Origin of the sequence: Neisseria sp. HMSC078C12, assembly GCF_001838065.1 — a bacterium.
In the GTDB taxonomy this organism is placed as follows: domain Bacteria; phylum Pseudomonadota; class Gammaproteobacteria; order Burkholderiales; family Neisseriaceae; genus Neisseria.
In genome coordinates this window covers 125,499-240,841 of sequence record NZ_KV835582.1, presented here as the reverse complement: position 1 = coordinate 240,841, position 115,343 = coordinate 125,499, and the positions used below count along the sequence as shown (strand labels likewise).

Genomic DNA, 115,343 nt, shown 5'->3' with positions numbered 1-115,343 from the left:
TTTGGACAAAAACTCTACCAAGTTCAGCAGGAAGTTGGCTGGAGCAAGCCACGGACCAAAAGGTGCGCAGAACAACTCGTGAATCCAACCGCCAAGGCCTTTGATTTTGACATTGTAGTAAATACAGATCAGCAATACGCCAATCGCCAGAGCCAAAGTCGTATTCAAGTCAGCTGTCGGCACGACACGCAACAGGGCATGATGATTACCGGTAATGCCTTGCCATGCCATCGGCAGCAAATCAACCGGCAGCATATCCATGGCATTCATCAAGAGAATCCAGACAAACAAGGTCAGACCCAACGGGGCAACGGCTTTACGCGATTGTTCGTTATGGATAATGCTTTTACACATGTCATCCACGAATTCAAACAGAATTTCAACAGCCGCTTGGAAACGACCGGGAACGCCGGCCGTCGCTTTTTTGGCACCGCGCCACAAAAGGAAGCTACCGATTACGCCCAACAGAACGGCAAAAAAGATTGCATCAAGGTTAATGAACGAAAAATCAGCAATGTTTTTCAGTCCTTGACCCTGAGTAACATCCGACATACTGGTCAAGCTTTGCAAGTGGTGCTTGATGTAGTCGGCAGCGGTCATAGTTTCACCTGCCATAGTGTTTTACTCTCAACAATACTAAAAAAACCAAATGACTGACGCCAAGAAACGCCAATAAAAATGGGTAAAATACCAGTGATCGATGCCATATCGCAAAAACGACCAACATAGATACCAGCGACAGCACTACTTTTAAAACCTCTCCGCCGACAAACATCGAGCTTTGCAACTCGGGATTTCGTCGGGAAAACTTTAAAAGTAAAACTGCAACCAGGGTAGGCAAAATATACGAAAATCCTCCCGCCAAAGCAGAGAGGAATCCGGGCAATCCGGAGAATAATGCACAAACAACTGAAATTATTAATAATACAATCACTTGCAATGGGACTATCTGATTCATTGTACTTTGTACCCCAAAAAGCAAGGCAGGCTAATATAATCAAGAAGTTTGTTAACGTCAAGCAATATGTTAATCTTTGTGAACCTTTCACAAGTAAATGATTAACACATATAAAACAAATCTTTGCTGGAATGGAGTTTAACACAAATTACATGTTGTTACATAGATTTTACAGAAGATTTTGATTTGTATTGTAAACATTTATACGCTCTACGCTTTTTCAAAAATTGAGGCCGTCTGAAAAGCTTTTTTCAGACGGCCTGTTCTGTTTATAAAGCCGTTAGAACGCTTGATTGATACCTAACTGCTTCAGCAAATATTCGAATGTTTCCGGCGTATCAAAATGCAGCACGATTTTGCCTTTTTTCTGATTGCTGGTTTTGACTTCGGCATTAACGCCCAAATGCTCGGTCAATGCATCATTGATGCGGCGGATATCCGGGCTGATGGTTTTGGCTGCTTCAGGCTTGGCTTTTTGATGCGCCAATTGGCTGCGGCGTTCTACTTCGCGCACCGACCAGCCGTTTTTGACGGCTTTTTGCGCCAATTCCAATTGGTCAACTACATGCAAGGTCAGCAACGCACGGGCATGACCCATTTCCAGACGGCGTTGGTAAAGCATTTCCTGAACCGGCTCAGGCAGGCTCAACAGGCGCAGGCTGTTGGAAATGGCGCTGCGGCTTTTACCGACGGCTTTTGCGATGGTTTCGTGGGTCAGGCCGAATTCGTCGGCGAGGCGTTTCAAACCTTGCGCCTCTTCAATCGGATTGAGGTTTTCGCGTTGCAGGTTTTCAATCAAACCCATGGCCAACGCGGTTTCGTCGCTGATGGTTTTGATGACGACGGGAATTTCGGTCAAACCGGCCAACTGGGAAGCACGCCAACGGCGTTCGCCGGCAATCAATTCATATTGAGACAGACCACGTTCGCGTACGATAACCGGCTGGATAATGCCTTGTGCCTTAATAGAATCGGCCAATTCCTGCAAGGCTTCGTCATCCATTTGTACGCGCGCCTGATAGCGGCCGGGCTGAATATCGGCGATGGCAACCGTTGTCAGGCGGTCGCTACTGCTGCTGTCCACCGCATTGGATATTAGCGAATCCAAACCGCGTCCCAATCCTTTTGCTTTTGCCATATTGTTTTCCCTTTCAGACGGCCTCAATGTTGAAATGACGTATTCTATCGGATATTGCCGCTTTACGACAATTTGAATCACGATGATTTGACCCTTGCCATTTATTTACGGAGCGAAACTGCAAACACGCCCCTTAAAGCATTGCTTAAGCGGATTTCTTCCGCATTTTCCAACATAGAACGCGTGATGCGGGTTTCTTTGATTGTATCCGCACCTAAAAGCTGAGGCTGCTTCAATACCGCTTGGCGCATCACTCCGTTCAAAATATCCAAATTCAAAGACGGCGTAAGCCATTGTCCCTGATATTTGATAAACACATTGCTTCTTCCACCCTCCAACAACAGGCCGTCTGAATTGAAAAACAAGCTGTCAAATGCGCCCTGCCCTTCTGCCGTTTTCCACGCTTGGTCAAAAATTTCACGGCGCGTGGTTTTGAAACGGCGCAAATAATCGCGTTGGCTTAATGTGTACTCACTCAGGATGACGTATTGTTGTTCACTCAATTCAGAAACAGCCGCATGGCTCAATGCAAGGCCGTCTGAAAACAAAGCGGCTTTGACTCTAAACAACCCATTTGGCAACGCATCTATATAATGTTGGATTTGCTCTATTGCATTTTGAGGCCAAGGCAGGTTAAACGCTTGCGCCGAAATTTTCAGACGGCCCAAATGCAAATCAAGCAAACGGCATTGTTTGTCTTCCACTCGCATGGTTTCAAAAATACCGAAATCAGGCCGCAAGTCATTGAGAAAACGCGCCTTCCAACCGCACTCGCGATATTCAGCCTCCGGATCGCTATCAATCACAATCCCCGAACCCACACCATAAACACCTTGATAAAGGCCGTCTGAAACCGGCTTCAGAGATAAAGTGCGGATCACGACATTAAACACACCTTCAAACCCCAAACCCTTATCGCAAGGATGCAAAAAGCCGATGCTGCCTGTGTACAAACCGCGCGGTTCGGATTCAAGGGACTCAATAATCTGCATACTCATGCGTTTGGGGGCGCCGGTGATACTGCCGCACGGGAAGGCTGCGCGGAGAATATCGGCAACCGAAACATCAGCCAGCGCCTGCGCTTCGATGGCACTGGTCATCTGCCAAACACTGCCGAAACGGGAAACTTTAAACGGTTCAGGTACACGTACTTTGCCCGTTTGCGCGATTTTGCCGAGGTCATTGCGCAACAAATCGACAATCATCACATTTTCGGCGCGGTTTTTCGGGTCGTTTTGCAACTCAACCGCACGGCGTTCATCTTGTCCATCGTAAAGAATCGGCGCAGTGCCCTTCATCGGCTCAGTTGTAATCAGGCCGTCTGAATCAATTTTGAGGAAAAGTTCGGGAGAGAAACACAAAGTCCACGCTTCCTGCCCTGCCCCGTCGGGCAGACAAGACAAAACGGCATACGGCACAGGCTGGCGCAAGCGGCTGTAAAGTTGAATCGGATTGCCGTAAGTTTGCAGGTGCAGACGTGCGGTGTAATTGATTTGATAGGTGTCGCCGCGGCGGATGGCTTCGTGGATTTGACGGATATGCTCGAGATAATCGGCTTCGGATACGGAGAATCGGGGAGTGGAAATACCTGCCTCAAGGCCGTCTGAATGATTGGCCAGCCAGTTTTCGGCATCGATTTCGGAATAATCGGCAAACCAATGCAAACGCAGACTGCCACTGCGGCCAGACGGAATATCCATCAGCGGCAACCCGAATTCGTAGTCTGCAAACAACACTGCATGCAAACCCTTTTTCCAGCCGGCTTGCAAAATACTTGTTAACGAATCCAGTTCGTTATGATAAAACCGATGGCTTTCTACATGATTTTGATAGAGTTTTGCTCGGCCGCTCACGGCATCGTCAAACAGGGCGAAATAAGGCATGATTGCTGTACAAATAGGCTGATTATACGCTGCTTTTACATAAGTTAGCAGACAAATTCAAAAAAAGCACTCAAATGTAATTTTATGTAGTCGAACGAGGCATAAAAGGGTAGAATCAAACCATACCACACTATATCATTTAAAACTTAATCGATAAGGAGACTTTATGGCAGACCACCAATTAGAACCATTCGAGAATGTTGAACTGGGCGAGAAACAAGACCAGCTGCAAGTATTCGAAAAGGCTGTTTTGGAACACGAAGGACGCGGCACTGACGAGGATTCCAGCAGCGCACCGCTTCCTGCCAACTACCCGTACAAACAACGTATGCGCCGTTCTGTTTACGAAAAAGAAAAACAGAAGCTGCAAATCGAATTATTGAAAGTACAAAGCTGGGTTAAAGATTCTGGCCAACGCATCGTCAGCCTGTTTGAAGGCCGCGATGCAGCCGGTAAAGGCGGTACCATCAAACGCTTTATGGAACATTTGAACCCGCGCGGCGCACGCGTTGTCGCACTGGAAAAACCGACCACGACCGAACGCGGCCAATGGTATTTCCAACGCTACATCCAAAACCTGCCGACCGCAGGCGAAATGGTATTCTTCGACCGCTCATGGTACAACCGTGCCGGCGTAGAACGCGTTATGGGCTTCTGCGAACCTAACGAATACCTGCTCTTCATGCGTCAAACCCCTGAATTGGAACGTATGCTTGTTGCCAGCGGCATCCACCTGTTCAAATTCTGGTTCTCCGTATCCCGTGAAGAACAACTCCGCCGCTTCATCTCCCGCCGTGACGACCCCCTGAAACACTGGAAACTGTCCCCTGTGGACATCCAGTCGCTCGACCGCTGGGACGACTACACCGAAGCCAAAAACGCCATGTTCTTCCACACCCACACCGGCGACGCGCCTTGGGTCATCATCCGCTCCGACGACAAAAAACGCGCACGTTTGAACTGTATCCGCTACTTCCTGCACCAGCTGGACTATCCGGGCAAAGACGTGAAAGCCATCGGCAAAGTGGACGATAAAATTGTTTTGATTCCCGACACACGTTACAAAGAAAAAACCGTAGACATCGGACACGATTAATTCTTAAAGCATCAAAGGCCGTCTGAAATTTCATCTTTCAGACGGCCTTTTCTTAATCCTCACGATTCCAGTACGTTTTTTGTGCGAATACCAATTTATTGTCAGTGAATTTCACATTATCCAAATTCAACGCCCAGACATTACTTTTCATCACTCGAGCAGCAGGATGCGTTTTGTAAAATAAAGACTGCGCCGCTTTCAAATCCGCTTCATCTTCAATCAAAGCGGCAGTCGCCGCAAACTGAACACCGCTGATTTTCGTGATACTGTCGGGCTGACCAGCGATGGTGCCGGCTACTTTGGCAGAACGGCTCATCAGTCCGCCATGCTTTGTTTTCAAAGAAGTCAGCACAATCAGGCGGGCATTGGCTTCATCAAACACATAAAAACAACAAGCCGCCCAAACTTCGCCGTCTGCCGCAGCGGCAATACTGACGACATGATGATTGCTCAAGAATTTAACGATATTGGTAGGAATCGCTTGCATGATTTTTATCCTCTTTCTCAGTGTATTAAATTTATTTTCAGGCCGTCTGAAACATCAGCCCTGCCAGCGCGGCGCATCGGTTTGAACAATACCGAACAAGTCCAAAGCATGAGACACGCTGTGCGTAATCATATCATCAATAGATTCAGGCTTCTGATACAGAGCCGGAACGGGAGGAAACACAATGCCGCCCATCTCTGTTACACGGCGCATATTGTCGATGTGTGCCAAGTTTAACGGCGCTTCACGCACCATCAACACCAGCCTGCGCCGCTCTTTCAACGTTACATCCGCCGCACGGCTGAGCAAATTATCGGCAAACCCATGAGCAACCGAAGCCAAAGTTTTCATTGAACACGGCGCAATCAACATTCCGTCCGTCAAAAACGAACCGCTGGCAATACTTGCCCCGACATTACGGACAGAATGCACGACATCCGCCAAAGCATAAACGTCTTCTTTAGTGTAATCCGTTTCCAAAGCGCGGGTCATCTCCGCCCCTTGTGAAACCACCAAATGCGTTTCTACCTGATGCTCACGCAAAAGCTGCAAAGCCTTCACGCCATACTGAAAACCGCTGGCACCGCTGATGCCGACAACCAAACGCTTCATTGTATTTCCCTGTCTCGGTCTAAAAATAAAGGAAAGGCAGATTCTCAAGACGAAAAAATAACCGCTAAAAAGCGGTTAGATTTTCTAATGTGGTGCCGACAGCGAGATTTGAACTCGCACAGCCTACGGCCACTACCCCCTCAAGATAGCGTGTCTACCAATTCCACCATGTCGGCATAAATCAAATTGTCTTACTGCTGCTGAGGATTCGGAGCAACAGGAGTTGTATTGTTTTGTGCAGGCGTTGCAGGCTTAGGAGCCTGTTGGGTCTGCTTCACATCGCTGAAATCTAAACCGTGCTTATTGGAGTGGGTGTGAATATACACCATTGCCATGCAAGTCGCAAAGAAAAATGTTGCAGCAACGGCAGTCGAGCGGCTGAGGAAGTTGGCATTACCGGCAGAACCGAATACGCCTTGCGCGCTACCGCTGCCGGAACCGAATGTTGCGCCGGCATCCGCACCTTTACCGTGTTGCAGCAATACTAACACGATTACGAATAGAGCGGAAATAATATTAATAATCCAGATAAGGGTTTTAAAGGCTTCCATATGTTTTCTACGAGGCTTGTGCTGCGTTGATGATGGCGGTAAAGGAGTCATATGATAATGACGCGCCACCAACCAATGCGCCGTCTACATGAGGTACTGCGAAGATGTCGGCTGCGTTATCCGCTTTCACACTTCCGCCGTAAAGAACGCGGATTTTAACATCGCTTCCGCACAAAGACAAGATTTCTTTGTAGATAAATGCGTGCATGTCGGCGATTTGTTCGACGGTGGCGACTTTGCCTGTACCGATCGCCCAAACCGGCTCGTAGGCAACGGCGATGTTTTTGGTGTTCAAACCTTGCAGGATGGAAAGCTGATGGGCAATGACTTCGTGTTCTTTGCCGGCTTCGCGCTCTTCCAGGCTTTCGCCGACGCATAACAATGGAATCAGGCCGACGTTGAGGACGTTTTCCATTTTGCGGCGTTGGATTTCGTTTTTCTCGCCGAAATAAAGGCTGCGCTCGGAGTGGCCGATGAGGACGATGTCTGTACCGATGTCGGCAAGCATTTCGGCGGACACTTCGCCGGTGTACGCGCCGTTATTCGGAAAACGGCTCACGTCTTGCGCGCAAGTCAAGATGCGGTTGTTCAAAACGATTTGCATGGCGTTGTGCAGTTGCAACAGATACACGGTCGGGGCGGCCAGGCCGATTAATACGCGCTCGGCGGTTGGCATGACGCGGAAGCGGTGCATAAGTGCATTGTTGTTTTGGAGTCGGCCGTTCATTTTCCAGTTGCCGATAACCCATTTTTGATCCCACATTCCGATTTGGTGATACATCTTTATTGCTCCGTGTGTTGGTTGTTGCTTGTTGTAGCGTGGTGTAATGTGAAAGTTTAGTGGATATATGTGCGCTTGGCAATTATTAACAAGCCTCGAGGCCGTCTGAAAGATGGCACACTCTCCGACAAGGATTTATAATGTATGTTTCGATAAAATTAAGAATTGAACGGAGCACAAATATGGACTTTGAAAAAGCGCGTTTCAATATGGTTGAACAGCAGATTCGTCCGTGGGATGTCTTGGATTTCGACATTTTGGATGCTTTGGAGGAGATCGGGCGCGAGCATTTCGTCGGCGAGGCTTTTCAAGGCTTGGCCTATGCGGATATGGAGCTGCCGCTGGCCAACGGCCATAAGATGTTGGAACCCAAAGTCGTTGCCCGCCTGGCTCAAGGTTTGAAACTGAAAAAAGACGAAACCGTCTTAGAAATCGGTACAGGCTCAGGCTATGCAACCGCCCTGCTGTCCAAACTGGCCGGCAAAGTCGTCACCGACGACATCGATGCCGAGCAGCAGCAACGCGCCAAAAAAGTCTTGGACGAATTGGGCTTTGCCAACGTCGATTATGTGCAAAACAACGGCCTGACCGAAGCATCGCAAGGCGCGCCTTTTGATGCGATTTATGTGGGCGGCGCAGTAGACAGCGTGCCTAAAATCTTAAAAGAGCAATTGAAAGACGGCGGCCGCATGGTCATCATTGTCGGCCGCAAACCGGTACAACACGCGCTTTTGCTGACACGCAACGGCAATGAGTTTTCCGAAAAGGTATTGTTCGACACCGTCGTGGCCCACTTGGAAGATAAATCGGCCAATCTGTTCGGCGATTTCGATTTTTAAACAACAGGCCGTCTGAAAATTCAGACGGCCTCATGCTTTTATCCCCACCTTTATGACCGACATCATCCAACTCCCGCCCACCGAATTGAAACAATGGCAGGACGAAGGCCGCGCATTTCATCTGCTCGACGTCCGCACCGATGAAGAACGCGCCATCTGCACCCTGCCCACTGCCATTCATATCCCAATGAACCTCATCCCCCTGCGCCAAAACGAGCTTCCCGACGATGACTTACCCATTGTTGTCTATTGCCACCACGGCATCCGCAGCCTGCACACGGCAATGTATTTAGAAGACGCCGGATTTGAAAATCTCTACAACCTGCAAGGCGGTATTGATGCTTGGGCGGAGCAAATTGATACCAAAATGATGCGGTATTAAATTGCTTTTATGGATAAAAGGCCGTCTGAAACTGGATTTCAGACGGCCTTTGCGATTATTTCACAAACCGTGCATCTGCCATAAACGGCCGTGTAGCGGCCGGTTTGGCCGAATAGAAGCGGGAGAAAGTGCTGTCGATTTTGGTTTGTATCGGTTTACCGTCCAATGTTGCCGATGCTTCCAATTTCACGCCACCGCCACTGGTTTCGCCCAATTTCATATTTGGGAACGTCAGTTTGGCAATATTGAGTTTCACATTTTCCACTTTAGTATCGGGAGACATCAGCTGCTTGCCGACCGGACGGATTTTTTCACCCTCATCATGAGGCGCGGCACCACCGTTATCGTCAACCACGCCGATATTAATCAATCGGGCAGCTGCCAAATCCATCTTGCCGTTTTTAACCGGAATACCGACAAACAGTTTTACACCGCGATGAATGAACGTATTGTCCCGCCACTGAGTTTGGCCCTCTCTCGGCGGTTTGGTTTCCGCCGCCACCGAATAAGTACGGCCCATAATCATCAATTTATAGCCCGGAATTTTTTTCGAACCCAACCCATCGGCAATATCTTCAACCAACTGCGGAGCAGTCAAATCTTCATTTGCCAAAATACGGGCCGATGTTTCTGCCAGATAAGCAGGTTTGCCGTTTATGGTCAATGCTTGTTCATGGCCGAAATCAGCTGCAAATGCAGGTATGGCAGCTAAGGCGGCCAATGTCAAAATACCGATGCGTTTCATCGCTTACTCCTGATGTAGAATATGGTTAGGCTATTTATCCGAAAAACTCGGACAAATCTTAGACGAAACCATATTATTCTATAAATGATATAGATTATCAACAATATTTATAATACGGACAACATAAAGGCCGTCTGAAAACCAAGTTTCAGACGGCCTTTTAATCTACTTACAACCTTCTATCAGTCTTTGAAGCGTTTGAATACTAATGTGCCATTGGTACCGCCAAAACCGAAGGAATTAGAGATGGCAACGTCGATTTTCGCGTCGCGTGCTTCATTGGCGCAGTAATCCAGATCGCAACCGGCTTCAACGTCTTGTTCAAAAATGTTGATGGTCGGTGGAGATTTTTGCTCGTGTACCGCCAACACGCTGTACAACGCTTCCACACCACCTGCCGCGCCGAGCAAGTGTCCGGTCATGGATTTGGTGGAGTTAACGATAACTTTGCGGGCGTGGTCGCCCAGTGCGCGCTTGAGCGCTTTGGTTTCGTTGGCATCGCCCAGCGGAGTGGACGTACCGTGTGCGTTGACGTAATCAACGTCTTCAGGGTTCAGGCCGGCATCTTTCAACGCACGGGTAACCGCCAATGCCGGGCCTTCTTCGTTAGGCGCGGTAATGTGGTAGGCATCGGAACTCATACCGAAGCCGACGATTTCGGCGTAGATTTTCGCACCGCGTTTTTTTGCGTGTTCCAATTCTTCCAACACCAGCACGCCAGCGCCTTCGCCGATAACGAAACCGTCACGGCCTTTGTCCCACGGACGGGATGCGGTGGCAGGATCGTCGTTGCGGGTGGAAAGTGCCTTCATGGCAGCAAAACCGCCCACGCCCAAAGTGCTGATCGCGCCTTCCGCACCGCCGGCAATCATCACATCCGCATCGCCGTATTTAATCAGTCGTGCAGAGTCGCCGATAGAGTGCGCGCCGGTCGTACAGGCAGACACCATGCCGTAGCTCGGGCCGCGGTAGCCTTTAAGGATGGTAACATGGCCGGAAATCAGGTTGATCAACGAGCCCGGAATAAAGAAAGGATTGATTTTGCGCGCGCCGCCTTCGAGTACGGCTTTGCCGGTCGCTTCAATGCTCGGCAGGCCGCCGATACCGGATCCGATGTTGACACCGACGCGGTCTTTGTCGAGGGTTTCCAAATCGTCCAAGCCTGAATCATTGATGGCTTGCAGGGCGGCGGCGATACCGTAATGGATGAACACGTCCATGCGGCGCGCTTCTTTAGCGCTGATGTATTGGCCGATATCGAAATCGCGCACTTCGCCGGCGATTTGGCTGTTGATGTCGGATGCGTCAAAGCGGGTAATCCGTCCGATGCCGCTTTTGCCTGCGAGCAGATTGCTCCATGCGGTGGCGACGTCGTTGCCGACCGGTGATACTTGGCCAAGACCTGTGATGACTACTCTTCTCTGACTCATGATAATCTCGCTGTTGGTTGTCGGGATTTTCGCGGCAGCCTTGCTCTTTTTCTTCGTGAAAACGGGCAAAACTCATGCCGTCTGAAATTTCAGGGGTTTGATAATAAGGTAAAAGCCTCTATTGCGATGGCGCAGCAGAGGCTGGGTGTTTGAGGCGACCGATTAGCCTTGGTGGGCGTTGATGTAGTCGATAGCCAATTGTACGGTAGTGATTTTTTCAGCGTCTTCGTCAGGGATTTCGCAGCCGAAAGCTTCTTCCAAAGCCATCACCAGTTCTACGGTGTCCAGAGAGTCAGCACCCAAATCGTCTTGGAAAGAAGATTCGTTTTTCACTTCGGCTTCGTTTACGCCCAGTTGTTCAGCAACAATTTTTTTAACTTGTTGTTCGATGTTTGACATAATTAGTCGTTCCTTTTCGCCTTGCGGCAGGTTGTTTAAGAGAAATAATTCGTCGGTATTGTACCGAATTCGGATAGAGTTTTCCATCTAATCCTGCATTTTAGCACAGATTATTCTGGAAAAACCTGTTGTTGCGCATATTAGCATATGCTGATTTTAACCTACAAGCGGGAATTTGTTTTTCCTTGGTATCAATAAGTTAATAAGCGGAAAGGTCGTCTGAAAACTGATTTCCCCGTTTTCAGACGACCTTTTATTCAATCAAGGCAGATTTGGGATAACCCAAGTAGCGTGGGCTTTGCCCACGAAATCCACCATCCAACAACTAAATCCGACAACAGTCACATAGACTTTCATTTTGGCATTCATCTCGTGGGTAAAGCCCACGTTACGGCTTGCTGTAACGGCAACTTTGCCCTTCCTTCATCTAACGGAGGAAAAGTTTGCGGACGTATGCTAATATAGTATATTGCGGGAAGTGTGCCTGTCAGATTTAGCCGTAATGGCAAGGCATTATTTCATTACTCAAAAATTCTTTATGAATTAGATGTTTAAAATAAACTATTAAAACTTTAGGATACGCATATGCAAGATCAGGAAGAAAGTAAAAATCAGGAAATACAAGAAAAGCAGAAACAAGAAGACAATGGTGCCATGACCAAGTTGCAAGATGTGTTCAATCTTGCGCATGACCAAGCTCATCCCGATAAGATCGATGCCACCATCCGCGCCAATACTCGGGTGACCGGAACCAGTATGTGGGTATTGATGTTTGCCATTGCCGTGTCGAGTATCGGTCTGAATGTAAACAGCACGGCAGTAGTGATCGGAGCGATGTTGATTTCGCCGTTGATGGGGCCGATAGTCGGTATGGGTTACGGTTTGGCGGTAGGGGATACTGCGCTGATCCGTCAAGCCGTGCGCAATATTATTATATTCGTCGTCATCAGCTTGATTACCGCTACGTTGTATTTCCTGTTAACCCCGCTTAAAGAGGCGCAAAGCGAGATTTTGGCGCGTACTCAGCCGACCCTTTGGGATGTGTTGATTGCCTTCTTCGGCGGTAGTGCGGGTATTGTGGCGCTGACCCGAAAAGAGGGAGGCAATGCCATACCGGGTGTGGCGATTGCTACCGCATTGATGCCACCCCTGTGTACTGCGGGCTACGGACTGGCACATGGCAACTGGCACTACTTTCTCGGTGCTTCATATCTTTTTGCCATCAACTGCGTGTTCATCGCTTTTGCGACCTTGTTGTTTTCCAAGCTGCTCAAGCTGCCGCGCAGGGGGTTGGTAAAGGAATCCAAACGCCGGTTGCACAGCATCATTATTACTGCCGTCGTACTTGCTGTCATGATTCCGAGCGGCTATATGGCATCAGGACTGGTGCGTCAGGAAATCTTCAACACCAGAGCCAATGCTGCCATTGCCACTGCGAAGCAACAGGAAGGTTTTTTCGTGCTGCGTAAGATGTTGAACCATAGAGAAAATAAAGTCAGTCTGGTTGTCAATGGAACGGGCAATGCCGAGAAAATTTCCGCCTTGCTGGTGAAAAGCCTTGAAGCGTCAGGTGTGAAAGAGCCGAAGGTCAACGTGGTCTATGCGGGAGGGGACAATGCCAAAATCGAAGAATTACTGGCAAGCCAAAACAACCCGGTTCAGCAGCAAAATGAGCTGAAAGAGCAACAGGCCTATATCGATACCGTGCTGGCAGGCAAAGCCTCCGATATCGACGATGCAGCGGTACTTAAGGAATTAAAAGCCCAATATCCGGAAGCGGAAAAAATCGTTGTCGGACGCGGCTTGGCTTGGGATAAAGCGCAAACAACGCCTGTTTCCGAACAGTCTGAAAGCCAAAAAAACGCAGAACCGAAGACAGATACATATGACGATATCGTCGTTGTCTCTCTCGAATTGGAGCAGCCACTACCTGCCAAAGATTACGAGCGGATACAGGCGTGGTTACGCCAGCGTTATGAGGGTAAGGTAGTGAGCATATTGCAAACGCACAAGTCTCAGACAGATAAACCGTCTAACGAATAATCGCCTTCAGGCTTTATCCATTTCCGAGAAATCATTGATTGTTCCTAGTACACCAAATCCGCCTCAAACACGCCTCTCAAGGCGTTGGAGAGGCGGATTTTTTCTGCGCGTTCGAGCATGTCGCGGGTGATGTGTGTTTCGATGATAGTGTCCGCGCCCAAGTAGGTTTGCAGCTGCTGCAACACGGCTTGGCGCATGATGCCGTTGAGGATATCCAAATCCAGAGACGGGGTGAGATGGGTGTTTTTGTGCATGTTCATGTTTCAGTATTCTCCTGGAAATACTGTAAACAACGCTACTAGTTTCTACAGCATCGAGTTGATAACGTTCGCCCACACCGGCAAGGTTTTCTGCGCCAAGGACGAGTTTGAGTTTCTCAAAGTCGATTTGGTCTTCGCAAAAGACTTCGGGAAAGATTTGTTTGAGTTTTAATATATTGTTTTGTTTGAAATTATTTTCTAAATCGTGTATAATTCTTCGGCTCGGTTGCCATAATTGCGTCTTCCATCGATGATCACTTACAAAGTGTCCATTTTATCGGGATATGTTGAAAGTTAAAAGAAAAGAAGGCCGTCTGAAAAACTTTAATATTCGTTTTTCAGACGGCCTTCTTTTCACTTGCCGAAACAAGAGTATTTTGTTTCTCAACTTTACAAAACGGTCAGTCCTGCTGCTTGCTTCTACCCCAAAAATTCTTTCAAAAACAGCAACACGCAGGCGAGTTCGTCGGCGGATTCGCGTTGCGTGCCGTTGCCGGTATGGCCGCCGCCGTCGGGCGAGTAGAGCCAAGATCGTGGGGAGGTTTCGCGCAGTTTGGCGTAGAATTTGAGCGCGTGGGCGGGATGGACGCGGTCGTCGCTGAGGCTGGTGGTAATAAGCGCGGGCGGATAATTGATGCCGTCTGAAAGATTGTGATACGGCGACAATTCGCCCAGCCAGCGTTTGCAGACTTCGTATTTCTGCGGGTTGCCGTATTCGTCCGTCCAGCTTGAACCGGCGGACAGCAGCGGATAGCGGATCATATCGGTCAGCGGCACTTCGCACACCAGCGCACCTATGCTTTGCGGTTCGCGCACGAAGGCGGCGGCGGTAATTAGGCCGCCGTTGCTGCCGCCCTGCAAACCGATGTGTTTGGGCGAACTCATGCCACGTTCGGACAAATCGCGCACGACGGCAAGCAAATCGTCGACGCTTTTGTGTTTGCTTACGCCTTGCGCCGCCTGATGCCAACGCGGACCGAACTCGCCGCCGCCGCGTATGTTCGCCAACACGAAGGCATTGCCCTCTTCCAGCCAATATTTGCCGACGCTGCCCAGATAATGCGGCAATTCGGGAATGCCGAAACCGCCGTAGGCATAAACCAAAGTCGGCGTGTCGGGGGCGGCGTTTTTGCCGACGTGGAAATAAGGAATGCGCTCGCCGTCGGCCGAAGTCGTCCAAAACTGTTGCACTTCGATGCCGTCTGAAACAAACTGCTGCGGCTGACGGCGCATGACGGTCAGTTCCATCACGTTCAAATCCAGCGCAAACAGCGTCAGCGGCGTGGTGAAATCGCTGGCGGCAAGGTAAACCACGTCTCCGCCCCACGGTTGGTCGGTCATTTCCAACGCGCCCGAAGGCAGGCGCGGCAACTCGACTTCCTGCCATTTACCATCGGTAAAGCGCCACGCTTTCAGACGGCCTTGTACATTTTCCAAAAGGCTCGCCACCACAAAACGCTTGGTCGTTTCCACGCTTTCCAATGCCTGCGTTTCATCGGGCGCAAACAAAAGCTGCGCCGCCCCGAGTTCACCCCGATTCAGCTTCACCGCCACCAGCGCGCCGCTCGGATAGCTTTGATTCGCGCGGTTCCAGTCTTTACGCAACGTCAGTAAAAGATGTCCGGCCAGATAGCCAACTACGTCGCAATCGTTGGGCAGGTTTAACGGTTTCGCCTCGCCTTCGGCCGACACCTGCAAATAGGTTTTGGTGTAAAAACCGTCCGACGCTTCAATCAAATCAATCGGCGAACCCTGCGGATCGAGATAACGCCACGCGTTCACCATCATCGCGCCTTTATCGATTTGATACACCGGCAGGCTTTCCTCAAAACTTTTGCCGCGCTCCACCAGCCACACTTCACGCGGATAGCCCGATTCGGTCAACTGGCGTTCGTCCCAAGCCGGACACACCCACACGCTGTTTTCATCGCGCCACGACACATGGTTTTTGCCTGCCGGAAAGTGAAAACCGCCTTCTACCAATTCCCCTGCTTCCAAATCCACTTCCAGCGTATACGCCGTATCGCCGCCCGATTTGCTCAAGGTCAACAGCGCGCGGTTGGGCTTTTCCACCAAGTGCGACACGCCGCCCAAATACACATCGTCGCCGAGCAATTCGTCGAAATCCGCCACCGAAAACAGGATTTTCCACTCGGGATAGCCCGAACGGTAAGTCGCCGCCGTACACACGCGGTACACGCCCTTCGGATATTCCGCGTCCTGATGGAAGTGGTACATCCGTGCGCGGTGTTCCTGACAAAACGGAATCTGCCGCGTGTCCTGCATCTGCGCCAAAATGCCGTCAGACAATTCGCGTGCTTTGTCGTTTTCTAAAAAACGCGCGCGCGTTTCGGCATGCGCTTCAGCAGCGAAGTTTTGCGTTTCGGGAGCGTCGAGGTTTTCGAAATGGAGATAGGAATCGGGGTAAGATTTCATAGAAAAAGGCCGTCTGAAAGATTGGGAAACGGAATTATAACGGCAAAATCAAAAAAGGCCGTCCGAAACCTGCATTTCAGACGGCCTGAGACATTATTCAATTCAACGTCCGTATATTTTCCACAAACCTTCCTGCAAACCAAACGCAGGCTCGCCGTCTTGCGGCTGGGTACGGACGTAACTGCCGTCAGGCTGCATCAGCCAAGCCTGGGTATTGTCTTCCAAGGCCATTTCCAAACCTTCGCGAATCACGCGTTCTTTGAGTTCGGGCGTGGTAATCGGCGTGGCGACTTCAATACGGCGGAAGAAGTTACGACCCATCCAGTCGGCACTGGAGATAAAGGTATCGTCTGCGCCGTTGTTATGGAAGCAATATACGCGCGAATGTTCAAGTTGGCGGCCAATAATGGAACGGACGCGGATGTTTTCGGACAAGCCTTTTACACCCGGGCGCAAAGTACACATACCGCGCACAATCAGGTCGATTTGTACGCCTGCCGCGCTGGCCTGATACAACGCATCAATCACACTCGGTTCGATGAGGGAATTCATCTTGGCGGTAATCCGCGCCGGTTTACCGGCTTTGGCGTGTTCGGTTTCCTGCTTGATGCGGTCGATGACCATTTTGTGCAGGGTAAAAGGACTTTGATAGAGCTTGTTCAGACGGCCCGGCTTGCCCAAGCCTGTGATTTCCATAAACAGGGTGTTCACATCGGCAGTGATTTGTTCGTCGGCGGTAATGATGCCAAAGTCGGTGTAAATGCGCGATGTGCCTTGGTGGTAGTTGCCGGTACCGAGGTGGGCATAACGCTTGAGCACACCGTCTTCGCGGCGGATAACCAAAGCCATTTTGGCATGGACTTTGTAGCCGAATACGCCGTACACGACGTGTGCGCCTGCCTCTTCCAGCTGTTTCGCCCAGTTGACGTTGTTGGCTTCGTCAAAACGCGCCATCAGTTCAACGACGACGGTAACTTGTTTACCCGCCAGCGCGGCCTTCATCAATGCGCGCACAAGCTCGGAATTGCTGCCGGTGCGGTAGATGGTCATTTTGACGGCCAACACATCCGGATCGGCAGCGGCCTCGCGTATCATTTGGACAACCGGATCGAAAGACTGATACGGGTGGTGCAGCAAAATCGGCGACTGTTTGACCAGCTTGAACACGGAGCCGTTTTTACGTAAGGCTTTCAGACGGCCTGCATTGCGCGGTGGAAACTTCAAATCCGGCCTGTCCACCAAATCGGGGACGGCATTGAGGCGCACCAAATTGACCGGCCCTTTGACCTGATACAGCTCGGTAGAGGTCAGCTTGAACTGGGCGAGCAGGAAATCGTGAATGTATGCCGGGCAAGTATCCGCCACTTCCAAGCGCACGCCGTCGCCGTATTCGCGGTCGTGCAATTCGTTTTGAATCGCGGCACGCAGGTTTTTCAAATCTTCTTCATCCACCGTCAAATCGCTGTCGCGCGTGAGGCGGAATTGATGGCAGTCTTTAACCTTCATGCCAGGAAAGAGTTTACCGACATGGGCGTGCAAAATCGAAGACAAGAACACAAAGCCTGCATCGCCGCCGCAAATTTCAGACGGCATGGGGACGACGCGCGGCAAAATGCGCGGCGCCTGCACAATCGCCATTCCGGACGGACGGCCGAACGCATCCGTACCTTCGAGTTCGACGGCAAAATTAAGCGATTTGTTTAACGGGCGCGGGAACGGGTGCGAAGGATCGAGGCCGATGGGGGTGAGAATGGGCAACAGCTCGTTGTCGAAATAGTTTTCGATCCATTTTTTCTGCGCGGCCGTCCAATTGCGGCGGCGGTAAAAATGAATGCCTGCACGGTCAAGTTCGGGCTGAAGCACATTATTAAACAAATCATATTGCTCGCGGATCAGCGCCTGCGCCTCTTTTGCCACCGCCTCAATGGTTTCGGCTGCGGTTTTACCGTTGTCGAGCAGTTGATGCGGACGCAGTTTGTTTTCGCGTTTCAACCACGCCATGCGCACTTCAAAAAATTCGTCCAAATTGGAAGAAACAATGCACAAAAAACGCAAACGCTCCAACAAAGGAACTTTCGTATCCTGCGCCTGAGCCAGTACACGACGGTTAAACGCCAACAGGCTGAGTTCCCGGCAGAGAATGCGGTTTTGCTCGGGCATGGTTTCCTCCTGAAACATCGGTCATTAACACCATCAAGTATAACGTTTTGCCGCCGTTCCGTCAGGTTTCAGACGGCCTTGACAGAAAACCTTATCCCTATTTGAGGCAAGACAAAGGGTTATCCGTTGTTTTCTATGCCGAAACAGCGGTTTTTGCTATAATGCGCAGTTTAATGCAACCGCAATACCACTGCTAAAGGATAAGAAAATGGGCTTTTTGCAAGGCAAAAAAATTCTGATTACCGGCATGATCTCCGAGCGTTCCATCGCTTACGGCATCGCCAAAGCCTGCCGCGAACAAGGCGCGGAATTGGCATTCACCTACGTTGTCGACAAACTGGAAGAGCGTGTCCGTAAAATGGCGGCCGAACTCGGCTCCGAACTCGTGTTCCGCTGCGACGTTGCCAGCGACGACGAAATCAACCAAGTGTTCGTTGACTTGAGCAAACATTGGGACGGCTTGGACGGCCTCGTCCACTCCATCGGCTTCGCCCCCAAAGAAGCCTTGAGCGGCGACTTCCTCGACAGCATCAGCCGCGAAGCGTTCAACACCGCTCACGAAATCTCCGCATACAGCCTGCCTGCGCTGGCCAAAGCCGCCCGTCCGATGATGCAGGGCCGCAACGCCGCAATCGTCGCCCTGAGCTACTTGGGTGCCGTTCGTGCCATTCCTAACTACAACGTTATGGGCATGGCCAAAGCCAGCCTCGAAGCCGGCATCCGCTTCACCGCCGCCTGCCTGGGCAAAGAAGGCATCCGCTGCAACGGCATCTCCGCAGGCCCGATCAAAACCCTGGCCGCTTCCGGCATCGCCGATTTCAGCAAACTCTTGGGGCATGTCGCTTCCCACAACCCGCTGGGCCGCAACGTTACCACCGAAGAAGTCGGCAACACAGCCGCCTTCCTGCTGTCTGACCTCGCTTCCGGCATCACCGGCGAGATTACCTACGTTGACGGCGGTTACAGCATCAACGCGCTGAACGACGAAGAGAACTAAACGGTTTACACACCAAACGCACTTTCATCATGAAAGTGCGTTTTTTATGGCCGTTACATTATGGCTTGAATAACTGCATAACCCAAAAGGCCGTCTGAAAGTCAAATACGGATACGAAACATTAACTTTACAGGCTTTCAACGACTATGTTTTCAACATTATTATATTATCATTCCACCTCAATCTGAATTTTCGATAGAGCATTGATTCTAAAGATAACATTCATATTATCTGATACTTAGCCACGGATAAAAGTGGTGCAAAAAAGTAACAAAAAAAATTCAGACGGCCTGTTTTTCATACAGAAGGCATAGAAGCCGGGCATTTTTAGCATGAAATACAAAATTTAACATTATTGAAATTTTCTTAACCGATAAAGCGTTAATATGCCTGCCGTTTTATTGAACTACATCTGATTTTGACTCAAACACATACAGGAGATTAATTATGTCAATCGCTTCAGAATTTAAAGAATTTATTATGCGTGGCAACGTGATCGACCTCGCAGTCGGTATGGTTGTCGGTACAGCATTCAGCGGCATCGTCAAATCATTGGTTGACGACGTAATCATGCCCCCTATCGGCCTGTTGATCGGCGGCGTTGATTTCTCCAACCTGTTCATTACGTTGAAAGACGGCGCACAAGCCGCTCCTGCAGAAGGTTACGCCAACCTGGCGGCCGCTCAAGCAGCCGGTGCCGTTACCCTGAATATCGGTCTGTTCATCAACACCGTGATCAGCTTCCTGATCATCGCCGCTGCCATCTTCTGCGTGGTTAAAGCCATCAACTCTGTGAAAAAAACCGAAGCTCCTACTGAAGAAGCACCGGCAGAGCCTAGCGAAGAAGTTCTGTTGTTGCGCGAAATCCGTGACTCTCTGAACAAAAAATAATCACAATACCCAAACATACACACAAACTAAGGCCGTCTGAAACCATTTCAGACGGCCTTTTTTCATACCGATCTATTTATCGTCAAGCCCTTCCCATTGAAAGAATCACACCCCTCCCTTTCTCAGCGCTATCCTGCTTTTTAACCATGAAGCAACCACTCATGGCAAACACAAAAAATAAGTGGCTCACTCCTCCCAACCAATAAAAAGCCCGATGCGTTCAACATCGGGCTTTTAACTGGAAAACCAATCTTAGTCTTTGCGTGTTTCCACCAAAATCATTTCGACTGCTACGTCTTCCACTTCTACTTTAGGCACATCCGAACGGCGTGTTTTGGCAACCGGTTCGGGCTGTGGCTGCGCGGCAAAAGCGGCAACGGCTTTCGGATCGGTTTCAACGAAGATCAAATCGCCCAAACCTTCCGGCAAAACAGCGGCAACAAGCGCTTTTTCAGCTACGGCCTCAGTTTGCGTTGCCACAGTTTCAGTTGCCGCTTCAACCGGTTCTGCGACTTCTGCAACGGCAGTTTCATTCGGAGACAATACTGCGGAAATAGCTTCTTTGACGTTGCTGACCGCAGAAGCCAACAGGGCTTGCTCGGCATCGGCGCTTTCGGCTTTCGCGACGGCAGGTTCGTCTTCGCTTTCAATGGCAAATACGAATGGCTCTGCGCTGGCAACTTCAGGCTCGGATACCACAATCACCAGCGGCTCGGCATGATCATCTTCCTGCGGCAAAGGCACATTTTCAGTTTCGGCGGTTTCGTTCAAACCCAAAACATGCGCCACGGCAAAGAGGACTTTGTCGGCGGTGTCGGTAATGTTCAGGTATTGCTCGATTTTTGCCGAAGACGGAATATTGCGTTTTTTGCTGTTTGAACGGCGGTCGTTGCGGTTGTTGCGCTGACGGTTGTTGCGCTCGCGTCCTTGACGGCCGTTGTTTTTCACACCCTCTTCGCTGCGGGCGTTGTCGTCCGCTTCCGCTTGCGCCTGTTCGCCATCGGCTTGAACGTTTGCGTCTTCAACATGACTTTCCGCATATTGGTTACGGTTGCGCTCGTTACGGCCGTTGTTGCGGCGGCGTTTATTGCCGTTTTGTTCCGCTTGGTTTTCAGACGGCATCTCAGCCAGTGCGGCCACTTCTTGAACGTTTACGTCCTCAACCGCTTCCTCAATACGGTTACGCTCGTTGTTGCGCTCATCGCGGCGGTTGTTGCGGTTGCGGCTGCGGCGGCTTTCTTTACGCTCGTCGTTGCGGCTTTCGTTTGATTTGCTTTCTTCAAACTTACTGTCGGCGGCTTCGGCACCTACTTCGCGCACTTCGACTTTGCTGCCGTCGTGTTTGTTGTTGCGGCGCGGATTTTGACGGCGGCTGCTCGAACGGCGGTTGCCGTTTTGGCCGCGGTTGTTTGCCGTGCGTTTCTCGGCAGGCTCTTGCGCAACTGCGGCAGGCGCAGGCTCGCCGCCGAAAATGCGTTTCAACCAGGCTTTGAAGCTGTCCCACCAAGAGGCTTTTTTCTCAGGGGCGACAGTCGGCGCAGGCTGGGTATGGCGCACGCCTTTGACGGCAGGCTCAGGACGAGCCGCTTTGGCTTTTTCGCTGCCGAAAGGTTTGGCGGATTCGTCTTCTTCCGGCTCGGCAACGCGTTTGTAGCTCGGTTCGCCGTCTTCTTCTACGTCATCGATGCGGATGCGGTTGATTTCGTAGTGCGGGTTTTCCAAGTGGATGTTTGGAATCAGGACGACGTTTACATCCAAACGCTCTTCCATCGCAAACAGCTCGGCGCGTTTTTCGTTCAACAGGAAGGTGGCAACATCGACAGGCACTTGTGCGCGTACTTCGCCGGTGTTGTCTTTCATTGCTTCTTCTTGAATGATGCGCAAAACGTGCAGGGCGGTGGATTCGATGCCGCGGATGACGCCGGTACCGGCGCAGCGCGGACACGCAACATGACTGCTTTCGCCCAAAGCCGGTTTCAAACGTTGACGGCTCAATTCCAAAAGGCCGAAACGGGAGAGTTTGCCCATTTGCACGCGGGCGCGGTCTTTTTTGAGCGCGTCGCGCAGGACGTTTTCAACATCGCGCTGGTGCTTGGGGTTTTCCATGTCGATGAAGTCGATGACGACCAAACCGCCCAAGTCGCGCAGGCGCATTTGGCGGGCGACTTCTTCGGCGGCTTCCATATTGGTTTTGAACGCGGTGTCTTCGATGTCCGAACCGCGTGTGGCGCGGGCAGAGTTGACGTCGATGGAAACCAGGGCTTCGGTGTGGTCGATCACAATCGCGCCACCTGACGGCAGGCTGACGCTGCGTGAGAACGCGCTTTCGATTTGGTGTTCGATTTGGAAGCGGGAGAACAACGGCGTGTGATCTTGATAGAGTTTCAGACGGCCTACATTGCTCGGCATGACGTAGCTCATGAACTCGGCAACTTGGTCGTAAACTTCTTGATTGTCCACCAAAATCTCGCCGATGTCGGGACGGAAATAGTCGCGAATCGCACGAATCAGCAGCGAGCTTTCCATAAAGAGCAGGTAAGGGTCATGATGCGCTTTGCCTGCTTCTTCAATGGCTTGCCAGAGTTGCTTGAGGTAGTTCAAATCCCATTCCAACTCTTCCGCGCTGCGGCCGATGCCGGCGGTGCGGGCAATGATGCTCATGCCGTTTGGAATGTCGAGTTCTGCCATGGCGGCTTTCAACTCTTGGCGCTCTTCGCCTTCGATACGGCGGGATACGCCGCCGCCGCGCGGATTGTTCGGCATCAATACCAAATAGCGGCCGGCCAGGCTGATGAAGGTAGTCAGTGCCGCGCCTTTGTTGCCGCGCTCGTCTTTTTCGACTTGGACGATGACTTCCATACCTTCTTTGAGCACGTCCTGAATACGCGCCCTGCCGCCTTCGTAGTCGCGGAAATATGAGCGCGACACTTCCTTAAACGGCAAAAAGCCGTGGCGGTCGGTTCCGTAATCGACGAAACACGCTTCCAGCGACGGCTCGATGCGGGTAATGATACCTTTGTAGATATTGCCTTTACGCTGTTCTTTGCCCAGCGTTTCAATGTCCAAGTCCAAAAGGTTTTGGCCATCGACAATGGCAACGCGCAGCTCTTCGGCCTGCGTTGCGTTGAATAACATTCTTTTCATAGTCACCTCGTGAACAGCGGCCGTTTGATTTGTGAATATCTTTTTCAGACGGCCTGTCTGTCCGGTTGGCACTCTGCAAAGGCAAGATGGGGAAACCCCTGTGTAACCAGTTTTTGATTTGAAATCCGCAAGGTTGCATGCTTGAACTCAAGCCATGTGCGGACGGATTCGGATAAAGAAGGAAATAAAGAACAATGCGGCGGAAAGGTTGATGGTTCCGCTGCCGTCCGAATGCTGATGTTTCGGACAAAATGAAGGCAGCCTACATCTTCTTATTATCGTAGCGCCGGTAATTTCGGACGGTGCTGCGCGGACTGCGTCTTACGCCCGGCCGGACGGCAGGTTCAATTCAAACTTAATTACGGGATTGCGTTTGCCGGCTTTGAACAAACACAAGGAAATGCTTTGCGGAGTGCGTTTTTAATATAAAATCTCGTTTTAACAATAAATCCGTTTCAGACGGCCTGCGACGGCAGGTTCGAGTCCCGAAACGGACGTTTGGGATTATAGAGAAAATGCACGCAATACGCAAAGATTCAGTCAGCCTGATTGCCGTTGCCGAACACGAGGAAGGCCAACGCCTTGATAACTATCTGATAAAAATCCTCAAAGGCGTCCCGAAAAGCCATATCCACCGCATCATCCGCGCCGGCGAAGTGCGGCTGAACAAAAAACGCTGCAAACCCGACAACCGCATTCAGGCAGGCGATACCGTCCGCATTCCGCCGATACGCACCGCCGAAAAACAAAGGCCGTCTGAAAGCCAGGCCGCGCCCGCACGCGAGTTTGACATCGTTTACGAAGACGATGCGCTTTTGGTCATCAACAAACCGTCCGGCGTTGCCGTCCACGGCGGCAGCGGAGTGAGCTTCGGCGTTATCGAACAAATCCGCCGCGCCCGTCCCGAAGCGCGTTATCTCGAACTCGTCCACCGCCTCGACAAAGACACCAGCGGCCTCTTGATGATAGCCAAAAAACGCAGCGCATTAGTGAAGCTGCACGAAGCCATCCGCAACGACCATCCGAAAAAAATCTATCTCGCACTGGGTGTCGGCAGGCTGCCGAACGACCGCTTCCACGTCAAGCTCCCCCTGTTCAAATACACCGGCGCACAAGGCGAAAAAATGGTTCGCGTCAGCGAAGACGGCCAATCCGCCCACACCATCTTCCGCGTGTTAAACCGTTTTTCAGACGGCCTCTTGCACCAAGTCGGCCTATCCGACCTGACCCTTGTCGAAGCCACCCTGAAAACCGGCCGCACCCACCAAATCCGCGTCCACCTGCAATCACAAGACTGCCCCATTGCCGGCGACGAACGCTACGGCGACTATCAAGCCAACAAACGCCTGCAGAAACTCGGTTTGAAAAGAATGTTCCTGCACGCTTCCGAACTGCACCTCGCCCATCCGCTGACCGGCGAAAAACTGATTCTGAAAGCCCCCCTGCCGCAAGAATTGGCGCAATTCGTTTTAATGTTGGAAAATCAGGAAAAGGCCGTCTGAAATCAAATAGATTTACTTAACCCAAAATAAGGAAACGTCATGTCTAAATTTTATCTTCTATTAGCATTAATTTTAGCTGGTTGCACAACTGCATCGGGAATCCAAATCGTTGAAAAGGGCAACTCGGGTTTTGATACAGCAATCATTTACAAAGGCAAAGAAACTATTTTAGATGTTAATGAAAATAATGAACAAGAATATCGCATATTCCACCAAGGAGCATCAGGATTTACTCCTTCAACTGCCGTGAGACACAGTGCTGAAAAAAGAGCACAGGCTTTCTGCAAACAAAAAAATAAAAGTATGAAAGCAATTAGAGAAAGAGCATCTACTCCTCCTCACATCTTAGGGAATTGGCCTAGGATTGAAATTATTTTTATCTGCACAGAGACAAAACAAGATATTGATAATTCAAGCAACAACAAAAAATATGATCAATTAGTAAATTTAAAGAAATTATTAGATCAAGGTATTCTTTCCGAACAAGAATTCAATCAAGAAAAAGTTAAAATATTAAGTAACCCATAGTTCTATTCGTGTATTTTGGTGAATTCAGCCACACCAAAATACACTTTTAAAATAATAAGTTATTCAAGGCCGTCTGAAAGGAAACCCATGAAACCCAAACTCATCATTTTCGACTGGGACGGCACGCTTGCCGACACCACCAACCCCATCATCCACACCTTTCAACAAAGCTTTGCCGATTGCGGCCTGCCCGTTCCCGAAGCCGACCAAATCCGCCCACTCATCGGATACAGCCTCTCCGGTATCATTCGCCGCCTTGCCCACAACGTCAGCGAACACGTTCAGGAAACCCTGATTGAGACCTATGCCGCGCACTACCTCAATCCCAACAACCGCAACATGACCCTGTTCCCCGAAGCCCTGCCCTGCCTGCAACGCTTGAAGCAACAAGGCTATTGGCTTGCCGTAGCGACCGGCAAAGGGCGGAGCGGCTTAGACAAAGCCATCGCACAAACCGACACCCAAGCCTTCTGGCTGGAAACCGCCTGCGCTAGCGAATATCCGTCCAAACCCGCGCCCGATATGGTACTCGCCCTCTGCGACCGACTGGGTGTTGAGCCGGAAGAGGCCGTCGTCGTCGGCGACACCACCCACGACCTAGAAATGGCCGCCAACGCCAAAATCCGCGCCATCGCCATTACCACCGGCGCGCACACCGCCCAACAACTTTCCGCCCTGCCCCATATCGCCATGCTCAACAGCTTGGCCGAATTGCCTGATGTATTGGAAACCTTATAAATGACGGCGTACGTCAACTGATACAGATTTAAATAACTAATAGATTGGATTTGAAATGAAAAAATTGTTTTTTATACTGCTAGGACTAGCAAGCATTAATACTTATGGATATGACGTGACCAGAGGTGCATTGCAAAACAATTCGGCATTGTGTGGGTATGGCTACAATCCCAATTGTGGTTCGTCTGGTCATCACCAACAGAGACGGACTACGGAAATTATCAATATTGATGTACCTTCAAGATACGGTGCCTGGGCAACCAACGCAAAGACCGGTAAAGCAGGTGGTGCAATTGACATGGAATCGCTTGAAGCTGCTAAAGCACAAGCTATTAAGACGTGTGAACGAGGAGGGAGTAATGCGCCATGTAAAGTATACGTTTGGGTTCGAAATAGTTGTATTGCTGTTGCCCAAGGAAAGTCTGGTAAAAAATGGGCTGCCTTTGCAGGTACAGGAGACCCTGGCTTTGCGGAGGCTGATGCCTTAAGGAAATGCCAAGCGTCTGGTAGCTCTCAATGTTCTATTTTTGCAAACGAGGGCTGTTCATTGCCCAGGTTTTGATAGGCAAAGACCGTCTGAAACGTAAATAAACATTAAATAAGCATTTCCTAGGAACACCCATGGCACTCCAATTTGAAATCAACGCCGTTACCCCCTTCCGTCAAAACTGCACGCTGATTTGGGACGATGAAACCAAAGAAGCCGTGTTGACCGATGTCGGCGGCGACGTCCCTTATTTATTGCAACAAGTCCAAAACAAAGGTCTCAAGCTGACCGCCATTTGGCTGACCCACGGCCATCTTGACCACGCAGGCGGCGTGGTTGAGCTTTTGAAAACCTGCGACGTACCCGTCTTCGGCCCGCACAAGGACGATGAATTCCTGCTCCAAGCCCTTCCGCAAACAACGGCGCAATACGGCTTCCCCGTTTCTCCGTCATTCACGCCGACGCGCTGGCTGGAAGAAGGGGAAACGCTCAAGGTCGGCAACCACAGTTTCCAAGTCCTTCACATTCCCGGCCACACTCCCGGCCAAGTCGTTTTTTACAACGCCGAAAACGGTCTTTTAGTCGCAGGCGATGTTTTATTTTATGAGACCGTTGGTCGCACAGATTTTCCGCGCGGCAATCATGATGACCTCATAAACAATATCTGCGCTAAACTATTAACCCTGCCCGAAACCACGCAAGTGATAGCCGGACACGGCCGCATGACCAGCATCGGGCATGAGAAAAAGTACAATCCGTTTCTGGTTCGTTAATATGAATGTTGTATAAAGCCAACATTCTGGCATACACAGATTATGCGTATAAAGGAAAACTGGCATACAATTTGCAGGGATAACACCCGAAAGATTAAGTACCTAATCTCCGGCAAATGCCAAAATGAACTAAAGCACAAAGATAACAAGGTATTACGCAATACAACCTGATTTATCGAAAACCGGACATCTCTAAACCCCAAGCCTTACTCGAAGTGAAATTGTTACAAAGTGACAATAAATGTCAGTCAGGCCGTCTGAACGGTTCTGCCGATTCAGGCGGATACAACGGAGATGAGGCGCAATGCCCTGCCGGAATGTGCCGATGTTCTGTTTGTCAAACCGTCGGGTACATCTTTAAGAAGCACAACATTATTTGGGTAAACCGGCAAACTCGCTGCCGGCACTAACAGGCCGTCTGAAAAGTTCGGCTGGTAAAATCAATAAAAGGATTATCAAATGAAAAAAATCGCAAAAGTGGGCTTCGTCCTGCTGGCTACCGGCCTGCTGGCCGCCTGTGCTACTAAGAGCAAAATCACTCCTGAAGGCACTACAGACGAGCCACGCTTCCCTAAACCTTACTCCCTGACCTTCAACAAAGACCGCGGTACATTCCCGACTTTTGATGAGCTGGATCAAATGCGTCCTGGTCTGACCAAAGACGACATCTACAAAATCCTCGGCCGTCCTCACTACGACGAAGGCATGGTTGGCGTGCGTGAATGGGACTACTTGTTCCACTTCTACACCCCAGGCGTAGGCGTTGACCCTGAAAACACTTCCGGCGTTGAAGGCATCACTACTTGCCAATACAAAGTGATCTTCGACAAAGACAAATTTGCACGCAGCTTCTTCTGGAATCCAGTATTCCCTAAAGATGCTGTATGTCCTCCTCCAGCACCTACACCTAAACAAGAGCCTCAAGTGATCATCCGCGAGATCATTAAAGAAGCTCCTAAACGCATCCGTCAATAAGGACAAATTTGAAACGGATCCTATTGGGTATAGCCTTGGCGGCAGGCCTGAATTCTTTGGCCGCTGCCGATGCTGTCAGCGACTTTATCCAACGCAAAAAAGTCGTGGTCAATACAGCCAAGGCGGAGCTTTGCTTTGCCGATGACGGTCAGTGCCATCCGGTATTGATCGGCAAGACCACGCCGAAAGGCAAATTCAATATGACGCCGATGATGACCAGCAAACCAGGTTACGGTGGCGAGGTTATCGGCTTCAAAGAAGAAAATGACTTTCTGTTTGCGTTACACAGGGTATGGACGCTCAAGCCGCAGGAAAGGCGCATGGAACGCATCGCTTCTCCCAATGTGGCCGATCGCATCATAACCAATGGTTGTATCAACGTACAAAATAATGTGTACGAAAAACTGCGTCAGTATTTCATTCTGGAAATCATCTGATGTAAGTCAGTCAAACAAAGGCCGTCTGAAACTTTTCAGACGGCCTTTCTTCTCAAACGAAAATTCAACGGCAATTTGCTTGCTCCGTCAGAGCCAAACGAAGAATATTTGGCCGCTTCATTCTCTACTCATCCTCAAGCCATATCACTTTTTGCCATATCCAAAGAACCAACGGTTATTTATGCCGTTTTCCGCCCAATGCTAGAATCGCGCGTTTATATATCGGCTCGCCGAGAAATCACATAAATAATATAGCGGCAGAAATAGCTTTTATTCCCTGCCCCTTACACACACAAACATCATGACTGATTCTTCTGCCAAATTACCCAATTTGTGGCTGCTGATTGCCGCTGCCGCCTCCATCCTGCTGATTACCATCGGCATGAGGATGACTTTAGGACTTTTTGTCCTACCCGTCGTCAACTCGACCGAATTGAGCATGACCCAGTTCAGCCTGATTATTGCCGTTTTCCAATTGATGTGGGGCATATCGCAACCCTTGTCCGGCGCGTTGGCCGACCGTTTCGGCGCGTTTAAGGTTTTAGCCGGCGGTACGGTTCTGTTGATTGCCGCCTGTCTGATGGTGCCGCAAATACCGACTTATTGGGGGCTGATGCTGGGTATCGGTTTATTGTTGGCATTCGGTACGGGTTCGGGCGGATTTTCCATCATTATGGGACAGGTCGCCGCCAAAACGCCGCCTCATCGGCGCGGCTTGGCTTCCGGCCTGGTCAATGCAGGCGGGTCCGCAGGGCAATTTTTGTTCGCGCCGCTGGTTCAAGGTTTGATTACCCTGCCCCACGTCGGCTGGACGGGGACATTTTATGTTTGGGCAGTCATTGCCATCTTGATTTTGCCGATTTCTTGGTGGCTGGCCGGCGGCAAACATGCTGCTCATACCGTCCATACCGACGACGGCGGCCAAACCCTGAAGCAGGCCGTCTGTAAGGCTTTCGCCAACCGCAGCTATATCTTGCTGCATTTGGGTTTCTTTACCTGCGGTTTTCACATCGCCTTTTTGGTTACCCACCTGCCGACCGAAATTTCACTTTGCGGCCTCCCCGCTACGGTCGCTTCGACCTCCATTGCCATTATTGGTTTGGCAAACATTGCCGGCTGTATTTTTTCAGGCTGGTGTACCGGCAGATTTTTGGGCAAATACGTCCTCTTCGGTTTATATGCTTCGCGTGTCGCCATGATATTGATTTATCTGGCCGCACCTAAAACCGATTTGAACTTCTATCTTTTCGCCGCCGGACTCGGTTTCACTTGGCTGGCAACCGTCGCCCCCACCGCTGCCATTACCGGCAAACTTTTCGGCACGCGCTACTTGGCCACCCTCTTCGGGTTGACCATGTTGAGCCACCAAATCGGCGGCTTTTTGGGTTCGTACATCGGCGGCATCGTCATCACGCGCTTCAACGATTACGGCTGGATGTGGTACGCCGACGCAGTCTTGGCAGGCGCGGCCGCCCTGTTGAATTTACTGATTCATGAACGGAAAGCGGCTGCCGCCTGACACGGAAACCTTGGCATTTCAAGGCCGTCTGAAACGTTTCAGACGGCCTTTGCCTTATTCCATTTTTTGTGTTTTATCCACAATCGATATTCCTATCCATTATTTAACACTCCCTTACAAACCCGTTAAAATACTGCCTTTATCATGCTGATTGTCTGACTCTGATGAACTGGTCTTATCTGATCGATGCCATCCCCAAATTCGTCGATGCGGCAAAGCTGACGCTGGAATTGTCGGTATATGGCGTCGTTTTGTCGTTGCTGTTCGGCCTGCCCGTTGCCGTGGTTACGGCATACCGCATCCGCCCCTTCTACGCATTGGCACGCGCCTATATCGAGCTGTCGCGCAATACGCCCCTGCTGATCCAATTGTTTTTCCTGTATTACGGCCTGCCGAAAATGGGCATTAAATGGGACGGTTTCACCTGCGGCGTAATCGCACTGGTTTTCTTGGGCGCAAGCTACATGGCGGAAGCCATCCGCGCCGGTATTCTGGCCGTCCCAAAAGGGCAGATCGAAGCGGGCAAGGCCATCGGTTTGAGCCGCTTTCAAGTGTTCCGCTATATCGAATTGCCTCAGGCATGGGCGGTCGCCGTCCCCGCCATCGGCGCAAACGTATTGTTTTTGATGAAAGAAACATCTATCGTCAGCGCGGTCGGCATTGCGGAATTGCTGTTTGTTACCAAAGACATCATCGGCATGGACTACAAAACCAACGAAGCCTTGTTCCTGCTGTTTGCCAGCTACCTGATCATCCTTCTGCCCGTTTCGCTTCTGGCGCGCTGGGCAGAAAACCGCGTACGGAGTGCAAAATATGGTGTTTGACTGGCTGTTTGAAGGACAAAACGCGGCGCGCTTGGGCGAAGGCCTGTTGTTGACGGCGCAGATTTCCCTGGCCTCCGTTACCGCTTCCTGCGTATTGGGTACGCTGTTCGGCTTGGTTTTGCGTTCGCGCAACCGGCTCATCCGCTTTATCGGACGGTTTTATCTCGAAACCATCCGAATCGTGCCGATTTTGGTGTGGCTGTTCGGCCTGTATTTCGGCCTATCCGTCTGGACAGGCATCCACATCGACGGATTTTGGGTCTGCGTCTGGGTATTTACCATGTGGGGCATCGCCGAAATGGGCGATTTAGTCCGCGGCGCATTGGAATCGATTGAAAAACACCAGGTCGAATCAGGCCTGGCACTCGGCCTGAGCCGCGGGCAGGTATTCCACTACATCGAGCTGCCGCAAAGCATCCGCCGCGTATTACCCGGCGCCGTCAATCTGTTTACGCGCATGATCAAAACCAGCTCGCTCGCCTCCCTTATCGGCGTCATCGAAGTCGTCAAAGTCGGCCAGCAAATCATCGAAAACTCGCTGCTGACGCAACCCAATGCTTCATTTTGGGTTTACGGCCTGATTTTTATGCTGTATTTCTTCTGTTGCTGGCCGCTGTCGCTGCTGGCGGCAAAACTTGAACAAAAATGGGAACACTGACATGGCTTTACTGAGCATCCGCAACCTGCACAAACAATACGGCAACGTAACCGCCATTCAATCCTTAGACTTGAACTTGGAAAAAGGCGAAGTCATCGTACTGCTGGGCCCGTCCGGCTGCAGCAAATCCACCCTCCTGCGCTGCGTCAACGGTTTGGAGCCGCACCAAGGCGGCAGCATCGTGATGGACGGTGTCGGCGAATTCGGCAAAGACGTTTCCTGGCAAACCGCCCGGCAAAAAGTCGGCATGGTCTTTCAAAGCTATGAACTGTTTGCCCACATGACCGTCATCGAAAACATCCTCTTAGGCCCGGTGAAAGTACAAAACCGCAACCGTGCCGAAGCAGAGGCACAAGCCGACAAACTGTTGGAGCGCGTCGGCCTACTCGACCGCAAAAACGCCTATCCGCGCGAACTCTCCGGCGGCCAGAAACAACGCATCGCCATTGTCCGCGCCCTGTGCCTGAATCCGGAAGTCATCCTGCTGGACGAAATCACCGCCGCACTCGACCCCGAAATGGTGCGCGAAGTCTTGGAAGTGGTTTTAGAACTCGCCCATGAAGGCATGAGCATGCTCATCGTAACCCATGAAATGGGGTTTGCCCGCAAAGTTGCCGACCGCATCGTCTTCATGGACAAAGGCGGCATCGTCGAATCGACCGACCCCGAAACCTTCTTCTCCGCCCCCAAAAGCGAACGCGCCCGCCAATTCTTGGCAGGCATGGACTACTGATTTTATTTTCAGGCCGTCCGAACCCTTTTTCAGACGGCCTCCACTTTCAACCAAACATTTGAAAAGGAAACACTCATGCAATTGAATGCCAAATTCAAAGCCCTCCTCGCCTCCGCCGCCATCGCCATCGGCCTGACTGCTTGCGGAGGAGGCTCCGGCGATGCCCAATCTTCACAAAGCAGCGGCGCAGCAACCGTTGCCGCCATCAAAGAAAAAGGCGTCATCCGTATCGGCGTATTCGGCGACAAGCCTCCGTTCGGCTATGTTGACGCCAACGGCAAAAACCAAGGCTTTGACGTTGAAATCGCCAAAGACCTAGCCAAAGACCTGCTCGGCAGCCCCGACAAAGTCGAATTCGTCCTGACCGAGGCCGCAAACCGCGTCGAATACGTCCGTTCCGGCAAAGTCGACCTCATCCTCGCCAACTTCACCAAAACACCCGAACGCGCCGAAGCCGTCGATTTTGCCGATCCTTACATGAAAGTGGCCTTGGGCGTGGTTTCCCCCAAAGACAAACCGATTACCGACGTTGCGCAATTGAAAGACCAAACCCTGCTGGTCAACAAAGGCACCACCGCCGACGCCTTCTTCACCAAAAGCCATCCTGAAGTCAAACTGCTGAAATTCGACCAAAATACCGAAACTTTCGACGCACTGAAAGACGGCCGCGGCGTAGCACTCGCCCACGACAACGCCCTGCTGTGGGCATGGACAAAAGAAAACCCGAATTTTGAAGTCGCCATCGGCAACCTCGGCCCTGCCGAATTCATCGCCCCGGCTGTTCAAAAAGGCAACACCGACCTCCTGAACTGGGTCAACGGCGAAATCGCCGCCATGAAAAAAGACGGCCGTCTGAAAGCCGCCTATGAAAAAACCCTCTTGCCCGTGTATGGCGAGAAAGTCAAACCGGAAGAATTGTTGGCAGAATAAACTGACTATTTTCTCGGCAAAAAGTCACTTTGCCGTATTTCAGCCATCCGATTTGTGATTAATTTAAACAAATATCATACCCAACAACAGGCCGTCTGAACGTGCTATCGATACCTTCAGACGGCCTGTTGTTTAAAAACGAATAACATGATAACCTTTTAATAACGGATGAAATAATTCGTCCGATATTTCTACAAAGCAAAAAGGACTCTATCTTATGAACCGTCGTCAATTTATCGGCAGCGCTGCTGCTGTCTCTCTCACCGCCGCCGCTTCTTTTGCTCGCGCTCACGACCATGCTGGCCATGCACATCATGCCGGTCACGCACATTCTGTACCGCGCGCCTACGAAGCCGCGCGCAAAGCAGCCGCACATTGCGTTGAAGCCGGTCAAATCTGCCTGGCACACTGCATCGCCCTGTTGAGCGAAGGCGATACCTCCATGAAAGACTGCGCAACCGGCGTCAATCAAATGCTGGCACTGTGCGGCACCTTGCAAAACCTCGCCGCTCAAAACTCACGCCTGACCCCGTCTTTGGCAAAAGTGTGCATCGAAGCCTGCAAACAATGTTCCGCCGCCTGCAAAGAACACGCCGGCCACCACGCCGAGTGCAAAGCCTGCTACGAATCTTGCTTGGCCTGCATTAAAGAATGCGAAAAAATTGCCGCTTAAGCACTATTGAAAAAAAGGCCGTCTGAAATCTTTCAGACGGCCTTTTATTTTGCTATTTTGTTCACGCTATTCAGCTGCAAGTTCTTGCTCATCCAACAGCTTTTTCTTCACAACCGCAGGATTGCCCGCAGCCACGCAATAAGGCGGTACATCTTTGGTAACCACCGAACCTGCGCCGATTACCGCGCCCTTGCCGATGGTAACGCCGCCCATGATAATCGCACGCCGGCCGATCCAAACATCGTCTTCAATCACAATCGGGCGAATGTCCGTATAGCCTTCAAAGCGGCGGGTTTCAGGGTTGAATTTGTGGTTGGTCGAATAAAACAGGCATTCCGGCCCCATCATCACGTTCTTGCCGAGGGTCAGGCCGTGGCAGATTTCGCAATTGACGCCGATACCCGAATTGTCGCCGATTACCGTATCCGGAAAAACATATCCGCCTTTTTCGATATTGACGTTTTTGCCGATGTTTGGGGAAATGCACGCAGCCAAAGCGGCGCGGAATTTTTGCGCAATCCGGCCGAAGGGTTTGCAATAAGACGGAGGCAACATTCCTCCCCAGACACGCAAAATACGCGTCAATATCCTTTTTTGCATGGATTCCGTCTCCTGTTCGTAAAAGCGTAAATATTAATCAGACTATTATTTTTCTTAAAGTTTCACATCTAGAAAAGGTTTTACATCCTCTTTTCAGTTGGATTACAGCCCGATTACACAGTATTTGGTTTGAAACTCTATTCTAAACTGTTCTCGCCTGTTGCGAAACTGCCCGCTACGCAAAATATCCGCTTGACGAAACAGCCAAAAATAGCGAAAATCCCACGCTTAACTGAAGTACAGGCAAAACCCCTGTGCCCGCTTAATCGAAAGGAAATCAAATGAAACAAGGTATTCACCCGAACTACCACGAAATCAACGTTACCTGCTCTTGCGGCAACAAATTCGTGACCAAATCCGCAATGGAAAAAGACAGCTTCAACGTTGAGGTTTGCTCCCTGTGCCACCCTTTCTACACCGGTACTCAAAAAATCGTCGACACTACCGGTCGTGTGGACAAATTCAACAACAAATTCGGCAACCTGTTCAAACGCTAATTGCCGCTTTGTCAAAAAGACTGCTTCGTGCAGTCTTTTTTGCATTCAGGCCGTCTGAAACCTTTCTTTCAGACGGCCTCGCCATATCGGATAAACATCCTTCAAATACCCGAAAAAACCAGCGGTAAACATGATTTTTACAAAGCTCTCCGGTCCGGCATATCGCGCAAACCTGTCAAACCCTGTACCATTGCCATTCAAACCAACCGTTTTTTGACCTTCCATGCTGACTTACACACCGCCCGACCCGCGCCGCCCCCAAAAAACCCATGAAAAACCGTGGCTCCTACTGCTGATGGCCTTTGCCTGGCTGTGGCCGGGCGTGTTCTCGCATGACTTGTGGAACCCTGCCGAACCCTCCCTCTTTACCGCCTCCGAATCCATGAAAAACGGTGGCAGCCTGCTGGTTGCGCAAATCTTCGGCCAACCCGACTTTACCATCTCCCCGGCTTTTTTGTGGGCGGCAACCGCATTCCAAACCCTGTTTTCGCCTTGGGCGGCCGATGCCTATGATGCCGCACGTTTTGCCGGCGTGGTATTCACCGCCGTCGGACTGACCGCCTGCGGTTTTGCCGGTTTCAACTTTCTCGGCAGACACCACGGCCGCAGCGTTGTCTTAATCCTCATCGGCAGCATCGGTTTGCTGCCCATCGCCCACTTTCTCAACCCCATGTCGGCTGCTTTTGCCGCGTTTGGATTGATTTTGTGCGGCTTTTCACTGGCACGCTGCCGCGTCATTATTGCCATTTTGCTGTTGTGCGGCGGCTGGGTTTTACTCTCCCTTTCCTCAGGCTATCTGCTGACCGCGGCCATGATGTTTTTGGCACTTGCCCTGTCGTTCCATTCCACTTGGCAGAGCAAACGCTATCTGCTGACCCTGATTGGCGCCATCGTCGTTTCCCTGCCCCTGCTGGTTCTGTATCCGCTGGTTTTATCCAGAACCCATCCCGAATGGTTTGATATTTGGTTCAACCATTATTCTTTAGGCGTATTCGGCGGCTTCCATCAAATTCAGACGGCCTTCAACCTGCCCTATTATCTGAAAAACCTGCTGTGGTTTGCCCTGCCTGCTTGGCCGCTGGCGGCATGGACGCTCAGTCGCACGCGTATCCACGATAAAAACTGGGGCATTCTGAGCCTGTCGTGGCTGGTTATCATGACAGCCCTGCTCGCCATCGACCCGCAACGCCTGCAAGACAACCTCGTTTGGCTGTTGCCGCCGCTTGCCCTGCTCGGCGCGGCACAATTGGACGGCCTGCGCCGCGGCGCGGCGGCATTTATCAACTGGTTCGGCATCATGGCATTCGGTTTGATTGCCGTGTTCCTGTGGCTAGGCTTCTTCGCCATGAACTACGGCTGGCCTGCCAAACTGGCCGAACGCGCCGCCTATTTCAGCCCGTATTATATCCCCGACATCGACCCGATTCCGATGGCCGTCGCCCTGCTGTTTACCCCGTTGTGGCTCTGGGCGATTACGCGTAAAAACATCCGCGGCCGCCAAGCCGTGACCAACTGGGCGGCCGGCGTTACCTTGGCCTGGGCTTTGCTGATGACCCTGTTTTTACCGTGGCTCAACGCCGCCAAAAGCCATGCGCCGGTAGTACACCAAATGGAAGCCGCGCTTTCTACCGAATTGAAACAGCAGCTTTCAGACGGCCTCGAATGTATCAATATCGACGGCCAAGACCAGCGCACACGCATCGCGTGGACACAATACAGCCGTATTAAAACCACGACCGACAACCCGTCCTGCCGCTACCGCCTCATCCGCCAAGCCGCCAACATCGGCGCACCTTCGGGCTGGCAAACCTTGTGGCAAGGCGCAAGACCGCGCAACAAAGCCGAAACTTTCCTATTGCTGGAAAAAACTGCAGCGCAGTAAACACCGCACCAGCCTCAAAACCGAATATCCCGGTTCAACAAAGGCCGTCTGAAAGAACTTTTATCCTTTCAGACGGCCTTTGACTCACTTTAACACCGCTTCCCGTACAATGGCCCTTTTCCCTTATCTGCCTAAAAACATGAAACCCAACCGCCTTTTGCCCCTCGTCCTCTTATTGACCGCCCTCTCCGCCCATGCCAAAGATTTCATCATCTACGACCGCATGGACTACGTCGGCAAACCCGACCTGACCGCCGACAAACTCTCCAAAGTGTTTTTGGTTTACGAAAGCGAGCTGGTCAAACCCGATCCGACAGGCAAACGCAAACACGGCGTACTCAACGAAGCGTGTATCCGCGAATTGGCCAAACAATCGCGCCGCGAAGGCTACCGCACCATTTCCACCGACATCGAAAGCTGGTTTGCCGAAAAAGGCGGACAGCTGCTGACACCCGACGAATTGAGAACCGACTTCTCCCGGATGTACCAAATCTTCAGAGAAGAAAACCCGCGCGCCATCATCAGCAACTACGGCATGCCTTCCGAACACCTGCACGGCATCCGCCACTACCGCCCCAACGTTGACAACGAAGCCATCTTGGCCAAATGGCGGCAAGTCAGCAAACGCCGTGCGCCCACCGCCGCCATCAGCGACTATGCCAATCCTGTGTTCTACATCACTTCCCCCGATTTGGTGCAATGGGAAAAAGACGTCAAAACCGCCGTTGACGACATCCATCAACGCTTTCCCAACAAAAAAATCATCGGCTACATCTGGCCGCAATATTATTCGGCCACCAACAGCCCTTATTTCAAACAGTTCATCGACCCCGTCCGCTGGCGCAAAATGCTCGAAATCAGCAAAAAATACACCGACGGCGTGATTATCTGGTCGGACAAGCGCGATGAAAACAACCAAATCGTGCGCTGGAACGATCCGCGCATCCAAGCCACGATGAAAGCTACCCAAGCCTTCATCCATGCCAATGCCAAAGAAATCAAGGTGGAAGGTTTGCAGAAATATTAAAAACAAGGCGGGCATATTTACCCGCCTTTTTATTTACCTACACAACTGTCTGTATGTTTGACACAACATACAACAAATGACCGTAGCACCAACGCTTCTGCATTCTTTCACACGTTTTTACCCGTTATTCCTAAGCGCAGGCCGTCTGAAAATTGCCCGAATATCCAATACCCTTTACAATACCCGTAATTAAAATACATTTTTCGACACTCCCCTCCTGCATGAGTTCCACACCCTTCATCGAAATGAAAGACGTTGCCTTCGCATATGGCGACCGTCCTATTCTGAACAACATCAACTTCAGCATTCCACAAGGCAATTTCGCCGCCGTAATGGGTGGTTCAGGCAGCGGTAAAACCACGCTGATGCGCCTGATTACGGGTCAAATCCGCCCGCAATCGGGCAAAGTGCTGATTGAAGGGCGTGATTTGGCCGCATTTTCGGCGCAGGAGCTGTACGAACACCGCCGCCGCATGGGCGTTTTATTCCAGCACGGCGCATTGTTCACCGACTTATCCGTCTTCGACAACATCGCCTTCCCCATGCGCGAGCTGACGGATTTGCCCGAAGCAGTCATCCGCGATTTGGTGGTGTTGAAACTGAATGCAGTCGGTTTGCGCGGTGTTGAAAACCTGATGCCTTCCGAGCTTTCCGGCGGTATGTCGCGCCGCGTCGCCCTCGCGCGTACGATTGCGCTCGACCCTGAAATCATGTTGTACGACGAGCCTTTCACCGGCCTCGACCCGATTTCGCTGGGCGTTATCGCCCACCTCATCAGCCGCGCCAACAAAGCCCTGCGCTCCACCAGCGTGATGGTAACGCATGATATTGAAAAATCGCTGGAAATCGTCGATCAAGTCATTTTCTTGGCACACGGCGAAATCATGTTCTCCGGCTCGCCCAAAGAAATGCGCGAACTCGACTCGCCTTGGGTGCGTCAGTTTGTCGGCGGCTTGGCAGACGGCCCCGTCGCCTACCGCTATCCGGCGCAAACGACTTTAAAACAAGACTTGCTGGGCTGATGTTCAGACGGCCTGAAACTTAAACAAGGCCGTCCGAAAACCATTTAACCAATCAACTGAAACCTATGAATTTTATCCGTTCCGTCGGGGCAAAAACCCTCGGCTTCATCCAATCGCTGGGCAGCATTACGCTGTTTTTCCTGCAGATCCTGGCCAAATCAGGTACGGCGTTTGCCCGCCCGCGCCTGAGCATCCGCCAGGTTTACTTTGCAGGCGTGTTGTCTGTCCTGATTGTTGCCGTCTCCGGCCTGTTTGTCGGCATGGTATTGGGCTTGCAAGGCTATACGCAACTAGCGAAATTCAAATCCGCCGATATTTTGGGCTATATGGTTGCCGCTTCCCTGTTGCGCGAATTGGGTCCCGTATTGGCGGCCATTCTGTTTGCCAGCAGCGCGGGCGGTGCCATGACCAGCGAAATCGGTTTGATGAAAACCACCGAGCAGCTTGAAGCGATGAACGTGATGGCGGTCGACCCCGTGGCGCGCGTGGTTGCACCGCGCTTTTGGGCGGGCGTGTTTTCCATGCCTTTGCTGGCGTCGATTTTCAACGTTGCCGGCATTTACGGCGCGTATTTGGTCGGCGTCGAATGGCTGGGTCTGGACGGCGGTATTTTCTGGTCGCAAATGCAAAACAACATTACCTTCCATTACGACGTCCTCAACGGCTTAATCAAATCCGCCGCTTTCGGCGTAGCCGTTACGTTAATCGCCGTACATCAGGGCTTCCACTGCGTACCGACTTCCGAAGGTATTTTGCGCGCCAGTACACGCACCGTAGTGTCTTCCGCCCTGACCATCCTCGCTGTCGATTTTATGTTGACTGCATGGATGTTTACCGACTAAAGGCCGTCTGAAACGACACTTAAAAAGAATGAAACAAGGACAATAGCACATGAAAAAAAATGCTTTGGAATTTTGGGTAGGACTGTTTGTCTTATTGGGCGCGGCCGCCATCGGCTTTCTCGCCTTCCGTGCCGCCGGCGGACAATCGTTCGGCAAATCCTCTCAAACCTACACCGTCTATGCCGATTTCAGCGACATCGGCGGCTTAAAAACCAACGCGCCGGTCAAATCCGCAGGCGTGCTGGTGGGCCGCGTTGCCTCCATTCAGCTCGACCCTAAATCCTATCAGGCAAAAGTCGCCCTCAATCTGGACAGCCAATATCAGTTCAGCAGTGACGTTTCCGCACAAATCCTGACTTCAGGCCTGTTGGGCGAACAATACATCGGCCTGCAGCAAGGCGGTGATACCGATTCTTTGGCGGCCGGCGACACCATTACCGTCACCAGCTCCGCCATGGTTTTGGAAAACCTTATCGGCAAATTCATGACCAGCTTTGCCGAGAAAAACGCAGATGGTGAATCTGCCGGTCAAAACAAACAATAAACACATATCCACTCAATATTCAGGACACTATCATGAAAAAAACTTCTTTCATCAGCGCATTGAGCATCGGCGTATTAAGCATCAGCATGGCATTTGCCGCACCTGCAGACGCAGTTAACCAAATCCGTGAAAATTCCGTTCAAGTGCTGAAAATCCTCAACAGCGGCGATGCCAATACCGCACGTAAAAAAGCCGAGGCTTACGCCATCCCTTACTTCGACTTCCAACGCATGACTGCTTTGGCCATCGGCAATCCGTGGCGTACTGCGACTGACGCACAAAAACAAGCGTTGACCAAAGAGTTTCAAACCCTGCTGATCCGCACCTACTCCGGCACCATGCTGAAATTCAAAAACGCCAAAGTCAACATCAAAGACAATCCTGTCGTAAACAAAGGCGGTAAAGAAATCATCGTCCGCGCCGAAATCAACGTTTCCGGCCAAAAACCGGTCAACATGGACTTCACCACCTACCAAAGCGGCAGCAAATACCGCGCATACAATGTTGCAGTAGAAGGCGCGAGCCTGGTTACCGTATACCGCAACCAATTCGGCGAAACCATCAAAGCCAAAGGCATCGACGGCCTGATTGCCGACTTGAAAGCCAAAAACGGCGGTAAATAATCCACCCCCGCACCATGCCGCCTGATGTTCAAACGGCATGGTGCCTTACATCATCAAGACACCATGCAAACAGAAATCCGCAACGGCACGCTCTACATCAGCGGCGACGTTACCGTCAAAACCCTGACCGCCTCCGCCTTTGCGCGCTTTGAGCAACAATGCCGTCTGAAAGACACAGACCGCATAGACTTCAGCCAAGTAGGCAAAGCAGATTCTGCCTGCGTTTCCCTGCTGCTCAACGCTCTGCGCCGGACAGACAAAAAACCGACCATTCAAAATATTCCCGATTCCGTCCGCGCACTGGCAGAACTTTACGAAATTAAAGACTGGTTGCAATCATGAAAAAAACCACCGCTTCCCTCTGCCTCATCATCAGCATAGCCTCCGCGCCCGCACTTGCCGAACGCAATCCGGCCGACCCTTACGAAGGCTACAACCGCACCGTTTCCAAGTTCAACGACAAAGCAGACAAATACGTTCTTTCCCCCGTCGCACGCGGCTATCGCAAAGTAACGCCCAAACCGGTGCGTACCGGCGTGAGCAACTTCTTCAACAACCTGCGCGATGTCGTCAGCTTCGGCAGCAACGTGCTGCGCCTTGATGTCAAACGCGCCAGCGAAGACCTCGTCCGCGTCGGCATCAACACCACCTTTGGCCTTGGCGGTTTAATCGATATAGCCGGTGCAGGCGGCGTGCCCAGCAATAAAAACACCCTCGGCGACACCTTCGCCTCATGGGGCTGGAAAAACAGCAACTACTTCGTCGTCCCCCTGCTCGGCCCGTCCACCGTACGCGATACCGTCGGCAACGCCGTTACCACCGTCTATCCGGTTAAAAACGCCGTCTTCCACACCAGTGCAGGACGCTGGGGCACAACCGGCCTGCAAGCCATCAACACCCGCGAAGAGCTCCTCGACCTGACCGACAGCCTCGAAGGCGCAGCCATCGACAAATACAGCTACACACGCGACCTTTACATGAAAGTCCGCACCCAACAAACCGGCGGCACGCTCCCTCAAAGCGAAGACGATAACATCGACATCGATGACCTGGTGGACAGCAACGCCACTTCCGAACCGGTAGCACCCCAATCCACTCCGGCAGAAATCCCCGATACAGCCAACCCCCAAACCCTGTATCAAACACCATCAGCAAACCCCTGATCGTTCCAAAAAATAAAGGCCGTCTGAAATTCAGACGGCCTTTATCCCCCAAAAGATAGCCAGTCCACCACCTTTGCTATATCATTCAACTATACAGAAACCAAGGAAAACACCATGTACGAAGTCAACCGCAGCGTCTTCCTGCTTATCCCCCTCGATCCTTTTTGGAACTGGCTGAAATCCCTGCCCGGCAATCACTTGGACGGCCTGACGCTTGAAGATATCCAAGCCGATGCCAATTCCTACCTCGTTCGCCCGTGTGAAACCGCCGACGAAGTATGGGACGAAATCGAAGCGCGTTTTGAAGACATTTTTGCTGCCGAATTGGCCGACTGGTGCGAAGACGAAAGCGAATGGCCGGATTTGGACGCCGACATTTTCAACGAATGGTTCGACATCCAACTCTCCACCGTGATTACCGACCTCGAACATGAACCAATCGCACGCGAAGAGTTCCAACCCATCAATCTCAACTGATGAAACTGACCGTCCGCAACTACCACCTCGACGGCTACGGCCACGTCAACAATGCGCGCTATCTCGAATTTCTCGAAGAAGCGCGCTGGACGTTTTTCCAAGAGCATGACCTGCTGTCCGAACTCAAAGGCATCATGCTCGTTGTTGCACGCGTTGACATCCGCTATCGCCGCCCATCGCTCGAAGGCGATGTTTTAACCTTCACAGGCCGTCTGAAAGACATCGGCACACGCCACATCATCCTCAGCCAAACCGCGACCCTGCCCAACGGCAAAGCCGCCATCGAAGCCGAAGTGACCCTTATGCCCGTCAGCAGCGAAAGCGGCCGTAGCATCAGCGTTCCCAAAACCTTAGCACATGCCATTCAAAACCTCGAATCATGAAAAAAATACTCACACTCCTTATCATTGCCACAATTGGCGCGCTTCTTACCTTCGTCCTTATCCCCAGCAACAAAGCCGCCCCTGATTTCGCCCTGCCCGACCTGCAAGGCAAAACCATTACCAATGCCGATTTGAAAGACAAAGTTACCCTCATTAACTTCTGGTTTCCCTCCTGCCCCGGCTGCGTGAGCGAAATGCCTAAAATCATCAAAACCGCCCAAGATTATCAAGGCAAAAACTTCCAAGTCCTCGGCATTGCCCAACCCATCGACCCCATTGAAAGCGTCCATCAATACGTCAAAGAATACGGCCTTCCTTTCACCGTCATGTACGATGCCGACAAAACTGCCGCAAAAGCCTTTGGCACACAGGTTTACCCGACTTCCGTTCTGATCGACAAAAACGGCAACATCCTGAAAACCTACGTTGGCGAACCCAATTTCTCCCAACTCTATCAAGAAATCGACCAGGCCCTCGCCCAATAAATCCAAGGCCGTCTGAAACCATATTTCAGACGGCCTAAAACCGAAATATCCTTTATAATAAGCAACATTTTATCCGTTCAGACACCAAGCTCCTCTATTAACAAAGGCCGTCTGAAACAACCGAATACCCATAAGAGAACATCATGAAATTTATCGACGAAGCAAAAATCGAAGTCGCCGCAGGCAAAGGCGGTAATGGCGCAACCAGTTTCCGCCGCGAAAAATTCGTACCCCGCGGCGGCCCAGACGGCGGCGACGGCGGTAAAGGCGGCAGCGTCTGGGCAGAAGCCGACGAAAACACCAACACCCTCGTCGAATACCGCTTCGTCAAACGCTACCAAGCCAAAAACGGCGAAAAAGGCCACGGTTCCGACCGCTACGGCGCAGGTGCGGACGACATCGTCCTCAAAATGCCCGTCGGCACCCTCATCCGCGACCTCGACACCGACGAAATCGTCGCCGACCTGACTTATCACGGCCAGCGCGTCTGCCTCGCCAAAGGCGGCAAAGGCGGCTTGGGCAATATCCACTTCAAATCCTCCGTCAACCGCGCGCCCAAACAATCCACGCCCGGCGAAGAAGGCGAAACCCGTTCCCTGCAACTCGAACTTAAAGTCCTCGCCGATGTCGGCTTGTTAGGCATGCCCAACGCCGGCAAATCCACCCTGATTACCGCCGTCTCCGCCGCACGCCCCAAAATCGCCAATTACCCCTTCACCACCCTGCATCCAAACTTGGGCGTTGTGCGCATTGACGAAAACCACAGCTTCGTCATGGCAGACATCCCCGGCCTGATTGAAGGCGCAGCAGAAGGCGCAGGCCTCGGCCACCGCTTCCTCAAACATCTATCGCGCACCGGCCTGCTGTTGCACGTCGTCGATTTGGCTCCCTTCGACGAAACCGTCAATCCCGCCGAAGAAGCCCTCGCCATCATCAACGAATTGCGCAAATACGACGAAGAACTCTACGACAAACCGCGCTGGCTGGTGCTGAACAAACTCGATATGCTCGATGAAGAAGAAGCCCAAACGCGTACCGCCGCCTTCCTCGAAGCCATAGGCTGGGATTACCCCAAACCAGACGACCGCTTCCAATTCGACATGGAAACCCCGCGCCTCTTCCAAATCAGCGCCCTGACCCACCAAGGCACGCAGGAATTGGTACACCAAATCAACCAATACCTGACTGAGAAAAAACGCATCGAAGCTGAAAAAGCCGAAGCGGAGCAGGCAGCCGCAAAAACCGAAATTACTGAGCAGCAGCCTAAAACAGATACCGGCGTATTTAAGCCGGAGTAAAAAATTTCAGACGGCCTTTTTAATATAATATAGGGCTGTCCGAATACAGGAATAAAAAGCAAGGAAGAGCATGATTTCTGATAAACAACGTACCGAGTTGGCGAAAAAGCAAGCCATGCTTAAAATTTTGTATCAGGCATGGCTGGCAGAAAAACGGAAATACGCCGTAATCACGGTAGTCGATAATGAAGGCAATCTGATCGAATACCATCCTTCCGGTAATCAAAGAACAGTAGGCCATGTCAAACAACCAGCCTAAAGCGATTTTTTACTGTGGTGCTAACGGTTCGGGCAAATCTACCCTGCGCCAATTCAATCAAGACCGTGTCTCATTAGTGATTGATTCTGACCATATCGCAGCGGAAATTAACCCTGAAATGCCTCGCTTAGCTGATATAGAAGCGGGAAAAACTGCATTGCGCTTATTCCGTCAAGCGTTGGATAATCGAATTTCTTTTTCCATGGAATCGACCTTATCCGGCAAATCCGCCCTTACCCGCATTCAAACGGCCCGCAATGCCGGATTCTACGTCATACTCAACTATATCGGTCTTGCGACGCCCGAATTAAATATCCGCCGTATGCAGGAGCGCGTCGCAAGCGGCGGACACTGGATAGATCCTGAGTTAATCCTCAAACGCTACCATGTGAGCCTGCAAAACCTTCATACCGCATTACCGTTTGCCGATGAAAGTTTTATTTTTGATAACTCATCGGTTTATCCACAGCTGCAAATATGGATAAATCAATATCAATATTTAAAAAACAAACATTTAGCCGATTGGGTAAATCCAATCGAGCAAACCATACTTTCAAATGGATTAATTTTTGATTCTTTTTTAGCTTATGAATAAAGAATTTGCCTGCACAAAAAATCCAAAATAATTTCCCTCTGTTTACACAAAATTTGAAAATTCCATGACCACCATCTACAACACCCTTACCCGTCAAAAAGAACCCTTCTCCCCCATCGACCCTAAAAACGTGCGTATGTATGTTTGCGGCATGACTGTTTACGACTACTGCCACTTAGGTCATGCCCGAGTGATGGTTGTATTCGACATGATTGCCCGCTGGCTGCGCGAGTGCGGTTATCCGCTCACTTATGTGCGTAACATTACCGACATCGACGACAAAATCATCGCCCGTGCGGCTGAAAACGGCGAAACCATCGGCGAACTGACCGCGCGCTTCATTCAGGCTATGCACGAAGATGCCGATGCTTTGGGCGTATTGCGTCCCGACATCGAGCCGAAGGCGACGGAAAACATTCCGCAAATGATTGCCATGATTGAGACCCTGATTCAAAACGGCAAAGCATATCCTGCCGCAAACGGCGACGTTTACTATGCTGTGCGCGAGTTTGCCGCTTACGGCCAATTATCGGGCAAATCGTTGGACGACTTGCGCGCAGGCGAGCGTGTGGAAGTGGACGGTTTCAAACGCGATCCGCTTGATTTTGTGTTGTGGAAAGCCGCCAAAGCAGGCGAACCGGCATGGGAAAGCCCGTGGGGCAATGGTCGTCCGGGTTGGCATATTGAATGCTCTGCCATGAGTGAAAACCTGTTCGGCGATACTTTCGACATCCACGGCGGCGGCGCGGATTTGCAATTCCCGCACCACGAAAACGAAATCGCCCAAAGTGTCGGCGCGACAGGGCATACCTGCGGCCATGACCACGCGCAAACCCACCACGGGCAAAGTATTGCCAGCCACGTCAAATACTGGCTGCACAACGGCTTCATCCGTGTGGACGGCGAAAAAATGTCCAAATCGCTGGGCAACTTCTTCACCATCCGCGAAGTGTTGAAGCAATACGACCCCGAAGTCGTGCGCTTCTTCATCCTGCGCGCCCACTACCGCAGCCCGCTGAATTACTCCGACGCGCATCTGGACGATGCCAAAGGCGCGCTGACACGCCTGTACACCACCTTGAAAAACACACCAGCGGCTGAGTTTGATTTATTTGAAAACGCCAATGATTACACTCGCCGTTTCTACGCCGCCATGAACGACGATTTCGGTACGGTCGAAGCGGTTGCCGTGTTGTTTGAGCTGGCAGGCGAAGTGAACAAAACCAATGATGCACACCTCGCCGGCTGCCTGAAAGCCTTGGGCGGCATCATTGGTCTGCTGCAACGCGATCCGATTGAGTTTCTGCAAGGCGGCGCGGTTTCAGACGGCCTGTCCAACGAAGAAATCGAAGACTTAATCGCCCGACGCAAACATGCTCGCGCGGATAAAAACTGGGCAGAGTCCGACCGCATCCGCGACCTTCTGAACGAACACAAAATTATTCTGGAAGACAATGCCGGCGGTACGACCTGGCGCCGCGGTTGAGTTCATGGCATAGATAAAAGGCCGTCTGAAACTATTTTCAGACGGCCTTTTTAATTTTGGTATTTCAAAAAACACCCTTTATTTAAAACATCATTTCATTTATGCGCCGAATACTTTCAGACGGCCTTCGATTGGTTGGAAGGCTTTTTCGCCGGCAGGAGCCGCGATACCGCCAATCACCATTTGCGCACGCAACAACCAGCTTTCCGGCAGGTTCCATTCTTTGGCAATGGCCGCATCAGGCAGCGGATTGTAGTGTTGCAGATTGGCACCGATACCGGCAGCCGCCAATGTTGTCCAAACAGCATATTGAACCATGGCATTTGCCTGATCCGCCCAGATCGGGAAGTTGGCCGCATAAGATGGAAACTGCTCTTGCAAGCCTTTGACAACATCTTGATCTTCAAAGAACAAAACTGTCGCCGCGCCTGCTTTAAACAAGTTCAGTTTTTGCGCAGTGGCTTCAAACTGCTCGGCAGGGACAACCGCACGCAAAGCTTCTTCGACAAAATGCCACACTTTGGCATGTTCTTCGCCAAACAATACGACCACTCGGGCAGATTGCGAATTGAAAGAAGAAGGCGTATGCAAAACGGCGTGTTCGATGATTTTGCTTACTTCCTCATTGGACAAAGGTAGGGTGTTGTTCAATGCATAAATAGAACGACGGGTTTCAGCAGCTTGTTGCAAAACAGAATAAGTCATGATCTTTTCCTTAAATTAATCTTTATCTTTGCCAAAAACGTTATCCAAAGCCCACGCTCCGCCACCGGCTACTGCCAGATACAAAAACACGAAACAGAACAAAACGGCAGATTCACCCTGGTTGGCCAATGGAAACAATACATTACCAGAAGACGCATGCGCCATAAAGTAGGCGGCTGCCATCTGGCCGGATAAAACAAACGCGGCCGGACGCGTAAACAGGCCCAATATCAATAAGATACCGCCGACAATTTCCAAAATACCGGCCACCAGCATCAAGCCTTCTGGCGCTCCGCCCATGGACATCGGAAAACTGAAAAACTTGGCCGTGCCATGCAGCAAAAACAGATACGCCGTCACAATGCGCAAGACGGACAATACAACAGGTTGGAATGATTTGAGGGCTGACATCTTCATAATCCTTATCTTAAATGGCTACCTGAAAGAGGTAGGGAGCAATTTCAATAAGTGCAGTATAGATAATTCCCAGTAAGAGATATATACTCGAATTATTGATACAACGTTTCCTAATAAGAAATCATGGACACCCTATTCAGCCTAAAAGTTTTCCGCCAAGTTGTTCAAAGCGGCAGTTTTACCCGTGCTGCCGATCAGCTCAATATCTCCACCGCCATGGCCAGCAAACACGTCAGCCATCTGGAAAACACCATACAAGCCAAGCTCTTACACCGCAACAGCCGCAACCTTCATCTGACCGAAGCAGGCGAAGAATACTACCGTCAATGCAGCTACGCGCTGGATACCTTGGACACCGCCGCTCAAAAAGCAGCAGGCGGTACCGACACGCCGCAAGGTATGTTGCGCGTCACCATGCCCCTGTGGTTTGCAGGCGGCAACATGAGCGCATGGCTGGCCGAATACCGCCAGCGTTATCCCAAAGTCACGCTCGACCTCGTCCTCGACAACCGCCATATCGACCTCATCGCCGAAGGTTTCGACCTCGCCTTGCGCGTTTCCAAAACCCCCTCCCCTTCGCTGATCGTCAAACCGCTGGCCAAAATCGAGTTCGTCCTACTTGCCGCCCCCGACTATCTCGCCCGACACGGCACACCCGATACACCCGAAGCCGTCATGCAGCACCAAGCCATCCTGCCTTCCTATACCAGTCAACAAAACTGGGAAATTACCCACCGCCACACCGGAGAAAAAGCCATTCTCCACCTCTCCCCCGTTATCCGCAGCGACAACACGCTGATGATCCGCGAGCTGATTAAAGCAGGTGCAGGCATAGGCTATCAGCCCCTTTGGGCAGTTCAGCAGGAATTGAAGGACGGCACATTGATCCAACTTCTGCCCGATTACACCATCTGGACAGACCAACTGAACGCCACCTATGTCGACAGGGCCTTTCTCAGCGCGAAAGTGCGCAGCTTTATCGACTTTTTCAATGAAAAAATATCGGAAGGATAAACATCAAGGCCGTCTGAAACACTTTTCAGACGGCCTTTAATCAAAGCAACAATCCAATCAATAATTGGTCGAGCAGAACTGTTCGCGTTTGTCCGCATCAGCGGCATAGCATGTCAAACCCATGCCTGACGCATTGCTGTTGTTTGCTTTCGCACCCGGTTTCTTGTTCACCAAAACCTTACCGTTTTTACCGATTTCCACGGTTACGCCTTTGCCGTTTTTCAGCTTCCATTTCAACACTTGCGCATCGGCACTTTGGCACTTACTGACCGTACAGCCGCCTTCTGTCGCAACATTACCGTTTTTATAAATCACGCACTGCTGCTGGCTGTCGGTACAGGCAGCATAGGCCGCAACGGAGAAACAGGAAATCAGCGCGGCAAACAAAACAGGTTTCATGGTTTGAACTCCTAAGGTTGTGATGATGGGTTTGTAATATTTGGAACTATACGCTTGTTTGCATGTACCTACTACAAAATGTATCGGTAAGATTCAATAGATGCATCACTATATCCACTCCATCAATTATCTAATCCACCCCATACGATAAAGGCCGTCTGAACATCATTTCTCAGACGACCTTCAATTGGTTTTCTGCCTTACCGCTTCAACTTCGCAAACGCATCCGCCATTGCCGAATTGGTCGGGGCGCGGTCGTTGCGTTGGGTTTTTCGGTCGCGGCGTTCTTGATGTCGGGTTTCAGACGGCCTGTTACCTTTGGCTGTGCCGCCCGGTCCGTCATCCAAACGCATGGTCAGCGCGATGCGTTTACGCACAGCATCGACTTCCAGTACTTTCACTTTCACCACGTCTCCGGCTTTCACCACTTCGCGCGGGTCTTGGACGAATTTATTGGACAGGGCTGAGATGTGCACCAGGCCGTCCTGATGGACGCCGATGTCCACGAATGCGCCGAAGTTGGCGACGTTGGAGACCACGCCTTCGAGTATCATGTCGACTTGCAAGTCGCTGATTTCGTGGATGCCTTCGGCGAATGAGGCCGTCTGAAACTCGCCGCGCGGGTCGCGGCCGGGTTTTTCCAGTTCGGACAGGATGTCCAGAATGGTCGGCAGGCCGAAGCGTTCGTCGATGAAGTCGGACGCTTTGATTTGCTTCACGCGCTCGCGGTTGCCGATGAGTTCGGCGGCGGTAATGCCTTGTTGCGCCAGCATTTTGGCGACGACGGGATAGGCTTCGGGGTGGACGGCGCTCGCGTCCAGCGGCTCTTTGCCGCCGTTAATCCGCAAAAAGCCCGCCGCCTGCTCGAAGGTTTTTTCGCCCAAACGCGGTACTTTCAGCAATTTCTTGCGGCTGTCGAATGCGCCGTTTTCATCGCGGTAGGCGACGATGTTTTGGGCAAGGGTCTGATTCAAACCGGAAATCCGTGCCAAGAGTGGGGCGGAAGCTGTATTCACGTCCACGCCGACGGCGTTCACGCAGTCTTCGACCACCGCGTCCAGCGATTTGGCGAGCTGGCTTTGGTTCACGTCGTGCTGATACTGCCCCACGCCGATGGATTTGGGGTCGATTTTGACCAGCTCGGCGAGCGGGTCTTGCAGCCTGCGGGCGATGGACACTGCGCCGCGCAGGGAAACGTCCAAGTCGGGGAACTCGCGCGCCGCCAGTTCGGACGCGGAATAAATCGACGCGCCGGCTTCGGAAACAACGATTTTGTGCAGCCCCATTTCCGGCATTCCGCGCACCAGTTCTCCCGCAATTTTGTCGGTTTCGCGGCTGGCGGTACCGTTGCCGATGGCGATGAGCTTCACGCCGTGTTGTTTAATCAGGCGCGACAGTGTTGCCAACATATTGTTTTCTTGGTGCAAATAGACGATGACCGTATCCAGCAGCTTGCCTGTGTCGTCCACCACGGCGCATTTCACGCCGTTGCGGTAGCCGGGGTCGAGACCCAAAGTGGTCAGCCGTCCGGCGGGTGCGGCGAGCAGCAAGTCTTTGAGATTGCGGGCGAACACGGTAATCGCATCGGTGTCGGCGGCTTCTTTCAAACGATTTAGGGCTTCAAGTTCCAACGACAAAAAGATTTTTGCGCGCCAAGTCAGGCGCACGGTGTCGCGCAGCCATTTGTGGCCGTCTGAAACCTTGAAGCGGCGGGCAATGATTTGCTCGTATTCGCTTTGCTGCGTAATCGGAGTGTCGTCGGGCTGGTATTTGAGCGTGATGTTCAACACGCCTTCGTTGCGGCCGCGCAAAACCGCCAGCGCGCGGTGGCTGGGCATGGTGCGAATAGGTTCGCGGTGGTCGAAATAATCGCTGAATTTTTCGCCTTCGGTTTCTTTGCCTTCAACGACTTGCGCATGGATTTCGGCTTCATTCCACAGCTTGTCGCGCAGCGTGCCGATGAGTTCCGCGTCTTCGGCAAACTGCTCCATCAGAATAGCGCGCGCGCCGTCCAATGCGGCTTTGGTGTCGGGGACGTTTTCGTTCAGGTAGCCTTGCGCGGCGGCTTCCACGTCTTGCGGCTGCTCGGCAAGCAACACGTCCGCCAGCAGCTGCAAACCGTGTTCGCGCGCGATTTGCGCCTTGGTGCGGCGTTTGGGTTTGTAAGGCAGATACAGATCTTCCAGCGCGGTTTTGTTGTCGGCGGCCTCGATTTGCGCTTTGAGGTCGTCTGAAAGTTTGCCTTGCTCTTCAATACTTTTTAAAACAACGGCTTTGCGATCTTCCAACTCGCGCAGGTATTGCAGCCGCTCGGCAAGCTGGCGCAGCTGCGTATCATCCAGCCCGCCTGTAGCTTCTTTACGGTAACGCGCGATAAACGGCACGGTCGCGCCGTCGTCTAAAAGCTCAATAGCGGCATTAATTTGCACGGCCGTAGCCGAAAGTTCTTGGGAAAGAATTTGAGTAATGTTCATCAATAGAATTCCAACGGACAGGCCGTCTGAAATTTCAGACGGCCTGATTTAAAAACAATCGCTTTAAGGCAGCGAATTATAATATTCGTAGGCTTTGTCCATGTCTTCAAACTGGTGCATATGCCCTTTTTCCAGCACCATCGCATTATCGCAATACTGCTTCATGGCGCTGTGGCTGTGCGACACCAAAATGATAGAACGGTCTTTGCGCTTTTCAAACAACTCGTACTTACATTTATCGGCAAAGCGCGAGTCGCCAACCGCAATCACTTCGTCAATCAGATAGCAGTCAAATTCTACCGCCAACGACAAAGCAAATGCCAAACGCGCCTTCATACCTGAAGAATAACGCTTAACCGGCTCGTAAAGATATTGACCCAGCTCCGAAAACTCTTCGGTAAAGTTCTTCACATAATCGATGTCGACGTTGTAAATCCGGCAGATGAAACGCAAATTATCCATACCGGTCAGACTGCCTTGAAACGCACCAGAGAATGCCAAAGGCCAAGAAATACTCATCGTCCGCTTGATTTCGCCCGTGGTCGGCGGCTCAACGCCACTAATCAAACGGATGAGCGTCGATTTACCTGCACCGTTACGGCCGAGAATACCGATTTTCTCGCCCTTCTCCATTTTGAAGTTGATATCGTGCAAGACTGTCCGCCAACCTTGGCGGGTCAGATAGCGTTTGGAAACGTGTTCAACTGAAATCATTGCGGCTCAACCCCTTTGCTGAATCTCGCCACCATCGCCAAACCAAGCAGCAGCAAAACCAAGTTACACAACAAAATATACCAAGGATTTTCGTAAGTCGTGACGCTGTTACCAAAATATCCGGCACGGAACATTTCTGTACCATGCACCATCGGAAGCATTAATACATAATGTTGCAACTGCTGAGGCAGGTTGTGTACGAAGAAAAACACGCCGGACAAAGGCATCATCACAAAACTGATGGTACTCCAAACCTTGCCAAACGGCTCAAAGTGAAACGCCACCGAACAGATGACCAGCCCCAATCCAACGGCAAACATAGCCATCAAAAGCCAAGCCAACAACATATAGAAAATATCTGCCGGTACATCAATCCAACCGATGACGACCAATGCAAACATAATCACAACCTGCGCAATCGTAGCACCGGCAATCTCCAACAACATACGCGCAAAAATGGTATCTAAAACGCGTACATTTCGGTGATACAGCAGGCTTGTGTTGGCCGCAATCGAACCAATGGCACGATTGGAGGCATTACGCCACATCATCATCATCGGATAGCCTGTCAGCGTGAATGCCACGATATTCAAAGCTGACACGTTGTGCATGCGGAAAAATTTCCACATCAACACCATAACCAAAGTCAGCAGCAAAGGTTCGACAAACAACCACAAAAAACCAATGTTATTACGACCGTAGCGAGTAATAATTTCACGCATTAAGAGTGCGCCGATTACCCTTTTTTGGATAAGCAGCGACTCCAAAAACGATGTTTTATGTAGCTCTTTCATCAGTTTTTATGCTCACGGATACTTGCAGACAGCAACACGGCAATGCCATAGACAATCAAACCGATGACAAACGTTGCCACGATGTTGTACAAACGGTTTGGCTCATGTGCCAAGTCAGGTTTGTTCGGCTGGGAAATCACTTCCAAATACAATTGCTGGCGATCTGCTTCCGCTTTTGCACTTTCCAAAGAAGTCATCGCCGCAGCCAATTGTTTTTCGGCCAATTCGTTTTCCAAATACACGCGCTGATATTCCGCCGCCTGATTGGACAACGAACCCTCGCCACCGCCGGAAATCGCTTTCATTTGTTGCGAGATTTCTTTACGCAAGCTCTTCTCGCGCGCAATCAAACCTGGAATTTGCGGGTTTTCAGGAGTAACGGCTTTTACCTGGTCCAGCTGGGTCTGAATGACAATCAACTCGTCCTGCAATTTGGATACCAAACCCATTTGCACATCGGATTGCGCCTTTAAGTCAAAAATACCGTTGGAAACACGGAATTTTGTCAATTGAGCCGAAGCTTCTTTAACTTTCTCTTCAGCCGAATTGACCACTTCCTGAGCATAACGAATCGTATCCTGACGCGCACGTTCGTTCAGCTGGTTGATCAATACCTCACCCTGTTTGAGCAAAGCATCATTGATCTTTTGAGATTCACCGGCATTGAAAGATGTAACGCTCAAATTAGAAATGCCTGAGACAGAGTCAAAATGGATGGATACCTTATCGCGGTAGTATTGATAAAACGCTTCATCCTCGCCACGCAGGCCAAAACCATTAAAACGGCTGAAAATGTCGCCTTCTTTTTCATAAAAATCACGAACGGGCATTTTCTTACGCAACGCATCCAAAGCAGAACGCGACTGCATATATTCCTGCACGGTATAAATATCGTCTTGCGCACGAGAGAAACCGGACCCCTGCAAAATAGCGCCCAAGCCGTTCAAAGACGATTGGCTCTTAGGAGAACGCACCACAAAGCTAGACTGGGATGTGAACTGATCAGAAGCAAATAGTCCGTAATACACACCGGAACACAAAGTCGGCACGATAACCGTTACCCAAAGCAACGGATTAATCTTACGCAACCAAGACTTTTTGGCCTTTTTCTTTTCGGGAGCCGGTTGTTCCGGTTTCACATCCACATTTGCAGAAACTTGCTCAGACATTATTTTCCCCATTAGTTCACTAAATTATTAATACTGTTCGCACCGCTAACCACAGGCGAGAACACAAATGACAAGAACTTGCGTACTTCAGCCATCGGCGCATTCGATACGTACACCACGTCCTTATCCTTCACAGGGAAACGCTGCATCCAAAACATAGAATTCGCATCCGCCAAGTTCAAACGGTAGACCACAGGAATCTCCGCACGATCGCCATAACCTTTTTCAGCCCATTTGGATTGCTTCTCAGGAGGCAACTCGGACAAAGGCGCATAACGGAATACAAATACTCCGCGCGCATCTGCACGATAATCCTGCAAACCGCCCATACGTCCCACAGCCTCAGCCAAAGACAAGCCCTTCACAGAGAAACCAATCTGCTGCGTATGACCGACCGCACCCATAGAAGTAAATGTGCTCGGATTAGTAATCATTGTGACCACATCACCGCGACGCAACAGAATGTTTTGACGCGGATGTGCCACCAAATCTTCCAAAGCAATCGTTCTGACAACATTGCCGCGTGTCAGCTGTACGTTCGTATCCTGAACATTCGCAGTCGAACCGCCCACCGCAGCCACCGCATCCAACACACGCTCGCCTGCAGCCGTCAAAGGCATACGTACACTGTTACCCGCGCGGATAACCGATACATTCGCCGCATTATTTTGCACCATGCGCACCATTACCTGCGGCTGGTTCGCCATTTTTTTCAGACGGCCTTTGATAATATTTTGCACCTGAACCGGTGTTTTACCGAGGACAGACACATCGCCGATAAACGGCACAGAAATCGTACCTGAAGAGCTGACCATCTGTTCAGGCAGCTTAGTTTGCTGCGCATTACCCGAACCGGTAGACGACAAAGCCCCGCCGAACAACACAGCCGGAGGAGCTTCCCAAATCGTAATATCCAGCACATCACCTATATTGATAGCCCCTATTGATGATGTACCATCGCCCAACTGAGCAAATGACTGATTAACTTGCGCTTGATATAGTGACTGAGCCACCGCGCCATTCACATCAATCAATTCCACCTCCGGCACTTCGGCTGTAGCCGGCTGTTGCCCCAAAGCAACAACATTTCGTGCACTTGGGCCGGAATTAGGAAGAGAAGAGCATGCGGCCAACAGGCTGACACACAACAATAACATGCCCCTGCGGGTAAGACATTCTGCTTTCAACATTGATTAAATCTCACTATACTTTTAATTAAGCGCAGTCATTATAACACCTGATGAAATATTAGGCCGTCTGAAAACCTGACATAAACATCAAAAACATCACATTACAGCGAATACCGTCATGAGGAAACTTAAAAAACTGATTCGACAACCAGGTGTATTCTTCCGCGACTATCTCAATAAAAGATACCCTGTCCGCAATGCCGAACAGCGTACAACAGAGTCTGACGAACCGGTCATTATCGACAACACCCTGTATTTAGCCGAACTTGAAAATAGTATCAACCTTCCCCCTATTAAAGTTGATGTCGTTTTCACATGGGTAAATAACCAAGATCCCAAATGGCAGCAACGTCGACGCCAACATAGCCCTACTGCCGAACAAAACGCACTCCACAATAATGACGAAGCCCGTTTCAGTAACCACAACGAACTTTACTATTCACTTCACAGCGTGCGTACCTTCCTGCCGTGGGTCAACCATATCTACATCATTACCGACAACCAACGCCCCGACTGGCTCAATCCTGCCGACTATCCCAACGTCAGCATAATAGATCACAGTCAAATCATTGACCCGCAATACCTGCCCACCTTCAATTCGCATGTAATCGAAGCACACCTGCACAACATTCCCAATCTAAATGAACACTTCATCTATTTTAACGATGATGTATTTGTTGCCCGACCATTACCGAAGGAACATTTTTTTCACGCCAACGGCATTGCTTCACTTTTTATTGCAGACAAAAGCCTAAAACAAATGTCCGAAAGAGGAACTGACACACCAACTCTTTCCGCCTCAAAAAACTGTATCGCACTATTACAACAACACTACGACTGCCAAATCGACCGTCCGTTGGTACACACCTATATCCCACTGCATAAAAGCAGCTTTCAATTTGCTTGGCAGCACTACCGTACTGAGATTGAAGCCTTTTTATCCAACCGTTTCCGTTCTAACCACGATCTCAACCTTGCCACCTTCCTCGTACCTTGGCTGATGTTTTTAAACAGGAAATCTACAGTAGGTAATGAAATATGTTATTATTTTAATATCCGCTCCAACAAAGCGCCTGCCCAATATATCAAGCTCTTGGAAAATAAAAAAAATAGGCGGCAGCCACACTCTTTTTGTGCCAACGATTTTCACAGCCAGCAACAGATTGAAAACTACCAGGACAAACTGATTCAAATGCTGGAAAATTACTTCAAAACCAAATAAAAATAAAAGGTTAAAAAAATGAACAATAAAAAATTTCGGAAGCTCTTACGAGACCCTAAACTCTTTTTCCGCGATATGTACGCCAAACGCATAATGAAACTCAAAAAATACCTTCCCTTAAAATACGAAGGTAATAATCAATTTACAATCGTTTCAGCCGTTTATAACGTCGAAAAATACCTTGATGAATACTTTGACAGTATCGTCAAACAAAGCTTGAATTTCAAAAAACACATTCAAATCATTCTAGTAGATGATGGATCAACTGACCATTCGGCAGAAATCATCAAACGATGGCAAACCAAGTTTCCAAAAAATATCCATTATTTTTACAAAGAAAATGGCGGCCAGGCCTCGGCACGTAATTTGGGATTGCAACATACACAAACTGAATGGGTAGTATTTACTGACCCTGACGATTATCTTCACCCTGACTACTTCAAATCAGTAGATACTCAAATTAGCCAACATCCGTCGGCAGTAACTGTAGCTACTAACATGAAGTTTTTCTTTGAAAATCAAAATATCATTAAAGACAGTCATCCTCTAAGATTCCGTTTTAACAAAACCCACGTTATTGATGTTGCTAAGCTCGATAAGTTTATCAATATGTCTGCTGCCTCAACCTTTTTCAGAGTCAGCCATATTAAAAAACAGAATTTGGTGTTTGACCACAATGTTAAGCCAAACTTTGAAGATGGCAAATTTATTGCAGACTATTTATTAGATTTGCAGGACGCAAAAGCTGTGTTTGACAGAGATGCCGTCTATTTCTATCGCAAACGTGAAAGTGGCACATCCACTTTAGATACTTCTTGGCAAAAAGTAGAAAAGTTTTCTAATGTTTTTGAGTATGGCTTCTTGCCTATGCTTCAAAACTATAAAAACCGCTTAGGGCATGTACCCTCCTCAATACAAAAAACCGCATTATATGATATGGCTTGGTATATCCAACAATTACTTAATAGACCTGAACGTCTAGATTTGTTAGATACTAAACAAAAATCACATTTTTATGATCTAATGCAGCAGGTTTTTAATTATATTGATCAAAAAAATATTATGGAATTTGGCTTAGCGGGAGTATGGCTATTCCATAAAGTTGGTATGCTTGGAATGTTCAAACAGAGCGAGCCACCATTCCAAATCGCCTATATTGAAAACATTGATCGTGAACGCAAACAGTTCCTTATCAGCTATTTTACCTATTTCGACCAGCCATATTCTGTGCAGGCCGATGGGCATGATCTTATTCCTGTCTATGCAAAAAGCGTGGTCAATAAGCTAAATGAACAATTATTTGTTTACGAAAAACGTTTGTGGGTTCCCTATGGTGATGTTGCAGACAATGCCAAAATTAATATTCTACTTAACAAAAAAGCAATGCGAATTTCAATTAAAGGTAAAACCTTTATGCACGGTATCGCATTAAATGAACTTATCGGTTTATTTACGCCGTCCGAAAAATACCTTTCAGACGGCAGCTGGCTCTTAATGGATAGGGAAACTAAAGCTGACGACAACGCTGAGCATTTTTATCGTTATATGATGCAGAATCACCCTGAACAAACTTGCTATTTCGTACTCAACAAAACTGCCCCAGACTGGAACCGCCTCGAACAAGAAGGCTTCAAACTTGTAGAATTCGGCGGTAGTGAATATGAACGACATCTACGTAAAGCTGAAAAAATCATTTCCAGTCATTTGGAAAAACACATCAACAATTATTTTGGGGATTTATACGAACACAGCAAAAAATTTGTCTTTCTTCAGCACGGAGTAACTAAAGACAATCTTTCTGCATGGACAAATAGCAAGCAAAACCTACACTGTTTTATTACCACTACTGAGCCAGAAAGTCGCTCGATTGAGGCTGACTTCAATACCTACAAGCTGACCGAAAAAGAAGTAGCACTAACTGGATTTCCACGCTACGACTCCTTACTATCAAAAAATAAGCCCGACAGTCGCAAGATCCTGATTATGCCAACTTGGCGCAATAACATTGTCGGTCAAAATATCGGTACAGGTAGCAATACTCGTACGCTCAACAGTGCTTTTATGGAAACTGACTATGCCCGTCACTGGCAGGCTCTGCTTCACGACCAGCGCCTGAAGGAAATGGCAGAAACCTACGGCTACGAAGTAATTTTTGCACCACACCCAAATATCGAGCCCTATTTGGAAGTAATGAATGTCCCTACCTATATAAAAATCTGGAGTGGACTGCGTGAAACTGAAAGTATTCAGTATCTTTTCGGACGTTGCGCCGTATTGATTACCGACTACTCATCAGTAGCATTTGACATGGCCTATCTGAATAAAGCAATTATTTACTATCAATTTGATAAAGAAGCCTTCTTTTCAGGTACGCACACCTATCAAAAAGGCTATTTCTCTTACGAAACTGACGGATTTGGCCCTATTACCATCAATCAGCATGAAACACTGGGTGAATTAGAAAGCATTTTAAAATCAGGACATGCCAAACCCGAATATCTTACTCGCATCCGCGATACTTTCCCCTTCCAAGAAGGTGGCAACTGCGAACGTGTGTATCAAGCTATTACTGCTCTTGACCATGCCGAAACCGCTGACAATATGCCGATTTTAATCAATATGATTGAGCAAGCAGAAAATCATCAGGTATGGGACTTGGCAGCAACCCGTATCCAAACTCTGCTTGATACAGGCCGTCTGAATGCGGAAGAAACAGCTGATTATCGCCATCGTTATCTGAACGCTTTATTTGAGAGCAAACAGTTTGATACTTTGCAAAACCTGTTACCTGATTATCCCGATACCGCAGGTTACTGGCATGCGAAAATGGACTTATATATCGGTAATGCTGTTAAAGGGGCGGAATTTTTTGCTGAAAACGAGCATATAGGAACGCAAAATGATTTACTTGTCGCATTACTTGCAGCCTCGTTTCACCAAGCAAAAAGGCTGTCTGAAAAACTGTTTGCCCGGATAGGTACAGACTTACCCGATTCATATCAACCTTTGTTGACCGTAGCACAAAAGCTATCGGAGCAGAATTATTTTGTAGCATTGGCTTTACTGAAAACGTATATTGATAGCTTGGACGATCGCCAAAAAGGCTATCTCAAACCCGAGCTGTTGGCTTCTTACCTCTGCATGAAACTTGGTAACTTACAAGGCGCGCATCAGTATTTGGTTGCTTTTGAAAAACATACTCAAAATGATCCAAGTTGCCGTATCGCCATTGCAAGACTGGCAAAATTACGCGGTGATTCTGAAAAACTATTTACCCAGCTTAACCGTGCCTTTGAAGAAAATCTGCTCTTAATTCCTGAAGATTTAACAGTCGATTATCTGAAAAAAATGTACGCTTCCGGTAACACTGACGGCGAAAGATATCTATTGGCTCAACTGCGCCAAAAATATCCTGAGAGTCCGTCTTTGGCCTTGTATGAAGCTGAAAAACTTGCCCAAAACCAAGATTGGGAGTCTGTCACCAAAATATTGGCTGATTTTGCACAAGCCTCACCGGAAACGATGTATCTTTATACAACTGCTTTATGCCGTCTGAAAAACCATCAGGCAGCACAACGTTATTTTGACAGTCTCTCTCTACAAGACACAGCAGCATATTGGAAACTGGCAGCTGAAATAGCCGAAGCTAAAGGTGACAAGGCATTACAGGCTGAGTGTCTGAAAAAACAATTGGCTTGTTTAGAATAATCTCTGTCTTATCTTAAAAAAGGCCGTCTGAAAACTTTTATGTTTTCAGACGGCCTTTACTATTAGATGCACTAATCAAGTTCTACTGTTGAATTGATATAGGTGACATGATTCATTTCTGCCAAATCCTTACCTTCATCTATATCTGTATATAAAACATTATTGCGTTCCCAAAATACATCTTTGCGTATGACTTTAGCCGGCACGCCTGCAATAACGCAGTTATTAGGAAAATGTTTTTTCACTACCGAAAATGCACCAACAATACTACCGCTACCAATCTTTGTACCACCCCAAATTGTTGCGCCATAGGCTACCCACACTCTGTCTCCAATAGTAACGTCTTTAGAAACATTTAAACGTTTTCCAGTATGAACATCATAAATTGGGTGTGCATCATCAGTACGGATTTGATTATTAGTGGCAAACATACAATCTTCACCAATGGACAAGGTTGTATGTTCGGCAACAGTAATATAAACCGGATTGGTACTGGTAGTTTTACTACCGATGTTAATCGTACAGCCTACTCCCAAACACCATTGGCCTTGCATAGAAACATTTTCTCCAATATAGACTTTGCTGTCCTTGCCTAAAAATTCTAAAAATACATTACGCAAGTTTGCATTAGGGTGGATAACAACTTCATTCCCACCTCCTCCTAGAAATTGGAAATGACAGTTTCGCAGATTATCAGGTGCAGTAATTTTATTTCCAGAGGTGTCGATATAATTACCTGACATCACTTCTTTTTTGCGGCTGTTAACTACTGGCCGTTCAGAAAAATATTGTTCCGCACGTTCGGCCAATTTGATAAATACCGCACAGGTTTGGGCAAAATCCAAAGTACTGACATCATAAATGTATACATTATCCCCATCCTGCTTAGATAAACTGAAGTTTGGAAACATTTCTCCGATATTATCTATCTCACTTTTATTACGATAAAACAGGAAAATCTTCTGCCAATCTAAATTTAAGCTGACAGAAAATGGTGTTTCACGGTCAGATTTGAAATTGCAGTACACATTCTGCTGATAATAAATATCAACAGACGTATTTTTTAATTTGATATTTTTAAGAATTTCTTGCTGAAATTCTTCAGTCGTTTTATTTACCATTACATTCCCCAAACATGATAAATATGGTTCAAATATTAAAAAAATAGACAGTAAATCTAAAACTTACTGTCTATTTACTTCGCATTTAGTTCAGATTAATGTCCGAATCAGTGATATGGATATCCAACAGCAAATTATTGATAATGGTATTGGACAAGAATACTGTGTTGCCTGAAAAATCTATGTGCTTTTGAATTTTTTCAAAGTCAAATTCACATAATACAACTGTAGGCAATGCTTCTTTCAACTCTTTAATATCCGGATAAAACTCTGATACTTTAGCCGATGAAATGACCACTTGATTTTCAAGGTTATGATCAATTACATCTGGTAGCTTTTTGAAAGTCTCCAAAATCGGCGTACGGATAGAGTGCAGATACAATGGATCTTTGCCACCATAGTATTTATGGTTACCCAAAAATGGGTCGATTGCAAAGGTTTTGTACCCACCAATTAAGCCGTGATATACCGCTCCTGTACCGCCTGATGATGCACCGCAAATGACTACGTTTTTCTTATCTACGCCATAAATATTCATCAGGCTCTTAATGAAACGCTGGATATTATCTTCGATATTTTCATCAAACTTTGTATTCAACCCGTGACTGCCAAACGCGTCCGATACATCAGCCATACGGATGATATAAGTATTTGGCATAATGCTGTTGCTGATAAATGGAAATGGGTGGCTATAATAACGGTCAACCATATTCTCATTGCTCTTATTGGTATAAGAGAACAACACCAATAGGTTTTTCTTGTTGGCACTCAATACTTTCGGTGCTTCAACAGTATAAATGACATTCTCCAACTCATGGAAAGAGTCTGGGAAATAAGCCAAAAGATCTTTATAACTGTGCTTGTTCACACGACGGAACACACTTACACCCATTTTGTGTTCAACAGCTAAAAAGCCTCTATTATTTAGCTCATAAACATAATCACTTAGACCATGATTCCGAGCATAGCTTAGGAAAAACTCATTACTGTCGCCTTTAACACCAATGTATTCAACTTCCGGCTTATCCAAATACTCGACTAAATTAATGCCTTTATTTTTTTCAACATTCAGGATGTAGCACAGTTCGCTGCCAAGATAAATGGAAGTAACTTCTAAAATCTCACTAAATTTATCCTCGATTTTTGCCCAATCGGCTTCAGCAAATTTAAAAGACAATACTGTCTTTTCTTGATTAACCGATTGCGGGTAACTTCCATAAACTTCTGAAATATATTTCAGAAATTTATGGAAGCCAGAAATCTTAGAAACCTTGCTCTTATTACGCTCAATAAAGTTAAAGGTTTGTCCTACTGCCGTATAGCTGACGCTGACAAAATAGTCGTTCAACAGAAAATCGAACACTATACTTTGATTGTTATAAATCCAAGCGTTAACCTTTTGAGGATCAATCTTGGCTTTTCGTAAGATGTTTTGCTGAATTTGATATAAATCCATTTTATAAACCCTGCTGATATTTTTCCAACAATGCTTTTTTGTCGGTTTTGTGGTTGGTGCTGACTGGAATTTCATCAATGTGAATAAATTCAGACGGCATCATGTAAGACGGTAAATTTTGTACTAATGCGTCTTTGATTGCCTGAGTATCTGCACTTTGCTTAGCTGTATAGAAACACACCAAACGCAATACTGCGCCTGTGTTGCGCTTCAAAGCCACTACTGCCACATTATCAAAGGCAAATTCCTTAAGGTTAAGGATTTTTTCTTCAATTTCTGAAAGTTCGATACGGTAGCCATTGAGCTTAATCTGCTCGTCTTTACGGCCTTGTACATAGAACAATCCATTTTTTTCAAAACCGTAGTCACCTGTTTTATAAGTGCGGTTATCTGCACTGTGCACTACCAAACGTTTGGCATTTTCAGTTTCGTTGTTCAGATAGCCACGCATCACATGGTTACCGCTAATCCAAATCTCTTCGTCAACAATCTCTAATTTGGAATTAAGCACGGCAACGCCTACAGGCAACTCTTCTTCTGCCGCCAGCATATCAGGTGTAATATCAACGTAAGTTGTTGCTACAGTTGCTTCAGTCGGACCATAGGTATTGATAACACGGACACCGGGAAATTTTTGAAAAATCATATTTACTACTGGTTTGCCAAGTTTTTCGCCACAGAACAAAAATTCCTTCAAACTCGGTAAAGTAGCCTGACTACATTTAGGGTTAAGCAGCTGCTGCATGGCAAAAGAAGGCGTGGAAACCCAAGTAGTAATTTGTTGTTTGGCCAAAAAATCAATCCAGGTGGCAGGATTAGAAATAGCATCACGACTGTTCATGACAATACAACCGCCGTAAGCTAAGTTGCCAAAGATTTCGTACATTGACAAATCAAACGCAAACGGAGCCTGATTCATGAATACATTAGGTGCGGCTAAATTAAGCTGCTCTTTCATCCATTTCATCAGGTTGAATACAGCTTCACGACCGATTTGCACACCCTTAGGTGCGCCGGTTGTTCCTGAAGTAAACATGATGTAAGCCAAATCTTTTTCAGCAAGCTCTACTTCTTCGTCAGTCTGCTTTTCAAAAGTTTGCGTTGCCGAACGGTACACAAAGCGTGCTTTCGACAGTTGGCAGATATTGTTCAGACGGCTTTCAGGATAAATACTATCTACCGGAATAAAAGGGATTTTGTTCAATAAGCAGGCATAAATTGCCACTGCAAAATCAATTTCTTTATGGCCGTGCAACACCAAAGGAATGTTTTTGGTAATATCTGCTATGCTTTTGTAAGCCTCGATAAATGTGGCTATTTTTACGCGCAACTCTTCCCAAGAACATTCCTGAGTATCATTAACTAACGCTTTTCCCGAAGTTTGGTTGAAACGGTATTCCAAAAAATCATCAAGATTTTGGAATTCATTTAATTGTTTCATGATTTAGCCTTTGTAATTATTTTCAACATATTGAATGATATTGGCTGAGTTTGCCAAAATATCAACCAGTTGCTCAAACGGCAAATCAACATCAAATTTTTGTTTGATGGCCATAACCAAATCCATTGCGCTCACGGAATCAATAAGTCCTGTAGACAACAATTCTTCATTTGCTGACACTTGTTTTTGTGCAACTTGTGAAATCAACGCCAAAACTTCGTTAGATACTGACATGGTAAGATCCTTTTATTAAAATTGAAATGATAACGCTTTGCACCCTGTGCATAACACTGTGATTATCCCATATTTTTTTACTTTTCAGGTAACTAAATATACAATATCCAAATAAAGCAATCCCTCTTTGACAACATTTACATCAGGTCATCTGAAAGCGTTTGTATTTTCAGCCAACCGGTCTCACGACTTCCAAACACAATTTTAATTAAGGAAAACCAATGACTATTCTTATTACCGGCGGTACCGGCTTCATCGGCTCCCATACCGTTGTTTCCCTGCTGAAATCAGGTTTTAATGCCGTGATTTTGGACAATTTGTGCAATTCGTCTGCCAACATCCTCCCGCGCTTGGAAAAGATTACCGGCAAATCTGTGCCTTTTTACCAAGGGGATATCCGTGATCGTGAAGTGTTGCGTCAAATTTTTGCCGAACACGATATTGATGCCGTCATTCATTTTGCCGGCTTGAAGGCAGTCGGCGAAAGCGTGGCCGAACCAATGAAATATTACGACAACAATGTGTCGGGCAGCTTGGTTTTGGCTGAAGAAATGGCACGTGCCGGTGTATTCAAGATTGTGTTCAGCTCATCTGCTACGGTTTACGGCGATCCGGGTAAAGTGCCTTATACGGAAGATATGCAACCGGGAGATACGACCAGCCCTTACGGTACGTCGAAGTCTATGGTGGAGCGCATTTTGACGGATATCCAAAAGGCCGATCCGCGTTGGAGCGTGATTTTGTTGCGCTATTTCAACCCTATCGGTGCGCATGAAAGCGGTTTGATCGGTGAGCAGCCAAACGGTATCCCTAACAATCTGCTGCCTTATATCTGCCAAGTGGCTTCAGGCAAGCTGCCGCAATTGTCGGTTTTCGGCGACGACTACCCTACTCCCGATGGTACGGGCATGCGCGACTATATCCATGTGATGGATTTGGCGGAAGGCCATGTGGCGGCGATGCAGGCGAAAAGCGATGTTTCGGGCATACACCTGTTTAATTTGGGTTCGGGACGTGCTTATTCGGTATTGGAAATCATCCGTGCCTTTGAGGCGGCCTCCGGCTTGACCATTCCGTTCCAAATCAAACCGCGTCGCGATGGCGATTTGGCCTGTTTCTACGCCGACCCTGCTTACACCAAAGCGCAGACCGGTTGGGAAACCAAACGCGATTTGGCGCAGATGATGGAAGACTCATGGCGTTGGGTCAGCAACAACCCAAATGGCTACGATGATTAAGTTGACCTGATACAGGCCGTCTGAAAGAGATGTTTTCAGACGGCCTCTTTATCTGAAAAACACACTTTCTGTCTGCTATAATCCGTTTATATTATTTTGACTATCCTCTGAAACTTATGAAAAAAATCCTTGTTACCGGCGGCGCGGGCTTTATCGGTTCTGCCGTTGTCCGTCATATTATCCAAAACACTCAAGACTCTGTCGTCAATGTCGATAAGCTGACTTATGCCGGCAATTTGGAATCTTTGACCGAGGTAGCCGATAATTCTCGCTACGCTTTTGAGCAAGTGGATATTTGCGATCGAGCCGAACTCAACCGCGTATTCGCACAACACCAGCCTGATGCCGTAATGCACTTGGCTGCGGAAAGCCATGTCGACCGCTCTATCGATTCGGCAGGCGAGTTTATCCAAACCAATATCGTCGGCACATTCAATCTGCTTGAAGCAGCCCGCGCCTACTGGCAACAAATGCCGTCTGAAAAGCGCGAAGCCTTCCGCTTCCACCATATTTCCACCGATGAAGTCTATGGCGATTTGCACGGCACAGACGATTTGTTTACCGAGACCACGCCATACGCGCCGTCCAGCCCCTACTCTGCTTCTAAAGCGTCCAGCGACCACCTCGTCCGCGCATGGCTGCGTACTTACGGCTTACCGACCATTGTAACCAACTGCTCCAACAACTACGGCCCTTACCATTTCCCGGAAAAACTCATTCCTTTGATGATTCTGAACGCGCTCGACGGCAAACCGCTGCCCGTTTACGGCGACGGAATGCAAATCCGCGACTGGCTGTTTGTCGAAGACCACGCACGCGCGCTGTATCAGGTTGTTACCGAAGGCGTTGTCGGCGAAACCTACAATATCGGCGGCCACAATGAAAAAGCCAATATCGAAGTCGTCAAAACCATCTGCGCCCTACTGGAAGAGCTTGTTCCTGAAAAACCTGCCGGTGTGGCACGTTATGAAAATTTGATTACTTTCGTACAAGACCGCCCCGGCCATGACGTGCGCTATGCCATCGACGCTGCCAAAATCGGCAGGGAGCTGGGCTGGAAACCTCAGGAAACATTCGAATCCGGTATCCGCAAAACAGTGCAATGGTATTTGGACAACAAAACCTGGTGGCAAAACGTATTGAACGGCAGCTACCGTTTGGAGCGTTTAGGTAGTGCGAAGCACTTAATACTGGCTTGAAATTACGTTCTTCATAACGTGTCGGCCAAATTACTTCAGGTGGGACACCTATTGCATTTGCAATGATTTTTTCTCCTTTCAAATAAGGAAATTGCAATGCTCCCTTCAATGTATTTGGCGACAAGCCGGATGCAACACTAAGAGCTCTTACTGACCACCCACGTTTTTTGAGTGCTGCAACAATATCTGCGCGGTGCCAATCTGCGTTTTTTTGTACCATTTCACTTACTCCATACGTTAAACCGTTTTTCTAACCGTTTGTACTTGGTTGATTGAATAATATATGCAACCAGATACTATGTAAAGCGGTTGCATAGAGAAAAATATAAGCTTTCGCTTAGTTTTTCTATATGTTTTTGTTTATTAAACGAATTAATTTTATGCAACCAAATACATTTAGTTGCATAGAAAGTTGCATAGATATTTTTATGTATGCAATCACATATAGAGATAGCTTATGAATACTTTTAAAGAAAGATTGACCTACTTATGGCGCGATAACCCAAAGCCTGCGGTTATTGCAAGAGATATTGGAATGAGCCCGCCCGGATTTAACCGGATTTGGTATAACGACGGCCTTCCAAACACTGAAACCCTTATAAAGATTCAAGAATCTACCGGGTGTGACTTAAACTGGCTGCTGACCGGCAAAGGCTTGCCGTATCTCGATAAAGCCAGGCCGGAAAACGCCGGAGCATTCTCTGTAAGCAGAAATTCTGATGGAATCACCGACACTATGGGCAACCCTGTCGACTTGTCGGAGTTTGTATTCGTGCCGCGCTACAACGTAGCCGCAGCAGCAGGGTATGGCGCACCGGTCTTCGGCGAAGAACCTTTGTTCTGCTTGGCTTTCCGGAAATATTGGATTGACAACTATGTGACCAAACAACCGGAAAAGCTGTCTGTAATTACCGTTAAAGGCGATTCAATGGAGGGTGTGCTCAATCATGGGGATTCCATTCTCATCAATCACGCCGAAACCGACCCGCGTGACGGCCTATATGTCTTGCGTATAGGCAATGACCTCTTTGTCAAACGTGTGCAACGTATACCGGGCAAACTGCTTGTAACGTCTGAAAATCCACGTTACGCACCGTTTGAAATAGATTTGAGTAATGCCCAAGACGACATCGCCATCATAGGCCGTGTTGAGTGGTATGGCCGGAGTATTGATTAAATCCATTTTAAAAACCTCTTAAAACAGTTTTAAAAATTCCCTAATCTCGTCAGCTTTAAACAGAAAACCGCGCATTCCGGCGCGGTTTTGTGAAAAAGCTGGCGTAACTTTTCCGGATACAAAAAAACGCCGAAATCCACGTCTTTCGAAGATTTCAGCGTTTTTTTAATCTATTTGTTCCTTGTGCAAAAACTAACAGTCCCCCACATAGGCACCGGAAAATAAGTTTTCAGACGGCCTGTTCCCATATTAGGCCGTCTGAAAATCACGCAAACACACACTACTCAGGAGAAAACCCATGAAAGGCATTATCCTCGCCGGCGGCAGCGGCACACGCCTCTACCCCATCACGCGCGGCGTATCCAAACAGCTGCTACCCGTGTACGACAAGCCCATGATTTACTATCCCCTGTCCGTATTGATGCTGGCAGGAATCCGCGATATTTTGGTGATTACCACGCCCGAAGACAACGCCTCTTTCAAACGCCTGCTTGGCGACGGCGGCGATTTCGGCATTTCCATCAGCTATGCCGTTCAACCCAGTCCGGACGGTTTGGCACAGGCATTTATCATCGGCGAAGAATTTATCGGAAACGACAATGTCTGCTTGGTTTTGGGCGACAATATTTTCTACGGCCAATCGTTTACGCAAACATTGAAACAGGCCGCCGCCAAGACCCACGGCGCAACCGTATTCGGTTATCAGGTCAAAGACCCCGAGCGTTTCGGCGTGGTTGAATTTGACGAAAACTTCAACGCTCTGTCTATCGAAGAGAAACCGCAACAGCCCAAATCCGATTGGGCGGTAACCGGCTTGTACTTCTACGACCAACGCGTCGTCGAGTTCGCCAAACAAATCAAACCGTCCGCCCGCGGCGAATTGGAAATTTCCGACCTCAACCAAATGTATTTGGAAGACGGTTCATTGTCGGTGCAACTTTTGGGACGCGGTTTCGCATGGCTGGACACCGGCACCCACGAGAGCCTGCACGAAGCCGCTTCATTCGTCCAAACCGTGCAAAACATCCAAGACCTGCAAATCGCCTGCCTGGAAGAAATCGCTTGGCGCAACGGTTGGCTTTCCGATGAAAAACTGGAAGAGCTGGCTCGCCCGATGGCGAAAAACCAATACGGCCAATATTTGCTGCGCCTGTTGAAAAAATAATGTTTGAGGCCGTCTGAAACTTTTCAGACGGCCTTTAGATGAAAGATAAAACGATGAACATCATTGATACCGCCATTCCTGACGTAAAACTGCTTGAGCCGCAAGTCTTCGGCGACGCACGTGGCTTTTTTATGGAAACCTTCCGCGACGAGTGGTTCAAAACCCAAGTCTGCGACCGCACCTTCGTGCAAGAAAACCACTCCAAATCCAGCAAAGGCGTATTGCGCGGCCTGCACTATCAAACTGAGAACACACAAGGCAAACTCGTGCGCGTGGTTGTCGGCGAAGTATTCGACGTGGCCGTCGATATGCGTAAAGACTCTCCCTCTTTCGGAAAATGGGTAGGCGAGATCTTGTCCGCAGAAAACAAACGCCAACTGTGGGTACCCGAAGGTTTCGCACACGGTTTCTATGTACTGAGCGACGAAGCCGAGTTCGTCTATAAATGCACGGATTATTACAATCCCAAAGCCGAACACTCGCTGATTTGGAATGATCCGACCGTCGGCATCGACTGGCCGTTGCAAGGTGAGCCGAACCTGTCGCCTAAAGACTTGGCAGGTAAAGTATTGGCCGAAGCCGTCACGTTTTAAAAAATTATTCAGGCCGTCTGAAAGAATGTTCCTCTTTTCAGACGGCCTACAATCCATTAATAACAATAATCGACGAAAACGCATTGTGAAAAACGCCTACATTCCCTCTCGCGGCATCCACAGAATCCCCCATCTCTCCACCCTATTGCCTGAATTTCATATCTGCAAAGACGGAAAAGGAGCGGGGGTTGTCGTCGGCTGGGGTTTGCGCCCAACGACACACAAAGCACGTGCTTTTGCCGCTGAACACCGGCTTCCCTTTATTGCGTTGGAAGACGGCTTTTTACGCTCGCTCGGACTGGGTGTCGCCGGTTATCCGCCCTACTCCATCGTCTATGACGACATCGGCATCTACTACGACACCACCCGTCCTTCGCGTTTGGAACAACTGATTCTCGCCGCCGATACCATGCCGTCTGAAACCTTGGCTCAGGCGCAACAGGCGATGGATTTCATCCTGCGACATCATCTATCCAAATACAACCACGCGCCCGAACTTTCAGACGACCATCCTTTACGTTCCCCATCCAAACCTGAAACCGTCCTCATCATTGACCAAACCTTCGGCGACATGGCCATCCAATATGGCGGCGCAGACGCCTCTACGTTTGAACTGATGTTTCAGACGGCCTTGAATGAAAACTCGCAAGCCGATATCTGGGTCAAAACCCATCCCGATGTTTTGTGCGGCAAAAAACAAGGCTATCTGACCCGGCTGGCGCAGCAACACCGCGTCCATCTTCTGGCAGAAGACATCAATCCGATTTCTTTGTTACAAAACGTCGATAAAGTTTATTGCGTTACCTCGCAAATGGGATTTGAGGCGCTTTTATGCGGCAAACCGCTGACCACCTTCGGCCTGCCATGGTATGCCGGATGGGGCGTAAGCGACGACCGCCATCCTAAAATCGACAGCCTTGTCCAAACCCAACGCCGCACCCCCCGCAACTTGCTGCAACTCTTCGCCGCAGCCTATCTGCAATACAGCCGCTACCTCAACCCCAATACCGGCGAAGCAGGCAGCCTCTTTGATGTTATCGACTATCTGGCGACGGTCAAACGCAAAAACGACAAATTGCGTGGCGAGTTGTATTGCGTCGGCATGTCTTTGTGGAAACGCGCGGTTGCCAAACCGTTCTTTAACGTACCCTCATGCCGTCTAAAATTTATTTCCTCCACCCAAAAACTGGCCGGGGTCAAACTGTCCGACGATGCACGCATCCTTGCCTGGGGCAACGGCAAAGAGGCCATCGTCCGTTTTGCCGAACAACACAACATCCCCCTGTTGCGCATGGAAGACGGCTTTATCCGTTCGGTCGGGCTTGGTTCTAATTTAGTCCCGCCGCTGTCGCTCGTTACCGACGATATGGGCATTTATTTCAACGCCGAAACCCCGTCCCGTCTTGAACACATCCTGCAAAACCAAAACTTCGACAATCAAGACTTTCAGACGGCCTTGAAGCTGCAAAAAATGCTGACCGAAAACCGCATCAGCAAATACAATGTCGGCAGCTCGGACTTTACCGCCCCTTCAACCGACAAAACCGTGATCCTCGTTCCCGGCCAGGTTGAAGATGATGCGTCGATCCGCTATGGTTCGCCCCAAATCTATCGCAATCTGGATTTGCTCCGTACCGTACGCGAACGAAACCCCGACGCCTATATCATCTACAAACCGCATCCCGATGTAGTCAGCGGTAACCGTATCGGCCATATCTCCCCTGAAGATACGGCACGATATGCCGACCAAACCGCCGAACAGGCCGACATCCTGACTTGTCTCCAACACGCAGACGAAGTTCACACCATGACTTCGCTGACTGGTTTTGAAGCCCTGTTGCGCGGCAAAAAAGTCAGCTGCTACGGCCTGCCTTTTTACGCAGGTTGGGGGCTTACCCAAGATCTGCTCCCCATTCCGCGCCGCAGCCGCAGGCTTGAACTTTGGCAGCTGATCGCCGGCACGCTCATCCACTATCCCGACTACATCCACCCCGAAACCCATCAGGCCATCAATGCGGAAACCGCAGCCCAAATCCTGATACGACAAAAAAATATGCAAAAAAACAACAACGGATTACATCGTGGGTACTTTGCCAAAAAATTAGGTAAAATCAAACAACTATATCGATCTTTTAAATAAATGCCATCAAAATTAACAATGCGTCATAAACCGGCTTCAATTGCAGCATCATTGCTTTTGCATCGTTAATACGCTTGGCGTATGCTTAAAAGTTCAACCCAAAACTATTACATAAAAAACAAAATCACATTGCGACATGAAACAGCCCGTCCTCCAAAACAACCTGCAAAACTTACTTGAAAGCGCAGAAAACATCCTGCTGCTTCAAGGCCCTGTCGGCGATTTTTTTCAGCGCCTCGCCGGCTGGCTGACCGCAAACGGCAAAACCGTACATAAATTCAACTTTAATGCAGGCGACGACTATTTTTATCTGCCCACTCAAGCGCATACCGTTACTTTTAACGACAGCTACGATGCCTTTCCTGAATTTTTGCAAGAATACATCGTTCAACATCACATCCAGGCCGTTGTCTGCTTTGGCGACACACGTCCCTACCATCTCCTGGCCAAACGAATTGCAAACGAAAACCAAGCCAGTTTCTGGGCATTTGAAGAAGGCTATTTCCGCCCCTACTACATCACCTTAGAAAAAGACGGCGTCAACGCATTCTCCCCGTTGCCGCGCCGTGCCGACTTTTTTCTGGAACAATTCCCCAAGCTGGCCCAGAAAGAATACAAAGCGCCGATACCGGTACGCGGCGGGTTTACGCCCATGGCCAAAAATGCCGTCCGTTACTATATCGAATTGTTCCGCAATCCGAACAAGTACCCGAACTACATCCACCACCGCGCATCCAATGCCGGCCATTACCTCAAACTGTGGTCAATCTCCATCCTCAAGCGTTTGAACTACTATATTGAAGACATCCAAATCGCCAAACGCGTGGAGGCGGGCAAATACGGCAAATTTTTTATTGTTCCCTTGCAGGTATTCAACGACAGCCAAGTCCGCATCCATTGCGACTTTTCCAGCGTCCGCAGCTTCCTGCTCCATGTCTTGGCCTCATTTGCCGCACACGCGCCTGCCGATACCAACCTCATCATCAAGCATCATCCGATGGACCGCGGCTTTATCGACTATTCGCGCGACATCAAACGCTTTATCAAAAAACACCCCAAACTCAAAGGCCGTATCACTTACGTCCATGATGTCCCCCTGCCTGTTTTCCTGCGTCACGGCCTCGGCATGGTTACCATCAACAGCACCAGCGGCCTGTCCGGCTTGATCCACAACATGCCAGTCAAAGTCCTCGGCCGCGCCCATTACGACATTCCCGGCATAACCGACCAAAATACCTTGGCAGAATTTTGGAATCATCCGACGCCGCCTGACAGCGACCTGTTCCATGCCTACCGTATGTACCACCTCAACGTAACCCAAATTAACGGCAACTTCTACAGTCAGGTGTTTTTCCCCAACAAAAAAACCTCCGACTCTTCCACTCCGACAACCTGACTTAGCAAAAATAATTCAGGCCGTCTGAAAAACATTTCAGACGGCCTGAAACAATCAACATCCCAGCCGCCGTCATGTAAACAAACCATAAAAAACCGCATTTATCATTAACAATAAATTACAAAAACAGTATAATGACCGAGCTGTCATGAACGCATGCCGACTCAAGCCGAAAGCTTTGTAACGCACTGAATAGAGATGTTTCCCCAGGAAAATAATACAACAAGCCAAACATCTTTAAAGGCAGGCCGGTAAGGCAACTGCAAAACTGTGCCGAACCCTATTTTTCACAAAGCCATCGACCGGCATCGCCGCCTATATGCCGCAGCACCCGTCTTCCACTTTATCCGCCCGCAAACCATGACCGCCGCTCCTGAAATCCTCTACCGGCAAGCTGCCGCCCTTTTGGAACAATCCCATACCGCCCAAGCCCTGTCCCTGTTGCAACAGGCGGCAGAGCAAGGTTATGCGGAAGCTGCTTTCGTATTGGGCAACCATCTGCTGCAAAACGGCCAACCGGAGCAGGCACTTTCATGGTTGGAAGCCGCCGCGGCCCAACGCCACCCCAAAGCGCTCTTCTCCCTGCTGCAACAGCGCGAACACAACGGCACCCCGACCGGACAGCTCCTCAACGAATATGCCTGGCTGGGTGAGCAGGGACACCCTGAAGCCCAATTAATCCTCATGCGTTACCACGCGCAACGCAACGATCCACAATCGCTCTACTGGGCAGAGCTTGCCGCCGCCCGATATGCCGCGCCTGCGTATTACCATCTGGCACGCCATCATCAACGCCAAGGCGACTTTGCGACAGCCGTCGAACAATACGAAAAAGCGGCCGCACTCGGCGTGACTGCCGCCTGTTGGCAACTCGGTCAAATCTACTTCTACGGCACAGGCATCAGCCCCGACCACGCACAAGCCGAACAATACCTCGAACAAGCCGCGCAAGCCGGCCACATCGCCGCACAAACCCTGCTGGCCGACCTTCTTGCCGCCCAACGCCGACCCGAAGCCTTGGAATGGTATCGTCGTGCTGCCGACAAGGAACAAGCGGAAGCTCAAGCCAAGCTGGCCCAATACGCCCTGACCGGCGAACTTTCCGAACGAGACCCGTTCCAAGCGGCACGCTACGCCAAAGCCGCCGCCGAGAAAAACCATCCCGAAGCCTTGAAAATCATGGGCGACCTCTACCGCTACGGCCTCGGCATCAAAGCCGACAACCATGTCGCGCACGATTACTACCACCGTGCCGCCGCGCTGGGTTCTGCCGCCGCCGCACAAAAACTCGTCAGCGATGCCGCGCTGTACCATCCGCAACAATACGAACAAATCAAAACAGCCGCCCTGCAACAGCAACAAACCGAGACCGCATACCGCTTGGCGGAAGCACAGGCCCGCGCCATCGGCCGTCCTGCCGACTACAATGCCGCGCGCAAAAATTACATGGAAGCGGCCGAATTCCACCACAAAAACGCGGCGGCAGCCTTGGGCCGCATCTACCATTACGGCCTCGGCACGGCGCAAGACCCTTGGGCGGCCGCCCACTGGTACGCCATTGCTGCCGAACAAAACCACCCTTCCGCCCAATACCACCTCGCCTGTTTTTACTATCACGGGCAAGGTGTAAGCTGCCATGTTCCGACTGCCTGCTACTGGCTGCAGGCCGCCATCGGCAACGGGCATACCTCGGCCGGGTTATTAACATCCCTATTGGAACAATGGCGCCGCGAAGCGCATCATGCCATCGGACAAAAGGCCGTCTGAAAAGATTTACACACGCATTTTTTGACAATCTTTAACTATTCCCCTAATATTTGCCAGTTATTTTTCACGGACAAGCCATCGTTTTCATTTCTTTCCGGAAACACCTTGTCCGCGCATCAATACCATGACTCTCGGCGGATAACGCCAAGCGTTGAAACACACTGCATCCGGAAAGAAACGGATACTCGGAAAAACATTTCTAGGAGGTGAAACAACATGGAATGGGAATTCAACAGTTATTACACACTGATTGCCGCCACGCTCGTGTTGCTGGTTGGTAAATTTCTGGTTCAAAAAATCAAATTCTTACGAGACTTCAATATTCCCGAGCCGGTCGCCGGCGGTCTAGTTGCCGCTATCGTCCTGTTCGCCCTGCACGAAGCCTACGGCGTCAGCTTCAAATTTGAAAAACCGCTGCAAGATGCGTTCATGCTTATCTTCTTTACATCCATCGGTTTGAGCGCCGACTTCTCCCGTTTGAAAGCGGGCGGCCTGCCTTTGGTTATCTTTACCGCCGTGGTGGGTGCATTCATCATCGTCCAAAACTTCGTCGGTGTCGGCTTGGCAAGCGCATTGGGTCTGGATCCGCTGATCGGCCTGATTACCGGTTCGATTACCCTGACCGGCGGTCACGGTACAGCCGGCGCATGGGGTCCTGACTTTGAAAGCAAATTCGGCCTGACCGGCGCAACCGGCTTGGGTATGGCTTCCGCCACCTTCGGCCTCGTATTCGGCGGCCTGATCGGCGGTCCCGTTGCCCGTCGCCTGATCAACAAAATGGGTCGCAAACCTCTGGAAACAAACAAAAAACCAGTTGACAACGACCAAACCGACGACGTCTTCGAAAAAGCGCAACGTACCCGTCTGATTACGGCTGACTCCGCTGTCGAAACACTCGCGATGTTTGCCGCATGTTTGGCTTTTGCCGAAATTGTCGACGGCTACGACAAAGCCTTCTTCGACCTGCCTAAATTCGTATGGTGTCTGTTTGCCGGCGTGGTCATCCGCAACGTCCTGACTGCAACCTTCAAAGTCAATATGTTCGACCGCGCCATCGACGTATTCGGTAACGCCTCCCTGTCGCTTTTCCTCGCCATGGCCCTTCTGAACCTGAAACTGTGGGAATTGACCGGTCTGGCAGGCCCGGTAACCATCATCCTGGCCGTACAAACCGTCGTCATGATTCTGTACGCAACCTTCGTTACCTACGTCTTCATGGGCCGCGACTACGACGCCGCCGTCTTGGCAGCCGGCCACTGCGGTTTCGGTTTGGGTGCCACCCCGACTGCCGTTGCCAATATGCAGTCCATTACCCAAACTTTCGGCCCTTCGCACAAAGCCTTCCTGATTGTGCCTATGGTGGGTGCATTCTTCGTTGACCTGCTCAACGCCGCCATCCTCTCCGGCTTCGTCAGCGTCATCAAAGGCTGATACGTCCGACATAGAAAAGCACTTGCCGCATTTACTTGCAGCAAGTGCTTTTGCTATGATAGGCACGTCAGGCCGTCTGAAAGGCCGTCACCTTCAGGAGTACACATGTACAAAAAAACCGCTTCCGTATTGATTTTAAGCACGATTCTGCTTGCCGCATGCAGCAAAGAAGAGCCCAAAGCCGCACTTGATTGCGCCCAACCGGCCACACTGCAAAACATCCGTACCACCATCGAAGACACCCTCAAACAACAAGCGCGCTCCTTCGCCCGCAATGACAACCGCCAATTCGTCGATGCCGACAAAATCATCGCCGCCGGCCTCGAATTAGAAACCCTGCTTGAAGACCCCAAAGAAACCGAAGACGACGGCAAAGCCATCTGCCGCGCCAACCTCAAAATCCGTATTCCCGACACCATCCTCAAAACGGCCATAGACAACAGCCCGCTGATTTACGGCAGCACCCCGTTGGCCGACATGCTCGAACAAAAACTGATGGGCAGCAACCTGACCTTTGAAAACAACACGTTCAGCACCACCCTGCTCTACACCCCCGACAAAGACGGCAAACCGGTTTTCGAAGACAATACCCTGAGTTCCACCGCCCAAACCCTTTCCGCCACCCTACTGCCCTACGGCGTGAAAAGCATCGTCATGATAGACGGCAAACCCGTGTCCAAAGAGCAGGCCATCAAACTGCTGCAAAACCAAAACACGGAAGAACCGCCCACCCTCAATCCGCAAGACATCCTGGAAAACAACGCCGCCAGCCAGACTGCCGGCCTGACCGATGACGGCGACGATTCAGATTACGAAGTCCTGCGCCCCGACCATGAAACCCAACGCAACGGGCCGCCCGGCCTCAGCCAAAGCGAACTCGACAACGCACGCGCGCAAAACCGTCAGGCGGACGGCGAGATCAATGACCTCTGGGGCGGCTTGGACAGCGACGTCAAACAACAAATCCTTGGCGAGCAACGCGCCTGGATTCAAAGCAAAAAACTCAACTGCCAACAAGCCGCCGCGTCCGCAGACAACGCCGCACAAGCAGAATACCTGCGTCTGCAGTGTGAAACCCGCATGACCCGCGAGCGCACGCAATACCTGCGCGGCTATTCCATCAACTAAAACCGATAAGGCCGTCTGAACATTCAGACGGCCTGCACGAAAGCACATCACATCATGCAATACCGAATCCACCGTGAAGGCGATGCCCAAAACACACCCTCTTCCGCCTCCACCCCCGTCGACAACTGGGAGCGCAACACCCTGCGCGAAGTCCTCCTCGCCGCCTACCAAGAACAACGCCGCGCCCGCATTTGGCGCAATATCTGGCGCGGCGTCGCCGTCCTCATCTTCCTCAGCCTGATTTTCGGCCTTGCAGAAGAAGAAGGAAAAACCACGTCGGTCCAAGCCCGCAGCGAACACACCGCCGTTATCGACCTGACCGGCGAAATCGGCAACGACATCGACGACCAAGTCCAAATCCTGCGCGACAGCATGGAAGCCGCCTACGAAAACGCCAACGCCAAAGCCATCATCATCCGCGCCAACAGCCCCGGCGGTTCGCCTGTCGTGTCCAACACGGCCTTTAACGAAGTCCGCCGCCTCAAAGCCGAACACAAAGACATCCCTGTTTACCTCGTTGCCGAAGACATGTGCGCTTCCGGCTGCTACTACATTGCCGCCGCTGCCGACAAAATTTACGCCGACCCGTCCAGCATTGTCGGCAGCATCGGCGTGATCGGCGGTGGTTTTGACTTTACCGGCTTGATGGACAAAGCCGGTGTCAAACGCCGTCTGAAAACCGCCGGCAGCAACAAAGGCATGGGCGACCCTTTCACGCCTGAAACGCCGGCGCAAACCCAAATTTGGGAAACCATGTTGGGCGATATCCACCAAGAATTTATCAAAGCCGTCAAACTCGGCCGCGGCGCAAGGTTGAAAGACAAACAGTATCCCGATGTTTTCAGCGGCCGCATCTATACCGGCAAAGAAGCCAAACAGGTCGGCCTGATTGACGACTTCGGCAGCATTTACAGCGTTGCCCGCAATGTCGTCAAAGCCCCCGAGCTGGTCAACTACACGCCGCAAGACGATTTCAGCAAAATGCTCAGCCGCCGCTTCGGTGCGGAAGTGAAGGCCAAAGTCAAAGAAACTTTATCTGAAATTTGGTAAGCCAAAAAACTGAAAGGCCGTCTGAAACCCTAAACATCTGGGTTTCAGACGGCCTTTTGATATGGCTTTTCCAATAAAGTGCAGATTATTGTCCAAATATTTATCGGCCTCATCAAATCGGCAGGCAAATATTTCCTGATGATGCTCTTACAGGAACACTTTACGCCGACAAACGATCAAACCTCCACGCTTCAGACGGCCTGCTGCATATTGTGCGCCATATCAAGCGCGGCGCGGACGGCGGTCATCAGGCTGCCGGAATCGGCTTTGCCCGTACCGGCCAAGCTCAAGGCCGTGCCATGATCGACGGAGGTGCGGATAAAGGGCAGGCCGAGGGTAATGTTCACGCCTTCGCCGAAACCGGCGTATTTGAGTACAGGCAGCCCTTGGTCGTGATACATGGCGAGGACGGCATCGGCATCTTTAAGCAGGAAGGGTTGGAACACGGTATCGGCCGGATAAGGGCCGCGTGCGTCTATGCCTTCAGCCTGCAGTGCATGAAGTGCCGGAATAATGGTGTCGATTTCTTCGTGTCCCAAATGGCCGCCTTCGCCGGCGTGGGGATTGAGGCCGGTAACGAGGATGACCGGATTGGCTATGCCGAACTTATGGCGCAGGTCGTGTTCAAGAATGCGGACAACCGACTCGATTAAAGGCTTCGTGATGGCGGCGGAAATATCTTTCAGCGGCAGATGGGTGGTAACCAATGCCACACGCAGGCCGCCACCGGTCAACATCATGACGACTTGTTCGGTATGGCTTTTTTCGGCGAGGTATTCGGTATGGCCGCTGAAAAAGCCGTTGCCTGCGTGGGCATCGTTGATGATGCCTTTATGCAGCGGCGCAGTCACCATACCGGCAAACAGGCCGTCTGAAATGCCCTGATACGCCGTATCCAGCAGCCGGAGCACATACGCGGCATTGGCAGGATTGAGTTCGCCTGCCTGACACTCGGCATCTAAAGGAATATGCAGGACTTCGAGTTCGCCCTTGGGAAACGGATCGGCCGCTTGGGCTTGAAAATCGCGCAGGATGACGGATTTGCCGAGCTGTTCGGCCCTTTGCGCCAACAGGTTTTTATCGCACAAAACAACGGGGCGGCAAGGAAGGTCGGCGAAAGCCAAATCAAGGCAGATGTCGGGGCCGATGCCGGCCGGTTCGCCGGAAGTGATGGCGAGAATGGGAGCAGTCATGGTGTTTCTCGGTACGGTTACAGTATTTAGACAACAGTCAGGCAAAACGCCTGCCCTACTTTTGCAGATTAACACAAATACAAAAAGGCCGTCTGAAAACAGTTTTGCTTGGGCAACTGTTTTCAGACGGCCTTGGCTGTTTACCGTTTCAAATTAAGAACGGCGGCCGATCATGCGGTACAAAACGTCGTGGCCTTGAATACGGTGGACGACGACCATGGCGATGTGGCCGGCGACCAGCGCGAAGAGCAGCCAGCCGAGTTTGCCGTGCGCCATATTGCCGAGGTTGGCCATCCATTCGATTTTCTCAGGCGAACCCTGCATCACTTGGACACCGAATACTTTCAACGGGCCGCGGCCGCTACCGTATTGGCGGATCATGCCGATAACGGGAACGGCAAGCATGAGGACGTAAAGGGCAAGGTGGCCGGCTTTGGCGGCAAAGCTGTCGGCGGCAGGACGTTTGGACGCATTGAGTAAAGCCCAAACAATGCGCACGATAATCACCAGCAGCGTGATGAAACCGATGGATTTGTGCACGCCGAAGAGTGCGCCGACCCATTCTTCGCCGTCATAAATGGTCCAGATGGCGATGGTGGTCAGGATGCCGATGAAGCCGAGTACGGTCAGCCAGTGCAATGCGCGCGAGACGGTATCGTAGGTTTGGGGACGTGTAGTGGTCATAATGTTTCCTTGTTTTTGATTTATTTGATTTTTTGAAGCGGCGGATTGTATCAAAAATGCCCAACCAATTATGTTGCCTTTTTGAAGACATTTCGTAAATGTTTGAAAATTTTGAATAAACATCAGTTTTATCCGTCAGGCTGCCCAGGCCGTCTGAAAACAAGGGCAGGAATACCACCTTCTACGCCGAACTCGGGCTAAAATAGGCGTTTTTATTCTCGGGTACGCATCGATGCAGGTTTGGATTCGGCGGTGTGCGCTGTTGCTGCTGCCTTTGGGTTTCTTGGCGGTCATGGTGGCCGCGCCTTTGCTGTCGCTGGCGTTTTACGACGGCGAGGGTGCTTGGGCGGAAGTGGTGGCTGATGACTATATGCGCCTGCGCTTGGGCTGGACGGTGGCGCAGGCGGTTTTGACCTGCGTCTTGGTTACAGCTTTGGGCGTACCTTCGGCGTGGGTGCTGGCGCGGATGGATTTTGCCGGACGGCGTATGGTTTTGCGTCTGCTGATGCTGCCTTTCGTGATGCCGACTTTGGTGGCGGGCATGGGTGTGCTAGCCTTGTTCGGCGCACACGGCATACTGGCGGCAGGTTGGCAGGACACGCCGTGGCTGCTGATTTACGGCAATGTGTTTTTCAACCTGCCGGTTTTGGTGCGCTCGGCGTATCAGGGATTTGTGCGCGTGCCGCAGGCGCGGTTGCTGTCGGCGCAATCGTTGGGCGCGGACGCGTGGCGGCGGTTTGTCTGGGTCGAATGGCCGGTGGTGCGTGCATGGGTCGTCGGCGGCGCGTGCCTGGTGTTTTTATATTGTTTTTCAGGCTTCGGGCTGGCCTTGCTGCTCGGCGGCGAACGTTTTGCAACGGTGGAAGTGGAAATCTACCGGCTGGTGGCTTACGAGTTGGACATGGCGCGTGCGTCGGTGTTGGTGTGGCTGGTGCTGGCGGCTACGGCGGCGGCCGGCGGTTTGTATGCGTATTGGAGTAAGCGCGTGGCGGTGGATAAGTCGGTCTCGCCCTTGCCTCCGCGCTCGCCGGTACGGGCTTGGGAAAAATGGCTGACGGCAACGGTATTGGCCATGTTGGTGCTGTGCTGCCTGCTGCCTTTGGCGGCGGTGTGGCTCAAGGCGGCAGCGGCAGGCTCTTCGTGGGCAGTTTTGCTGGAAGCGCAAACGTGGGCGGCTGCGTGGAACACGATCCGTTTCTCTGCGGCAGCCGTGGCGGCGGCAACGGTTTTGGGCGTGCTGTATGCGGCGGCGGCACGGCAAATGGCGTGGTTGCGCGCGCTGATGTTTTTGCCGTTTATGGTGTCGCCCGTGTGCATCGCGTTTGGTGTATTGCTGCTCTATCCGCAGTGGACGGCTTCGCTGTGGCTGCTGACGGCGACTTATGCGTTGTTGGCGTATCCGTTTGTGGCCAAAGACGTATTGGCCGCGTGGGACGGTTTACCCAAAGATTACGCGGCGGCGGCGCGCACCATGGGCGCAAACGGTTTTCAGACGGCCTGTTATGTAACTGCGCCTTTATTGAAACCGGCTTTGCGGCGCGGCCTGACTTTGGCTTCGGCAACGTGTATCGGCGAATTTGCAGCCACATTGTTCCTGTCGCGCCCCGAATGGCAGACGCTGACCACTTTGATTTACGATTATCTCGGGCGCGCCGGTGCGGACAATTACGGACGGGCGATGGTGTTGACGGCGGTATTGACCGCTTTGGCTTTGGCGGCATTTTTGCTGGTGGACGAAGCGGAAGGACAAAAGGCCGTCTGAACACGTTCGGTTTCAATTTCCTCCCTTTCCATACGCCATTGCGGCCTGTATCGAAAATTGATTGAATCCGCTATATAATTTGTTTTTAACCGTACCCAACACGACCTATCATGACCGACTTAGAAACCAAACGCCTTGAAACCCAAGCCATGCTGGACAACGCCGACTTGCTGTTTGACCAAGAACAATGCCGCGCGGCCTTGCAAAAAGTTGCCGACGACATCACTCGCGACTTGGCCGACAAATACCCCCTGTTGCTGCCTGTCATGGGTGGCGCGGTGGTGTTTACAGGACAGCTGCTGCCACTGTTGCGCTTCCCTCTGGACTTTGACTACGTCCACGTTTCCCGCTACGGCGACAAACTCGCAGGCGGCGCGTTCAACTGGAAACGCATGCCCGACCCCGAGCAAATCAAAGGCCGTCATGTCGTCGTTTTGGACGACATCTTGGACGAAGGCCACACCATGGCCGCCATTCAGGAAAAACTGTTGGAAATGGGCGCGGCGAGCTGCCGTGCGGCCGTATTTGCCAACAAGCTGATCGACAAAGAAAAACCGACCCAAGCCGATTATGTCGGTTTGGACGTGCCCAACCGCTACGTCTTCGGCTACGGCATGGATGCCGCCGGCTGCTGGCGCAACCTCGGCGAAATCTACGCCTTAAACAACAAATAAAACCAAGGCCGTCTGAAAGGTTTTCAGACGGCCTCAAACCAACACTAGGAACACATCATGATCGGCCTGCTTATCATCACGCACGAAACCATAGGCGAAGCCTACCAAGGGCTGACCCACCATTTCTTCCCCAACGGCTTTCCCGAAAACGTCCGTATTCTCGGCGTTCAGCCCAATGAAGACCAAAACGACATCATCAATAACGCCATCGCCGCCTTGCAGGAATTTCCCGACAACCGCGGCGTACTGATCATGACCGACATCTTCGGCGCCACCCCGTGCAACGCCGCACGCCGGCTGGTGCGCGAAAACAAATCCGCCATCCTGACCGGCCTCAACGCCCCGATGATGATTAAAGCCATCCAATACTCATCACAAGCCGAAAACCTCTCCGACTTCACCGAAACCGTCAAAGAAGCCGCCATCCGGGGCATTTTCGCCATTACATCCGCACCCGAAGACCTGGTGTGCAAAGAAAACGGCTAAGGCCGTCTGAAACCATTCACTTTACAACCATTAGGGGAAATCCATGCTCAAACAAGAAATCGAAATCATCAACAAACTCGGCCTGCACGCACGCGCCTCCAGCAAATTCACCCAAACCGCCTCCCAATTCCAAAGCGAAGTCTGGGTCACCAAAAACGGCAACCGCGTCAACGGCAAAAGCATTATGGGCCTGATGATGCTGGCCGCCGCCAAAGGCACCGTGATTGAGCTGGAAACAGACGGCGCAGACGAAGCCGCCGCCATGCAGGCATTGACCGACCTCATCAACGACTACTTCGGCGAGGGCGAATAATGAGCATCGTCCTACACGGTGTGGCCGCAGGCAAAGGCATCGCCATCGGCCACGCCCACCTCATCACGCGCGGCGCGGCGGAAGTTCCCCAATACGACATCGATCCCGACAAGCTCGATGCCGAAGTTGCCCGTTTCGACAACGCCATCAAAGCCACGCGCAAAGAATTGGAACAACTGCGCGGCGCGATTCCCGAAAACGCCCCGACCGAATTGGGCGCGTTCATTTCCCTACACCTCATGCTGCTGACCGACGTTACCCTCTCGCGCGAACCCATCGACATTTTGCGCGAGCAGAAAATCAACGCCGAATGGGCATTGAAACAACAAAGCGACAAGCTCGCCGCCCAGTTCGACAGCATCGACGACGACTACCTGCGCGAACGCAAACAGGACATGCTCCAAGTCGTCCGCCGCATCCACAACAACCTTGTCGGTCAAAGCAACGAAATCAACCTCGCCGGCAACCTGTTTGACGACACCGTCCTCATCGCGCACGACCTCTCGCCTGCCGATACCGTACTATTCAAAGAGCAGCACATTACCGCCTTCGTAACCGATGCCGGCGGCCCGACCAGCCACACCGCCATCTTAGGCCGCAGCCTCGACATCCCGTCCGTCATCGGCCTGCACAACGCCCGCAAACTCATCACCGAAAACGAAATCGTCATCGTCGACGGCATCAACGGCGTCCTCATCATCGATCCCGACGAAGTCGTCCTCAACGAATACCGCCGCCTCGCCCGCGAATACCGCAGCCACAAGCGCGAACTCAACAAAATCAAAAAAACCGCCGCCACCACGGCCGACGGCATCAACATTGAGTTGCTCGCCAACATCGAATCCGCCGAAGACATCAAAGCCCTGCACAACTTCGGCGCAGACGGCGTCGGCCTGTTCCGCAGCGAATTCCTCTACCTCAACCGCGACAACATGCCGACCGAAGACGAACAATACGAAGTCTATGCCGGCATCGTCAAAAAACTCAAAGGCAAAAACATCACCATCCGCACCGTCGACTTGGGCGTCGATAAAAATCCGCGCTGGTTCGGCCAAAACAGTACGCCCAACGGCAGCCTCAACCCCGCGCTCGGCCTGACCGGCATCCGTTTGTGCCTCGCCGAGCCGGTCATGTTCCGCACCCAAATGCGCGCCATCCTCCGCGCCGCCGCCCACGGCCCCGTGCGCATGATGTGGCCGATGATTACATCCATTTCAGAAGTGCGCCAATGCCTTATCCATCTGGACACGGCCCAACGCCAACTGACCGAACGCGGCGAAACCTTCGGCCCGGTCAGCATCGGCTGCATGATCGAAATCCCGTCCGCCGCCATGACCGTCGGCAGCATCCTCAAGCTCGTCGACTTCGTTTCCATCGGCACCAACGACCTGATTCAATACCTCCTGTCGGTCGACCGCGGCGACGACAGCGTCAGCCACCTCTACCAACCCGGCCACCCTGCCGTCCTCAAAACGCTGCAACACATCATCCGCACGGCAAACCGTATGGAAAAAGGCGTCTCCATCTGCGGCGAAATGGCCGGCGATACCGTCTTTACCCGCCTGCTGCTCGGCATGGGCTTACGCCGATTCTCCATGAACCCTAACAACCTGCTTTCGGTTAAAAACATCATCCTGCACAGCCACACCGGCCATCTTGAAAACGATGCCGCCAAAATCCTGCGCTGCGAAGACCCGGAAAAAGCCGAAAAACTGATTAAAATCCTCAACCAAAGCGAACAGAACGAAGACAAGGCCGTCTGAAATTCGCAAAATATCCGAAACCGACACAAGGGCGTATTGAACACGCCCTTTTTATTTTTCCCATTTTGGGTTGACACCCGATTTCCCCCAAGCCTTTCCTATTTCGCCATTTCAAAAACCAACCTTTTTCACTTTTCCCAAACACCGCTTAGGCCGTCTAAAAAAATATACGGAACAAGTGAAACAACAGCCTTTATGTTCGCATCAAAGGCCGTCTGAACCCCGAATCGCAAGGTTTCAGACGGCCTTGTATCTTGGCCATCAATAACCCTTCGCCTATCCCTTCCAGCTACTGCCCACTTATGGCTTTAGGTTTACAAATACCCTTCCTTTTCACTAGGGCTTCATCATACTCAATCCCTATATCAACACTCTTCCTTCGTTTAATGATGCAACTTTTTATTCCGAAACATGTCTATCCTTTCGTTTAACTTGAAAAAATACCCAATACCTTGTAAATTTACTAAAAGATAGTAATTATCATCATATTCTAAAGGAATGATTTATGAGATTTACGCAACTTTCTGCCTTGATTGCCACCGCCGCTTTATCCGTCGGCTCCGTATCGGCTTTTGCCAAACCCGTTCAGCTGACCGATACCGTAGGCCGTAAGGTAACCGTCGACCTGCCTGCCAAACGCGTGGTTTTGGGCTTCTATTACCAAGACTACATGGCCATCGGCGGTAAAACCGCGCTGGACAACGTTGTCGGTTTTTCCAAAGCAGTTTGGGCCGACTGGGCGCCGCCAAGCTGGGCGGCATTCAGCAAAGCCGTGCCTAAACTGAATCAGCTGACCGACGTGGGCGAAGTGGAAGTTGGCACTTTCTCGATTGAGAAAGTATTGGCGTTGAAACCCGATTTGCTGATTTTGGCCGAATGGCAATACAAAGCTTTGGGTTCCGATCTCGACCGCATCAACAAAGCCGGCATCCCCATCGTCGTGTTGGACTACAACGCGCAAACAGTGGCCAAACACGTTCAATCGACCAAACTCATCGGCACGCTGACCGGCCAGCAGCAAAAAGCCGACAAACTGGCGGCAGACTACAAACGCGTTGCCGACACCATCCAGGCGCGCGTGCAAAAAGCCAACCTGCCCAAGCCTAAAGTCTATGTCGAGTTCGGCAACAAAGGCCCTGCCGAACACAGCGTTACCTTCGGCAAGAGCATGTGGGGTTCGATGGCAACGCTGGTCGGCGGTAACAATATCGCCGCTTCTTCGGTCGAATTCTACGGCCCGATCAATCCTGAAAAAGTCCTCGCCGCCAAACCTGACGTCATCGTGATTACCGGCCGCGAAACCGAATTGAAGAAAAATCCTGCTGCCATGGTGATGGGCTGGGGCATTCCGATAGCCGAAGCGGAAAAACGCTTGGCCGGTTTTGCCAAACGCGCCGGCTGGGCCAACCTGCCTGCGATTAAAAACAACCGCCTCTACGCCGCCTACCACGCCAACTCGCGCACGCTGTCCGACAGCGCGTCGATTCAGTTTATGGCCAAAGCGATTTATCCGCAGTTGTTTAAGGATTTCAACCCTGAGAAAACCTATCTGGACTTCTACCGCCAAAACCTGCCGGTTGTACCGAACGGTACGTTCTACCTGTATCCGAAAGGACAATAAGGTAGTTTAGATTTTCAGACGGCCTTTTAAATCGGAAGGCCGTCTGAAATTTTTGCGGAAGAAAAAGGCAAACCCGTTCTCCCCTTTATCAACATTCTTTTTTAAAGGTTTGAAACATGAATGATTCGGTTATCGCCGAGATTGTGAAAAACCAGCGCAAGTTGGAAGGCAAGCGTTGGTTGATTATTTTGATGTTTTTAATCATCGCGGCGGTCAGTTTCCTATTCGACATCGCCACCGGCCCGGCGATGACGGACACGCTGCCGGTCGGCGAAGTGGTCAATGTTTTGCTGGACAAACCCGAAGTCGATGAAATGAACCGCCTAATTGTGATGGATTTGCGCCTGCCGATTGCGGTGATGGCGCTGGTGGTCGGTGCGGCTTTGGGTGTCGGCGGTGCGGAAATTCAAACGCTCTTGAACAACCCGATGGCCAGCCCTTATACGCTGGGTTTGGCTGCGGCGGCAGGTTTGGGCGCGTCGGTGGTGATTGCGTTCGGCGGTTTCGGACTGCCTGAAACGGTCGCCGTCCCCATTGGTGCGTTTGTGATGACCATGCTGGCTTCGGGCATCTTGTTTCTGTTTGCTTCGGCGCGCCGCTTCAACTCGGCGATGCTGGTGCTGGTGGGGATTGCACTGTTGTTTCTGTTTCAGTCGATTTTGTCGCTGATTCAGTTTATCGCCGCGCCTGAGATTTCGCAGCAGATTCTGTTTTGGCTGTTCGGCAGCTTGACCAAGGCGACTTGGGAGACGGTCATCGTTACGGCGGCGGTTACGGCGGTATGCGTGTTTCTGCTTTCGCGCGACGTGTGGAAGCTGACCGCGTTGCGCTTGGGCGAAGAACGCGCCGTCGGGCTGGGCATCAATCTGCAACTTTTGCGCCTGAAAACGCTGGTATTGGTGGCGGTGATGACGGCAACGGCAATCAGTTTTGTCGGCGTGATCGGCTTTATCGGCTTGGTCGCGCCGCATGTGGCGCGGATTCTTTTGGGCGAAGACCAGCGTTTCTTCCTGCCCGGCGCGATGCTGGCAGGGGCGGCGTTTTTATCGGTCGCCAGCGTGTTGTCCAAGGTGATTATCCCCGGCGCGCTGTTTCCGGTGGGGATTGTTACGTCGTTTGTCGGCGTGCCGTTCTTCTTCTGGATTGTATTAACGAAACGATAGGCCGTCTGAAATGTTGAAACTTGAAAACGTACACATCCGGCGCGGCGATTATGTGGTCGCCGACAATATCGATTTGACGCTGGAACAAGGCAAAGTCTATTCCGTGCTTGGCCCGAACGGCACGGGCAAATCCTCGCTGATGAAAACGATTTTCGGCGAAGTGGCGCACAAAGGCGCTATCTGCTACGGCGACGAAGTGTTGAGCAAAATCCACCTGCAAAGCTGGCGCAAACGCATAGGCTATATGCCGCAGGACACCGCCGCCGAAGCCTCGCTGACCGCGCTGGAAGTCGTGCTGCTCGGCCGCATGGACGCGCTGCACATGCACGTCGGCGACGAACTGCTGCACGAAGCCGCAAGTATCATGGCGGAGCTGGGCATCGGCCACTTGGCGCACCGCGACGTCATGCGGCTTTCCGGCGGACAGCGGCAGCTTGTGATGTTTGCCCAAGTCATGCTGCGCCGCCCCGAAATCCTGATGCTGGACGAACCGGTCAGCGCGCTGGATATGCACCACCAGTTGAACCTCTTGGAGCGCGTGGTGCAATACACGCACGAACACAATCTGGTTACGCTGATGGTCTTGCATGATTTGAGCCTCGCCGCGCAGTTTTCAGACGGCGTGATTCTGCTCGGCGAAGGCAAAGTACAGGCGCAGGGCGCGCCGCAGGACGTGTTGCAGGCGGACATGATCGGCAGGCTGTACAAAGTGGACATCGAACTTTTGTACGACAGCAAAGGCCTGCCCGTTATCCGCCCGATGCGGCAATCCTAGCTGAGAAATCTGCCACCAAGAAACCAGCCCCGCAACCATTTTATACTCTTCACAAAAAGGACTCCCCCATGAAAAAATCCCTCTTCCTCCTGATGCTGACCGCGTCCCTCAGCGCATACGCCGCCAACCACGAAGTCAAAATGCTCGACAACGGCAAAGACGGCAGCATGGTGTTCGAACCCGGCTACGTCAACGCCAAAGTCGGCGACACCGTAACCTTCAAAGCCACCAACAGCGGCCACTGGGTGCAAAGCAAAGCCCTGCCCGAGGGCGTTGCCGACTTCCTCTCCGAAGACGGCAAAGACTTCACCCTCAAACTCGACAAGGAAGGCGTGTATGTCTATACCTGCCCGCCGCACCGCATGATGAACATGAGCGGCGTGATCCAGGTCGGCAAACCGGTGAACAAAGCCAAAGCGCAAGCCGTTGTCGATGAAATGGAAAACCGCGCCATGCAAAGCAAAGGCCGTCTGAAAAAATACATGGCGCAAGTGAAGTAAAAGCGTTTACGCCTGAACCAAAGGCCGTCTGAAACCTTTCAGACGGCCTGTTTCCTTTGCGTAAAACACGCATCAAAGCTATATCTTCCGTTTCAGTTTCCGATAAAATAGGCCTATTCCGACACAAGACCCGTAAGCATGATACGCCGCCTTTACGCCACGCTGTGGCACCTCGCCCCCTTCCTGATCCGCCGCCACCTGCGCCGCCGCGCCCTCAAATCCCCAGCCTATCTCGAGCATTGGGACGAGCGTTTCGGGCAGGCGTATCCCAATCCCGTGCAACATCCGATTTGGATACACGCCGTATCCGTCGGCGAAACGCGTGCGGCCGAACCTTTGGTGCAGGCATTGCGCCGCCATTTTCCCGATTCGCCGTTTCTGATTACCCAAATGACGCCGACCGGACGCGCCACCGCGCAATCCCTGTTCCCCGATGCGCAATGCCGTTACCTGCCCTACGACAAATCCGAATGGGTCGCCCGATTTTTAGCCGAACACCGCCCCATCTGCGGCATTTTGATGGAAACCGAAATCTGGCCCAACCTGATGCACGGCTGCCAAAAAGCAGGCATTCCCCTCTTTTTGGCCAACGCGCGCCTCTCCGAAAAATCCCAACGCGGCTATCTTAAAATCCGCAAGTTGGTCGAGCCTGCCATGCAGACCCTCTCCGGCTGCTTTGCCCAAACCGCCGCCGATGCCGAACGCCTGCACCTCATCGGCGCGTCCAACGTCCACGTCTGCGGCAACACCAAATACGACATCGCGCCCCCCGACGACCTGCGTCCGCTTGCCGTCGCCTTTAAAGAACGCATCGGCGCACGCCCTGTCGTCGTCTGTGCCAGCACGCGCGTATACAAAGGCACAGACGAAGCCGAGCTGCTCCTCAAAGCATGGCAGGGCTACCGCGGCAATGCCTTGCTGGTCATCGTCCCGCGCCACCCTGAAAATTTTCAGACGGCCTACGATACCGCCAAATCGCTTGGTTATACCGTCCAAAAACGCAGCGACGGACAACCCGTTTCCCCCGACACACAGGTTTGGATAGGCGACAGTATGGGCGAGCTTGCCGCCTACTACCTCAGCGCAGACATTGCCTTCGTCGGCGGCAGCCTCGTAGATGCCGGCTGTCAAAACATCATCGAACCCATCTCCTGCCGCGTCCCCACCCTCTTCGGCTACTCCAACTACAACTTTGCCCAAGCCTGCAAAGGCGCCGTCGAAGCCAAAGCCGCCGTCCGCGTCGAAACCGCCGAAGCCTGGTACAGAACCACGCGCCAATACCTCGACGACGAAACGCTGCGCCAACAGCTGATCAGCCACACCGAGCAATTCATTTCGCAACACCAAGGCGCCAGTGCCAAAATTGCCAAAGCGATTGCAGATTGTTTGAATCAGCGTTAAACAATAAAAAACCGCCCGTTCATGACAAACAGGCGGAAACTGAAAAACAGTTTTTTGTTTTCAGCCGTTTAATTGACTAAGAGCAGGAACAGGGTTAAGATAATCCTAACGACTGTCCGCAGTCTCAGCCATGAACGACCCGTGCGAGTGGTATGTTTCATGATTGAAACCATCCTTTCTAGGGCGGTTTCAGCACAAAGCCCCACTGCAATGGGGCTTTTTTGCTACCAGCCCCGCGATAATTATACCCAAACTTCCTAAAATCATTCCAAACAAACTTCCACTAAAAAAGGCCGTCTGAAACCCCATTTTTTTGGGTTTCAGACGGCCTTTTCTCAACCTACAAACTTAACGTCCTGCTTTCAACACGCGGCGTGCAAACACGAACATACCGAAGACAAAAAACGCCAAGCCCAGCCATTTGGCGGCCGTATCCCAGTTTTCCAAGTTCAGGGCCAAAGGCGCATCCGAACCGCCGTTGGTAACGGAGAAGGCGATGATAAACGCCATAATCACACCGATCAGGCTCTCGCCGACAATCAAACCGGCGGAGAACAGCGTACCGATACGTTCCGCATTTTTCAGACGGCCTTCACGGTTTTCCTGACGGCGGGCGATGACGGATTTCAACACCGCCGCCAATACCGCTCCGATTACAATCGGCATATTCACAGACGGCGGCAGGTAAATGCCCATGCCCACGGCCAATACCGGCAAAGCGCGCTTGCCGCCGGAAGATTTGCGCAATGTGAAATCGACCGCAATCAACGCCACACCGATGCCCACGCCGGTGAAAATATAATCCCATTGCAGATTGTGCGAGAAAATACCTTGGGCGATGGTGGTCATCAAAGTTGCCTGAGGCGCGGCAAGGGCTTGGGCAGCATCCATGCCTTCACGCGGCATCGCGCCGGTAAAGCCGTAGGCTTCATACAAAAGCTCCAACACAGGCGAAATCACCAATGCGCCGACAACGCAGCCGACAATCAACGCAACCTGCTGTTTCCAAGGCGTTGCCTTTACCAGATAACCCGTTTTCAAATCCTGCAGGTTGTCATTGGAAATCGAAGCCACACAAATTACAGACGCGCCGCAAAACAGCGTCAACGCCAGCAGGAATTTGCGGTTTGCCTCGTCCGCCATCAAGCCGCCGGATTCGCCGACCAGCAGTAACACCAGCGAAATAATGACGATAGAGACGATGCCCACACCCGAAATCGGGCTGGAAGATGAACCGACCAACCCAGCCATATAACCGCAAGCCGCGGCCACCAAAAAGCCGATAATCGAAGCCAGCAGCGTACATACGACCACCAACAGCCAAGCCAAACCGCCGGAAATATGCGAGTCGCCGATAAAGTGGAAGAAGGACACGCCCAACACCAGCATCATCGCCAACACCCAGGCAATCATCGCCTTAGGCGACAAATCCTGTTCCGTGCGCTCGGCCATCTGCGCGCCGCCGAAATTGCGGAAAGACAGGCGCATGCCCTCGACCATCGGTTTCATCAAAGTCAACAGCGTCCAAATAGCCGCGATACCGATCGTACCCGCGCCGATAAAACGGACTTTTTCCTTCCACAAAGACATCGCAAAAGGAATCATCTCCATATCGGCAGGTTGCGGAATATGCGCCGACAGATAAGGCACGGCCACGCCCCAGGCAATCGAAATACCCAGCAAAATCGCGATACCGCCGGTCAGGCCGACCAAATAGCCCGCGCCCAGCAAAGCCAGCGAAAAGCCCATCGGCACTTGAAACACCGCCGCGCCGCCTTTAAACCAAAAGCTCGCGCTGTCTGCCACCACGCGCAAACCGCTTGCGCAGAAGCTCATCAAACCGGCCAGAGCGCCGCCCGACATCAACTCCTTGATACCGCTGCCACCTTCCTGTTTGTCCGCATCATGGTCGCCGACCTTCAAAATCTCGGCCGCCGCCACGCCTTCCGGATAAGGCAAATCGCTCTTCACCACCATCGCATAACGCAAAGGCACAGTGAAAATCACGCCCAAAATACCGCCGGACATACACAGCAGCGTAGTCTGCCAAAACGGAAAGCCCGCCCAATAACCGGCCATCAGCAAACCCGGCAGAATAAAAATAATACTGGAGAGCGTACCCGCGGCCGAAGCCTGAGTCTGCACCATATTATTTTCCAGAATATTGCTGCCTTTAAAAAACTTCAAAACCGCCATCGAAATTACCGCAGCCGGAATCGAAGACGCAAAAGTCAAGCCCACCTTCAAGCCCAAATACACATTGGATGCCGTAAAAATCACCGTAATCAACGCGCCGAGAATTATCCCCCGCAATGTCAGCTCACGGAAACTCGCATAAGGATCAACCGCCTGTTTCATAAAAATATTCCTGTATCAGGTAAACAATCAAATCAAAACTTTTCAGACGGCCTTTTGATACATCCATCAGGCCGTCTGAAAAACCTCTCTTTTGCCATTTTAATAAACTATCCGAATACACGCAAAAGCCCTATTTATTTTCATTTGCCGCCAAACCATAAAATCATATCGATGCAGACGTTTGGGGCAGTTTGACGGTTTCAGGTAAAATAACGCCAAATTCATCAACCGTTCAGAAAGTCGCCGCCATGTATTCACTCGTCCGCCCCATCCTGTTCCGTTTCGATGCTGAAAAGGCCCATCATTTCACGCTCAACAGTTTGCGTACCGCCGAAAAACTCGGCCTGCTGCCCAAGGTGGACAGCCACACCCGGCCAACCGAGCTGATGGGTTTGCAGCTGCCCAATCCGGTCGGCTTGGCGGCAGGTTTGGACAAAAACGGCGAGTGTATCGATGCGTTTGCCGCACTGGGCTTCGGCTTTGTCGAAATCGGCACGGTAACGCCCAAGCCGCAGCCGGGTAATCCGCAGCCGCGCCTTTTCCGCGTTCCCGAACACCAAGGCATCATCAACCGCATGGGTTTCAATAACCACGGCATCGATGCGATGATCCGCAACATTGAAAACAGCCGCTTTAAAGGCATTTTGGGCATCAACATCGGTAAAAATGCCGTTACGCCGATTGAAAACGCGGCCGACGATTATCTGATTTGCCTGGAAAAAGCCTACGCCCACGCGAGTTACATCACGGTCAATATTTCCTCCCCCAATACGAAAAACCTGCGCGCCTTGCAGGGCGGCGACGAATTGAGCGCATTGTTGGAAGCCTTGAAAAACAAACAGGCGCAACTGGCGGCCGCGCATGGTAAATATGTACCGCTGGCGGTTAAAATCGCGCCGGATTTGGACGAGGCGCAAATCGACGACATCGCCCATGTGGTCAAATCCGTAGAAATGGACGGCATCATCGCCACCAACACGACCATCGACAAATCAAGCTTGGGCAGCCATCCGCTCGCAGGCGAACAAGGCGGCTTGAGTGGCTTGCCCGTACGCGAGAAAAGCAATCAGGTGTTGAAACTTTTGGCGGAACGCATTGACGGCAAGCTGCCGATTATCGGCGTCGGCGGCATCATGAACGGCGCGGACGCGGCAGAAAAAATCCGCTTGGGTGCCAGTGCGGTTCAGGTGTACAGCGGTTTGATTTATCGCGGCCCTGAGTTGATTAAAGAGTGTTTGGCTGCGTTGAAATAATACTTTTCCAAAAACAAGGCCGTCTGAAATCTTTCAGACGGCCTTTTGATGTGCTTTCATTCTTCAAACAGATTGCCTTGTGCCAATAAGGTTTTGACCGGTGCGAAATCGCGGCGGTGTTCCGGCAAGACGCCGTATTGTTTTAAGGCGGCCAAATGTTGCGCCGTGCCGTAGCCTTTGTGGCGGTCAAACCCGTATTGCGGATAGCGTTTCGCCAATTCATACATTTCCGCATCACGTGCGGTTTTGGCCAAAACCGAAGCGGCGGAGATTTCGATGATTTTGCTGTCGCCTTTGACCACGGCTTCGGCAGGAACATTCAAATCTTTCGGCACGCGGTTGCCGTCTATCCACACTTTGTCGGGCGCGACCGACAGCCCCTCGATGGCGCGCTTCATCGCAGCCATGGTTGCGTGCAAGATGTTCAGTCTCAAGATTTCGTCGGGGTCGGCAAAGGCAATACTCCACGCGACCGCCTGTTCCTTAATCATCTGCGCCAACATATCGCGCTTTTTTTCGCTCAGTTTTTTTGAGTCGGTCAAACCCGGCAGGTCAAAATGTTCCGGCAAAATCACTGCCGCCGCAAATACGCTGCCGACCAAAGGGCCGCGTCCCGCCTCATCCACGCCTGCGCTTAAAACCGTCGCCATTTCTTCACCGCCTGTCTGATTCAAAGCCGCCATTATATCCGCTTGCAGCAGAGAAATTCTGCAATAGGACAAGCTGTTGGAGAGCAGTTCAAATTTCATCTGCTTTACCAATCAGTTATAATTTACATCCCCACATACCCATACGTCTTACAACATGCCTGCCCAATCCGAACGCCTCCATTTTTCCGAACGCTGGCTCAACGCCTACGAACGCTACCGCTATCGCCGCCATATCCACGCCTTCCGCCTCGGCTTGGCAATCGTGTTTTCCACCCTGTTGGCCAAAGTCTTCCACCTGCAACACGGCGAGTGGATCGGCATGACCGTCTTTGTCGTCCTCGGCATGCTGCAATTCCAAGGCGCGATTTACTCCAAAGCGGTCGAACGCATGCTCGGCACAGCCATCGGTTTGGGCGTCGGTTTGGCCGTTTTATGGTTGAACCAGCTTTATTTGCAAGACGGCGTTTTCTTCTATCTGATTATCGGCGCTGCCAGCGCAGTGGCCGGTTGGTCTGCGGTCGGCAAAAACGGCTATGTTGCCATGCTTGCCGGTTTGACCATGTGCATGCTCATCGGCGACAGCAGCCACCATTGGCTCGACAGCGGCCTGATGCGCGCCATGAACGTTTTGATTGGTGCCGCCATCGCCATTGCCGCCGCCAAACTCCTGCCCCTGCGCTCCACGCTCATGTGGCGCTTCATGCTTGCCGACAACCTCACCGACTGCGCCAAAATGATTGCCGAAATCAGCAACGGCAAACGCATGACGCGCGAGCGTTTGGAACAAAACATGATTAAAATGCGCCAAATCAACGCCCGCATGGTCAAAAGCCGCAGCCATCTGGCCGCCACATCCGGCGAAAGCCATATCAGCAACAATATGATGGAAGCCATGCAGCATGCCCACCGCAAAATCGTCAACACTACCGAGCTGCTCCTGACCACCGCCGCCAAACTGCGCGCGCCCACGCTCAACGAAAGCGAAATCCGCCTGCTCGACCGCCATTTCAACCAGCTCCAACGCGAACTGCGCCTGACCGTCCGCCTCATCAAAGGCCACTACGCCCGCCGCATCCGCATCGATACTTCGCTCAATGCCGAACTAAGCAAACCGGCCGCCCGCCTGCATTACGACTGGCAAGGCTTCCTCTGGCTCAGCACCAATATGCGTAACGAAATCGCCGCATTGGTGATCCTGTTGCAACGTTCGCGAAATAAATGGTTGGACAAAAAAGAATTGCAGCGCCTGAAAGAACACCTACGCAACGACAACAAGCCCAAATCGGAAGAGGCCGTCTGAAAAAAGTCTGTCGCATTTTTACCCAAACCCCGCCGCAAGACAGCAAAAGGCCGTCTGAAACCCAATGGTTCAGACGGCCTTTCCATCAATTCATCCGCAATTCGCAATAAATGCCGCATAAAGTAAAATCCCCTGCGACTGCAGGGGATCTTTATATTTGGTTGCGGGAGCAGGATTCGAACCTACGACCTTCGGGTTATGAGCCCGACGAGCTACCATGCTGCTCCATCCCGCGTCAGAAGTTGTAACTATACAGAAAGGCGGAATTGCTGTCAAGCGTTTTTGACAGAAAATATCCAAACGTTGCTTTACAAAAAACCGGCCGCATGGTTTAATTTTCGTTAATAAAGAAACAGGGGTGCTGCTTTCAAACCGAGCGGCTGAGAAATACCCTTTACACCCGAACAGGATAATACCTGCGTGGGGAGTTTCGGCAAATGTGATTTTAAACGGTCGATTGAAGATATCCGCAAGGCCGTCTGAAAAAAAGCAATGCTCCTGTTTCCATTTCATAACCGAGAAACAGGAGCAATTTTTATGACTACCGCTAAAAAAACCGGCGATGAGGCGAGCCGTCTTTCCGACTTGAGCGAAGACATCGGCATCCGCTTCCAATATCCCAACTCCGACCGCGTCTATATCCCAGGCAGCCGCGCCGACATCCGCGTGCCTTTGCGCGAAATCCGTCAGGACGACACCTACACGGCGCAAGGTACGGAAGCCAATCCGCCGATTCCGGTGTATGACACCAGCGGCGCATATGGCGATCCGGCGGCGCACATCGATCTGAAACAGGGTTTGCCGCACGTCCGCACTGCATGGCTGGATGAACGCGGCGACACCGAAATCCTGCCCAAGCTTTCCAGCGAATACGGCACCGAACGCGCACACGATCCGAAAACCGCTCATCTGCGTTTCAACCAAATCACCCGCCCGCGCCACGCCAAAAGCGGCAGCAACGTAACCCAGCTTCACTATGCGCGCCGCGGCATCATCACGCCGGAGATGGAGTTTGCCGCCATACGTGAACGCATGAAGCTGGACGAGCTTTTCAGACGGCCTGAATACGCCAAGCTCTTGAAACAACACGCAGGGCAAAGTTTCGGCGCGAATATCCCAACCCATCCCGACCAAATCACGCCCGAATTTGTGCGCCAAGAAATCGCCACCGGACGCGCGATTATCCCTGCCAACATCAACCATCCCGAACTCGAACCGATGATTATCGGCCGCAACTTCCGCGTCAAAATCAACGGCAACTTGGGCAACTCCGCCGTCACTTCCAGCCTGACCGAAGAAGTCGAAAAAATGGTGTGGTCGCTGCGTTGGGGCGCAGACACGATTATGGATTTGTCCACAGGCGCGCACATCCACGAAACGCGCGAATGGATTATCCGCAACGCGCCCGTCCCCATCGGCACCGTGCCCATCTATCAGGCTTTGGAAAAAACCGGCGGCATCGCCGAAGATTTGACTTGGGATTTGGTGCGCGACACCTTAATCGAGCAGGCAGAACAAGGCGTGGACTATTTCACCCTGCACGCAGGCGTATTGCTGCGCTATGTGCCGATGACGGCCAACCGCCTCACCGGCATCGTATCGCGCGGCGGCTCCATCATGGCGAAATGGTGTCTTGCCCACCATCAGGAAAACTTCCTCTACACACATTTCGACGAAATCTGCGAAATCATGAAAGCCTACGACGTATCGTTCAGCCTCGGCGACGGCCTGCGCCCCGGCTGCATTGCCGATGCCAACGACGAATCCCAATTCGCCGAATTGCACACCTTGGGCGAATTGACCGCCAAAGCGTGGGAACACGACGTCCAAGTCATGATCGAAGGCCCCGGCCATGTGCCGTTGCAACGCGTCAAAGAAAACATGACCGAAGAGTTGCAACACTGCTTTGAAGCGCCTTTCTACACCCTCGGCCCGCTCGTTACCGACATCGCCCCCGGCTACGACCACATCACCTCGGGCATAGGCGCGACCAACATCGGCTGGTACGGCACAGCCATGCTCTGCTACGTGACCCCGAAAGAGCATCTCGGCCTGCCCGACAAAGAAGACGTGCGCACCGGCATCATCACCTACAAACTCGCCGCCCACGCCGCCGACCTCGCCAAAGGCTGGCCGGGCGCGCAGTTGCGCGACAACGCCCTGAGTAAGGCGCGTTTCGAGTTCCGTTGGCGCGACCAATTCCGCTTAAGCCTCGACCCCGAACGCGCCGAGAGCTTCCACGACGAAACTCTGCCCGCCGAAGGCGCGAAAATCGCCCACTTCTGCTCGATGTGCGGTCCCAAATTCTGCTCGATGAAAATCACGCAGGAAGTGCGCGACTACGCTGACAAGCAAAAAGCGAAGCAGCAAGGCATGGAAGAAAAAGCGATTGAGTTCGTCAAAAGAGGGGCGAAGCTTTACAGTTAAAACGTAAAACAAGAAAAGGCCGTCTGAAAATGTTTCAGACGGCCTTTTTAGCAAATAGCCTTTAAGCCAAGCTATACGCACTACGGCTGCTTATTTTTCCACCCTGCGGAAATGGTGCGGACGGAAGCCGAGCGCGGCGAGGGAAACGAAGTAGAGGCCGCCGCCCAAGGCAATCAGAATGCAGAGTTGGCCTGCTTTTTTAAAGCCGCCGACGTGCACCCATTCAAACGGCAGATAATATTGCGCCAGCCACAAACCGCCGCCCATGACGACCAAAGAGATGGCCATTTTAACCAAAAACGCTGCCCAACCTTTGCCGGGGCGGTAGATGCCGTGTTTGCGCAAAAGGAAAAACAGCAAACCTGCATTCAGACACGCTCCCAAACCGATAGCGAGGGACAGGCCGACGTGTTTGAGCGGAGAAATGAAGGCAAGGTTCATCAACTGCGTGCAAATCAGCGTGAAAATAGCGACTTTAACGGGGGTTTTGATGTTTTGGCGGGCATAGAAACCGGGTGCTAACACTTTAATCATAATCAGGCCGATCAAGCCGAAGGAATAGGCAATCAGTGCGTGTTGGGTCATTTGCGCATCGTGCAGCGTAAATTCGCGGTACATGAACAAGGTCGTAACCAGAGGGAAAGACAACACGGCAAGGCCGACGGCGGCAGGCAAGGTCAGCAGCATACACAGGCGCAAACCCCAGTCGAGCAGGCCGGAAAACTGCTCGGTATCCTGACTGGCTGCGTGTTTGGACAAGGTAGGCAACAAAATCGTACCGAGTGCCACGCCCAAAACGCCGGTCGGCAATTCCATCAGTCGGTCGGCGTAATACATCCATGACACGCTGCCGGACTGCAAAAACGAGGCAAAAATGGTGTTGATAACCAAGGAAATCTGCGCCACGCTCACGCCCAAAATAGCCGGCCCCATCTGTTTCATCACACGGTTGACCGCTGCGTCTTTAAAGCTGAGTTTGGGCATTTTCAAGAAGCCCAGTTTCGCCAACCAAGGCAGTTGGAACACCAGCTGCAACACGCCGCCGACAAACACCGCCCACGCCAACGCCATAACAGGCGGATCGAAATACGGTATGAAAAACAGGGAAAAGACGATAAAGGAGATGTTTAAAAATGTCGGCGTAAAGGCGGGAATGCCGAATTTATGATAGGAATTGAGTATCGAACCGACAAAAGAGGATAGTGAAATCAATAAAATATAAGGAAACGTTACCCGCAGCAGGTCGATAGAGAGCTGAAACTTATCGGCGTCTTTGGCAAAACCGGGCGCGGAAACATAAATCACCCACGGCGCAGCAAGTATGCCCAGCGCGGTAACGATGACCAACACAAACGATAACATACCGGCCACATGACGCACAAACGCCTGCGTGGCTTCGGGCGAGCGGGTTTCTTTGTATTCCGCCAAAATCGGTACGAAGGCTTGGGCAAACGCACCCTCTGCGAACACGCGCCGCAACAGGTTGGGCAGTTTGAACGCGACAAAAAACGCATCCGTCGCCATGCCTGCACCAAACGCACGGGCAATAATCGTATCGCGCACAAAGCCCAAAATGCGCGACACCATTGTCAGGCTGCCAACCTTGGCCAAGGCTCCCAATAAATTCATGTGTTTTCCTTAATTGTCTTTCAGGCCGTCTGAAAATCCGGCTTCTTCCAATACTGCCGCCGCCGCCAATGCCGCCGTATCTTTTTTCAACAGCAGATGCAAGGCGTGGAAATCCTGTTCCAACGCGGCCACGGCTTCAGGGCGGTCATACCAGTCTGCCACGGCCTGCGCCAGTTTGTCAGGGACGGCATCGTGTTGCAGCAGCTCGGGAACGGCGGCTTTACCCAACAGAATATTAGGCAAACCGACATGCGGCACTTTGATTTTGTTTTTCACATACGCATAAGTCAGCGGCGAAATCTTGTAGCTGATGACCATAGGCCGTTTGCACAAGGCCACTTCCAAAGTCGCCGTACCGCTGGTGACCAATACCACGTCGGCAGCGGTGCAAACCGTATCCGACTGCTTGTCGGTCAGCGTAATGGGAAGGGCAGCGAACTCAGGCTGCGCCAAAATTTCGGTAATGCGTTTGCGCGTTGCGGCCGTCGCCACAGGCAGCAAAAACTGTGCCTGCGGATAACGTTTCAGCAGCAATAAGGCCGTCTGAAAAAACACCGCCGCCATGTAATCGATTTCGCTCACGCGGCTGCCGGGCAATATCGCAAACACGGGCACATCCGCAGGCACGCCCAGCTTCTGCCGCGCCGCCGCCCTATCCGCTTCCACGGGCATGGTTTGCGCCATCGGATGGCCGACAAATTCGGCCTTGCCGCCGGCATCAATATAAAGCCGGGGCTCCATCGGAAACAGGCACAACACGCGGTTGACCTGATGCACGATTTTATTGACCCGCTCGCGCCGCCACGCCCAAACCGACGGGCTGACGTAATGAATGGTATGAATGCCTGCCTGCTTGAGTTTTTCCGCCACGCCGAGATTAAAGTCCGGCGCATCGATGCCGATAAACACATCCGGCTTGAGGCGAATTAAATCGTTTACCAGCCCTTTGCGGATTTTCAAAATCTGCGGCAGGCGTTTGATGACCTCAACAAAACCGCGCACCGCCAGCTTTTCCTGATCGTACAAACTCTCGAAACCCTCCGCCTTCATGCGCTCGCCGCCGATGCCGGTAAATCGCGCATTCGGACAGCGCGCCTTAATGGCACGGATTAAGTGTGCGCCAAGCAAGTCGCCAGAAGCTTCGCCGACGCTGATGGCAATAAGGGGGGAAGGATTGGAATTCATGTGTTGAGGTTTAAAAGCTAAAAGATTTTGGGCAGACATTTGCCCACCCGTTTTCAGACGGCATCGGCGGCAAACGGACAGGAAACCTGCCCTACTGCGCGGATTTTTGCAATCCAAAGGCCGTCTGAAAAAGTTTCAGACGGCCTTCAATCCATCCATCAACGGATAATGCCCCGTGTGGATTGTGCAAAAAAGTCTTTAAATACCGCCAATTCGCTTTGGGTTTCGGCGCGTTTCAGAATCTCTGCCTTGGCTTCTTCAAACGGAATGCCGCGATGGTAAATGGTTTTATACGCATCTTTGACGGAGGCAATCTGTTCGGCAGTGAAACCGTTGCGGCGCATACCTTCGCTGTTGAGGCCGGCCGGTTCGGCGCGGTAGCCTGCGGCCATGAAGTACGGCGGTACGTCTTTGTGTACGCCTGCGGCAAACGCGGTCATGGCGTAGTCGCCGATTTGGCAGAATTGGAACACCAGCGTGTAGCCGCCCAAGACGACGTAGTCGCCGATGGTAACGTGGCCTGCGAGTGAGGCGTTATTGGCGAAGATAGTATGGTTGCCGACCACGCAGTCATGGGCGAGGTGGCAGTAGGCCATAATCCAGTTGTCGTCGCCGATACGGGTTTCGCCGATGCCGGTGACTGTGCCGAGGTTGAACGTCGTAAATTCGCGGATGGTGTTGCCGTTGCCGATAATCAGCTTGGTCGGCTCGTCGCGGTATTTTTTGTCCTGAGGAATTTCGCCGAGGCTGGCAAATTGGAAAATGCGGTTGTTTTCACCGATGGTCGTATGGCCGTTGATGACGGCATGCGGGCCGATTTCGGTATTCGCACCGATTTGCACATTGGGGCCGATGATGCTGTACGGGCCGACTTTGACGCTGGAGTCGAGTTCGGCTTTGGGGTCGATGACGGCGGTCGGATGGATAAGGGTCATGCTGTTTCCTTGCTGTCTGATACAGGTATTGCCTGCAAGATGCCGTCTGAAGCTTTCAGACGGCCTGTCCCATTCTTACACCACGCGTTTGGCGCACATAATCACGGCTTCAACGGCAACTTGGCCGTCAACTTTGGCAACGGCATTGAATTTGCCGATACCGCGTTTGTTGGTCAACAGCTCGACTTCAAAAACCAGTTGGTCGCCGGGGATGACTTGGCGTTTGAAACGGGCATCATCGATACCGGCGAAGAAGAAGAATTCGTTTTCTTTGCGGCCGCCTTCGCTGAGGATGGCGAGTGTGCCGCACGCTTGCGCCATGGCTTCGATAATCAGCACGCCGGGCATCACGGGCAGGTCGGGAAAGTGGCCTTGGAACTGCGGCTCGTTCATGGTCACGTTTTTAATCGCAGTCAGGGTTTTCATCGGTTCGAACGCGGTAATGCGGTCGAGTTGCAAAAACGGATAACGGTGTGGGATAAGTTTTTGAATGTCTTTGGCTTCGATCGGGAGTTGTACGTCCATGATGTTCGTCTTTCCTTGTTTGTATTGGGTTTAAACGTATTCTGATGCGGGGCGCGGACTGTTTGCGCCGCCTTTAGGCTTCGTCGCTGTCGGCAAGCTGTTTTTCCAGCGTTTTGAGGCGTTTGTTCATTTCGCTCAAACGGTGGATATAAACGGCATTGCGCGCCCAGTCTTTGTAGCCCGACATCGGGAAAATACCGGCCAAATGCTGGCCGCTTTCGGTAATGCTGTGAGTAACGGATGTGCCGCCGCCGATGGTGGTTTTATCGGCGATTTCGATGTGTCCGACCGTGCCGACGCCGCCGCCGATAATGCAATAATTGCCGATGGTGACGCTGCCGGAAATGCCGGTTTTGGCGGCGATAACGGTGTGCGAACCGATTTTGCAGTTGTGGCCGATTTGGACTTGGTTGTCGATTTTAGTACCGTTGCCGACGGTTGTGTCACTCATCGCGCCGCGGTCGATGTTGGTATTTGAACCGATTTCCACATCATCGCCCAGCGTGACTGCGCCGGTTTGCGGAATTTTAAACCATGAATCGCCGGCAAAGGCTAAGCCGAAACCGTCCGCGCCGATGACTGCGCCGCTGTGGATTTCGACACGGTTGCCCAAAGTGCAGCCGTAATAGATGACGGAGTTGGGATGCAGCACGACTTCATCGCCCAACGTGCAATCGTGTTGGACAACGGCATTGGCCAAAATACGGCAGCCTTCGCCCAATACGGCATTCGCGCCGATATAGGCATTCGCGCCGATTTCGCAGCTTGCCGGTACTTTGGCGCTTGCCTCGACAACGGCAGTCGGATGTACGCCGCCCTGAGCTTTGACAATCGGCGAAAACAATCGTGCCACTTTGGCAAAATAAAGATAAGGGTCGGCAGCCACAATCAGGTTGCGGCCTGCAAATTCGTCTGCGGCTTTCGGCGACACAATCACTGCGCCTGCCCGGCTGTCGTGTACTTCGGCTTTGTATTTCAGGTTGGCCAAAAAGCTGATGTGTTCCGCCTGCGCCTGATCCAACGGACGGACGGCGGCAATGGCGATGTCTTCGCCTTTCCATTCGCCGCCGAGTTGGGAAACAATTTGGGACAGGGTGTATGCTTGTGAAGTCATGATAATCTGCCGTCAAGATGTCAGGCCGTCTGAAAGCTGCCGGTTTGGGTTTCAGACGGCCTTAGGTTTGTCTGTATAGTTACATTCGCTGCCGAGCAGGGTCAGTGTGCGTTTAGGGCTTTGATAACGCTGTCGGTAATGTCGTAGCGGCCGTTGACGTAAATCACGTCCTGCAAGATGAAGTCGTAACCTTCGCGTTTGGCCAAATCGACGATGACGCGGTTGGCATTTTGCTGGAGCGCGGCGAATTCTTCATTGCGGCGCAGGTTGTAGTCTTCTGCCAACTCGGCCTGCTGCTTGCGGAATTTTTGTACCAGATTGCGCCATTTTTGGGTTTCCGCTTCCCTTTGGCTGTCGCTGAGCTTGTCGCTGCTCAGTTTTCGCTCCAAAGCCTCGCCTTCCTGCTGCAGCTTTTGCAAGGCGGTTTGACGGCTTTTGAACTCTTTTTCCAAAGTCGTCTGAATACTTTGCGCCTGCTTGGATTCCTGATAAACGCGCTCGGTATTGATAAAACCGATTTTCTGTACGCCATCCGCCGCCGCTTGCGGCAACAGCACGAAACCCGGCAGGGCTACGGCGAGGACACGGAGGGTGCCGGCTATTTTACTCATGATAAAAATCCTTGCTTGAAAACAAACGGGCGGTTTGCAATAAGCTTGCCGCCAATCTGCCATGAGGCCGTCTGAAACGGACAAACCCGGTTTCAGACGGCCTAAACATCATCAGAATGTCGTACCGAGTTGGAATTGGAAGCGTTGGATTTCGTCGCCTTCTTTTTTCTTAATCGGATAAGCATAACTGAACTTCATCGGACCCAGCGGAGAGAGCCAGGTCACGGCAGCACCGGCAGAGTAACGCAATTCGTTTTTGAATGTCGATTTGTGCGCACTTTCAAGGTAAACCGATTTGTTATTACCGCTCTCTGCCGCGGTATAGGTTTTGTCGTCCCACACGCTGCCTGCATCGGCAAACAAGCTCAGACGGACGGTACGCGAGTCTTTAATGCCCGGCATCGGGAAGAGCAACTCTGCGGAAACGTTGGCTTTTTTGTTACCGCCGTAGCTGATTTTCTCGCCGTATTCGTCATAGACTTTCGGGCCCAGCGTACCGCTTTCGAAGCCGCGGACGGAGCCTAAGCCGCCGCCGTAGAAGTTTTCAAAGAACGGCATGGTTTTGGTTTTGCCGTAGCCGTTGCCATAACCGACTTCGCCACCCAGCATCAGCGTGAAATCTTTGCTCAACGGGAAGAACCAAGTTTGGTTGTGGGTCAGGGTATAGTATTGCAGGTCGCTACCCGGCAGTGCGATTTCACCGTTTACGCCGGTCAGGTAACCGCGGGTCGGCCACAAGGCATTGTCGGTTTTGTTGCGGCCCCAGCCGATGGTGCCTTTGTACAACCAGCCTTTGAAGTTGCCCACGCCGTTGCCGTCGCCTTTGCCGTATTGGTTGATAAAGTCGGCATAGCGTTTAGGCGCGCCTTTGTAGGTATTCACAGTCAAGCGTTCCGCGGCCAGGCCGAAGTTCACACGGTCATATTCGGTAACCGGAATACCGATACGCAAACCGCCGCCGAAAGTCGTGGTTTTATATTGTTTCGCGCTGGAAGAAGCTTTACGCGGGTCGTAAGTCTTGCCGTAAATATCGTAACCCAAGCTTACGCCGTCCGGTGTGAAGTATGGGTCGGTAAACGACAACGAGCCGTTTACTGTGGTTTTACTGCGGGACGCGCGCAGGGCAACGGATTTACCCGTACCGAACAGGTTGTCCTGAGCCACGCCGGCAGACATTACCAAACCGGTATCCTGAACCCAACCTGCGCTCAAGTCGAGCGAGCCGGTCGAACGTTCGGTCAGGCTCATGTTCAGGTCAACTTGGTCGGGGGTATTGGCCACAGGAACGGCATCAAATTGAACGTTGTCGAAGTAGCCCAACAATTCAACGCGCTCTTTGGAACGTTGCAGTTTGGCAGAATCGTAAGGCGCCGATTCCATTTGGCGCAACTCGCGGCGGATGACTTCGTCACGGGTTTTGTTGTTGCCGGTAATGTTGATTTCGTTTACATAGATTTTGCGGCCCGGTTGGACGGTCAACACAAAATCAACGGTATGCGTTTCAGCATTGGGAATCGGTTGGACATTGATTTCGCTGAATGCGTAACCTGCCTGACCCATGCGGTTTTGGATGGCTTCGAGCGAATTGGACATTTGCGCGCGCTCGTACCATTTGCCCGGCTTCATGGTCAGCAGTTTTTCCAAATCTTCTTTCGGCACTTCCAGCGTATCGCCTTCGATGCGTACATTGCCCCAGCGGAAGCGGTCGCCTTCGCTGACGGTTACTTTAATGGTTTGCTTGGTTTTGTCTTCGTTGGTTTGAATGTCGGTATCCAAAATGCGGAAGTTGAAGTAGCCGTTGTTTTGGTAGTAATTGGTGATTTTTTCCATGTCCTGAGCAAATTTTTGCTCATTGAACTGGTTGCTCTTGGTCACCCAAGTCCACATGCCGCCTTCGCTCAGGGACATTTGTTTCAGCAGGCGGCGGTCGGAATAAACTTCGTTGCCTTCAAAGGAAATATCGGTAATCTTGGTAGATTTGCCCTCTTCGATGGCAATGTCGATAGACACGCGGTTGCGGGCGAGTTTGGTTACAGTCGGCGTGATTTTGACCGACTGTTTGCCGCGGCTCAAATACTCTTCTTTCAAACCGGCGACGGCTTGGTTCAGCGTTGCTTGGTTGAAGTATTGGGATTGCGCCAAACCAAAGGCTTCAAGGTTTTTCTTGATGGCATCGTTTTGCAGCATTTTCGCGCCGGTAATATTGAGCGAGCTGATGGTCGGACGCTCAATCACGGTCAGCAGGACTTGATTGTCCATGGTTTCGACGCGTACGTCGTCAAAGAAACCGGTTGCGTAGAGTTTTTTGATGATTTCTTCACTGCGCGCATCATTGAAATTATCACCGACTTTAACGGGCAGGTAGTTGAAGACGGTACTCGGCTCGGTGCGTTGCAGGCCTTCGACGCGGATGTCCTGAATGGTAAAGTCAGCCAATGCCAAGGGAGACAGGCTCAATACCATTAAAGCGGAAGCAATCTGGTTCAGTTTCATAAATTATCCAAACAAACGGTTGATGTCATTAAAGAAAGCCACAGCCATCATCAAAAGCATGGCTGCCAGTCCGAAGCGCAGGCCGACTGCCTGTATGCGCTCGCTCAAAGGCTTTCCGCGTATCCATTCGGCGATATAGAAAACCAAATGTCCGCCGTCTAAAACGGGTACGGGCAAAAGGTTCAACACGCCTAAGCTGATGCTGACCAAGGCCAGAAATTCGAGGTAGCTCTGCAATCCGAGTTTAGCGGACTGTCCGGCGACATCGGCAATGGTCAGGGGGCCGGAAATATGGTTCAAAGAGGCATTACCTGTAACCAGTTTTCCGAAAAATTTGAGGGTCGTCCACGAATAGTTGACGGTTTTGTTCCAACCCAATTCAAAGGCTTGGGCAACGGAAGGCGTATAACGGTAGCGGATGGTTTTATCCCACTCTTTATCCGCTTGGGCGGCAAGCCCTGCCCTACCCACCAGCACGCCTGCCGACTGCTCGACGCTGTCCGGCCGGATAGCGGTTGCCAGCACTTTGCCGTCGCGCTCGTAAGTCAGTTCGATTCGTTGGCCGGGGCTGGCGCGGAAGAGTTCCGTCCATGCCTGCCAGCTTTCGATGGGTTTCCCATCGGCGGTCAGCAGTTTGTCGTTTTCCTTCAAACCTGCTTTTTCGGCCGGACTGTCAGCCAAGACTTTGCCAATGCGGTTAGTAATTCTAAAAGGCAAAAGGCCGATGTTGCCTTGGTTTTTCGCAACTTTACCTGCTTCAGGCGTACCGGCGGCATCAATTATGCGGACGGCTTGGGCATTTGAGGCCGTCTGAACGGCGACTTTTACAGGACCGGCTTCAAGGTTCAACACCATCTCGGTTTGCGCATCGCTCCAGTCTTTTACGGCGATTCCGTTGACCGATACAATCTTGTCGCCTGCCTGAAAACCTGCTTTGGCGGCAATACTGCTAGGCTCGACCATGCCGACATAGGGGCGCAACTCGGTTACGCCGAAGGAAAAGCTCAAACCGTAAAGCAAAACGGCCAAAATCAAATTGGTCAAAGGGCCGGCGGCGACAATGGCGATGCGCTTGGCCGGATGCTGCTTGTCAAAGGCGTAGGGCAAATCTGCCTCTGCCACCTCGCCTTCGCGCGTATCGACCATTTTAACGTAACCGCCCAGCGGAATCGGGGCAAGACACCACTCGGTATCGCCGCGTTTTCGGGTGAAAAAGGGCTTACCGAAGCCGACAGAAAAGCGCACGACTTTAACGCCGCACCAGCGGGCAACAATATAGTGTCCGAACTCATGCAGGCTGACCAAAATCAGAATGGCGACGATAAAGGCTAAAAAGGTTTGCAAAAAAATCCCCTGGGTGGAATGTGATAATCAACGGATAAGGCCGTCTGAAAACCGATTATAAAGGCAGTTGTTCCATTTTGTCTGCCTAAATGCCAAGCGGTTGACGTTTCAGACGGCCTGTCATTGAAGCTTTATTGTTTGCCGATAAAGGCTTCTGCCTGCCTGCGTGTTTGCGCGTCTTGCGCCAGCAGACCTTCAATATCATGATGGCCGTCTGAAAAATCTTGGGCAAGGCAGTGGGCAACGACTTTGGCAATATCGGTAAACTTGATGCGTTTATCTAAGAAAGCGGCCACGGCCACTTCGTTGGCGGCGTTCAACACGCAAGGCGCGGCGCCGCCTGCATTCATGGCCTGATAGGCAAGTTTCAGACAGGGGAAACGGTCAAAGTCAGGCTTTTGGAAGGTCAACGCGGACAATGTACCGAAATCCAGTTCGCCCACGCCGGAATCGATGCGTTCGGGCAGGCCCAAACAATAAGCAATCGGCGTACGCATATCGGGATTACCCAGCTGCGCCAATACCGAACCATCGCGATAACGCACCATGCTGTGTATCACGGATTGCGGATGGATGACGACTTCCAGTTTTTCCGGCGGACAGTTAAACAGCCAATGCGCCTCAATCAACTCCAAGCCCTTATTCATCATTGACGCGGAATCGACAGAAATTTTGCGCCCCATGCTCCAATTCGGATGCTTGACCGCCTGCTCGGGCGTAATGCTGTCAAATGTACTTAAATCGGTGTTAAGGAACGGGCCACCCGATGCAGTCAGGATAATCGAATTGATGCCGTGCTCATTCAGACGGCCTGTGTAATCCCTTGGCAATACTTGGAAGATGGCGTTATGTTCGCTGTCAATCGGCAAGACGGCGGCGCCGTTTTGACGGGCGGTTTCCATGAACAATGCGCCGGAAACCACCAGCGTTTCTTTGTTGGCCAGATAAATGGTTTTGCCTTTTTGAGCGGCGGCCAAAGCCGAGGGCAAACCGGCCGCGCCGACAATGGCACACATCACGCCGCTGACTTCCTCGGCCGAAGCCACATTAATCAGGGCTTGAGCACCATATAAAACCTGCGTATCGATGCCTTCTTGTTTGAGTTTCTTTTCCAGCTCGGCCGCATGGCCGGCATCGCCGACAACGGCATATTCCGGGCGGAACTGTTTGCATTGTGCCGCCAGCTTGTCCACCTGCCTATGCCCTGCCAGCGCGAACACGCGGAATTTTTCGGGATGGCGGGAAACAACGTCCAAAGTGCTTTCGCCTATACTGCCGGTACTGCCTAATATGGTCAGAACTTGTTGTGTCATGGTGTGTTCTTTGTGTGCTGTGCAAACGGTATTCATTGTGTTTGAAATAGATTTCTTTGCCGTTTCCAATTTTCAGACGGCCTTTTGCCTCCCGGCTAAACAGGCCGTCTGAAAGAATTACTCAATGCCGTATTCGATGGTAACAACCAGTCGGACTTGTTTGCCGACGGTGCTTTTATCGTAAGAGCCGCCGTATTCGTCGTCCTCGTTGCTGCCGGTGTCGGCATAGATATTGAACGAGCCTTGCGAAGCAGAACGCATGGCGCCCACTTTGCCGCCGCCGGTTTTGGCAAATTCGGCCGCGCGTTTCTGCGCATCCTCAGTCGCCTGCGTAATCAAATCGCGTTTGATGGTTTCCAAATTGCCCAGCAAATATTGCGGATTGTCGAAGCGGATAAATTCGTTTTGCGCACGGAAATTCAAAATGGCGCGCTGGGCGGTTTGAATTTTGTCCAATTTTTTGGTGTTGACCACAATATTGAGGTCGCCATCGTAGCCGTTGGGCGTGCGGGTTACGTTGCCGAGTTCGTCACGGGTTTCATTGAAAACGCGCGATACTTCAGGCAGGCCTACTTTCATTTCAGCCGCCGCAAAGCCTTGCTCGCCTAAAAATTTAGACAGCTTCTTGCGTCTTGCCGTCAGCAAATCCAAAACTTCCTGATAGCTTTCGCCGTGCGCATTTACGCCTGTATTCCACGTCGCGCTGTCGGATTGGAAGTTTTTCTCCGCCAAACCTTTTACGGTAATCGTCCCCGGTTGACGCAGATTCTTAAACTGCACGCCCAAAATAAACGCCGCAGCCATCAATCCCAGTGCCAACAATACGCCCAAGATCGATAAAGATGAAATCTGTTTTTGTTCGGACATAATCAGCTCCCCTCAACAACGTGAGACAGGCGGTTTAAAACAAATATACAAAGGCGGCATAAATGCTGATAACGGCAATCAGGCTGTCCACACGGTCGAACACGCCGCCGTGCCCCGGCAGCAGATTGCTGCTGTCTTTGATACCGGCCGCACGTTTGAGCCAGCTTTCCAGCAAATCGCCGCACACGCTGACCACGGTCAGAATCAAGCCGATCAAAATCGTTTTGAACCAACCGGCTTCAAAAGCCAGCCAACCGGCTTTCCATACGATGGTCATGTACACGGCAACGCACAATGCGCCGCCGATCGCACCTTCCCAGCTTTTACCCGGACTGATAGTCGGCGCAATTTTACGCTTGCCAAACGACTTGCCGCAGAAATACGCGCCAATATCGGCCACCCACACCAAGCCCATAATCGCCAATAAAGACAGCGCGTCTTCAGGCTGAGGGCGCAAATAAACCAGTGCAAACCAAAACGGCATCACCAACAACCAACCAACCGTGTAAGCCTGCCAGCCGCCGTTTAGCTTCCATTTCGCTTTCAGCCACCAAGGCATGACAATCAGCCAAAACGCTAATACGACACACCAAACCAAATTGGGCAGCTGCCAACCGCCGGCATAGGCAATCACACCAAACACCAGCGTTGAAGCCAAATAATGATTGATTTTCAGCTTATCCAAGCCGCTCATGCGGGCATATTCCCACAAAACCAACATGGCAATCAGGCCGCAAAACGCCGCCCACAGCCACATAGGTGCATAAAACAGCATACCCAGCATCAGCGGCAAGAGCCACAGCACCGTTAAAATCCGTTGTCTCAACATAATTCTCAACCCCGTTGCTGCTCAACCGGCAGCTGCTCGGAAGTCCGCCCGAAGCGGCGCTCCCGTTTTTGGAACGAAGCAATCGCCTCGTTCAGCGATTTCTCATTAAAATCAGGCCACAGCGTATCCGTAAAATACAATTCCGCATACGCCATCTGCCACAGCAGGAAATTACTGATGCGCGTCTCGCCGCCGGTGCGGATAAACAAATCCGGCTCGGGTGCATCGCCCAACATCAAATAGCGCGACAACGCCTCTTCCGTAATCTCAGTTTCACCCTCGGCAATCAACTGATTTGCCGCCTGCAAAATATCCCAGCGGCCGCCATAATCGGCGGCAATGCTCAAAGTCAAGCCGGTATTGTTTGCCGTCAACGCTTCTGCCGCCTCGATCCCCTTCAGGATTTCAGCATTAAACCGCTCACGGCTGCCGATGACTCTCAAGCGCATATTGTTGTCGTGCAAACGGCGCACCTGCTTTTGCAAAGCCTGCAAAAACAGCCCCATCAGAAAAGAAACCTCTTCCTCGGGGCGTCGCCAGTTTTCAGTCGAAAAAGCAAACACGGTCAAATACTGCACACCCAGCTCAGCACAATGCTTCACCATGTTCTCCAGCGCATCCAAACCGCGCTTATGCCCCATCACACGGGGAAGAAAACGCTTCTTTGCCCAACGTCCGTTGCCGTCCATAATCACGGCAATATGTCGGGGGATGGCAGAGTGTTCCAAAATCGTCTGCGTACTGCTTTTCATGTCTGCCTTTCAGGGAACAAACCGTCCAAAGGCCGTCTGAACGGTTTGCACACAGGATTAAATCGCCATCAAATCTTCTTCTTTGGCAGCCAAGAGCTTGTCTGCCTCAGCAATGTATTTGTCGGTCAACTTCTGAACCGCTTCCTCGCCGCGGCGGGCTTCATCTTCAGAAATCTCTTTGTCTTTCAACAATTTTTTGATGTGGTCGTTTGCATCACGGCGCACATTGCGGATAGACACACGGCCCTCTTCCGCCTCACCGCGTACCACTTTGATCAAATCTTTACGGCGTTCCTCAGTCAGCATAGGCATAGGGACACGGATCAAATCGCCAACAGAAGCAGGGTTCAGGCCCAAATTAGAATCACGGATCGCTTTCTCGACTTTTGCAGCCATATTGCTTTCAAAAGGTTTCACACCAATCGTACGCGCATCCAAAAGCGTTACGTTTGCCACTTGGCTCACAGGCACCATGCTGCCCCAGTATTCCACTTCCACTTGGTCAAGCAGGCCGGTATGCGCACGGCCGGTACGCACCTTAGCCAAGTTTTCTTTCAATACTTCCAGAGAACGCTGCATTTTGCCTTCAGCTGTCTTTTGAATATCATTAATCATCTTATACTTTCAATTTCATAGGAATAAAACAGGATTAACCGAGAATAGTACCGTTAAACCGCCCTCACGACAAGGCTTTACGCCCCAACAGCCTTGTTTTCTAACCGATATTTAACATCAAACAAAATAAAGGCCGTCTGAAAATCTTTCAGACGGCCTTTATTGTTTCAAGCAACTACATCAACTCAGCCTTTTGGCTTGATTTATTTGCCGACTGACCCAAGCTGAAATCTCCCTATCATTTTCAATCGGCATCTAATCTTAATAACTCAAAAGCTAACAGCTTGTACTCTTGGGAATTAAAGTTAACTCTCCCTCAATATCTATCTACCATCACTATCGGAAACCTTCTCTCTAAAGTAATGAAGTTCGCAAGGTAGATCCAATATAATAACCTGTTTTCCTATGCAAATTTTCACATTGATTTGCAAAATTTGTATAAAAACTGTATTACGTTATAATTGGTTTTATTCGAATCCGTTATTTAATTCACCTGAAAACAAACAGATAAATGCAAATTAACTGGAGAATATCTATGAACAAACTACTCATTCTATGCTCAACATTAGCGCTTTCTGCCTGTGTTGTACCACATCCTTATACTTCAACCGAATATCAAAAATATAAACAAAGTGATTTGAAAGTACCAAACCAACCTTATCCTATACGTTTAGAGGGAGAGTTCGAGCGTAATGGTAAGCCTTTCCCTAAAGTAAATCCGGCTCTAACAAAAGCTGCCAAAATTGCACTAAACGGAACAAAGATTGTAACAGTAGACCCGCAAGCCCAAAACAGCCTGAAAATCCATGCCAACAATATCGCCGATATTGGTGGTGCAGTAGGTAACGGTATAAAAACAGGTCTGACTTTCGGATTAGCAGGCAGTACAGTTCAGGATTACTATCAATTCTACTGTAGCTACTCAGATGGCAAAAAAGAATTAAACCGTTCCGAATTTAATCACGCTATTGTGACTACTATTGGTTTAACCTCCACACCAAAAGAGCTGACTCCCCATAGCAATCTGGATCAGGCATTTATCTCTGTAACTAAAGATATTGTTGTTAATTGCTTAGGCGACTTGCAAAACAAAGGTTTCTTGTTACCTGAAGCGGCCAATACCAATGCCGGCAGCAACTGAAATTTCTGAAGATGTTGCCAAAGCTGCCATTATGAAACTGAATATGGCAACTCCAGGTCAATGTTCCAAAGCTCATCCCTAAAACAATCCTTACTTGATATAAAAAGGCCGTCTGAAAATCTTTCAGACGGCC

At 51.0% G+C, this 115,343-nt stretch carries 110 protein-coding genes, 2 tRNA genes, 1 pseudogene and 1 riboswitch (1 of these 114 only partly in view); of the genes and pseudogenes, 64 read left to right on the top strand and 49 right to left on the bottom strand.

The genetic code is table 11. From position 1 onward, the window contains the following. The 4 genes from atpB to HMPREF2596_RS01460 all read right to left on the bottom strand — a co-directional run. Positions 1-615, bottom strand: the 5' portion of a protein-coding gene (gene atpB, locus HMPREF2596_RS01470; RefSeq protein ID WP_003748099.1) for a F0F1 ATP synthase subunit A. 252 nt of this gene lie to the left of the window's left edge; 615 of the gene's 867 nt are visible here — the first part of the coding sequence; its start codon is at positions 613-615; its stop codon lies off the left edge, out of view. Continuing rightward, positions 605-958 (bottom strand): ATP synthase subunit I, encoded by a 354-nt coding sequence (locus HMPREF2596_RS10825; protein WP_083324964.1) that lies wholly within the window; start codon positions 956-958, stop codon positions 605-607. Before HMPREF2596_RS10825 ends, atpB begins: the two co-directional genes overlap by 11 nt. A gap of 280 nt (positions 959-1,238) precedes the next feature. Further along, positions 1,239-2,096: a ParB/RepB/Spo0J family partition protein gene (locus HMPREF2596_RS01465; protein ID WP_070849077.1), complete on the bottom strand. Its 858-nt coding sequence runs from the start codon at positions 2,094-2,096 to the stop codon at positions 1,239-1,241. Between the two features lie 101 nt (positions 2,097-2,197). After that, positions 2,198-3,979, bottom strand: a complete 1,782-nt coding sequence (locus HMPREF2596_RS01460; protein WP_070849074.1) for a bifunctional chorismate-binding protein/class IV aminotransferase — start codon at positions 3,977-3,979, stop codon at positions 2,198-2,200. A gap of 166 nt (positions 3,980-4,145) precedes the next feature. On the opposite strand from HMPREF2596_RS01460, the gene ppk2 reads away from it, so the two are divergent. Further along, on the top strand, positions 4,146-5,075 hold the full coding sequence (ppk2, locus tag HMPREF2596_RS01455) for a polyphosphate kinase 2 (protein WP_036492084.1): 930 nt from the start codon (positions 4,146-4,148) through the stop codon (positions 5,073-5,075). A 52-nt stretch (positions 5,076-5,127) separates the two neighbouring features. Here the strand turns inward: ppk2 and HMPREF2596_RS01450 are convergent, their stop codons facing one another. The 5 genes from HMPREF2596_RS01450 to tpiA form a co-directional block, all read right to left on the bottom strand. Continuing rightward, positions 5,128-5,562 carry a PNPOx family protein gene (locus HMPREF2596_RS01450; protein WP_070849072.1) on the bottom strand — a complete coding sequence of 145 codons (435 nt, stop codon included), beginning with the start codon at positions 5,560-5,562 and terminating at the stop codon, positions 5,128-5,130. Positions 5,563-5,616: 54 nt separating this feature from the next. Next, positions 5,617-6,174 carry a UbiX family flavin prenyltransferase gene (locus tag HMPREF2596_RS01445; protein ID WP_049323108.1) on the bottom strand — a complete coding sequence of 186 codons (558 nt, stop codon included), beginning with the start codon at positions 6,172-6,174 and terminating at the stop codon, positions 5,617-5,619. Between the two features lie 90 nt (positions 6,175-6,264). Further along, positions 6,265-6,350 (bottom strand) — tRNA-Leu (locus HMPREF2596_RS01440). A 15-nt stretch (positions 6,351-6,365) separates the two neighbouring features. Further along, a complete protein-coding gene (secG, locus tag HMPREF2596_RS01435) occupies positions 6,366-6,725 on the bottom strand; it encodes a preprotein translocase subunit SecG (RefSeq protein ID WP_036492092.1) in 360 nt (119 codons plus the stop codon). Positions 6,726-6,732: 7 nt separating this feature from the next. Then, positions 6,733-7,506: a triose-phosphate isomerase gene (tpiA, locus tag HMPREF2596_RS01430; protein ID WP_004519014.1), complete on the bottom strand. Its 774-nt coding sequence runs from the start codon at positions 7,504-7,506 to the stop codon at positions 6,733-6,735. Between the two features lie 182 nt (positions 7,507-7,688). On the opposite strand from tpiA, the gene HMPREF2596_RS01425 reads away from it, so the two are divergent. Both HMPREF2596_RS01425 and HMPREF2596_RS01420 read left to right on the top strand, forming a co-directional pair. Then, complete coding sequence (locus HMPREF2596_RS01425; protein ID WP_070849069.1) at positions 7,689-8,345, top strand: protein-L-isoaspartate O-methyltransferase family protein; 657 nt, start codon at positions 7,689-7,691, stop codon at positions 8,343-8,345. A 52-nt stretch (positions 8,346-8,397) separates the two neighbouring features. Beyond that, positions 8,398-8,727, top strand: a complete 330-nt coding sequence (locus HMPREF2596_RS01420; protein WP_070849066.1) for a rhodanese-like domain-containing protein — start codon at positions 8,398-8,400, stop codon at positions 8,725-8,727. A 55-nt stretch (positions 8,728-8,782) separates the two neighbouring features. On the opposite strand, the gene HMPREF2596_RS01415 is transcribed toward HMPREF2596_RS01420, so the two are convergent. The 4 genes from HMPREF2596_RS01415 to HMPREF2596_RS11510 form a co-directional block, all read right to left on the bottom strand. Further along, a complete protein-coding gene (locus tag HMPREF2596_RS01415; protein WP_003748074.1) occupies positions 8,783-9,472 on the bottom strand; it encodes a hypothetical protein in 690 nt (229 codons plus the stop codon). 182 nt (positions 9,473-9,654) lie between these two features. Then, entirely contained in the window at positions 9,655-10,902 is a 1,248-nt protein-coding gene (gene fabF, locus HMPREF2596_RS01410; protein ID WP_070849140.1) for a beta-ketoacyl-ACP synthase II, read from the bottom strand. A 162-nt stretch (positions 10,903-11,064) separates the two neighbouring features. Further along, positions 11,065-11,301 carry an acyl carrier protein gene (gene acpP / locus HMPREF2596_RS01405; RefSeq protein WP_003679644.1) on the bottom strand — a complete coding sequence of 79 codons (237 nt, stop codon included), beginning with the start codon at positions 11,299-11,301 and terminating at the stop codon, positions 11,065-11,067. 261 nt (positions 11,302-11,562) lie between these two features. Beyond that, positions 11,563-11,688 carry a hypothetical protein gene (locus HMPREF2596_RS11510; RefSeq protein ID WP_265511057.1) on the bottom strand — a complete coding sequence of 42 codons (126 nt, stop codon included), beginning with the start codon at positions 11,686-11,688 and terminating at the stop codon, positions 11,563-11,565. A gap of 198 nt (positions 11,689-11,886) precedes the next feature. On the opposite strand from HMPREF2596_RS11510, the gene HMPREF2596_RS01400 reads away from it, so the two are divergent. Beyond that, positions 11,887-13,344, top strand: a complete 1,458-nt coding sequence (locus HMPREF2596_RS01400; protein WP_070849063.1) for a DUF389 domain-containing protein — start codon at positions 11,887-11,889, stop codon at positions 13,342-13,344. Between the two features lie 44 nt (positions 13,345-13,388). On the opposite strand, the gene HMPREF2596_RS01395 is transcribed toward HMPREF2596_RS01400, so the two are convergent. Beyond that, on the bottom strand, positions 13,389-13,604 hold the full coding sequence (locus HMPREF2596_RS01395) for an aminotransferase class IV (RefSeq protein WP_254345395.1): 216 nt from the start codon (positions 13,602-13,604) through the stop codon (positions 13,389-13,391). Between HMPREF2596_RS01395 and HMPREF2596_RS01390 the strand changes: the two genes are divergently transcribed. Beyond that, on the top strand, positions 13,603-13,776 hold the full coding sequence (locus tag HMPREF2596_RS01390) for a DNA topoisomerase (RefSeq protein WP_079454256.1): 174 nt from the start codon (positions 13,603-13,605) through the stop codon (positions 13,774-13,776). The two genes, HMPREF2596_RS01395 and HMPREF2596_RS01390, sit on opposite strands and share 2 nt — an antisense overlap. 248 nt (positions 13,777-14,024) lie before the next feature. On the opposite strand, the gene HMPREF2596_RS01385 is transcribed toward HMPREF2596_RS01390, so the two are convergent. Both HMPREF2596_RS01385 and ppk1 read right to left on the bottom strand, forming a co-directional pair. After that, positions 14,025-16,040 carry a prolyl oligopeptidase family serine peptidase gene (locus tag HMPREF2596_RS01385; RefSeq protein ID WP_070849058.1) on the bottom strand — a complete coding sequence of 672 codons (2,016 nt, stop codon included), beginning with the start codon at positions 16,038-16,040 and terminating at the stop codon, positions 14,025-14,027. A 102-nt stretch (positions 16,041-16,142) separates the two neighbouring features. Next, positions 16,143-18,200 carry a polyphosphate kinase 1 gene (ppk1, locus tag HMPREF2596_RS01380; RefSeq protein WP_070849137.1) on the bottom strand — a complete coding sequence of 686 codons (2,058 nt, stop codon included), beginning with the start codon at positions 18,198-18,200 and terminating at the stop codon, positions 16,143-16,145. Positions 18,201-18,408: 208 nt separating this feature from the next. On the opposite strand from ppk1, the gene fabI reads away from it, so the two are divergent. Together fabI and mscL are read left to right on the top strand one after the other, a co-directional pair. Beyond that, positions 18,409-19,197, top strand: a complete 789-nt coding sequence (gene fabI, locus HMPREF2596_RS01375) for an enoyl-ACP reductase FabI (protein ID WP_070849056.1) — start codon at positions 18,409-18,411, stop codon at positions 19,195-19,197. 447 nt (positions 19,198-19,644) lie between these two features. Further along, positions 19,645-20,088 (top strand): large conductance mechanosensitive channel protein MscL, encoded by a 444-nt coding sequence (gene mscL / locus HMPREF2596_RS01370; protein WP_070849054.1) that lies wholly within the window; start codon positions 19,645-19,647, stop codon positions 20,086-20,088. Positions 20,089-20,340: 252 nt separating this feature from the next. Here mscL and HMPREF2596_RS01365 read toward each other — a convergent pair whose 3' ends face one another. Further along, positions 20,341-23,232, bottom strand: coding sequence for an Rne/Rng family ribonuclease (locus tag HMPREF2596_RS01365; RefSeq protein ID WP_070849052.1), 2,892 nt, complete (start codon positions 23,230-23,232; stop codon positions 20,341-20,343). A gap of 515 nt (positions 23,233-23,747) precedes the next feature. On the opposite strand from HMPREF2596_RS01365, the gene HMPREF2596_RS01360 reads away from it, so the two are divergent. From HMPREF2596_RS01360 to HMPREF2596_RS01300, 13 genes are all read left to right on the top strand, one after another. Then, positions 23,748-24,734 carry an RluA family pseudouridine synthase gene (locus tag HMPREF2596_RS01360; RefSeq protein WP_070849050.1) on the top strand — a complete coding sequence of 329 codons (987 nt, stop codon included), beginning with the start codon at positions 23,748-23,750 and terminating at the stop codon, positions 24,732-24,734. Positions 24,735-24,773: 39 nt separating this feature from the next. After that, positions 24,774-25,262, top strand: a complete 489-nt coding sequence (locus tag HMPREF2596_RS01355) for an SHOCT domain-containing protein (protein WP_070849049.1) — start codon at positions 24,774-24,776, stop codon at positions 25,260-25,262. An 87-nt stretch (positions 25,263-25,349) separates the two neighbouring features. Continuing rightward, positions 25,350-26,000 carry an HAD-IA family hydrolase gene (locus HMPREF2596_RS01350; RefSeq protein ID WP_070849047.1) on the top strand — a complete coding sequence of 217 codons (651 nt, stop codon included), beginning with the start codon at positions 25,350-25,352 and terminating at the stop codon, positions 25,998-26,000. Positions 26,001-26,055: 55 nt separating this feature from the next. Beyond that, positions 26,056-26,562: a DUF4189 domain-containing protein gene (locus HMPREF2596_RS10810; protein ID WP_083324963.1), complete on the top strand. Its 507-nt coding sequence runs from the start codon at positions 26,056-26,058 to the stop codon at positions 26,560-26,562. A gap of 59 nt (positions 26,563-26,621) precedes the next feature. Next, positions 26,622-27,260, top strand: coding sequence for an MBL fold metallo-hydrolase (locus HMPREF2596_RS01340; protein ID WP_070849044.1), 639 nt, complete (start codon positions 26,622-26,624; stop codon positions 27,258-27,260). Positions 27,261-27,719: 459 nt separating this feature from the next. After that, positions 27,720-28,235, top strand: a complete 516-nt coding sequence (locus HMPREF2596_RS01335; RefSeq protein ID WP_049332857.1) for an outer membrane protein assembly factor BamE — start codon at positions 27,720-27,722, stop codon at positions 28,233-28,235. An 8-nt stretch (positions 28,236-28,243) separates the two neighbouring features. Then, positions 28,244-28,672: a L,D-transpeptidase gene (locus HMPREF2596_RS01330; RefSeq protein WP_070849042.1), complete on the top strand. Its 429-nt coding sequence runs from the start codon at positions 28,244-28,246 to the stop codon at positions 28,670-28,672. A 301-nt stretch (positions 28,673-28,973) separates the two neighbouring features. Next, complete coding sequence (locus tag HMPREF2596_RS01325; protein ID WP_070849040.1) at positions 28,974-30,191, top strand: MFS transporter; 1,218 nt, start codon at positions 28,974-28,976, stop codon at positions 30,189-30,191. A 164-nt stretch (positions 30,192-30,355) separates the two neighbouring features. Then, entirely contained in the window at positions 30,356-31,015 is a 660-nt protein-coding gene (locus HMPREF2596_RS01320) for an amino acid ABC transporter permease (protein ID WP_049349384.1), read from the top strand. After that, a complete protein-coding gene (locus tag HMPREF2596_RS01315; protein WP_070849038.1) occupies positions 31,005-31,673 on the top strand; it encodes an amino acid ABC transporter permease in 669 nt (222 codons plus the stop codon). Before HMPREF2596_RS01320 ends, HMPREF2596_RS01315 begins: the two co-directional genes overlap by 11 nt. A gap of 1 nt (position 31,674) precedes the next feature. Continuing rightward, entirely contained in the window at positions 31,675-32,406 is a 732-nt protein-coding gene (locus tag HMPREF2596_RS01310; protein ID WP_070849037.1) for an amino acid ABC transporter ATP-binding protein, read from the top strand. Between the two features lie 75 nt (positions 32,407-32,481). Beyond that, a complete protein-coding gene (locus tag HMPREF2596_RS01305) occupies positions 32,482-33,336 on the top strand; it encodes an amino acid ABC transporter substrate-binding protein (RefSeq protein ID WP_070849035.1) in 855 nt (284 codons plus the stop codon). A gap of 217 nt (positions 33,337-33,553) precedes the next feature. After that, entirely contained in the window at positions 33,554-34,009 is a 456-nt protein-coding gene (locus HMPREF2596_RS01300; RefSeq protein ID WP_070849033.1) for a four-helix bundle copper-binding protein, read from the top strand. 66 nt (positions 34,010-34,075) lie between these two features. Here the strand turns inward: HMPREF2596_RS01300 and HMPREF2596_RS01295 are convergent, their stop codons facing one another. Continuing rightward, positions 34,076-34,609, bottom strand: a complete 534-nt coding sequence (locus HMPREF2596_RS01295) for an acyltransferase (protein ID WP_036492142.1) — start codon at positions 34,607-34,609, stop codon at positions 34,076-34,078. Positions 34,610-34,890: 281 nt separating this feature from the next. Between HMPREF2596_RS01295 and rpmE the strand changes: the two genes are divergently transcribed. The 16 genes from rpmE to cysS all read left to right on the top strand — a co-directional run bounded on the left by rpmE (position 34,891) and on the right by cysS (position 47,192). Continuing rightward, positions 34,891-35,106 (top strand): 50S ribosomal protein L31, encoded by a 216-nt coding sequence (gene rpmE, locus HMPREF2596_RS01290; protein ID WP_003681847.1) that lies wholly within the window; start codon positions 34,891-34,893, stop codon positions 35,104-35,106. A 223-nt stretch (positions 35,107-35,329) separates the two neighbouring features. Further along, positions 35,330-36,988 carry an ArnT family glycosyltransferase gene (locus HMPREF2596_RS01280; protein ID WP_070849030.1) on the top strand — a complete coding sequence of 553 codons (1,659 nt, stop codon included), beginning with the start codon at positions 35,330-35,332 and terminating at the stop codon, positions 36,986-36,988. Positions 36,989-37,127: 139 nt separating this feature from the next. Next, positions 37,128-38,015, top strand: coding sequence for a hypothetical protein (locus HMPREF2596_RS01275; protein WP_283140391.1), 888 nt, complete (start codon positions 37,128-37,130; stop codon positions 38,013-38,015). A 221-nt stretch (positions 38,016-38,236) separates the two neighbouring features. Next, positions 38,237-39,037 (top strand): ABC transporter ATP-binding protein, encoded by an 801-nt coding sequence (locus HMPREF2596_RS01270; protein WP_070460246.1) that lies wholly within the window; start codon positions 38,237-38,239, stop codon positions 39,035-39,037. Between the two features lie 65 nt (positions 39,038-39,102). Continuing rightward, positions 39,103-39,879, top strand: a complete 777-nt coding sequence (gene mlaE / locus HMPREF2596_RS01265) for a lipid asymmetry maintenance ABC transporter permease subunit MlaE (protein ID WP_003683792.1) — start codon at positions 39,103-39,105, stop codon at positions 39,877-39,879. 49 nt (positions 39,880-39,928) lie between these two features. Beyond that, positions 39,929-40,423, top strand: a complete 495-nt coding sequence (gene mlaD, locus HMPREF2596_RS01260; RefSeq protein ID WP_003748012.1) for an outer membrane lipid asymmetry maintenance protein MlaD — start codon at positions 39,929-39,931, stop codon at positions 40,421-40,423. A gap of 32 nt (positions 40,424-40,455) precedes the next feature. Continuing rightward, a complete protein-coding gene (locus HMPREF2596_RS01255; protein WP_070849026.1) occupies positions 40,456-41,046 on the top strand; it encodes an MlaC/ttg2D family ABC transporter substrate-binding protein in 591 nt (196 codons plus the stop codon). A 63-nt stretch (positions 41,047-41,109) separates the two neighbouring features. Further along, positions 41,110-41,388, top strand: coding sequence for an STAS domain-containing protein (locus HMPREF2596_RS01250; RefSeq protein ID WP_049349372.1), 279 nt, complete (start codon positions 41,110-41,112; stop codon positions 41,386-41,388). Continuing rightward, entirely contained in the window at positions 41,385-42,209 is an 825-nt protein-coding gene (locus tag HMPREF2596_RS01245) for an MlaA family lipoprotein (protein ID WP_070849024.1), read from the top strand. The genes HMPREF2596_RS01250 and HMPREF2596_RS01245 overlap by 4 nt, the downstream gene beginning before the upstream one ends. Positions 42,210-42,323: 114 nt before the next feature. Then, complete coding sequence (locus HMPREF2596_RS01240) at positions 42,324-42,686, top strand: hypothetical protein (protein WP_003681812.1); 363 nt, start codon at positions 42,324-42,326, stop codon at positions 42,684-42,686. Next, positions 42,686-43,069, top strand: coding sequence for an acyl-CoA thioesterase (locus HMPREF2596_RS01235; protein ID WP_063076752.1), 384 nt, complete (start codon positions 42,686-42,688; stop codon positions 43,067-43,069). The genes HMPREF2596_RS01240 and HMPREF2596_RS01235 overlap by 1 nt, the downstream gene beginning before the upstream one ends. Then, positions 43,066-43,554, top strand: a complete 489-nt coding sequence (locus tag HMPREF2596_RS01230) for a peroxiredoxin family protein (RefSeq protein WP_070849021.1) — start codon at positions 43,066-43,068, stop codon at positions 43,552-43,554. The genes HMPREF2596_RS01235 and HMPREF2596_RS01230 overlap by 4 nt, the downstream gene beginning before the upstream one ends. A gap of 143 nt (positions 43,555-43,697) precedes the next feature. Beyond that, positions 43,698-44,852, top strand: a complete 1,155-nt coding sequence (obgE, locus tag HMPREF2596_RS01225) for a GTPase ObgE (RefSeq protein ID WP_070849019.1) — start codon at positions 43,698-43,700, stop codon at positions 44,850-44,852. A gap of 70 nt (positions 44,853-44,922) precedes the next feature. Then, complete coding sequence (locus HMPREF2596_RS01220; RefSeq protein WP_070452636.1) at positions 44,923-45,111, top strand: hypothetical protein; 189 nt, start codon at positions 44,923-44,925, stop codon at positions 45,109-45,111. Then, positions 45,092-45,706 (top strand): ATPase, encoded by a 615-nt coding sequence (locus HMPREF2596_RS01215; protein ID WP_070849017.1) that lies wholly within the window; start codon positions 45,092-45,094, stop codon positions 45,704-45,706. Before HMPREF2596_RS01220 ends, HMPREF2596_RS01215 begins: the two co-directional genes overlap by 20 nt. Positions 45,707-45,770: 64 nt before the next feature. Then, positions 45,771-47,192: a cysteine--tRNA ligase gene (gene cysS, locus HMPREF2596_RS01210; protein ID WP_070849016.1), complete on the top strand. Its 1,422-nt coding sequence runs from the start codon at positions 45,771-45,773 to the stop codon at positions 47,190-47,192. Between the two features lie 99 nt (positions 47,193-47,291). Here cysS and HMPREF2596_RS01205 read toward each other — a convergent pair whose 3' ends face one another. Beyond that, entirely contained in the window at positions 47,292-47,897 is a 606-nt protein-coding gene (locus HMPREF2596_RS01205; protein ID WP_070849014.1) for a nitroreductase family protein, read from the bottom strand. Positions 47,898-47,912: 15 nt separating this feature from the next. Beyond that, positions 47,913-48,308: a DoxX family protein gene (locus tag HMPREF2596_RS01200; protein WP_003681787.1), complete on the bottom strand. Its 396-nt coding sequence runs from the start codon at positions 48,306-48,308 to the stop codon at positions 47,913-47,915. A 129-nt stretch (positions 48,309-48,437) separates the two neighbouring features. On the opposite strand from HMPREF2596_RS01200, the gene HMPREF2596_RS01195 reads away from it, so the two are divergent. Beyond that, positions 48,438-49,328, top strand: a complete 891-nt coding sequence (locus tag HMPREF2596_RS01195) for a LysR family transcriptional regulator (RefSeq protein WP_070849012.1) — start codon at positions 48,438-48,440, stop codon at positions 49,326-49,328. Positions 49,329-49,385: 57 nt separating this feature from the next. Here the strand turns inward: HMPREF2596_RS01195 and HMPREF2596_RS01190 are convergent, their stop codons facing one another. From HMPREF2596_RS01190 to HMPREF2596_RS01165, 6 genes are all read right to left on the bottom strand, one after another. Then, entirely contained in the window at positions 49,386-49,727 is a 342-nt protein-coding gene (locus tag HMPREF2596_RS01190) for a hypothetical protein (protein ID WP_003683849.1), read from the bottom strand. A 200-nt stretch (positions 49,728-49,927) separates the two neighbouring features. Then, entirely contained in the window at positions 49,928-52,201 is a 2,274-nt protein-coding gene (locus HMPREF2596_RS01185; RefSeq protein ID WP_070849010.1) for a Tex family protein, read from the bottom strand. A gap of 63 nt (positions 52,202-52,264) precedes the next feature. Continuing rightward, positions 52,265-52,915 carry an ABC transporter ATP-binding protein gene (locus HMPREF2596_RS01180; protein ID WP_036492188.1) on the bottom strand — a complete coding sequence of 217 codons (651 nt, stop codon included), beginning with the start codon at positions 52,913-52,915 and terminating at the stop codon, positions 52,265-52,267. Beyond that, positions 52,912-53,709 (bottom strand): ABC transporter permease, encoded by a 798-nt coding sequence (locus tag HMPREF2596_RS01175; protein WP_063068518.1) that lies wholly within the window; start codon positions 53,707-53,709, stop codon positions 52,912-52,914. Before HMPREF2596_RS01175 ends, HMPREF2596_RS01180 begins: the two co-directional genes overlap by 4 nt. Next, positions 53,709-54,878 carry a capsule biosynthesis protein gene (locus tag HMPREF2596_RS01170; RefSeq protein ID WP_036492193.1) on the bottom strand — a complete coding sequence of 390 codons (1,170 nt, stop codon included), beginning with the start codon at positions 54,876-54,878 and terminating at the stop codon, positions 53,709-53,711. The genes HMPREF2596_RS01175 and HMPREF2596_RS01170 overlap by 1 nt, the downstream gene beginning before the upstream one ends. Before the next feature lie 11 nt (positions 54,879-54,889). Further along, complete coding sequence (locus tag HMPREF2596_RS01165; protein ID WP_070849008.1) at positions 54,890-56,068, bottom strand: polysaccharide biosynthesis/export family protein; 1,179 nt, start codon at positions 56,066-56,068, stop codon at positions 54,890-54,892. Positions 56,069-56,186: 118 nt separating this feature from the next. On the opposite strand from HMPREF2596_RS01165, the gene HMPREF2596_RS01160 reads away from it, so the two are divergent. Together HMPREF2596_RS01160 and HMPREF2596_RS01155 are read left to right on the top strand one after the other, a co-directional pair. Beyond that, positions 56,187-57,290: a stealth family protein gene (locus HMPREF2596_RS01160; RefSeq protein ID WP_070849006.1), complete on the top strand. Its 1,104-nt coding sequence runs from the start codon at positions 56,187-56,189 to the stop codon at positions 57,288-57,290. Positions 57,291-57,308: 18 nt separating this feature from the next. Then, positions 57,309-60,998 (top strand): CDP-glycerol glycerophosphotransferase family protein, encoded by a 3,690-nt coding sequence (locus HMPREF2596_RS01155; protein WP_070849004.1) that lies wholly within the window; start codon positions 57,309-57,311, stop codon positions 60,996-60,998. A gap of 71 nt (positions 60,999-61,069) precedes the next feature. Here HMPREF2596_RS01155 and HMPREF2596_RS01150 read toward each other — a convergent pair whose 3' ends face one another. The 4 genes from HMPREF2596_RS01150 to HMPREF2596_RS01135 form a co-directional block, all read right to left on the bottom strand. After that, positions 61,070-62,119 (bottom strand): acyltransferase, encoded by a 1,050-nt coding sequence (locus HMPREF2596_RS01150; protein ID WP_070849002.1) that lies wholly within the window; start codon positions 62,117-62,119, stop codon positions 61,070-61,072. Between the two features lie 85 nt (positions 62,120-62,204). Then, complete coding sequence (locus tag HMPREF2596_RS01145; RefSeq protein WP_070849000.1) at positions 62,205-63,575, bottom strand: XcbB/CpsF family capsular polysaccharide biosynthesis protein; 1,371 nt, start codon at positions 63,573-63,575, stop codon at positions 62,205-62,207. Position 63,576: 1 nt separating this feature from the next. Continuing rightward, positions 63,577-65,016, bottom strand: a complete 1,440-nt coding sequence (locus HMPREF2596_RS01140; protein ID WP_049349323.1) for an AMP-binding protein — start codon at positions 65,014-65,016, stop codon at positions 63,577-63,579. 3 nt (positions 65,017-65,019) lie between these two features. Then, complete coding sequence (locus HMPREF2596_RS01135) at positions 65,020-65,250, bottom strand: acyl carrier protein (protein WP_003747973.1); 231 nt, start codon at positions 65,248-65,250, stop codon at positions 65,020-65,022. Positions 65,251-65,471: 221 nt separating this feature from the next. Between HMPREF2596_RS01135 and galE the strand changes: the two genes are divergently transcribed. Together galE and rffG are read left to right on the top strand one after the other, a co-directional pair. Next, on the top strand, positions 65,472-66,488 hold the full coding sequence (galE, locus tag HMPREF2596_RS01130; protein ID WP_070848998.1) for a UDP-glucose 4-epimerase GalE: 1,017 nt from the start codon (positions 65,472-65,474) through the stop codon (positions 66,486-66,488). Positions 66,489-66,604: 116 nt separating this feature from the next. Continuing rightward, on the top strand, positions 66,605-67,687 hold the full coding sequence (gene rffG, locus HMPREF2596_RS01125; RefSeq protein WP_070848996.1) for a dTDP-glucose 4,6-dehydratase: 1,083 nt from the start codon (positions 66,605-66,607) through the stop codon (positions 67,685-67,687). On the opposite strand, the pseudogene HMPREF2596_RS10805 reads toward rffG, so the two are convergent. Continuing rightward, positions 67,677-67,907: pseudogene (locus HMPREF2596_RS10805) on the bottom strand (transcriptional regulator); the annotation flags it as partial. The gene rffG and the pseudogene HMPREF2596_RS10805 overlap by 11 nt on opposite strands. A 237-nt stretch (positions 67,908-68,144) precedes the next feature. On the opposite strand from HMPREF2596_RS10805, the gene HMPREF2596_RS01120 reads away from it, so the two are divergent. The 9 genes from HMPREF2596_RS01120 (at position 68,145) to HMPREF2596_RS01080 (ending at position 79,534) form a co-directional block, all read left to right on the top strand. Further along, the gene (locus tag HMPREF2596_RS01120) at positions 68,145-68,864 is read left to right on the top strand and encodes a S24 family peptidase (protein WP_004520485.1); all 720 of its coding nucleotides are present in this window, start codon (positions 68,145-68,147) and stop codon (positions 68,862-68,864) included. 298 nt (positions 68,865-69,162) lie between these two features. Continuing rightward, positions 69,163-70,029 (top strand): glucose-1-phosphate thymidylyltransferase RfbA, encoded by an 867-nt coding sequence (rfbA, locus tag HMPREF2596_RS01115; protein WP_049349316.1) that lies wholly within the window; start codon positions 69,163-69,165, stop codon positions 70,027-70,029. A gap of 53 nt (positions 70,030-70,082) precedes the next feature. Beyond that, on the top strand, positions 70,083-70,622 hold the full coding sequence (rfbC, locus tag HMPREF2596_RS01110) for a dTDP-4-dehydrorhamnose 3,5-epimerase (RefSeq protein ID WP_070849134.1): 540 nt from the start codon (positions 70,083-70,085) through the stop codon (positions 70,620-70,622). Between the two features lie 25 nt (positions 70,623-70,647). Beyond that, complete coding sequence (locus tag HMPREF2596_RS01105) at positions 70,648-72,762, top strand: capsular polysaccharide biosynthesis protein (protein WP_070848994.1); 2,115 nt, start codon at positions 70,648-70,650, stop codon at positions 72,760-72,762. A 136-nt stretch (positions 72,763-72,898) separates the two neighbouring features. Continuing rightward, entirely contained in the window at positions 72,899-74,158 is a 1,260-nt protein-coding gene (locus HMPREF2596_RS01100; RefSeq protein ID WP_036492217.1) for a capsule biosynthesis protein, read from the top strand. 360 nt (positions 74,159-74,518) lie between these two features. Then, positions 74,519-75,925: an SEL1-like repeat protein gene (locus HMPREF2596_RS01095; protein ID WP_036492533.1), complete on the top strand. Its 1,407-nt coding sequence runs from the start codon at positions 74,519-74,521 to the stop codon at positions 75,923-75,925. Between the two features lie 216 nt (positions 75,926-76,141). Beyond that, positions 76,142-77,356: a sodium/glutamate symporter gene (gltS, locus tag HMPREF2596_RS01090; RefSeq protein WP_003747957.1), complete on the top strand. Its 1,215-nt coding sequence runs from the start codon at positions 76,142-76,144 to the stop codon at positions 77,354-77,356. Between the two features lie 105 nt (positions 77,357-77,461). Further along, on the top strand, positions 77,462-78,484 hold the full coding sequence (locus HMPREF2596_RS01085) for a lysozyme inhibitor LprI family protein (protein ID WP_070848992.1): 1,023 nt from the start codon (positions 77,462-77,464) through the stop codon (positions 78,482-78,484). A 54-nt stretch (positions 78,485-78,538) separates the two neighbouring features. After that, positions 78,539-79,534 (top strand): S49 family peptidase, encoded by a 996-nt coding sequence (locus HMPREF2596_RS01080; protein ID WP_070848990.1) that lies wholly within the window; start codon positions 78,539-78,541, stop codon positions 79,532-79,534. Positions 79,535-79,725: 191 nt separating this feature from the next. Here the strand turns inward: HMPREF2596_RS01080 and pdxA are convergent, their stop codons facing one another. Then, entirely contained in the window at positions 79,726-80,727 is a 1,002-nt protein-coding gene (gene pdxA / locus HMPREF2596_RS01075; protein ID WP_070848988.1) for a 4-hydroxythreonine-4-phosphate dehydrogenase PdxA, read from the bottom strand. A gap of 153 nt (positions 80,728-80,880) precedes the next feature. Continuing rightward, positions 80,881-81,411 (bottom strand): cytochrome b, encoded by a 531-nt coding sequence (locus HMPREF2596_RS01070; protein WP_081948031.1) that lies wholly within the window; start codon positions 81,409-81,411, stop codon positions 80,881-80,883. A gap of 232 nt (positions 81,412-81,643) precedes the next feature. Here HMPREF2596_RS01070 and HMPREF2596_RS01065 point away from each other — a divergent pair, with 232 nt between their 5' ends. The 10 genes from HMPREF2596_RS01065 (at position 81,644) to waaA (ending at position 91,869) form a co-directional block, all read left to right on the top strand. Next, complete coding sequence (locus HMPREF2596_RS01065) at positions 81,644-83,173, top strand: ABC transporter permease (protein ID WP_070848987.1); 1,530 nt, start codon at positions 81,644-81,646, stop codon at positions 83,171-83,173. A 110-nt stretch (positions 83,174-83,283) separates the two neighbouring features. Then, positions 83,284-83,847 carry a hypoxanthine-guanine phosphoribosyltransferase gene (locus tag HMPREF2596_RS01060; RefSeq protein WP_070848985.1) on the top strand — a complete coding sequence of 188 codons (564 nt, stop codon included), beginning with the start codon at positions 83,284-83,286 and terminating at the stop codon, positions 83,845-83,847. A 57-nt stretch (positions 83,848-83,904) separates the two neighbouring features. Further along, positions 83,905-84,333: a PTS sugar transporter subunit IIA gene (locus HMPREF2596_RS01055; RefSeq protein WP_003747942.1), complete on the top strand. Its 429-nt coding sequence runs from the start codon at positions 83,905-83,907 to the stop codon at positions 84,331-84,333. Between the two features lie 43 nt (positions 84,334-84,376). Next, positions 84,377-84,646 carry an HPr family phosphocarrier protein gene (locus HMPREF2596_RS01050; RefSeq protein WP_003747940.1) on the top strand — a complete coding sequence of 90 codons (270 nt, stop codon included), beginning with the start codon at positions 84,377-84,379 and terminating at the stop codon, positions 84,644-84,646. After that, positions 84,646-86,409 carry a phosphoenolpyruvate--protein phosphotransferase gene (gene ptsP, locus HMPREF2596_RS01045; RefSeq protein ID WP_070848983.1) on the top strand — a complete coding sequence of 588 codons (1,764 nt, stop codon included), beginning with the start codon at positions 84,646-84,648 and terminating at the stop codon, positions 86,407-86,409. Before HMPREF2596_RS01050 ends, ptsP begins: the two co-directional genes overlap by 1 nt. A 505-nt stretch (positions 86,410-86,914) precedes the next feature. Next, complete coding sequence (locus HMPREF2596_RS01040; protein ID WP_070848982.1) at positions 86,915-88,030, top strand: ABC transporter substrate-binding protein; 1,116 nt, start codon at positions 86,915-86,917, stop codon at positions 88,028-88,030. Between the two features lie 116 nt (positions 88,031-88,146). Then, positions 88,147-89,193, top strand: a complete 1,047-nt coding sequence (locus tag HMPREF2596_RS01035; RefSeq protein ID WP_070848980.1) for a FecCD family ABC transporter permease — start codon at positions 88,147-88,149, stop codon at positions 89,191-89,193. A gap of 10 nt (positions 89,194-89,203) precedes the next feature. Beyond that, positions 89,204-89,968: an ABC transporter ATP-binding protein gene (locus HMPREF2596_RS01030; RefSeq protein WP_070848978.1), complete on the top strand. Its 765-nt coding sequence runs from the start codon at positions 89,204-89,206 to the stop codon at positions 89,966-89,968. A 68-nt stretch (positions 89,969-90,036) separates the two neighbouring features. Then, positions 90,037-90,468: a plastocyanin/azurin family copper-binding protein gene (locus tag HMPREF2596_RS01025; RefSeq protein ID WP_070848976.1), complete on the top strand. Its 432-nt coding sequence runs from the start codon at positions 90,037-90,039 to the stop codon at positions 90,466-90,468. A 138-nt stretch (positions 90,469-90,606) separates the two neighbouring features. Further along, positions 90,607-91,869, top strand: a complete 1,263-nt coding sequence (gene waaA, locus HMPREF2596_RS01020; RefSeq protein WP_070848974.1) for a lipid IV(A) 3-deoxy-D-manno-octulosonic acid transferase — start codon at positions 90,607-90,609, stop codon at positions 91,867-91,869. A gap of 348 nt (positions 91,870-92,217) precedes the next feature. Here the strand turns inward: waaA and HMPREF2596_RS01015 are convergent, their stop codons facing one another. Beyond that, entirely contained in the window at positions 92,218-94,227 is a 2,010-nt protein-coding gene (locus tag HMPREF2596_RS01015) for an OPT family oligopeptide transporter (RefSeq protein ID WP_070848972.1), read from the bottom strand. 248 nt (positions 94,228-94,475) lie between these two features. On the opposite strand from HMPREF2596_RS01015, the gene HMPREF2596_RS01010 reads away from it, so the two are divergent. Further along, a complete protein-coding gene (locus tag HMPREF2596_RS01010; protein ID WP_049349287.1) occupies positions 94,476-95,480 on the top strand; it encodes a quinone-dependent dihydroorotate dehydrogenase in 1,005 nt (334 codons plus the stop codon). A 56-nt stretch (positions 95,481-95,536) separates the two neighbouring features. On the opposite strand, the gene rnhB is transcribed toward HMPREF2596_RS01010, so the two are convergent. After that, positions 95,537-96,130 (bottom strand): ribonuclease HII, encoded by a 594-nt coding sequence (gene rnhB / locus HMPREF2596_RS01005; RefSeq protein WP_070849131.1) that lies wholly within the window; start codon positions 96,128-96,130, stop codon positions 95,537-95,539. Between the two features lie 154 nt (positions 96,131-96,284). Here rnhB and HMPREF2596_RS01000 point away from each other — a divergent pair, with 154 nt between their 5' ends. Beyond that, positions 96,285-97,430, top strand: a complete 1,146-nt coding sequence (locus HMPREF2596_RS01000; protein ID WP_070848971.1) for an FUSC family protein — start codon at positions 96,285-96,287, stop codon at positions 97,428-97,430. Between the two features lie 158 nt (positions 97,431-97,588). On the opposite strand, the gene HMPREF2596_RS00995 is transcribed toward HMPREF2596_RS01000, so the two are convergent. After that, positions 97,589-97,665, bottom strand: a tRNA-Met gene (locus tag HMPREF2596_RS00995). Between the two features lie 109 nt (positions 97,666-97,774). Next, a riboswitch (TPP riboswitch) is annotated at positions 97,775-97,874 on the top strand. Between the two features lie 93 nt (positions 97,875-97,967). Between HMPREF2596_RS00995 and thiC the strand changes: the two genes are divergently transcribed. Further along, positions 97,968-99,857, top strand: a complete 1,890-nt coding sequence (gene thiC / locus HMPREF2596_RS00990) for a phosphomethylpyrimidine synthase ThiC (protein ID WP_070848969.1) — start codon at positions 97,968-97,970, stop codon at positions 99,855-99,857. 90 nt (positions 99,858-99,947) lie between these two features. Here thiC and murJ read toward each other — a convergent pair whose 3' ends face one another. The 13 genes from murJ to frr all read right to left on the bottom strand — a co-directional run bounded on the left by murJ (position 99,948) and on the right by frr (position 114,069). Next, on the bottom strand, positions 99,948-101,486 hold the full coding sequence (gene murJ / locus HMPREF2596_RS00985; protein WP_070848968.1) for a murein biosynthesis integral membrane protein MurJ: 1,539 nt from the start codon (positions 101,484-101,486) through the stop codon (positions 99,948-99,950). A 9-nt stretch (positions 101,487-101,495) separates the two neighbouring features. Further along, positions 101,496-102,671 (bottom strand): lipid-A-disaccharide synthase, encoded by a 1,176-nt coding sequence (lpxB, locus tag HMPREF2596_RS00980; protein ID WP_070849128.1) that lies wholly within the window; start codon positions 102,669-102,671, stop codon positions 101,496-101,498. A gap of 158 nt (positions 102,672-102,829) precedes the next feature. Then, the gene (gene lpxA / locus HMPREF2596_RS00975) at positions 102,830-103,606 is read right to left on the bottom strand and encodes an acyl-ACP--UDP-N-acetylglucosamine O-acyltransferase (RefSeq protein ID WP_070822635.1); all 777 of its coding nucleotides are present in this window, start codon (positions 103,604-103,606) and stop codon (positions 102,830-102,832) included. A gap of 75 nt (positions 103,607-103,681) precedes the next feature. Further along, positions 103,682-104,131, bottom strand: a complete 450-nt coding sequence (gene fabZ, locus HMPREF2596_RS00970; protein ID WP_003681704.1) for a 3-hydroxyacyl-ACP dehydratase FabZ — start codon at positions 104,129-104,131, stop codon at positions 103,682-103,684. A 73-nt stretch (positions 104,132-104,204) separates the two neighbouring features. Continuing rightward, positions 104,205-105,245: a UDP-3-O-(3-hydroxymyristoyl)glucosamine N-acyltransferase gene (gene lpxD, locus HMPREF2596_RS00965; protein WP_070848966.1), complete on the bottom strand. Its 1,041-nt coding sequence runs from the start codon at positions 105,243-105,245 to the stop codon at positions 104,205-104,207. A 101-nt stretch (positions 105,246-105,346) separates the two neighbouring features. After that, positions 105,347-105,856 carry an OmpH/Skp family outer membrane protein gene (locus HMPREF2596_RS00960; protein ID WP_070848964.1) on the bottom strand — a complete coding sequence of 170 codons (510 nt, stop codon included), beginning with the start codon at positions 105,854-105,856 and terminating at the stop codon, positions 105,347-105,349. Between the two features lie 111 nt (positions 105,857-105,967). After that, positions 105,968-108,349 carry an outer membrane protein assembly factor BamA gene (gene bamA / locus HMPREF2596_RS00955; protein ID WP_070848962.1) on the bottom strand — a complete coding sequence of 794 codons (2,382 nt, stop codon included), beginning with the start codon at positions 108,347-108,349 and terminating at the stop codon, positions 105,968-105,970. Positions 108,350-108,352: 3 nt separating this feature from the next. After that, positions 108,353-109,693, bottom strand: a complete 1,341-nt coding sequence (gene rseP, locus HMPREF2596_RS00950; protein WP_070848960.1) for an RIP metalloprotease RseP — start codon at positions 109,691-109,693, stop codon at positions 108,353-108,355. A 131-nt stretch (positions 109,694-109,824) separates the two neighbouring features. Continuing rightward, on the bottom strand, positions 109,825-111,006 hold the full coding sequence (ispC, locus tag HMPREF2596_RS00945) for a 1-deoxy-D-xylulose-5-phosphate reductoisomerase (protein WP_070849125.1): 1,182 nt from the start codon (positions 111,004-111,006) through the stop codon (positions 109,825-109,827). A 117-nt stretch (positions 111,007-111,123) separates the two neighbouring features. Further along, the gene (locus HMPREF2596_RS00940) at positions 111,124-111,873 is read right to left on the bottom strand and encodes an SIMPL domain-containing protein (protein ID WP_070848959.1); all 750 of its coding nucleotides are present in this window, start codon (positions 111,871-111,873) and stop codon (positions 111,124-111,126) included. Positions 111,874-111,907: 34 nt separating this feature from the next. Then, a complete protein-coding gene (locus HMPREF2596_RS00935; protein WP_070848957.1) occupies positions 111,908-112,702 on the bottom strand; it encodes a phosphatidate cytidylyltransferase in 795 nt (264 codons plus the stop codon). A gap of 5 nt (positions 112,703-112,707) precedes the next feature. Next, positions 112,708-113,454, bottom strand: a complete 747-nt coding sequence (locus HMPREF2596_RS00930) for an isoprenyl transferase (RefSeq protein WP_070848955.1) — start codon at positions 113,452-113,454, stop codon at positions 112,708-112,710. A 57-nt stretch (positions 113,455-113,511) separates the two neighbouring features. Continuing rightward, on the bottom strand, positions 113,512-114,069 hold the full coding sequence (gene frr, locus HMPREF2596_RS00925) for a ribosome recycling factor (protein WP_063068560.1): 558 nt from the start codon (positions 114,067-114,069) through the stop codon (positions 113,512-113,514). Positions 114,070-114,604: 535 nt separating this feature from the next. On the opposite strand from frr, the gene HMPREF2596_RS00920 reads away from it, so the two are divergent. Then, positions 114,605-115,210 (top strand): hypothetical protein, encoded by a 606-nt coding sequence (locus HMPREF2596_RS00920; protein ID WP_234398657.1) that lies wholly within the window; start codon positions 114,605-114,607, stop codon positions 115,208-115,210. Positions 115,211-115,343: the final 133 nt, after the last annotated feature.

Bases quoted from the DNA above. Each gene is read 5' to 3' on its own strand.
- HMPREF2596_RS01185 (WP_070849010.1), bottom strand. From the start codon at position 52,201: ATGAACATTACTCAAATTCTTTCCCAAGAACTTTCGGCTACGGCCGTG.
- HMPREF2596_RS01400 (WP_070849063.1), top strand. From the start codon at position 11,887: ATGCAAGATCAGGAAGAAAGTAAAAATCAGGAAATACAAGAAAAGCAG.
- HMPREF2596_RS01420 (WP_070849066.1), top strand. From the start codon at position 8,398: ATGACCGACATCATCCAACTCCCGCCCACCGAATTGAAACAATGGCAG.
- tpiA (WP_004519014.1), bottom strand. From the start codon at position 7,506: ATGTATCACCAAATCGGAATGTGGGATCAAAAATGGGTTATCGGCAAC.
- lpxA (WP_070822635.1), bottom strand. From the start codon at position 103,606: ATGACCCTTATCCATCCGACCGCCGTCATCGACCCCAAAGCCGAACTC.
- HMPREF2596_RS00935 (WP_070848957.1), bottom strand. From the start codon at position 112,702: ATGTTGAGACAACGGATTTTAACGGTGCTGTGGCTCTTGCCGCTGATG.
- HMPREF2596_RS00960 (WP_070848964.1), bottom strand. From the start codon at position 105,856: ATGAGTAAAATAGCCGGCACCCTCCGTGTCCTCGCCGTAGCCCTGCCG.
- HMPREF2596_RS01335 (WP_049332857.1), top strand. From the start codon at position 27,720: ATGAAAAAAATCGCAAAAGTGGGCTTCGTCCTGCTGGCTACCGGCCTG.
- HMPREF2596_RS01270 (WP_070460246.1), top strand. From the start codon at position 38,237: ATGAGTTCCACACCCTTCATCGAAATGAAAGACGTTGCCTTCGCATAT.
- fabZ (WP_003681704.1), bottom strand. From the start codon at position 104,131: ATGGACGTACAACTCCCGATCGAAGCCAAAGACATTCAAAAACTTATC.
- fabI (WP_070849056.1), top strand. From the start codon at position 18,409: ATGGGCTTTTTGCAAGGCAAAAAAATTCTGATTACCGGCATGATCTCC.
- HMPREF2596_RS01450 (WP_070849072.1), bottom strand. From the start codon at position 5,562: ATGCAAGCGATTCCTACCAATATCGTTAAATTCTTGAGCAATCATCAT.
- HMPREF2596_RS01325 (WP_070849040.1), top strand. From the start codon at position 28,974: ATGACTGATTCTTCTGCCAAATTACCCAATTTGTGGCTGCTGATTGCC.
- HMPREF2596_RS01390 (WP_079454256.1), top strand. From the start codon at position 13,603: ATGTTTCAGTATTCTCCTGGAAATACTGTAAACAACGCTACTAGTTTC.
- HMPREF2596_RS01150 (WP_070849002.1), bottom strand. From the start codon at position 62,119: ATGGTAAATAAAACGACTGAAGAATTTCAGCAAGAAATTCTTAAAAAT.
- HMPREF2596_RS01160 (WP_070849006.1), top strand. From the start codon at position 56,187: ATGAGGAAACTTAAAAAACTGATTCGACAACCAGGTGTATTCTTCCGC.
- HMPREF2596_RS01165 (WP_070849008.1), bottom strand. From the start codon at position 56,068: ATGTTGAAAGCAGAATGTCTTACCCGCAGGGGCATGTTATTGTTGTGT.
- secG (WP_036492092.1), bottom strand. From the start codon at position 6,725: ATGGAAGCCTTTAAAACCCTTATCTGGATTATTAATATTATTTCCGCT.
- murJ (WP_070848968.1), bottom strand. From the start codon at position 101,486: ATGAATTTATTGGGAGCCTTGGCCAAGGTTGGCAGCCTGACAATGGTG.
- HMPREF2596_RS01140 (WP_049349323.1), bottom strand. From the start codon at position 65,016: ATGAAACAATTAAATGAATTCCAAAATCTTGATGATTTTTTGGAATAC.
- ispC (WP_070849125.1), bottom strand. From the start codon at position 111,006: ATGACACAACAAGTTCTGACCATATTAGGCAGTACCGGCAGTATAGGC.
- HMPREF2596_RS01385 (WP_070849058.1), bottom strand. From the start codon at position 16,040: ATGAAATCTTACCCCGATTCCTATCTCCATTTCGAAAACCTCGACGCT.
- pdxA (WP_070848988.1), bottom strand. From the start codon at position 80,727: ATGACTGCTCCCATTCTCGCCATCACTTCCGGCGAACCGGCCGGCATC.
- gltS (WP_003747957.1), top strand. From the start codon at position 76,142: ATGGAATGGGAATTCAACAGTTATTACACACTGATTGCCGCCACGCTC.
- HMPREF2596_RS01010 (WP_049349287.1), top strand. From the start codon at position 94,476: ATGTATTCACTCGTCCGCCCCATCCTGTTCCGTTTCGATGCTGAAAAG.
- rfbC (WP_070849134.1), top strand. From the start codon at position 70,083: ATGAACATCATTGATACCGCCATTCCTGACGTAAAACTGCTTGAGCCG.
- mlaE (WP_003683792.1), top strand. From the start codon at position 39,103: ATGAATTTTATCCGTTCCGTCGGGGCAAAAACCCTCGGCTTCATCCAA.
- HMPREF2596_RS01055 (WP_003747942.1), top strand. From the start codon at position 83,905: ATGATCGGCCTGCTTATCATCACGCACGAAACCATAGGCGAAGCCTAC.
- bamA (WP_070848962.1), bottom strand. From the start codon at position 108,349: ATGAAACTGAACCAGATTGCTTCCGCTTTAATGGTATTGAGCCTGTCT.
- HMPREF2596_RS00930 (WP_070848955.1), bottom strand. From the start codon at position 113,454: ATGAAAAGCAGTACGCAGACGATTTTGGAACACTCTGCCATCCCCCGA.
- HMPREF2596_RS01195 (WP_070849012.1), top strand. From the start codon at position 48,438: ATGGACACCCTATTCAGCCTAAAAGTTTTCCGCCAAGTTGTTCAAAGC.
- HMPREF2596_RS01425 (WP_070849069.1), top strand. From the start codon at position 7,689: ATGGACTTTGAAAAAGCGCGTTTCAATATGGTTGAACAGCAGATTCGT.
- HMPREF2596_RS01050 (WP_003747940.1), top strand. From the start codon at position 84,377: ATGCTCAAACAAGAAATCGAAATCATCAACAAACTCGGCCTGCACGCA.
- HMPREF2596_RS10825 (WP_083324964.1), bottom strand. From the start codon at position 958: ATGAATCAGATAGTCCCATTGCAAGTGATTGTATTATTAATAATTTCA.
- HMPREF2596_RS01015 (WP_070848972.1), bottom strand. From the start codon at position 94,227: ATGAAACAGGCGGTTGATCCTTATGCGAGTTTCCGTGAGCTGACATTG.
- frr (WP_063068560.1), bottom strand. From the start codon at position 114,069: ATGATTAATGATATTCAAAAGACAGCTGAAGGCAAAATGCAGCGTTCT.
- HMPREF2596_RS01170 (WP_036492193.1), bottom strand. From the start codon at position 54,878: ATGTCTGAGCAAGTTTCTGCAAATGTGGATGTGAAACCGGAACAACCG.
- HMPREF2596_RS01300 (WP_070849033.1), top strand. From the start codon at position 33,554: ATGAACCGTCGTCAATTTATCGGCAGCGCTGCTGCTGTCTCTCTCACC.
- ppk2 (WP_036492084.1), top strand. From the start codon at position 4,146: ATGGCAGACCACCAATTAGAACCATTCGAGAATGTTGAACTGGGCGAG.
- HMPREF2596_RS00920 (WP_234398657.1), top strand. From the start codon at position 114,605: ATGAACAAACTACTCATTCTATGCTCAACATTAGCGCTTTCTGCCTGT.
- HMPREF2596_RS01320 (WP_049349384.1), top strand. From the start codon at position 30,356: ATGAACTGGTCTTATCTGATCGATGCCATCCCCAAATTCGTCGATGCG.
- HMPREF2596_RS01305 (WP_070849035.1), top strand. From the start codon at position 32,482: ATGCAATTGAATGCCAAATTCAAAGCCCTCCTCGCCTCCGCCGCCATC.
- HMPREF2596_RS01315 (WP_070849038.1), top strand. From the start codon at position 31,005: ATGGTGTTTGACTGGCTGTTTGAAGGACAAAACGCGGCGCGCTTGGGC.
- rnhB (WP_070849131.1), bottom strand. From the start codon at position 96,130: ATGGCGACGGTTTTAAGCGCAGGCGTGGATGAGGCGGGACGCGGCCCT.
- HMPREF2596_RS01175 (WP_063068518.1), bottom strand. From the start codon at position 53,709: ATGAAAGAGCTACATAAAACATCGTTTTTGGAGTCGCTGCTTATCCAA.
- HMPREF2596_RS01085 (WP_070848992.1), top strand. From the start codon at position 77,462: ATGTACAAAAAAACCGCTTCCGTATTGATTTTAAGCACGATTCTGCTT.
- HMPREF2596_RS01255 (WP_070849026.1), top strand. From the start codon at position 40,456: ATGAAAAAAACTTCTTTCATCAGCGCATTGAGCATCGGCGTATTAAGC.
- HMPREF2596_RS01240 (WP_003681812.1), top strand. From the start codon at position 42,324: ATGTACGAAGTCAACCGCAGCGTCTTCCTGCTTATCCCCCTCGATCCT.
- rpmE (WP_003681847.1), top strand. From the start codon at position 34,891: ATGAAACAAGGTATTCACCCGAACTACCACGAAATCAACGTTACCTGC.
- HMPREF2596_RS01030 (WP_070848978.1), top strand. From the start codon at position 89,204: ATGTTGAAACTTGAAAACGTACACATCCGGCGCGGCGATTATGTGGTC.
- HMPREF2596_RS01395 (WP_254345395.1), bottom strand. From the start codon at position 13,604: ATGAACATGCACAAAAACACCCATCTCACCCCGTCTCTGGATTTGGAT.
- lpxD (WP_070848966.1), bottom strand. From the start codon at position 105,245: ATGACTTCACAAGCATACACCCTGTCCCAAATTGTTTCCCAACTCGGC.
- HMPREF2596_RS10810 (WP_083324963.1), top strand. From the start codon at position 26,056: ATGAAAAAATTGTTTTTTATACTGCTAGGACTAGCAAGCATTAATACT.
- HMPREF2596_RS01310 (WP_070849037.1), top strand. From the start codon at position 31,675: ATGGCTTTACTGAGCATCCGCAACCTGCACAAACAATACGGCAACGTA.
- HMPREF2596_RS01070 (WP_081948031.1), bottom strand. From the start codon at position 81,411: ATGACCACTACACGTCCCCAAACCTACGATACCGTCTCGCGCGCATTG.
- waaA (WP_070848974.1), top strand. From the start codon at position 90,607: ATGATACGCCGCCTTTACGCCACGCTGTGGCACCTCGCCCCCTTCCTG.
- rffG (WP_070848996.1), top strand. From the start codon at position 66,605: ATGAAAAAAATCCTTGTTACCGGCGGCGCGGGCTTTATCGGTTCTGCC.
- HMPREF2596_RS01120 (WP_004520485.1), top strand. From the start codon at position 68,145: ATGAATACTTTTAAAGAAAGATTGACCTACTTATGGCGCGATAACCCA.
- HMPREF2596_RS01095 (WP_036492533.1), top strand. From the start codon at position 74,519: ATGACCGCCGCTCCTGAAATCCTCTACCGGCAAGCTGCCGCCCTTTTG.
- mscL (WP_070849054.1), top strand. From the start codon at position 19,645: ATGTCAATCGCTTCAGAATTTAAAGAATTTATTATGCGTGGCAACGTG.
- HMPREF2596_RS01350 (WP_070849047.1), top strand. From the start codon at position 25,350: ATGAAACCCAAACTCATCATTTTCGACTGGGACGGCACGCTTGCCGAC.
- HMPREF2596_RS01105 (WP_070848994.1), top strand. From the start codon at position 70,648: ATGTTCCTCTTTTCAGACGGCCTACAATCCATTAATAACAATAATCGA.
- HMPREF2596_RS01280 (WP_070849030.1), top strand. From the start codon at position 35,330: ATGCTGACTTACACACCGCCCGACCCGCGCCGCCCCCAAAAAACCCAT.
- HMPREF2596_RS01245 (WP_070849024.1), top strand. From the start codon at position 41,385: ATGAAAAAAACCACCGCTTCCCTCTGCCTCATCATCAGCATAGCCTCC.
- HMPREF2596_RS01200 (WP_003681787.1), bottom strand. From the start codon at position 48,308: ATGTCAGCCCTCAAATCATTCCAACCTGTTGTATTGTCCGTCTTGCGC.
- lpxB (WP_070849128.1), bottom strand. From the start codon at position 102,671: ATGAATTCCAATCCTTCCCCCCTTATTGCCATCAGCGTCGGCGAAGCT.
- HMPREF2596_RS01230 (WP_070849021.1), top strand. From the start codon at position 43,066: ATGAAAAAAATACTCACACTCCTTATCATTGCCACAATTGGCGCGCTT.
- HMPREF2596_RS01080 (WP_070848990.1), top strand. From the start codon at position 78,539: ATGCAATACCGAATCCACCGTGAAGGCGATGCCCAAAACACACCCTCT.
- HMPREF2596_RS01000 (WP_070848971.1), top strand. From the start codon at position 96,285: ATGCCTGCCCAATCCGAACGCCTCCATTTTTCCGAACGCTGGCTCAAC.
- HMPREF2596_RS01445 (WP_049323108.1), bottom strand. From the start codon at position 6,174: ATGAAGCGTTTGGTTGTCGGCATCAGCGGTGCCAGCGGTTTTCAGTAT.
- HMPREF2596_RS01465 (WP_070849077.1), bottom strand. From the start codon at position 2,096: ATGGCAAAAGCAAAAGGATTGGGACGCGGTTTGGATTCGCTAATATCC.
- fabF (WP_070849140.1), bottom strand. From the start codon at position 10,902: ATGAGTCAGAGAAGAGTAGTCATCACAGGTCTTGGCCAAGTATCACCG.
- HMPREF2596_RS01100 (WP_036492217.1), top strand. From the start codon at position 72,899: ATGAAACAGCCCGTCCTCCAAAACAACCTGCAAAACTTACTTGAAAGC.
- HMPREF2596_RS01340 (WP_070849044.1), top strand. From the start codon at position 26,622: ATGGCACTCCAATTTGAAATCAACGCCGTTACCCCCTTCCGTCAAAAC.
- HMPREF2596_RS01060 (WP_070848985.1), top strand. From the start codon at position 83,284: ATGACCGACTTAGAAACCAAACGCCTTGAAACCCAAGCCATGCTGGAC.
- HMPREF2596_RS01065 (WP_070848987.1), top strand. From the start codon at position 81,644: ATGCAGGTTTGGATTCGGCGGTGTGCGCTGTTGCTGCTGCCTTTGGGT.
- HMPREF2596_RS01365 (WP_070849052.1), bottom strand. From the start codon at position 23,232: ATGAAAAGAATGTTATTCAACGCAACGCAGGCCGAAGAGCTGCGCGTT.
- HMPREF2596_RS01220 (WP_070452636.1), top strand. From the start codon at position 44,923: ATGATTTCTGATAAACAACGTACCGAGTTGGCGAAAAAGCAAGCCATG.
- HMPREF2596_RS01235 (WP_063076752.1), top strand. From the start codon at position 42,686: ATGAAACTGACCGTCCGCAACTACCACCTCGACGGCTACGGCCACGTC.
- HMPREF2596_RS01275 (WP_283140391.1), top strand. From the start codon at position 37,128: ATGAAACCCAACCGCCTTTTGCCCCTCGTCCTCTTATTGACCGCCCTC.
- ppk1 (WP_070849137.1), bottom strand. From the start codon at position 18,200: ATGCCCGAGCAAAACCGCATTCTCTGCCGGGAACTCAGCCTGTTGGCG.
- cysS (WP_070849016.1), top strand. From the start codon at position 45,771: ATGACCACCATCTACAACACCCTTACCCGTCAAAAAGAACCCTTCTCC.
- HMPREF2596_RS01035 (WP_070848980.1), top strand. From the start codon at position 88,147: ATGAATGATTCGGTTATCGCCGAGATTGTGAAAAACCAGCGCAAGTTG.
- HMPREF2596_RS01205 (WP_070849014.1), bottom strand. From the start codon at position 47,897: ATGACTTATTCTGTTTTGCAACAAGCTGCTGAAACCCGTCGTTCTATT.
- mlaD (WP_003748012.1), top strand. From the start codon at position 39,929: ATGAAAAAAAATGCTTTGGAATTTTGGGTAGGACTGTTTGTCTTATTG.
- HMPREF2596_RS01025 (WP_070848976.1), top strand. From the start codon at position 90,037: ATGAAAAAATCCCTCTTCCTCCTGATGCTGACCGCGTCCCTCAGCGCA.
- HMPREF2596_RS01135 (WP_003747973.1), bottom strand. From the start codon at position 65,250: ATGTCAGTATCTAACGAAGTTTTGGCGTTGATTTCACAAGTTGCACAA.
- obgE (WP_070849019.1), top strand. From the start codon at position 43,698: ATGAAATTTATCGACGAAGCAAAAATCGAAGTCGCCGCAGGCAAAGGC.
- HMPREF2596_RS01250 (WP_049349372.1), top strand. From the start codon at position 41,110: ATGCAAACAGAAATCCGCAACGGCACGCTCTACATCAGCGGCGACGTT.
- thiC (WP_070848969.1), top strand. From the start codon at position 97,968: ATGACTACCGCTAAAAAAACCGGCGATGAGGCGAGCCGTCTTTCCGAC.
- HMPREF2596_RS01355 (WP_070849049.1), top strand. From the start codon at position 24,774: ATGTCTAAATTTTATCTTCTATTAGCATTAATTTTAGCTGGTTGCACA.
- HMPREF2596_RS01460 (WP_070849074.1), bottom strand. From the start codon at position 3,979: ATGCCTTATTTCGCCCTGTTTGACGATGCCGTGAGCGGCCGAGCAAAA.
- HMPREF2596_RS01415 (WP_003748074.1), bottom strand. From the start codon at position 9,472: ATGAAACGCATCGGTATTTTGACATTGGCCGCCTTAGCTGCCATACCT.
- HMPREF2596_RS01180 (WP_036492188.1), bottom strand. From the start codon at position 52,915: ATGATTTCAGTTGAACACGTTTCCAAACGCTATCTGACCCGCCAAGGT.
- galE (WP_070848998.1), top strand. From the start codon at position 65,472: ATGACTATTCTTATTACCGGCGGTACCGGCTTCATCGGCTCCCATACC.
- HMPREF2596_RS01295 (WP_036492142.1), bottom strand. From the start codon at position 34,609: ATGCAAAAAAGGATATTGACGCGTATTTTGCGTGTCTGGGGAGGAATG.
- ptsP (WP_070848983.1), top strand. From the start codon at position 84,646: ATGAGCATCGTCCTACACGGTGTGGCCGCAGGCAAAGGCATCGCCATC.
- HMPREF2596_RS00940 (WP_070848959.1), bottom strand. From the start codon at position 111,873: ATGTCCGAACAAAAACAGATTTCATCTTTATCGATCTTGGGCGTATTG.
- HMPREF2596_RS01145 (WP_070849000.1), bottom strand. From the start codon at position 63,575: ATGGATTTATATCAAATTCAGCAAAACATCTTACGAAAAGCCAAGATT.
- acpP (WP_003679644.1), bottom strand. From the start codon at position 11,301: ATGTCAAACATCGAACAACAAGTTAAAAAAATTGTTGCTGAACAACTG.
- HMPREF2596_RS01215 (WP_070849017.1), top strand. From the start codon at position 45,092: ATGTCAAACAACCAGCCTAAAGCGATTTTTTACTGTGGTGCTAACGGT.
- rfbA (WP_049349316.1), top strand. From the start codon at position 69,163: ATGAAAGGCATTATCCTCGCCGGCGGCAGCGGCACACGCCTCTACCCC.
- HMPREF2596_RS01360 (WP_070849050.1), top strand. From the start codon at position 23,748: ATGCACGCAATACGCAAAGATTCAGTCAGCCTGATTGCCGTTGCCGAA.
- HMPREF2596_RS01155 (WP_070849004.1), top strand. From the start codon at position 57,309: ATGAACAATAAAAAATTTCGGAAGCTCTTACGAGACCCTAAACTCTTT.
- HMPREF2596_RS01190 (WP_003683849.1), bottom strand. From the start codon at position 49,727: ATGAAACCTGTTTTGTTTGCCGCGCTGATTTCCTGTTTCTCCGTTGCG.
- HMPREF2596_RS01040 (WP_070848982.1), top strand. From the start codon at position 86,915: ATGAGATTTACGCAACTTTCTGCCTTGATTGCCACCGCCGCTTTATCC.